This window comes from Herbidospora daliensis (genome assembly GCF_001570585.1).
Lineage (GTDB): Bacteria > Actinomycetota > Actinomycetes > Streptosporangiales > Streptosporangiaceae > Herbidospora > Herbidospora daliensis.
The window spans coordinates 57,672-172,125 of sequence record NZ_BBXF01000006.1; the positions used below are offsets into that span (position 1 = coordinate 57,672).

General features: G+C 70.7%; 102 protein-coding genes, 3 tRNA genes and 1 other RNA gene (2 of these 106 only partly in view). 56 read left to right on the top strand and 50 right to left on the bottom strand.

The genetic code is table 11. The annotated features are described in order from the left end of the window. The 5 genes in view from AW274_RS28505 to AW274_RS28525 are tightly spaced (each overlapping or abutting the next) and all read right to left on the bottom strand, a layout consistent with a single transcriptional unit that may run on beyond the window. Positions 1-608, bottom strand: partial view of a DUF58 domain-containing protein gene (locus tag AW274_RS28505; protein WP_062438191.1) — the 5' end (the start) only. The gene continues 715 nt to the left of window position 1, outside the view; the window shows 608 of its 1,323 coding nt (coding positions 1-608); its start codon is at positions 606-608; its stop codon lies off the left edge, out of view. Next, complete coding sequence (locus AW274_RS28510; RefSeq protein WP_062438194.1) at positions 608-1,561, bottom strand: AAA family ATPase; 954 nt, start codon at positions 1,559-1,561, stop codon at positions 608-610. The genes AW274_RS28505 and AW274_RS28510 overlap by 1 nt, the downstream gene beginning before the upstream one ends. Beyond that, complete coding sequence (locus AW274_RS28515; RefSeq protein WP_062438197.1) at positions 1,558-2,658, bottom strand: DUF4350 domain-containing protein; 1,101 nt, start codon at positions 2,656-2,658, stop codon at positions 1,558-1,560. The genes AW274_RS28510 and AW274_RS28515 overlap by 4 nt, the downstream gene beginning before the upstream one ends. Further along, positions 2,655-3,269, bottom strand: a complete 615-nt coding sequence (locus AW274_RS28520) for a DUF4129 domain-containing protein (protein WP_062438200.1) — start codon at positions 3,267-3,269, stop codon at positions 2,655-2,657. Before AW274_RS28520 ends, AW274_RS28515 begins: the two co-directional genes overlap by 4 nt. After that, the gene (locus AW274_RS28525; protein WP_063813685.1) at positions 3,260-4,480 is read right to left on the bottom strand and encodes a DUF7847 domain-containing protein; all 1,221 of its coding nucleotides are present in this window, start codon (positions 4,478-4,480) and stop codon (positions 3,260-3,262) included. The genes AW274_RS28520 and AW274_RS28525 overlap by 10 nt, the downstream gene beginning before the upstream one ends. A gap of 290 nt (positions 4,481-4,770) precedes the next feature. Here AW274_RS28525 and mtrA point away from each other — a divergent pair, with 290 nt between their 5' ends. The 6 genes from mtrA (at position 4,771) to AW274_RS28555 (ending at position 11,722) form a co-directional block, all read left to right on the top strand. Beyond that, entirely contained in the window at positions 4,771-5,448 is a 678-nt protein-coding gene (gene mtrA / locus AW274_RS28530; RefSeq protein WP_030451251.1) for an MtrAB system response regulator MtrA, read from the top strand. Positions 5,449-5,459: 11 nt separating this feature from the next. After that, on the top strand, positions 5,460-7,172 hold the full coding sequence (gene mtrB, locus AW274_RS28535; protein WP_062438208.1) for an MtrAB system histidine kinase MtrB: 1,713 nt from the start codon (positions 5,460-5,462) through the stop codon (positions 7,170-7,172). Further along, positions 7,162-8,925 carry an LpqB family beta-propeller domain-containing protein gene (locus tag AW274_RS28540; protein ID WP_157520782.1) on the top strand — a complete coding sequence of 588 codons (1,764 nt, stop codon included), beginning with the start codon at positions 7,162-7,164 and terminating at the stop codon, positions 8,923-8,925. The genes mtrB and AW274_RS28540 overlap by 11 nt, the downstream gene beginning before the upstream one ends. Positions 8,926-8,953: 28 nt before the next feature. Beyond that, positions 8,954-9,670, top strand: coding sequence for a ComF family protein (locus AW274_RS28545; RefSeq protein WP_198169471.1), 717 nt, complete (start codon positions 8,954-8,956; stop codon positions 9,668-9,670). A gap of 518 nt (positions 9,671-10,188) precedes the next feature. Continuing rightward, entirely contained in the window at positions 10,189-10,860 is a 672-nt protein-coding gene (gene hpf / locus AW274_RS28550) for a ribosome hibernation-promoting factor, HPF/YfiA family (RefSeq protein WP_062438213.1), read from the top strand. A gap of 148 nt (positions 10,861-11,008) precedes the next feature. Continuing rightward, on the top strand, positions 11,009-11,722 hold the full coding sequence (locus AW274_RS28555; RefSeq protein WP_062335384.1) for a response regulator: 714 nt from the start codon (positions 11,009-11,011) through the stop codon (positions 11,720-11,722). Positions 11,723-11,727: 5 nt separating this feature from the next. Here the strand turns inward: AW274_RS28555 and AW274_RS28560 are convergent, their stop codons facing one another. Then, positions 11,728-12,861 carry a winged helix-turn-helix domain-containing protein gene (locus AW274_RS28560; protein ID WP_062438216.1) on the bottom strand — a complete coding sequence of 378 codons (1,134 nt, stop codon included), beginning with the start codon at positions 12,859-12,861 and terminating at the stop codon, positions 11,728-11,730. Positions 12,862-12,901: 40 nt separating this feature from the next. Next, positions 12,902-13,171, bottom strand: a complete 270-nt coding sequence (locus AW274_RS28565) for a hypothetical protein (protein ID WP_062438218.1) — start codon at positions 13,169-13,171, stop codon at positions 12,902-12,904. Between the two features lie 213 nt (positions 13,172-13,384). Here AW274_RS28565 and secA point away from each other — a divergent pair, with 213 nt between their 5' ends. Continuing rightward, positions 13,385-16,180 (top strand): preprotein translocase subunit SecA, encoded by a 2,796-nt coding sequence (gene secA, locus AW274_RS28570; RefSeq protein WP_062438219.1) that lies wholly within the window; start codon positions 13,385-13,387, stop codon positions 16,178-16,180. A 312-nt stretch (positions 16,181-16,492) separates the two neighbouring features. On the opposite strand, the gene AW274_RS28575 is transcribed toward secA, so the two are convergent. From AW274_RS28575 to AW274_RS28585, 3 genes are all read right to left on the bottom strand, one after another. Continuing rightward, positions 16,493-16,990, bottom strand: coding sequence for an Rv3235 family protein (locus tag AW274_RS28575; protein ID WP_062438222.1), 498 nt, complete (start codon positions 16,988-16,990; stop codon positions 16,493-16,495). A 424-nt stretch (positions 16,991-17,414) separates the two neighbouring features. Further along, positions 17,415-18,659, bottom strand: coding sequence for a PTS transporter subunit EIIC (locus AW274_RS28580; RefSeq protein WP_062438223.1), 1,245 nt, complete (start codon positions 18,657-18,659; stop codon positions 17,415-17,417). Positions 18,660-18,675: 16 nt separating this feature from the next. Then, on the bottom strand, positions 18,676-19,437 hold the full coding sequence (locus AW274_RS28585; protein WP_231515337.1) for a GntR family transcriptional regulator: 762 nt from the start codon (positions 19,435-19,437) through the stop codon (positions 18,676-18,678). A 121-nt stretch (positions 19,438-19,558) separates the two neighbouring features. Here AW274_RS28585 and AW274_RS28590 point away from each other — a divergent pair, with 121 nt between their 5' ends. From AW274_RS28590 to AW274_RS28640, 11 genes are all read left to right on the top strand, one after another. Then, positions 19,559-20,584 (top strand): SIS domain-containing protein, encoded by a 1,026-nt coding sequence (locus tag AW274_RS28590; protein ID WP_062439436.1) that lies wholly within the window; start codon positions 19,559-19,561, stop codon positions 20,582-20,584. 30 nt (positions 20,585-20,614) lie between these two features. Next, positions 20,615-20,854, top strand: coding sequence for a PTS sugar transporter subunit IIB (locus tag AW274_RS28595; protein WP_062438226.1), 240 nt, complete (start codon positions 20,615-20,617; stop codon positions 20,852-20,854). Further along, positions 20,851-21,297, top strand: coding sequence for a PTS sugar transporter subunit IIA (locus AW274_RS28600; RefSeq protein ID WP_062438231.1), 447 nt, complete (start codon positions 20,851-20,853; stop codon positions 21,295-21,297). Before AW274_RS28595 ends, AW274_RS28600 begins: the two co-directional genes overlap by 4 nt. A gap of 56 nt (positions 21,298-21,353) precedes the next feature. Further along, entirely contained in the window at positions 21,354-21,611 is a 258-nt protein-coding gene (locus AW274_RS28605) for an HPr family phosphocarrier protein (RefSeq protein WP_062438235.1), read from the top strand. Then, positions 21,611-23,296, top strand: a complete 1,686-nt coding sequence (ptsP, locus tag AW274_RS28610) for a phosphoenolpyruvate--protein phosphotransferase (protein WP_062438237.1) — start codon at positions 21,611-21,613, stop codon at positions 23,294-23,296. The genes AW274_RS28605 and ptsP overlap by 1 nt, the downstream gene beginning before the upstream one ends. Before the next feature lie 17 nt (positions 23,297-23,313). After that, positions 23,314-24,603, top strand: coding sequence for a beta-N-acetylhexosaminidase (gene nagZ / locus AW274_RS28615; protein WP_232320460.1), 1,290 nt, complete (start codon positions 23,314-23,316; stop codon positions 24,601-24,603). Between the two features lie 15 nt (positions 24,604-24,618). Continuing rightward, complete coding sequence (locus AW274_RS28620) at positions 24,619-25,269, top strand: HAD family hydrolase (protein WP_062438241.1); 651 nt, start codon at positions 24,619-24,621, stop codon at positions 25,267-25,269. Between the two features lie 20 nt (positions 25,270-25,289). Beyond that, entirely contained in the window at positions 25,290-25,796 is a 507-nt protein-coding gene (locus tag AW274_RS28625) for a DUF6912 family protein (RefSeq protein WP_062438245.1), read from the top strand. A 13-nt stretch (positions 25,797-25,809) separates the two neighbouring features. Further along, the gene (locus AW274_RS28630; RefSeq protein WP_083974982.1) at positions 25,810-26,445 is read left to right on the top strand and encodes an HAD family hydrolase; all 636 of its coding nucleotides are present in this window, start codon (positions 25,810-25,812) and stop codon (positions 26,443-26,445) included. Positions 26,446-26,524: 79 nt separating this feature from the next. After that, a complete protein-coding gene (locus AW274_RS28635) occupies positions 26,525-27,238 on the top strand; it encodes an HAD family hydrolase (RefSeq protein ID WP_198169492.1) in 714 nt (237 codons plus the stop codon). A gap of 31 nt (positions 27,239-27,269) precedes the next feature. Beyond that, positions 27,270-29,153, top strand: coding sequence for an acetoacetate--CoA ligase (locus AW274_RS28640; protein ID WP_062438255.1), 1,884 nt, complete (start codon positions 27,270-27,272; stop codon positions 29,151-29,153). Here the strand turns inward: AW274_RS28640 and AW274_RS28645 are convergent. From AW274_RS28645 to AW274_RS28665, 5 genes are all read right to left on the bottom strand, one after another. After that, positions 29,131-30,495 (bottom strand): FAD-binding oxidoreductase, encoded by a 1,365-nt coding sequence (locus AW274_RS28645; RefSeq protein ID WP_062438258.1) that lies wholly within the window; start codon positions 30,493-30,495, stop codon positions 29,131-29,133. The genes AW274_RS28640 and AW274_RS28645 overlap by 23 nt on opposite strands. 62 nt (positions 30,496-30,557) lie before the next feature. Next, positions 30,558-32,018: an NADH-quinone oxidoreductase subunit NuoF family protein gene (locus AW274_RS28650; protein ID WP_062438261.1), complete on the bottom strand. Its 1,461-nt coding sequence runs from the start codon at positions 32,016-32,018 to the stop codon at positions 30,558-30,560. Between the two features lie 3 nt (positions 32,019-32,021). Beyond that, positions 32,022-32,711 carry a hypothetical protein gene (locus AW274_RS28655; protein ID WP_062438264.1) on the bottom strand — a complete coding sequence of 230 codons (690 nt, stop codon included), beginning with the start codon at positions 32,709-32,711 and terminating at the stop codon, positions 32,022-32,024. Positions 32,712-32,852: 141 nt separating this feature from the next. Continuing rightward, positions 32,853-34,352: a DUF1996 domain-containing protein gene (locus AW274_RS28660; RefSeq protein ID WP_157520783.1), complete on the bottom strand. Its 1,500-nt coding sequence runs from the start codon at positions 34,350-34,352 to the stop codon at positions 32,853-32,855. A 19-nt stretch (positions 34,353-34,371) separates the two neighbouring features. Next, positions 34,372-34,962 (bottom strand): DUF4142 domain-containing protein, encoded by a 591-nt coding sequence (locus AW274_RS28665; RefSeq protein ID WP_062438272.1) that lies wholly within the window; start codon positions 34,960-34,962, stop codon positions 34,372-34,374. 115 nt (positions 34,963-35,077) lie between these two features. On the opposite strand from AW274_RS28665, the gene AW274_RS28670 reads away from it, so the two are divergent. The 3 genes from AW274_RS28670 to AW274_RS28680 all read left to right on the top strand — a co-directional run bounded on the left by AW274_RS28670 (position 35,078) and on the right by AW274_RS28680 (position 41,003). After that, complete coding sequence (locus AW274_RS28670) at positions 35,078-35,647, top strand: sigma-70 family RNA polymerase sigma factor (protein ID WP_062335413.1); 570 nt, start codon at positions 35,078-35,080, stop codon at positions 35,645-35,647. Then, positions 35,647-35,829 (top strand): zf-HC2 domain-containing protein, encoded by a 183-nt coding sequence (locus tag AW274_RS42740; protein WP_062438275.1) that lies wholly within the window; start codon positions 35,647-35,649, stop codon positions 35,827-35,829. Before AW274_RS28670 ends, AW274_RS42740 begins: the two co-directional genes overlap by 1 nt. 323 nt (positions 35,830-36,152) lie before the next feature. Beyond that, positions 36,153-41,003 (top strand): NAD-glutamate dehydrogenase, encoded by a 4,851-nt coding sequence (locus tag AW274_RS28680; RefSeq protein ID WP_062438277.1) that lies wholly within the window; start codon positions 36,153-36,155, stop codon positions 41,001-41,003. Here the strand turns inward: AW274_RS28680 and AW274_RS28685 are convergent. Next, positions 40,993-42,000, bottom strand: coding sequence for a DUF8094 domain-containing protein (locus tag AW274_RS28685; protein ID WP_062438279.1), 1,008 nt, complete (start codon positions 41,998-42,000; stop codon positions 40,993-40,995). The two genes, AW274_RS28680 and AW274_RS28685, sit on opposite strands and share 11 nt — an antisense overlap. 71 nt (positions 42,001-42,071) lie before the next feature. On the opposite strand from AW274_RS28685, the gene prfB reads away from it, so the two are divergent. The 6 genes from prfB to ssrA all read left to right on the top strand — a co-directional run bounded on the left by prfB (position 42,072) and on the right by ssrA (position 48,008). Further along, complete coding sequence (gene prfB / locus AW274_RS28690) at positions 42,072-43,187, top strand: peptide chain release factor 2 (RefSeq protein ID WP_062438281.1); 1,116 nt, start codon at positions 42,072-42,074, stop codon at positions 43,185-43,187. Positions 43,188-43,544: 357 nt separating this feature from the next. After that, complete coding sequence (ftsE, locus tag AW274_RS28695; protein ID WP_062335424.1) at positions 43,545-44,234, top strand: cell division ATP-binding protein FtsE; 690 nt, start codon at positions 43,545-43,547, stop codon at positions 44,232-44,234. A gap of 9 nt (positions 44,235-44,243) precedes the next feature. Beyond that, complete coding sequence (gene ftsX, locus AW274_RS28700) at positions 44,244-45,143, top strand: permease-like cell division protein FtsX (protein ID WP_062438284.1); 900 nt, start codon at positions 44,244-44,246, stop codon at positions 45,141-45,143. 23 nt (positions 45,144-45,166) lie between these two features. Continuing rightward, positions 45,167-45,649, top strand: a complete 483-nt coding sequence (smpB, locus tag AW274_RS28705) for an SsrA-binding protein SmpB (protein WP_062438287.1) — start codon at positions 45,167-45,169, stop codon at positions 45,647-45,649. A 3-nt stretch (positions 45,650-45,652) separates the two neighbouring features. Further along, positions 45,653-47,533 (top strand): penicillin-binding transpeptidase domain-containing protein, encoded by a 1,881-nt coding sequence (locus AW274_RS28710; RefSeq protein WP_062438290.1) that lies wholly within the window; start codon positions 45,653-45,655, stop codon positions 47,531-47,533. A gap of 85 nt (positions 47,534-47,618) precedes the next feature. After that, positions 47,619-48,008, top strand: a transfer-messenger RNA (tmRNA) gene (gene ssrA / locus AW274_RS28715). A 598-nt stretch (positions 48,009-48,606) separates the two neighbouring features. Here the strand turns inward: ssrA and AW274_RS28720 are convergent. The 11 genes from AW274_RS28720 to AW274_RS28770 form a co-directional block, all read right to left on the bottom strand. Further along, positions 48,607-49,803 carry an ROK family transcriptional regulator gene (locus AW274_RS28720; RefSeq protein ID WP_198169472.1) on the bottom strand — a complete coding sequence of 399 codons (1,197 nt, stop codon included), beginning with the start codon at positions 49,801-49,803 and terminating at the stop codon, positions 48,607-48,609. Between the two features lie 19 nt (positions 49,804-49,822). Continuing rightward, positions 49,823-51,619, bottom strand: a complete 1,797-nt coding sequence (locus AW274_RS28725; RefSeq protein WP_062438296.1) for a glycoside hydrolase family 9 protein — start codon at positions 51,617-51,619, stop codon at positions 49,823-49,825. Further along, positions 51,616-52,575 (bottom strand): N-acetylglucosamine kinase, encoded by a 960-nt coding sequence (locus AW274_RS28730; RefSeq protein WP_062438299.1) that lies wholly within the window; start codon positions 52,573-52,575, stop codon positions 51,616-51,618. The genes AW274_RS28725 and AW274_RS28730 overlap by 4 nt, the downstream gene beginning before the upstream one ends. Beyond that, positions 52,572-53,399 carry a carbohydrate ABC transporter permease gene (locus tag AW274_RS28735; protein WP_062438302.1) on the bottom strand — a complete coding sequence of 276 codons (828 nt, stop codon included), beginning with the start codon at positions 53,397-53,399 and terminating at the stop codon, positions 52,572-52,574. Before AW274_RS28735 ends, AW274_RS28730 begins: the two co-directional genes overlap by 4 nt. Next, positions 53,396-54,310 (bottom strand): carbohydrate ABC transporter permease, encoded by a 915-nt coding sequence (locus AW274_RS28740; RefSeq protein ID WP_062438306.1) that lies wholly within the window; start codon positions 54,308-54,310, stop codon positions 53,396-53,398. Before AW274_RS28740 ends, AW274_RS28735 begins: the two co-directional genes overlap by 4 nt. Positions 54,311-54,313: 3 nt before the next feature. Beyond that, positions 54,314-55,657: an extracellular solute-binding protein gene (locus AW274_RS28745; RefSeq protein ID WP_062438309.1), complete on the bottom strand. Its 1,344-nt coding sequence runs from the start codon at positions 55,655-55,657 to the stop codon at positions 54,314-54,316. A 118-nt stretch (positions 55,658-55,775) separates the two neighbouring features. Then, the gene (locus AW274_RS28750; protein WP_062438312.1) at positions 55,776-56,177 is read right to left on the bottom strand and encodes an NUDIX hydrolase; all 402 of its coding nucleotides are present in this window, start codon (positions 56,175-56,177) and stop codon (positions 55,776-55,778) included. An 18-nt stretch (positions 56,178-56,195) separates the two neighbouring features. Next, positions 56,196-56,269 (bottom strand) — tRNA-Glu (locus AW274_RS28755). Positions 56,270-56,279: 10 nt separating this feature from the next. After that, positions 56,280-56,352, bottom strand: a tRNA-Glu gene (locus tag AW274_RS28760). A 14-nt stretch (positions 56,353-56,366) separates the two neighbouring features. Further along, positions 56,367-56,440 (bottom strand) — tRNA-Leu (locus AW274_RS28765). 256 nt (positions 56,441-56,696) lie between these two features. After that, positions 56,697-57,326, bottom strand: a complete 630-nt coding sequence (locus AW274_RS28770) for a DUF899 domain-containing protein (protein ID WP_083974983.1) — start codon at positions 57,324-57,326, stop codon at positions 56,697-56,699. A gap of 62 nt (positions 57,327-57,388) precedes the next feature. Here AW274_RS28770 and AW274_RS28775 point away from each other — a divergent pair, with 62 nt between their 5' ends. Together AW274_RS28775 and AW274_RS28780 are read left to right on the top strand one after the other, a co-directional pair. Then, positions 57,389-58,102 (top strand): SDR family oxidoreductase, encoded by a 714-nt coding sequence (locus AW274_RS28775; RefSeq protein ID WP_062438315.1) that lies wholly within the window; start codon positions 57,389-57,391, stop codon positions 58,100-58,102. Positions 58,103-58,115: 13 nt separating this feature from the next. After that, positions 58,116-58,985: an amidohydrolase family protein gene (locus AW274_RS28780; RefSeq protein ID WP_062438317.1), complete on the top strand. Its 870-nt coding sequence runs from the start codon at positions 58,116-58,118 to the stop codon at positions 58,983-58,985. Here AW274_RS28780 and AW274_RS28785 read toward each other — a convergent pair. The 3 genes from AW274_RS28785 to AW274_RS28795 form a co-directional block, all read right to left on the bottom strand. Beyond that, positions 58,958-59,707 carry an SAM-dependent methyltransferase gene (locus tag AW274_RS28785; protein ID WP_232320464.1) on the bottom strand — a complete coding sequence of 250 codons (750 nt, stop codon included), beginning with the start codon at positions 59,705-59,707 and terminating at the stop codon, positions 58,958-58,960. The two genes, AW274_RS28780 and AW274_RS28785, sit on opposite strands and share 28 nt — an antisense overlap. Before the next feature lie 152 nt (positions 59,708-59,859). Continuing rightward, positions 59,860-60,888 (bottom strand): adenosine deaminase, encoded by a 1,029-nt coding sequence (locus AW274_RS28790; RefSeq protein ID WP_062438322.1) that lies wholly within the window; start codon positions 60,886-60,888, stop codon positions 59,860-59,862. A 55-nt stretch (positions 60,889-60,943) separates the two neighbouring features. Beyond that, on the bottom strand, positions 60,944-62,029 hold the full coding sequence (locus AW274_RS28795) for a S1C family serine protease (RefSeq protein ID WP_062438324.1): 1,086 nt from the start codon (positions 62,027-62,029) through the stop codon (positions 60,944-60,946). A 96-nt stretch (positions 62,030-62,125) separates the two neighbouring features. On the opposite strand from AW274_RS28795, the gene AW274_RS28800 reads away from it, so the two are divergent. The 3 genes from AW274_RS28800 (at position 62,126) to AW274_RS28810 (ending at position 66,339) form a co-directional block, all read left to right on the top strand. Continuing rightward, the gene (locus tag AW274_RS28800) at positions 62,126-62,956 is read left to right on the top strand and encodes a hypothetical protein (protein ID WP_062438327.1); all 831 of its coding nucleotides are present in this window, start codon (positions 62,126-62,128) and stop codon (positions 62,954-62,956) included. Between the two features lie 58 nt (positions 62,957-63,014). Continuing rightward, complete coding sequence (locus AW274_RS28805; RefSeq protein ID WP_062438331.1) at positions 63,015-65,162, top strand: acyl-CoA dehydrogenase family protein; 2,148 nt, start codon at positions 63,015-63,017, stop codon at positions 65,160-65,162. A 76-nt stretch (positions 65,163-65,238) separates the two neighbouring features. Continuing rightward, positions 65,239-66,339 carry an NAD(P)H-dependent flavin oxidoreductase gene (locus AW274_RS28810; RefSeq protein ID WP_062438334.1) on the top strand — a complete coding sequence of 367 codons (1,101 nt, stop codon included), beginning with the start codon at positions 65,239-65,241 and terminating at the stop codon, positions 66,337-66,339. Here AW274_RS28810 and AW274_RS28815 read toward each other — a convergent pair. Continuing rightward, entirely contained in the window at positions 66,326-67,135 is an 810-nt protein-coding gene (locus AW274_RS28815; RefSeq protein ID WP_232320466.1) for a crotonase/enoyl-CoA hydratase family protein, read from the bottom strand. The genes AW274_RS28810 and AW274_RS28815 overlap by 14 nt on opposite strands. A gap of 58 nt (positions 67,136-67,193) precedes the next feature. Between AW274_RS28815 and AW274_RS28820 the strand changes: the two genes are divergently transcribed. Genes AW274_RS28820 through AW274_RS28840 form a run of 5 tightly spaced genes read left to right on the top strand, consistent with a single transcriptional unit; the run spans position 67,194 to position 73,281 of the window. Then, entirely contained in the window at positions 67,194-68,726 is a 1,533-nt protein-coding gene (locus AW274_RS28820; protein WP_062438341.1) for an acyl-CoA synthetase, read from the top strand. Continuing rightward, positions 68,716-69,597: a Zn-ribbon domain-containing OB-fold protein gene (locus tag AW274_RS28825; RefSeq protein WP_062438344.1), complete on the top strand. Its 882-nt coding sequence runs from the start codon at positions 68,716-68,718 to the stop codon at positions 69,595-69,597. The genes AW274_RS28820 and AW274_RS28825 overlap by 11 nt, the downstream gene beginning before the upstream one ends. Continuing rightward, positions 69,597-70,574 carry a thiolase family protein gene (locus AW274_RS28830; protein ID WP_062438348.1) on the top strand — a complete coding sequence of 326 codons (978 nt, stop codon included), beginning with the start codon at positions 69,597-69,599 and terminating at the stop codon, positions 70,572-70,574. The genes AW274_RS28825 and AW274_RS28830 overlap by 1 nt, the downstream gene beginning before the upstream one ends. Then, positions 70,574-71,722, top strand: coding sequence for a thiolase family protein (locus AW274_RS28835; protein WP_062438351.1), 1,149 nt, complete (start codon positions 70,574-70,576; stop codon positions 71,720-71,722). The genes AW274_RS28830 and AW274_RS28835 overlap by 1 nt, the downstream gene beginning before the upstream one ends. After that, positions 71,719-73,281, top strand: a complete 1,563-nt coding sequence (locus tag AW274_RS28840; protein ID WP_369408681.1) for an acyl-CoA synthetase — start codon at positions 71,719-71,721, stop codon at positions 73,279-73,281. The genes AW274_RS28835 and AW274_RS28840 overlap by 4 nt, the downstream gene beginning before the upstream one ends. 27 nt (positions 73,282-73,308) lie before the next feature. Here the strand turns inward: AW274_RS28840 and AW274_RS28845 are convergent, their stop codons facing one another. The 3 genes from AW274_RS28845 to AW274_RS28855 are packed head-to-tail and all read right to left on the bottom strand — an operon-like array spanning position 73,309 to position 75,444. Beyond that, positions 73,309-73,893: a dihydrofolate reductase family protein gene (locus tag AW274_RS28845; protein WP_062438358.1), complete on the bottom strand. Its 585-nt coding sequence runs from the start codon at positions 73,891-73,893 to the stop codon at positions 73,309-73,311. Positions 73,894-73,928: 35 nt separating this feature from the next. After that, complete coding sequence (locus tag AW274_RS28850; RefSeq protein ID WP_062438360.1) at positions 73,929-74,561, bottom strand: LysE family translocator; 633 nt, start codon at positions 74,559-74,561, stop codon at positions 73,929-73,931. Between the two features lie 28 nt (positions 74,562-74,589). Then, on the bottom strand, positions 74,590-75,444 hold the full coding sequence (locus AW274_RS28855) for a LysR family transcriptional regulator (RefSeq protein ID WP_062438364.1): 855 nt from the start codon (positions 75,442-75,444) through the stop codon (positions 74,590-74,592). A 113-nt stretch (positions 75,445-75,557) separates the two neighbouring features. Here AW274_RS28855 and AW274_RS28860 point away from each other — a divergent pair, with 113 nt between their 5' ends. After that, the gene (locus AW274_RS28860) at positions 75,558-76,511 is read left to right on the top strand and encodes a threonine ammonia-lyase (RefSeq protein ID WP_062438367.1); all 954 of its coding nucleotides are present in this window, start codon (positions 75,558-75,560) and stop codon (positions 76,509-76,511) included. Between the two features lie 144 nt (positions 76,512-76,655). Here the strand turns inward: AW274_RS28860 and AW274_RS28865 are convergent, their stop codons facing one another. From AW274_RS28865 to AW274_RS28875, 3 genes are all read right to left on the bottom strand, one after another. Further along, positions 76,656-77,267: a hypothetical protein gene (locus AW274_RS28865; RefSeq protein ID WP_062438370.1), complete on the bottom strand. Its 612-nt coding sequence runs from the start codon at positions 77,265-77,267 to the stop codon at positions 76,656-76,658. 97 nt (positions 77,268-77,364) lie between these two features. Then, positions 77,365-78,996, bottom strand: coding sequence for a substrate-binding and VWA domain-containing protein (locus tag AW274_RS28870; protein WP_232320468.1), 1,632 nt, complete (start codon positions 78,994-78,996; stop codon positions 77,365-77,367). A 150-nt stretch (positions 78,997-79,146) separates the two neighbouring features. Then, positions 79,147-80,487: a M20/M25/M40 family metallo-hydrolase gene (locus tag AW274_RS28875; RefSeq protein WP_062438373.1), complete on the bottom strand. Its 1,341-nt coding sequence runs from the start codon at positions 80,485-80,487 to the stop codon at positions 79,147-79,149. Positions 80,488-80,706: 219 nt separating this feature from the next. On the opposite strand from AW274_RS28875, the gene AW274_RS28880 reads away from it, so the two are divergent. Both AW274_RS28880 and ald read left to right on the top strand, forming a co-directional pair. Next, a complete protein-coding gene (locus tag AW274_RS28880) occupies positions 80,707-82,086 on the top strand; it encodes an aspartate aminotransferase family protein (RefSeq protein WP_062438377.1) in 1,380 nt (459 codons plus the stop codon). Between the two features lie 16 nt (positions 82,087-82,102). Beyond that, on the top strand, positions 82,103-83,218 hold the full coding sequence (gene ald / locus AW274_RS28885) for an alanine dehydrogenase (RefSeq protein WP_062438380.1): 1,116 nt from the start codon (positions 82,103-82,105) through the stop codon (positions 83,216-83,218). On the opposite strand, the gene AW274_RS28890 is transcribed toward ald, so the two are convergent. The 4 genes from AW274_RS28890 to AW274_RS28905 form a co-directional block, all read right to left on the bottom strand. Beyond that, positions 83,215-84,615, bottom strand: a complete 1,401-nt coding sequence (locus AW274_RS28890) for a tetratricopeptide repeat protein (RefSeq protein WP_157520784.1) — start codon at positions 84,613-84,615, stop codon at positions 83,215-83,217. The two genes, ald and AW274_RS28890, sit on opposite strands and share 4 nt — an antisense overlap. Positions 84,616-84,673: 58 nt before the next feature. Beyond that, positions 84,674-85,492 (bottom strand): sulfite exporter TauE/SafE family protein, encoded by an 819-nt coding sequence (locus AW274_RS28895; RefSeq protein ID WP_062438386.1) that lies wholly within the window; start codon positions 85,490-85,492, stop codon positions 84,674-84,676. A 103-nt stretch (positions 85,493-85,595) separates the two neighbouring features. Continuing rightward, on the bottom strand, positions 85,596-86,243 hold the full coding sequence (locus AW274_RS28900; protein WP_062438390.1) for a response regulator transcription factor: 648 nt from the start codon (positions 86,241-86,243) through the stop codon (positions 85,596-85,598). Further along, positions 86,240-87,361: a sensor histidine kinase gene (locus AW274_RS28905; RefSeq protein ID WP_062438393.1), complete on the bottom strand. Its 1,122-nt coding sequence runs from the start codon at positions 87,359-87,361 to the stop codon at positions 86,240-86,242. The genes AW274_RS28900 and AW274_RS28905 overlap by 4 nt, the downstream gene beginning before the upstream one ends. A gap of 127 nt (positions 87,362-87,488) precedes the next feature. On the opposite strand from AW274_RS28905, the gene ggt reads away from it, so the two are divergent. Beyond that, positions 87,489-89,225, top strand: a complete 1,737-nt coding sequence (gene ggt / locus AW274_RS28910; RefSeq protein ID WP_062439446.1) for a gamma-glutamyltransferase — start codon at positions 87,489-87,491, stop codon at positions 89,223-89,225. 57 nt (positions 89,226-89,282) lie between these two features. On the opposite strand, the gene AW274_RS28915 is transcribed toward ggt, so the two are convergent. Continuing rightward, the gene (locus AW274_RS28915; RefSeq protein ID WP_062438396.1) at positions 89,283-89,468 is read right to left on the bottom strand and encodes a hypothetical protein; all 186 of its coding nucleotides are present in this window, start codon (positions 89,466-89,468) and stop codon (positions 89,283-89,285) included. A 117-nt stretch (positions 89,469-89,585) separates the two neighbouring features. Here AW274_RS28915 and AW274_RS28920 point away from each other — a divergent pair, with 117 nt between their 5' ends. Next, a complete protein-coding gene (locus tag AW274_RS28920) occupies positions 89,586-90,362 on the top strand; it encodes an SURF1 family protein (RefSeq protein ID WP_062438401.1) in 777 nt (258 codons plus the stop codon). Then, complete coding sequence (locus AW274_RS28925; protein ID WP_034383168.1) at positions 90,359-90,670, top strand: DUF3817 domain-containing protein; 312 nt, start codon at positions 90,359-90,361, stop codon at positions 90,668-90,670. The genes AW274_RS28920 and AW274_RS28925 overlap by 4 nt, the downstream gene beginning before the upstream one ends. Here the strand turns inward: AW274_RS28925 and AW274_RS28930 are convergent, their stop codons facing one another. From AW274_RS28930 to AW274_RS28940, 3 genes are read right to left on the bottom strand one after another with little or no spacing between them, the layout of a single operon-like run. Beyond that, positions 90,671-90,862: a tail-anchor membrane protein gene (locus AW274_RS28930; protein WP_030451175.1), complete on the bottom strand. Its 192-nt coding sequence runs from the start codon at positions 90,860-90,862 to the stop codon at positions 90,671-90,673. A 52-nt stretch (positions 90,863-90,914) separates the two neighbouring features. Continuing rightward, a complete protein-coding gene (locus tag AW274_RS28935) occupies positions 90,915-91,847 on the bottom strand; it encodes an LLM class F420-dependent oxidoreductase (protein WP_062438404.1) in 933 nt (310 codons plus the stop codon). Between the two features lie 28 nt (positions 91,848-91,875). Further along, a complete protein-coding gene (locus AW274_RS28940; protein WP_062438407.1) occupies positions 91,876-93,303 on the bottom strand; it encodes a carotenoid oxygenase family protein in 1,428 nt (475 codons plus the stop codon). Positions 93,304-93,417: 114 nt separating this feature from the next. Here AW274_RS28940 and AW274_RS28945 point away from each other — a divergent pair, with 114 nt between their 5' ends. Then, entirely contained in the window at positions 93,418-94,344 is a 927-nt protein-coding gene (locus AW274_RS28945) for a winged helix-turn-helix transcriptional regulator (RefSeq protein ID WP_062438411.1), read from the top strand. Here the strand turns inward: AW274_RS28945 and AW274_RS28950 are convergent. Continuing rightward, a complete protein-coding gene (locus tag AW274_RS28950) occupies positions 94,334-94,786 on the bottom strand; it encodes a hemerythrin domain-containing protein (protein ID WP_062438414.1) in 453 nt (150 codons plus the stop codon). The genes AW274_RS28945 and AW274_RS28950 overlap by 11 nt on opposite strands. 193 nt (positions 94,787-94,979) lie before the next feature. Here AW274_RS28950 and AW274_RS28955 point away from each other — a divergent pair, with 193 nt between their 5' ends. After that, entirely contained in the window at positions 94,980-96,524 is a 1,545-nt protein-coding gene (locus tag AW274_RS28955; protein WP_232320470.1) for a class I adenylate-forming enzyme family protein, read from the top strand. Here AW274_RS28955 and AW274_RS28960 read toward each other — a convergent pair. Next, a complete protein-coding gene (locus AW274_RS28960) occupies positions 96,521-97,027 on the bottom strand; it encodes a helix-turn-helix domain-containing protein (protein ID WP_062438420.1) in 507 nt (168 codons plus the stop codon). The genes AW274_RS28955 and AW274_RS28960 overlap by 4 nt on opposite strands. 60 nt (positions 97,028-97,087) lie before the next feature. Between AW274_RS28960 and AW274_RS28965 the strand changes: the two genes are divergently transcribed. Beyond that, positions 97,088-98,224 (top strand): benzoate/H(+) symporter BenE family transporter, encoded by a 1,137-nt coding sequence (locus AW274_RS28965; protein WP_062438422.1) that lies wholly within the window; start codon positions 97,088-97,090, stop codon positions 98,222-98,224. Here AW274_RS28965 and AW274_RS28970 read toward each other — a convergent pair. Next, entirely contained in the window at positions 98,173-100,065 is a 1,893-nt protein-coding gene (locus AW274_RS28970) for a prolyl oligopeptidase family serine peptidase (RefSeq protein WP_083974985.1), read from the bottom strand. The two genes, AW274_RS28965 and AW274_RS28970, sit on opposite strands and share 52 nt — an antisense overlap. A gap of 47 nt (positions 100,066-100,112) precedes the next feature. Between AW274_RS28970 and AW274_RS28975 the strand changes: the two genes are divergently transcribed. The 7 genes from AW274_RS28975 to AW274_RS29005 are packed head-to-tail and all read left to right on the top strand — an operon-like array spanning position 100,113 to position 107,923. After that, positions 100,113-101,918 carry an ABC transporter substrate-binding protein gene (locus AW274_RS28975; RefSeq protein WP_062438426.1) on the top strand — a complete coding sequence of 602 codons (1,806 nt, stop codon included), beginning with the start codon at positions 100,113-100,115 and terminating at the stop codon, positions 101,916-101,918. A gap of 4 nt (positions 101,919-101,922) precedes the next feature. Continuing rightward, positions 101,923-102,864, top strand: a complete 942-nt coding sequence (locus tag AW274_RS28980; RefSeq protein ID WP_062438429.1) for an ABC transporter permease — start codon at positions 101,923-101,925, stop codon at positions 102,862-102,864. After that, entirely contained in the window at positions 102,861-103,745 is an 885-nt protein-coding gene (locus AW274_RS28985; protein ID WP_062438432.1) for an ABC transporter permease, read from the top strand. Before AW274_RS28980 ends, AW274_RS28985 begins: the two co-directional genes overlap by 4 nt. After that, positions 103,742-104,701, top strand: a complete 960-nt coding sequence (locus AW274_RS28990; RefSeq protein ID WP_062438435.1) for an ABC transporter ATP-binding protein — start codon at positions 103,742-103,744, stop codon at positions 104,699-104,701. Before AW274_RS28985 ends, AW274_RS28990 begins: the two co-directional genes overlap by 4 nt. Then, complete coding sequence (locus AW274_RS28995; RefSeq protein WP_062438438.1) at positions 104,698-105,630, top strand: ABC transporter ATP-binding protein; 933 nt, start codon at positions 104,698-104,700, stop codon at positions 105,628-105,630. Before AW274_RS28990 ends, AW274_RS28995 begins: the two co-directional genes overlap by 4 nt. Next, the gene (locus AW274_RS29000; RefSeq protein ID WP_062438442.1) at positions 105,627-106,907 is read left to right on the top strand and encodes a M20/M25/M40 family metallo-hydrolase; all 1,281 of its coding nucleotides are present in this window, start codon (positions 105,627-105,629) and stop codon (positions 106,905-106,907) included. The genes AW274_RS28995 and AW274_RS29000 overlap by 4 nt, the downstream gene beginning before the upstream one ends. Next, positions 106,904-107,923: an arginase family protein gene (locus tag AW274_RS29005; protein ID WP_062438447.1), complete on the top strand. Its 1,020-nt coding sequence runs from the start codon at positions 106,904-106,906 to the stop codon at positions 107,921-107,923. Before AW274_RS29000 ends, AW274_RS29005 begins: the two co-directional genes overlap by 4 nt. On the opposite strand, the gene AW274_RS29010 is transcribed toward AW274_RS29005, so the two are convergent. Together AW274_RS29010 and AW274_RS29015 are read right to left on the bottom strand one after the other, a co-directional pair. Then, on the bottom strand, positions 107,908-108,672 hold the full coding sequence (locus AW274_RS29010) for an ATP-binding protein (protein WP_062438449.1): 765 nt from the start codon (positions 108,670-108,672) through the stop codon (positions 107,908-107,910). The two genes, AW274_RS29005 and AW274_RS29010, sit on opposite strands and share 16 nt — an antisense overlap. Before the next feature lie 42 nt (positions 108,673-108,714). Beyond that, the gene (locus tag AW274_RS29015; protein WP_198169474.1) at positions 108,715-109,578 is read right to left on the bottom strand and encodes an arylamine N-acetyltransferase family protein; all 864 of its coding nucleotides are present in this window, start codon (positions 109,576-109,578) and stop codon (positions 108,715-108,717) included. 77 nt (positions 109,579-109,655) lie between these two features. Between AW274_RS29015 and AW274_RS29020 the strand changes: the two genes are divergently transcribed. The 3 genes in view from AW274_RS29020 to AW274_RS29035 are tightly spaced (at most 4 nt apart) and all read left to right on the top strand, a layout consistent with a single transcriptional unit that may run on beyond the window. Then, positions 109,656-110,345: a response regulator transcription factor gene (locus tag AW274_RS29020; RefSeq protein ID WP_062438457.1), complete on the top strand. Its 690-nt coding sequence runs from the start codon at positions 109,656-109,658 to the stop codon at positions 110,343-110,345. Beyond that, on the top strand, positions 110,342-114,445 hold the full coding sequence (locus AW274_RS39595; protein WP_083974987.1) for a DUF4153 domain-containing protein: 4,104 nt from the start codon (positions 110,342-110,344) through the stop codon (positions 114,443-114,445). Before AW274_RS29020 ends, AW274_RS39595 begins: the two co-directional genes overlap by 4 nt. A gap of 4 nt (positions 114,446-114,449) precedes the next feature. Beyond that, positions 114,450-114,454, top strand: the beginning of a protein-coding gene (locus AW274_RS29035; RefSeq protein WP_062438468.1) for an N-acyl-D-amino-acid deacylase family protein. The gene runs 1,489 nt beyond the window's last position; only the first 5 of its 1,494 coding nucleotides appear in the window; its start codon is at positions 114,450-114,452; its stop codon lies beyond the right edge, outside the window.

Sequence of the window (114,454 nt, forward strand, 5' to 3'; positions counted from 1 at the left end):
CGGACGTCGTCGCCGACGACGTACTCGCGCAGCGAGTCGAACTCGGTGCCCTGGCCGCGGATCTGGACCGGGTTCAGCCCCTCGATCGCCCGCAGCCGGGCCAGTTTGCCCGGCAGGTGGCGGCGCGACAGGAACGGCGGGAGGACTCTGACCCGCCCCTCGACCTGATGGGAGCCCTGCCGGGCGGCCAGGCCGAGTGGGCCCACCGCCCGCACCGTCACCGCGGCGGCGGTGAAGTCGCCTCTGCGAAGCGGGCGCAGCGTCGTGACGACCCGGCGGCGTTCCCCGGCCGGCACGTCGATCACGTGCTCCCTGGGGGCCGGACGGGTGCTCGGCGGCCACGCGTCGCGCAGCAGGCCGCGCACCGGGCGGCGGCCCGGATTGGCCACCAGCAGGGTGACCTCGGCGGTCTCGCCGAGACGTACCCGCTGATCGTCGGAGCGCTCGAACCGCAACGCCCGCACACTGCCCGCCAGCGCCAGGTCGACCCCGACGGCCACTGCGATCACCGCGACGACCAGCCAGAACGCGAGGGCGGGCGCGGGCGCGGCGAGCACGACGAGCGCCCCCGCGACCGCCAGCAGCGCGGCCCGCCCGGTCAGCGCCATCAGCGCGGCACGGGCACGGACGCCAGGATGCCGTCGAGCACCCCGTCGGCGGTCGCGCCCTCCAGCTCGGCCTCCGGACGCAGCTGCACCCGGTGCCGCAACGCGGGCCGGGCCAGCGCCTTCACGTCGTCGGGCGTCACGTAGTCGCGCCCCGACAACCAGCCCCAGGCGCGGGCCGCCGCCAGCAGGGCGGTCGCGCCACGCGGCGAGACGCCCAGCCCCAGCGACGGCGACTGCCGGGTCGCCCTGGCCAGGTCGACGATGTAGGCGAGCACCTCGGGCGACACGTGGGTCTCGGCGACCGCCGCCCGGCCCGCCGCGAGGTCGCTCGCGCTCGCGACCGCCTTCACGTGGGACAGGTCGCGCGGGTCGAACCCGTCGGCGTGCCGCCGCAGCACCGCGATCTCGTCGTCGCGGCCCGGCAGCGGCACGGTCAGCTTCAGCATGAACCGGTCGAGCTGGGCCTCGGGGAGCTGGTAGGTGCCCTCGTACTCGACCGGGTTCTGGGTCGCCGCCACGATGAACGGGTCGGGCAGCGGCCGGGGCGTGCCGTCGACGCTGACCTGCCGCTCCTCCATCGCCTCCAGCAGCGCGGCCTGGGTCTTCGGCGGGGTGCGGTTGATCTCGTCGGCCAGCAGCAGGTTGGTGAACACCGGGCCCGAGCGGAACTCGAACTCGGCGGTGCGCGCGTCGTAGACCAGCGAGCCGGTCACGTCGCCCGGCATCAGGTCGGGGGTGAACTGCACCCGCTTGAAGTCGACCGAGAGCGCCGCCGCGAGCGTGCGCACGAGCAGCGTCTTGGCCACACCCGGCACGCCTTCGAGCAGCACGTGGCCCCGGCACAACAACGCGATCACCAGGCCGGAGACCACGGCGTCCTGCCCCACCACGGCCTTCGCGACCTCGGTCCGGAGGGCCGCCAGCGCCTCGCGGGAGGCGTCAGGTGTCGTCACGAGTCCCGTACCTGCCTTTCGATGGTGTCGAGGTCGCGTGCCAGGGCGACCAGTGCGGCGTCTCCGGTGGGGACGCCGCCGTAGAGGATCTCGCGGACCCGTCCGCCATCCTGCCCGGTCCGGGCGGCCACCGCCGCGACGATCTCGTTCTCCCCGGCCGTCGCGGTCAGCCCCAGCCGGGGCGTCGTGCGGGCCAGGACGGCCTCGCGCAGGGCCAGCGCGGCCCGGTCGCGGGCCGAGCGGGCCCGGTAGAGGCGGCCCCGCCCTTCGACGGTCTCGGCGGCCCGGACGACCACCGGCAGCCGCTCCTCGACCACCGGCCCCAGGCGGCGGCCCCGCCACAGGGCGGTCAGCAGCACCGCCACGACCAGCGCCCAGACGAACCAGCCGACGTTCGCCGGGATCAGCTGCTCGATGGTCTTCTCGCCGCCCTCGGGCACGCCGAGCGGCGCGCGGGGCGCGAACCAGGTGACCCGCTGGTGGGCACCGGCCAGGTTCATCGCCAGCGCGGCGTTGCCGTCCTCGGGCAGCCGGCCGTTGGTCAGGAACGACCCCGACCCGACCAGGGTGGCGTCGCCGACGACGCCGACCGTGCCGTCGTAGCAGGCCGCGCCGGAGTAGGAGGAGCCGCCGACGAGGGCGTCCCCGGCCAGCACGGCCGCCTTCAGCTCGCAGCCGGGCGCCCTGACCTTCTCGGCCGCGCCGGGACGGGCGGTCACCCCGGGCGCCAGCGCCCGCAGCACCGCCGGGGTGGGCGCGATCAGCAGCCGGGCCCCCGGCCGTCCGGCGAGCCCGGCCAGCCCGGCGGGGTCGACCAGGAACTCGGGCCGGGCCACCACCAGCAGCGAGCCCTCGGCCCGCTCGATCGCCTCGTCGAAGGTCGTCACCTGGATCACCTCGACGCCCTGCGCGCGCAGCAGTTCGGCCAGCGCGCGGGCGCCCTGCGGCGTGGTCGCCTCGATGTCGAGCCGTCCGCCGTTGCGGGCGCCGCCGAACAGCGCGATCACGGTGGCCGCGAGCACGATCGCGGCCAGCGCGCCCAGCACGCCCCGCCAGGAGCGCCACCGTTCGGTGATCGTCGGGGTGACGGACGTCATCGCAGGGTCGCCTTCTCCCGGCGGACGGCCGTGTCGAGGCCGGTCAGGTCGGCGTACGCCTCGGGGGTGCCCGGACGCTCGCCGTAGGTGACGTCGGCGAACGTCCGGGCGCCCTGTTCGAGGCCGGCGGCCAGCGCGGGCAGCGCCCGGCCCGCCTCGGCGGCCAGCTCGGTCGCCGTACGCCCCGGCATGGGTTCCACGATCGTGCGTTCCTCCAGCTCGCGGGCGATGGCGCGCAGGCGTTCCCGGATGGCCTGGGCCCACTCCCCGGCGGCGGCGTGCCGCTCGGCCAGGGCGCGGTGCTCGGCGGCTCCCAGGAGGGTCTCGCCGAACAGGCCGCCGTCGCCCGGCCGCCGGCTGCGGGGGGCCTTGCGGGCCGCCCTGACCAGCGCGACCACGACGACCGCCAGGATCAGCACGAGCACCGTCAGCGTCAGCCACCCGCCCGGCACGCCCGAGGCCCGCGCGATCAGGTCGTCGACGAACGCCCAGATCCGTTCGAGCAGCCAGTCGAGCCACGACGGCTTCGGGTAGGCGGGATCGGAGAGCTCGCGGACGGCGGCCTCTCTGGCGGCCTCCCGGCCGATCTCGACGGGGACGTCTAGGACCATGGGTCGCGCGGGCGCCACAGGTTCTCGGGGGCGGTGCCCGGCGCGCCCTGCTGGCGCTCCAGGGCCTCGGTCTGGAGGACCAGGTCGAACGCTTCGGCGCGCATGCGGCGGTCGGCGTACAGGAGGGTGGTGACCCCGGCGGAGAAGGGGTTGGTGATGGTGCCGGCGATGATCGCGCCGACGCCGCTGAGGATCAGCCCGGCGTAGAACTTCCCGTCGATGACGACCGCGTTGGGGTCGCCCACCGCGCTGAAGAGCGAGAACGGCGCGGCCACCGCCGTGGCGACCAGCCCGACCACGATCGCGGTCAGCAGCAGGATGCCGAACACCCGCCAGAAGTCGCCCTTGACCAGCCGGAACGACCGGCTCATCGCGGTCCCGACGCCGATGCCCTCGAGCACGATCGCCGGGCCGGCGAGGCTGAGCTTGGTGTAGAGGAACACCGCGAAACAGATGCCTGCGGTGAGCAGGACCAGCGAGAGCAGGATCACCGCGCCCTCGGGCGCCCCGGCCGCCGCCAGCATGATCAGCAGGATGCCCGGCCCCAGGAAGACGCCGAACACGATCAGCGACTGCAGCAGCGCCAGCCCGATCAGCGCCGGCACCCGGCCCTTGACGATGGCCCACGCCTGGCCGATCGAGATCTGCTCGCCGAACACGGCCCGGCCGATGATCCCGGTGAGCATGCCGGTCAGCACGACCATGGCCACGGCCGTCACGATGCCGCCCAGCAGCGCGCTGCCGAGCAGCGCGGCCAGGGGCGCGAGCAGGGCGTCGATGTCCTCGCCGGTCGTCGCGGGGTCGAGCGCCGCGGCGGCGAAGGGGCCGAACGCCGATAGCTGGAGCGCCAGCGTGATGATCTCGGCGACCGTCACCACCAGCGCGGACAGCCCCAGCGTCGCCTTCGGGTTGGCCCGGATGAACGCCACCGCGCCGTTGTACATGTCGCCCATCTGCAGCGGCCGCAGCGGGATGATGCCGGGCTTGAGCACCGGCGCGCCGTAGTGGCCGCCGGGGTGGCCGCCGTAGTACCCGCCCTGCGGGGGCGGCGGCGGGGGCGGGTAGCCGCCGGGCGGCGGGTAACCGCCGGGCGGCGGATAGGAGCCGGGGGCGTTGGGGTCTGCCCAGGGGCCGGGCACACCGTAAGCGGGCGGTTGCTGGGGCGACCAGCCGGGGGGTGGCTGCTCACGGTCGCCGGGGCCGTCTGTCATGTCCCAATCCTGGCATGATGAGTGCCCTGACGGTCATGCGCGACTCCTCCTACGTTGAGCGCGCGCTTCTTCTCGGCACGAACGGGCGCCCGCCGCAGGTCGGCGTGGAGCACACTTGGAACGTGACCTGTTCTTGGGATTCTCGTGGCGGTACCGGCACGCTCGGCTATTTGGGCCTAAACTTCGTCCTTTGTCACGGTCGTGTTTCATCCACCGCAGGGTCACGGGTAACCTTCCGATAAATCGCCCAAATACCTCCTTAGCTGCGCCGAAGTAACGAATGAGGGGCCATGAAAGGACGCGTGCTGGTCGTCGACGACGACGCCGCTCTCGCCGAGATGCTCGGCATCGTCTTGCGCGGGGAGGGTTTCGAACCGTCCTTCGTCTCAGACGGCGACAAGGCGCTCGACGCGTTCCGCGACACCCGCCCTGATCTCGTGCTGCTCGACCTGATGCTGCCCGGGGCCGACGGCATCGACGTCTGCCGGCGCATCCGCGCCGAGTCCGGCGTCCCGATCGTGATGCTCACCGCCAAGAGCGACACGATCGACGTCGTGCTGGGCCTCGAGTCGGGCGCCGACGACTACATCGTCAAGCCCTTCAAGCCCAAGGAGCTCGTGGCCCGGGTCCGCGCGCGGCTGCGCCGCACCGACGAGCCCACGCCCGAGATCCTGCAGATAGGGGACATCACGATCGACGTCGCCGGCCACTCGGTCAAGCGGTTCGACGAGACGATCAACCTCACCCCGCTGGAGTTCGACCTGCTCGTCGCGCTGGCCCGCAAGCCGCGCCAGGTGTTCACCCGCGAGGTCCTGCTGGAGCAGGTCTGGGGTTACCGCCACGCCGCCGACACGCGACTGGTCAACGTCCACGTGCAGCGGCTCCGCGCCAAGATCGAGAAGGACCCCGAGCACCCCGAGATCGTCGTGACGGTCCGCGGCGTCGGCTACAAGGCCGGGCCGGCCTGATCGTGGTCTGAATGCCTAAGAAGCGGCCCCGACGGACTCCCCGGCAGATCGCCCGGGGGGTCCGTCGTCGTGCTCGGCGGATCGCGATCCGGGCCCGCTCCGCCTGGCGGCGCTCCCTCCAGATGCGGGTGGTCACCTCCACCCTGCTGATCTCGATGGTCGTCGTGGCCGTTCTGGGCGTCTTCCTGTTCCAGTCGATCAACAAGACCATGCTGGCCGGTCGCACCGACGCCGCCACCGCCGAGGCCCGCGCCAACGTGCTGACGGTCTCCGACTACCTGTCGAGCGTGGGCGAGCCCGATCCGGGCGAGCAGTCCGACCCCGCCGCGCAGACCATGCTCGACCCCGCCGACCAGGCCATCAACGTGCTGGCCCAGCGCGCCGGGGCACGGTACGCGGTGGTCATCTTCAACGACGGCATCGTCGGGCAAGACCGGGCCACCCTCAACATCGACGCCTACAAGAGCGTGCCGCGCGGCTTCCGCGAGCAGGTGCGCACCGGCACCGCCGACACGACCGACTCGCGCTACAGCCCGCTGCGCTACCTGAGCGGCGAGACCGTGTCGGGGCTGGTCATCGGGTCGCGGGTCTTCGGCGGCGCCAACGGAACCTACGAGGTCTACCACCTGTTCCCGCTCAACGAGGAGGAGGAGACCCTCAGCTCGGTCCTCCAGCTCCTCGTGCTCGTCGGCGCGGGCCTGGTGCTGCTGCTGGCCGCCATCGCCTCGCTGGTCACCCGGCAGGTCGTCACCCCCGTGCGGCTGGCCCGCCAGGCCGCCGAGCGGCTGGCGTCCGGCCGACTCGAAGAGCGCCTGAAGGTCCGCGGCGAAGACGACCTGGCCCGTCTCGCCACCTCGTTCAACGAGATGGCCTCCAACCTCGCGCTCAAGATCCACCAGCTCGAGGAGCTCTCCCAGGTGCAGCGCCAGTTCGTCTCCGACGTCTCCCACGAGCTGCGCACCCCGCTGACCACCGTCCGCATGGCCGCCGACCTCCTGTACGACGCCCGCGAGGACTTCGACCCGATGGCCTCCCGCTCGGCCGAGCTCATGCAGGCCCAGCTCGAACGGTTCGAGTCGATGCTGGCCGACCTGCTGGAGATCAGCCGCTACGACGCCGGCGCCGCCACCCTCGACCTCGAGTCGGTCGACATGCGCGACGTCGTGCTGCGCGCGGTCGGCGACTCCGAGGCGCTGGCCGAACGCCACGCCACCCGGTTCGAGCTGCGGCTGCCGACCGAGCCGTGCATGGCCGAGTGCGACACCCGGCGGATCGAGCGCATCCTGCGCAACCTGCTGTTCAACGCGATCGAGCACGGCGAGGGCAAGGACATCGTGGTCACCCTCGGGGCCGACCGCGACGCGGTGGCGGTGGCCGTCCGCGACCACGGCGTGGGCCTGCGCGCGGGCGAGGAGAACATGGTCTTCGACCGCTTCTGGCGGGCCGACCCGTCGCGCGCCCGCACCATCGGCGGCACCGGCCTGGGCCTGGCCATCTCCCGCGAGGACGCGATCCTGCACGGCGGCTGGCTGCAGGCCTGGGGCGTGCCCGGCGAGGGCACCCAGTTCCGGCTCTCGCTGCCGCGTACGGCCGGGACCGTGCTGAAGGGGTCGCCGCTGCCGCTGGTGCCGCCGGAGGTCGAGATGCGGCGGACCTGGCGCGGCCACGCCACGCCCGTGTTGTCGGCCGCCGCGGGGGAGTCGGGGGTGTTCGATGTCGACTAGACGACGTGTTCTGACGATGGTGGCGACGCTCGCCACCCTCACGGGCTGCACGATCGTGCCGGCCAGCGGCAACCCGCCGACGGCCAGCGAGGAGGAGCGCGGGGGCGACATCCTCAGCCAGACCTACGTCCGGATCCTGGCCTCGCCGCCGCGCCCCGACGCGACCGCGGTCGAGATCGTGCGCGGCTTCCAGACCGCGATGGCCAGCTTCGACGACCCCAAGCGCACGATCGCCCGGCAGTACCTGACCGGCGCGGCGGCGGCGTCCTGGCAGCCCTGGGCCGCCGCGACGCGGGTCTGCGACTGCCGCTTCGCCGACGACCTGCCGGAAGAGGACGCCGAGAAGTTCATCGTGTCGTTCAAGGGCCGCCAGGTCGGCACGCTGGAAACCGGCGGCCGCTACCGTGCGGCCTCCGAGGGCACCCTCGACGAGGCGTTCACGCTGGTCCGGGTCAACGGCGAGTGGCGCATCTCCGAGGCCCCCCAGGGCCTCATCCTGCTCCGCACCGACCTCACGAGGGCGTACGCCCCCGTGGAGATCTACTTCCCCAACACGTCGTTCAACGGCCTGGTGGCCGACCGGGTGCGGGTGCCGATCGACCCCAGCCGGGGCCTGCCCGAGTCGCTGATCCGGACCCTGCTGCGGGGCCCGTCGGGACCGCTGGCGGGCGCGGTCGAGAACGTCTACCCCAAGGGCACCGAGCTCAACGGCATCGAGGCCGAGGGCGACACGCTCTACGTCGACTTCTCGGCCCCGATCGCGCGGCTGCGCGACAGCCCCGATCGCATCAAGGCGATGAAGGCGCAGCTGGCCTGGTCGCTCGGCACCGACCGGGTCGGCGGGCGCTACATCGAGATCCTCGTCAACGGCGAGGCGTTCCCGGGCGGCGGCATGCGCTTCAAGCCGACCGAATACTCGACGTACAACCCGTCGGTGATCACCGGCGACGTCGCCGGATACTTCGTCCGCGACGGCCGGATGCTCCGGGCCGCGGGCAAGGACGAGGAGCAGCCGGCGGCGGTGCTCGGCGCGGCCGGGCAGCCGACCCGGCCGTTCAACCACGTCGCGGTCTCCGGCGAGGGCCGCGACCAGGTGGCCGCCCTGATGGGCGACGAGACGGGGGTCTGGGTCACCCAGATGGTGGCCGGCAGCCCGTGGCAGCGCTGGATCAACGCCCAGGGCAAGCTCACCTCGCCGTCGTGGGACCGCGAGGGCGACGTCTGGGCCGTGGAGTCGGCGGGCGGCAAGTCGCAGGTCTGGCACGCCTCCAGGGCCGAGCACCAGTCGCCGGTGCCGGCTCCCGAACTGGCGAACGCCACCGTGAGCGCGTTCCGGGTGGCGCGTGACGGGGTGCGGGTCGCGGTCGTCGCCGACAACGGGGCCGGACCGGCCGTGCAGATAGGCTCGATCGTGCGCAGTCCGACCTACCGGGTCGGGGCGCTGGAGACCCTGGTGCCGGCGGAAGAGGGCCAGAAGATCATCGATGTGGCCTGGCGAGACGCCACCACCCTGCTGGTGCTGACGGAGAAGAACTCCCCGAACGGCTCGCAGCAGACTCTGGCAGCCTACCCGATCATGGACGGCGACGAGAAGACCCCCATCGAGGTGCCCAAGCGCCTCAAATACATCACGAGCACCGATTCGCGCATCCTGGCCAGCGACGAGAACGGCGCCATCACGGTGTGGGACGGCAAGAAGTGGACCACCCTCGTGGACGATGGCTCCAACTTCCCCGCCTACCCTCTGGGGTGAACTTTCGTCAGTGTCGGCAGGGAGTGTCATGGTGGTCCGCGTGCTCGACGCGGTGCTCGATCTGCTCGTTCCCCCTCGGTGCGCCGGTTGCGGCGGCCGGGGGGCCCTGGTCTGCGCCGGGTGCGCCGCCGAACTGACCGCACCGCCCCGCCTCCACCAGCCGGAGGCGGCGCCTGAGGGCATGCCCCCGTGCTGGGCCGCCGCCGGCTACGACGGGGTGGCGCGGCGGGTGCTGATCGCGTACAAGGAACGCGGCCGCACCGCCCTCGGCGCCGCGCTGGGCGCCTGCGTGGCCCGCGTGGTCGCGGGCCTGCCGCCGGAGCCGGGCCCGCTGGTGCTGGTCCCGGTGCCCAGCACCCGCCGGTCGAGAAGAGCCAAAGGCCATGATCCGGTACGCCGGATCGCGGAGGTCGCCGCCAGGAGACTGCGCGCCGGCGGCGCTCAGGTGACCGTGGCACCCGTGTTGCGGCCCGCCCGGAAGGTCGCCGACCAGTCGGGCCTCACGTCCGCCCAGCGTGCCGTGAACCTGGCCGGGGCGTTCACCTCCGCCGCCGTGCCGAGGGGCCGGGTCGTGCTGGTCGACGACGTGGTCACCACCGGCGCGACGCTCGCCGAGGCGGCCCGCGCGGTGCGGGAGGCGGGCGCCGAGACCGCCTTCGCGGTCACCGTTGCGGCCACCCGAAAACGCGTGCCGGTCATGCGACACGCCCGGCGGTCACAAATTCGCCGACATCACTCTGGGTAAAGAAACAGTCAAATAACGACCTGGCCTCGGAGTGACAACCCGGTGTCGACGACCCGGTGAACTCCCATGTCAGGAGAGGCTTGACCAGGTCGTCGGGGGTTCGGTCCGAACGGCACCGGCGCCCCTCCATCGCCGCGCGGCCCGGGAAAAATCACCGAAAGTGATCCTTTGGCGTGGCTCGCGGCTGACATACGGCCGGTCAGCGACTAGCGTTCAGGACATGGCACCCGTTCGGGTCCGTGGTTGCGCCGGACCGAGTCCCCTTGGGGGTTCGGCCTGGCTAGCCGATGCCAGCCGCAGGCGAAACGGTCCACGTAAGGCGACTCTTGGTCGACCGATCACGGTGCGGCTTAGAGGTAAGACCTGCCTTCCCAAGAGTCCAGATGATTCTTGCCAGAAGAGAAGGGCAGTAGTGGCGTGGAGCTGCGAACCCCTCAGCAGGCGGATGTGGGGACGAAGACCAGGTCGGCCGAACGGGTGCTCCTTCATGTCAGTCGATAGGCGAAGGGGGCTTTTGCGTGGACATCATCGTCAAGGGACGGCACACCGGAGTGAGCGACCGTTTCCGTGATCACGTGACTTCCAAGCTGGCCAAGATCGAGCGACTGGACAACCGACTCATCCGGGTTGACGTAGAGGTCTCGCGAGAGAAGAACCCGAGGATGAGCGACCAGAGGGAGAGGGTGGAACTCACCATCCACTCCAAGGGCCCGGCCGTACGGGCCGAGGCGGCGGCGGACGACCGCTTCGCCGCGCTCGAGATCGCTCTGGCAAAGCTGGAATCACGGCTACGGCGGCTGAGCGACCGCCGAAAGATCCATCACGGGAAGAACTGCCCTCCGTCGGTGGCCGAGTTCACCGCGACCCTGGCCGAGAACGGCGGCCTGGGAGAACCGGTGGCGAGGCTGCCCGAGCCCGAACTGCTCCACGACGAGTACATCCCGCCGCAGAAGCCGAACAACGGCTACACCGAACCCATCATCCCGATAGAGCAGGACGGCGACGGCCCCCTCGTCGTCCGCGAGAAGTTCCACCAGTCCGACGCGATCACCATCGACCAGGCTCTGCTGGAGATGGAGTTGGTCGGCCACGATTTCTTCCTGTTCCGTGACAAAGAAAGCGGCCACCCGAGCGTCGTATATCGGCGCCGCGGATACGACTACGGCGTGTTGCGGCTCGTCGAAGGCTGAACCGGCGCCACCCCTTCCCACGTTTACAAAGCGAGACGACCATGCGCCCCGCCTGGTGCGGGGCGCATGGCGTACGAGATCCTCGCCAGCACTGGGAGCCATGTCATGATGGCGACCCAGCTACCTGGCCCCCCGACGAGGAGGAGCTGTGAGTGACCGCAGCGTACGAGACGACGCAAGCCGCCCCAGCGGGCGCGGTGAGCCGATCCGTGTGCTGATCGTCGATGATCACTCGCTGATCCGCCGGAGCCTGGTGCTGGCCCTCCAGGCCGAAGCGGACATCGAGGTCGCCGGTGAGGCGAGCGACGGTCAGGAAGCCGTGGCGCTCGCCGAGAAGCTGCTGCCCGACGTCGTGCTGATGGACGTGCGCATGCCCAGGCGCGACGGCATCGAGGCGACCAGGGCGATCAAAGAGAGCATGCCGACGACCCGGATCATCATGCTCACCGCCTCCGACGAGGAGGAGGACCTCTTCGAGGCATTCAAGGCCGGCGCGACGGGCTATCTGCTGAAAGACGTGCAGATCGACGAAGTGCCCGACGCCGTCAGGGGCGTGCACAGCGGGCAGTCGTTCATCAACCCCGCCATGGCGACCAAGCTGATCACCGAGTTCGCCAGCATCAGCCGCAAAGAGGCCGAGCGGCCGCCGCAGCTACCGGTGCCCCGGCTGACCGACCGCGAGATGGAAGTGCTCCGGCTGGTGGCGAAGGGGATGAACAACCGCGAAATCGCGAAGGAACTCTTCATCTCCGAGAACACGGTCAAGAACCACGTCCGCAACATCCTGGAGAAGCTGCAACTGCACAGCCGGATGGAAGCGGTCGTCTACGCCGTCAGGGAACGACTCCTCGAGATCACCTGAAGTTTTCATCTGATCTCTTCGATCCGCAGGCCCGTGCAGCCCACCCACGTCGCCGCCTCGCGCAGGGCCTCTTCGACCGCGTCGAGCTTGGTCACGCCCGGTTCGAGGGTCACCCGCTTGGCGACCAGGGTGGTCCCCTCGCGGGCCGGGTCGACGCGGGCGATCAGCTTCCCGCCGTGCAGGACCGGCATCGCGAAGTAGCCGTGGACGCGCTTCTCCTTCGGGACGTAGGCCTCCAGGCGGTGGGTCATGCCGAAGACGCGTTCGGCCCGCGCGCGTTCCCAGATCAGGGAGTCGAAGGGGCTCAGCAGGGTGGTGCGGTGGCGGCCCCGCGCCTCGCCCAGGGCCAGCGCCTCGGGGTCGGCCCAGGCGTTCGGGCCGCCCTTGCGGGCAGCCGGCCAGCCCGCGACCGTCACCGGGACCAGCCCGCTCGCCCCGCTGAGCAGGGCGTCGTCGAGCATCGCGGCGTGCTTGTCCTTGACCCGGGTGTAGTCGACCAGGTCGGCCCTGGTCGCCACGGCGAGGGAGCGGCCCGCGATCGCCGTCAGCCGGGTCACGCACTCTTCGTCGGTCAGGTCGATCTCGCGGTGCTCGGCGGGGATCGCGCGTTCGGCCAGGTCGTAGACCCGCCGCCAGCCCACCCGCCGTACGCAGACGACGTCGCCCACGTCGAGCAGGAACTCGATGGAGATCTTGGCGTCGGACCAGTCCCACCACGGGCCGCCCTTCTTGGCGCCGCCCAGGTCACCGGTGGTCAGGGGGCCGTCTCGGCGTACGCGGTCGAGGACGTCGCCCACCGTGGCGGGCACCTCGTGCCAGCGGAACCTCCGCTCGCGGTAGGCGCGGCGGCGGAAGGCGTAGACCGGCCAGTGCTCGATCGGCAGGATGCAGGCCGCGTGGCACCAGTATTCGAAGGCCGACCCGCTCCAGTAGGCCTGCTCGACCGCCGGGCGGCCGATCGCGCCCAGCCGGGCGTAGGCGACCAGTTCATGGGAGCGGGCCAGCACCGAGATCGTGTCGAGCTGCACGGCGCCCAGGCGGCGCAGCATGCCCGCCGGGCCGCCCCTGCGGCCGCCGGCGCCCAGGAAACCCTGGGCGCGCAGGATGAGCCGCCGTGCTTCGTCGGCCGTGAGGTCCATCCGGCCGACTGTAGCCGGGGGTACCGACAGTTCTGACGGGTCAGTGTTCGAAGGGGCTGTGGTGCTCTCGGGCGTCCATGACGCGGGGGGCGTCGATCACGACGTCGGAGAAGACGTCGAAGACCAGGGCGAGGACGGCGCCCACGGCCGACACGCCGACGCCGACCCAGACCATGGTCCAGTTGGCCGTGTCGGCGCCCAGCCCGGTCAGGCCCGCGCCGCTGATGATCGTGCCGATCAGGATCGTCGTCACCGCGACCCACGACTTCGCGCTGCCCGCGTGGCTTCCCTGGTGTGAGGTCTCTGCCATTCCGCCCTACCCGATTCGCGCCTTCCGCGTCCCTGACTGGAACACCAGGCGGTCTCCTTACGTTTGACAGGGTTGAGCCTATCGACCCCGTCCCCCGGTCCGCCGCGCCGCTCCCCGCTGAATCTCGTGGTGGCTGTGTCTGGTGGTCGAACGGCCTACCATGGCACAGGGGAAGTGTGTCTCGTCCTCAGACCTGCGAGGAGCTTTACAAAAGTGGCAGCCATTCTCGACCGAATTCTCCGCGCCGGCGAAGGTAAGACGCTGCGCAAGCTGAAGCGCATCGCCGAGCAGGTCAACTCCATTGAAGAAGACTTCAAGAGTCTTTCCGACGAGGAGTTGCGGGCGCAGACCCAGGAGTTCCGCGATCGCCACGCCGAGGGTGAATCCCTCGACGATCTGTTGCCCGAAGCTTTCGCGGTGGTCCGCGAGGCCGCGCGCCGCGTGCTGGGCCAGCGTCACTTCGACGTACAGATCATGGGCGGCGCCAACCTCCACATGGGGAACATCTCCGAGATGCGCACCGGTGAGGGCAAGACCCTCACCTGTACTCTCCCCGCCTATCTCAACGCGATCTCCGGCAAGGGCGTCCACGTCGTCACGGTCAACGACTACCTGGCCAAGCGCGACTCCGAGACCATGGGCCGCGTCCACCGCTTCCTGGGCCTCGAGGTCGGCTGCATCCTCGCCAACATGCCGTCCGACGAGCGCCGCCGGCAGTACGCCGCCGACATCACCTACGGCACCAACAACGAGTTCGGCTTCGACTACCTGCGCGACAACATGGCGTGGTCGATCGAGGAGCTCGTCCAGCGCGGCCACAACTTCGCCGTCGTCGACGAGGTCGACTCGATCCTCATCGACGAGGCCCGCACCCCGCTGATCATCTCCGGTCCCGGCGAGCAGTCCGGCAAGTGGTACTCCGAGTTCGCCAAGATCGTCCCCCGCCTCCGCAAGGGCGTCGAGGGCAAGGACGGCACCGAGAGCACCGGCGACTACGTCGTCGACGAGAAGAAGCGCACGGTCGGCATCCTCGAGGCGGGCGTCGAGAAGGTCGAAGACCTGCTGGGCATCGACAACCTCTACAAGCCCGAGCACACCCACCTCGTCCAATACCTGAACAACGCCCTCAAGGCGAAGGAACTGTTCAAGAAGGACAAGGACTACATCGTCGTCGACGGCGAGGTCCTGATCGTCGACGAGTTCACGGGCCGCGTGCTCCACGGCCGCCGCTACAACGAGGGCATGCACCAGGCCATCGAGGCCAAGGAAGCCGTGAAGATCAAGGACGAGAACCAGACTCTCGCCACGATCACCCTCCAGAACTACTTCCGCCTCTACACCACGCTGTCCGGCATGACCGGCACCGCGGCCACCGAGGCCAACGAGTTCCACCAGACCTACAAGCTGGGCGTCGTGCCGATCCCGACGAACCGGCCGATGGTCCGTAAAGACCAGTCCGACATGGTCTACAAGTCCGAAGACGCGAAGTTCGTGGCGTGCGTCAACGACATCAAGGAGCGCTACGAGGCCGGCCAGCCGGTCCTCGTCGGCACCACCTCCGTCGAGAAGTCCGAGCGCCTGTCGCGCATGCTCAAGCACAAGGGCGTCCGCCACGAGGTGCTGAACGCGAAGAACCACGCGCGTGAGGCCGCGATCATCGCCGAGGCGGGCCGCAAGGGCGCCGTCACCGTCGCCACCAACATGGCCGGTCGAGGCACCGACATCATGCTCGGCGGCAACCCCGAGTTCCGCGCCGACCTCGAACTCCGCAGCCGCGGCCTCGACCCGGTCGAGACCGCCGAGGAATACGAGAAGGCCTGGGCCGAGGCGCTCGAGAAGGCCAAGGAGGCCGTCAAGGCCGAGCACGAAGAGGTCACCGTCCTCGGCGGCCTCTACGTCCTGGGCACCGAGCGCCACGAGTCCCGCCGCATCGACAACCAGCTGCGCGGTCGTTCCGGCCGTCAGGGCGACCCCGGCGAGTCCCGCTTCTACCTGTCGCTCGAAGACGACCTGATGCGCCTGTTCAACTCGGCCCGGGTCGAGATGATCATGACGCGGCTGAACATCCCCGAAGACCAGCCGATCGAGTCGGGCATCGTCTCCAAGGCGATCGCCTCGGCCCAGCACCAGGTCGAGCAGCAGAACTTCGAGATCCGCAAGAACGTCCTCAAGTACGACGAGGTCATGAACCGCCAGCGCAAGGTGATCTACGCCGAGCGCCAGAAGGTCCTCGAGGGCGCCGACCTCCACGACCAGGTCAACACCTTCATCGAAGACGTCGTCAGCGGCTACGTGAAGGGCGCCACCTCCGAGGGCTTCGCCGAAGAGTGGGACCTCGACAAGCTCTGGAACGCCTTCCGCCAGCTCTACCCGATCTCCGTCAAGATCGACGACCTGGCCGAGGAGGCCGGCGGCCGCGAGGGCATCGACGCCGCCCTGCTGGAGGAGAAGGTCAAGGCCGACATCCTGGCCGCCTACCGCAAGCGCGAGGAGGAGTTCGGCGCCGAGGTCCTGCGCGACGCCGAGCGCCGCGTCATCCTCGACGTGCTCGACCGCAAGTGGCGCGAGCACCTCTACGAGATGGACTACCTCCAGGAGGGCATCGCCCTCCGCGCCTACGCCCAGCGCGACCCGCTGATCGAATACCAGCGCGAGGGCTACGACATGTTCGCCGCGATGCTCGAGGGCATCAAGGAGAACTCGGTCAACTTCCTGTTCCGCTACCAGCCCCCGCAGCCGGTGGCCGAGAGCCCGATCTCCTACGAGGCGGGCGCAGGCCCCAACGCGGCCGTCGCCGAAGCGGGCTCGATCATCGCCAACGCCCTCCGCCGCCCGCAGCCGCAGATGAGCTACTCGGGCCCGGGCGAAGACGGCGAGGTCGAGGTCCGCCGCTCGACCCCGGAACAGCGCGCCAACTACGGCAACGTCGAGCGCAACGCGCCCTGCCCGTGCGGCTCGGGCAAGAAGTTCAAGCGCTGCCACGGCGACCCGAAGAACGCGACCGCCTAGCCTGGTAGTCAACGCCGAAGCCCTCTCCTTCACGACGAAGGAGAGGGCTTTCGCATGTACGACCTGAGCCCGCCCGAGCGGCGATCGCTCACCGGTGGCGTGTCCGCAGACAGGGTTCCAGCTCCGCCGTGCGCCGTAGGGTTGCCAGGCGGCCCACGGCACAGGCGACGGTTCGCCGACGCGCGGTCGGAGCCGAGCCATGCACGATGTGAAGCGCTTGTGCGATGCAGGGGCCATCCGGTGTGCCGGACTGAGGGCTCCGCTGTGCGCCGCAGGGGTTCCGGAGCGGCGCACAGCAGGCCCCGAGTTGGGTCAGGCCGTCTCGAACTCCGTCAGGACCCACTGGACGCCACGGCGTTCCAGACGGGCCGCCAGGACGCGGCTGCGGGGGGTGCAGCGGACCAGGGCGCACATCTCCACCGTGTCGTCGTTCGGCTGCTGGACACGGGGCACCCCCACCCACGGCGGACGAGTGCTGTCGATCATCTTTCCGGCGCGTAGAAGGCTCGCGTAGGCCGGAGCGCTGAGCCGGCTCTGGATCGTCTGCGGAGGACGGCGACCGGCCAGGATCTCGGCCAGCGCCTGAACGAGGCTGCGCAGCCGCCGCTCGTCGGGCATCGGGAAGGGGGCGGGCTCCGGCTCGCGGGCCAGGGCCAGCGAGCCGTCGGTGCGCGGCGCGGGTTGGCGCAGGCGGTGGACCTCGACGGGCAGGGAGGGCGCAGCGTCGGCGAGGGAGACGCGGTCTATGTCCGCCGAGTGGACGTAAACAGGGTCAGGTGTGGGGGTCGGGGCGAGCCGGGGGAGAGGCATCGTGGCTCCGTGGAGGTCAGGGGATAGGGACACCTGATAGAGGTTTCGGGCAGGGCGCTCGAATACGCCGCCGTAGGTTTCTCCACTCATCGAGGATGTCGGATCGGCATACATCCCGATAGAAGCGACCAGGTTGGTATGGACCGCCAGGCACCCGGGCGGGAGACGCTTCACCTGACAGTGCGAGCCCGGAAGCTCCGCTTGCCAGAGCAAGCGGTGCCATGGTGCGCCGGGTGCTGGCCATGGCGGTCTCAGCACGCCGGCCCTTCGGGCCTCCGCTTGGGCTGCCGTGTCGGACTGCGGGGCGGAGTGCTCTGGTGCGCCACGTCGAAGAGTCTCCGGGATGAGCCAACGAGATGACCTGTTCCGCGAGTTGCTGTGATGAGCCACGGGGCCGAGCGCCGTGAGGAGGTGGCGGGAGAGGTCAGGGCGTGGTGTCTAGGTCGGAGTCCGGGTCTCGGCCTGGGGTCATGATGTTGAGGCGTTTGATCAAGAAGGTGAAGACCGCGTAGTACACCACGAAATAGACCACCCCGATCGCCATGATCAAGGCGAAGTTGTGGGTGTTGTCCTTGGTCGCGTTCAGCGTCGCGTCGATCGCGCCTCCCGAGAAGCCGAACCCCAGCCGCCCTCCCAGCCCCGCCACCAGTGCCATCGACAACCCCGTCAGCAGCGCGTGCACCACGAACAGCACGGGCGCGACGAAGATGAAGGCGAACTCGATCGGTTCGGTGATGCCCGTCACGAACGACACCAGGGCCGCGGAGATCATGATGGAGCCGACCGCGTTGCGGCGGTGCGGGGGAGCGGCGCGCCAGATGGCGATGGCGGCCGCCGGGAGGCCGAACATCATCACCGGGAAGAAGCCTGCCATGAACGCCCCGGCGCCGTCCTGGCCGGCGAAGTAGCAGTTCAGGTCGCCCGCCGTGTGCAGGCCGTTGACGGTGCACTCGGGCACGGTGAACCACACGATCGAGTTCACGAAGTGGTGCATGCCCAGGGGGATCAGGGCGCGGTTGACCACGCCGTAGATGCCTGCCCCGAGCGTCGAGTGGGTCGCCAGCCAGTCGCCGAACGACGACAACCCCTGGCCGATGGGGGGCCAGATCAGGCCGAAGAGCACGCCCAGGAGGAGGCCCGCCAGGGCGGTCAGGATGGGGACGAAGCGGCGGCCGCCGAAGAAGGCCAGCCATGGCGGCAGTTTGATGCGGTGGTAGCGCTGCCACAGCAGGCCCGCCACCAGGCCCATCAGGATTCCGCCCAGCACGCCCGTCGGGTTGGCGGCGGCCAGGTTCAACGCCTCGGCGGGGGTGCCGGCGGTGACCACCGTCTGGGCGACGCGGGGGCGCAGGGAGGAGTCGAAGAACATCAGGTGGGTGACCCGGTCCCAGACCAGGTAGCCCACCACGGCGGCCAGCGCCGTCGAGCCGTCGGACTTGCGGGCGAAGCCGACCGCCACGCCGATCGCGAACAGCAGGGGGAGCGCGTCGAACAGGGCGCCGCCGGCGCCGCCGACGATGCGGGCGACCTTGTCGAGGGTCTCGTTCGAGGTGCGGCCGAGCAGGTCGTCCTGGCCGACCCGGAGCAGGATCGCGGCGGCGGGCAGGGCCGCGATCGGGAGCATGAGGGAGCGTCCGATCCGCGACAACACGGTCATCGTGGCGGCCATCGTTCCTCCCGGGTCTCTAGGCCCGCCGTGGCTCCAGGAGTGTACGGAGCTGGTAGCGGTCGGCCCGGTAGGTCGACACGCCCAGCTCGGCGCAGACACCGCCGGCGTAGGACCGGCGGGAGAGCAGCAGCACGGCACCGCCGCGCGGGAGTTTCAGCAGGTCTGCGTCGCTCGGGTCGGCGATTCCGCCGTCGATCGTGAGTTCCCCGGCGTCGAGGATCAGACCGTATCGGGACTCCAGGAGCGCGTACAGGGATCGGCCGGAAAGGTCGTAGCTCTCCAGGTCGGGGGCGAGCGCGAGGGGGATGTGGGCGCGCTCGATCGCGAGGGGTTCGCCGTCGGCGGTGCGCAGGCGTTCGATGAAGTGAACTTCGTCACCCGGGGCGATGCCGAGTTCGCGGGCGAGGTGGGCGCTGGCCCGGACCACCCGGCGGTCGAGGTCGCGGCTGCCGGGCTCCAGGCCGCGGGCGCGCATGTCGTCGCTGAACGACGTGAGCTGGAGCGCCAGCTCGATCTTCGGGCGGGCGACGAAGGTGCCCTTTCCCGGTACGCGGTGCAGCCGCCCCTCGCTGACCAGGTGATCGACCGCCTGGCGTACCGTCATGCGGGAGAGGCCGAAACGCTGGCAGAGCTCGCGTTCCGAGGGGATCGCCGCGCCGATGGGCAGCTCGTTGCTCTCGATGAGGTCGAGGATGATCTCGCGGAGCTGGAAGTACTTCGGGACTGGGCTGTCGGGGTCGATCGTGGCGCCGGTCCCCCGGGCGTCGATGCCGGCCACTGTCGCCTCCCCTCTCCGCTTTGTTATGGTTCGTACTGGTCTAGTCCGGACTAGACCACACCGCCGAAATGTCTGTCAACGTACGGACCGATTACAGGATGGGCACGTGACGACGACGAAGATGCGCAGTGAGATCGCCGAACAGCCGGCCGCCCTGCGCGCCACGCTGGACGCCCTGCTCCCCCGAATCCCCGAAGTCACCTCTCTCGCCGGACAGACCCGCCACCTGCTGTTCATCGCCCGCGGCACCTCGGACAACGCCGCCGTCTACGGGCGCTACCTCATCGAGTCGCACGCCGGTCGCCTCGCGGCGCTGGCCGCGCCGTCGATCGCCACAACCTACCGCCGAAAGCTCGACCTCGACGGGGTGCTCGCCGTGGCCGTCTCGCAGTCGGGCCGGACCGAGGAGATCGTCGAGACCCTCGACTGGGCCCGCGACTGCGGCGCGAAGACCGTCGCCATCACCAACGGCGGCGAGCAGAGCCCGCTGGCGCAGGCCGCCGACCTCGCCCTGTGCACGGTCGCCGGCGAGGAGAAGGCGGTGCCGGCGACCAAGACGTACACGACCCAGCTGGCGGCCATGGCGGTGCTGGCGCTGGGCCTCGGGGCCGACGTCCACAAGGACGATCTGCGCAAGGCGCCCGACGCCATCCAGAAGCTCATCGAGGACCCGGGCGACCTCGACGCCCTGGTCGAGGGGCTGGCCGACAAGCCGGGCGTGGTCGTGTCGGGGCGCGGGCTGGCCTTCTCGACCGCGCTCGAACTGGCGCTGAAGCTCAAGGAGGCGTGCTACCTGCACGCCATGGGCCTGTCGTACGCCGACCTCCTGCACGGCCCGATCGCGGTCGTCGACGCCGACACCCCGGCGATCCTGGTCGCCGCGGGCGAGGGGCCGACCCTGCCGGGCACCGTCGCGCTGGCCGAGCGGGTGACCGGCGCGGGCGCGGCGGCCTACGGCGTCGGCGGCGGCCACGCCCTGGCGAGCGCCTCGACGGCCGCGCTCAACGGTCCCGACCTGCCCGAATGGGTGGCGCCGCTGGGGCTGATCGTGCCCGGTCAGCTGCTCACCGAGGCGCTGGCCCGCCGGCTCGGCTACGACCCCGACGCGCCCCGCGGCCTCAACAAGGTCACCCAGACCGACGAGTAGGGTTCGCCTGAAGATCCAGAGGGAGGCGTCATGGCGGATGCGGAGAAGATCGTCGCGGCACTGGGCGGGCCGGCCAACATCATCGAGGTGGAGCCGTGCATCACGCGGCTCCGGACCGAGGTGCGGGACGCCTCCAAGGTCGACCACGACGTGCTGAAGAAGGCGGGCGCCCACGGCGTGATGGTCACCGGGAACGTCGTGCAGGTCGTCGTCGGGCCGGAGGCCGACACGATCGCCAGCGACATCGACGACCTGCTGGACTCCGCTTGACGACCGTCCACTCTCCGGTGAACGGCCGCGCGGTCGGGCTGCCGGCCGTGCCCGACCCCGTGTTCTCGCAGGCCATGGTCGGTCCGGGCGCGGCCGTCGACCCGGCGCGCGGGCCGCAGGTCGCGGTCGCGCCGATCGCCGGGCGGCTGGTCAAGCTGCACCCGCACGCCTACATCGTCGTCGGCGACGACGGCCGGGGCGTGCTGACCCATCTCGGGGTCGACACCGTGAAACTGCGCGGCGCCGGCTTCGAACTGCTGGCAGTCGAAGGCGACCTCGTCACGGCCGGGCAACCGGTCGTCGCCTGGCATCCGCGTGCCGTCGACGAGGAGGGGTATTCGCCGGTCTGTCCGGTGATCGCCCTGGACGCCGGGCCGGAGAGCGTCTCCGGCGTGGTGAGCGGACCGGTCGAAGCGGGCGATCCCCTCTTCGACTGGCATTGACCCCGAACCGGGTGTTTGGATGAGTGGTCCGGACCGCCGGACCCAGAGGAGGCAGCGTGCCGCAACGAAGGCTCATCGTCGAGGCGGAGGTGGGCCTGCACGCCCGTCCGGCCGCCACGTTCGTGCAGACCGCGACCAGGTCGCCCGCCAGCGTGACCCTCGCCAAGGGCGACGGCACGCCGGTCGACGCCAAGAGCATCCTGTCGGTGCTCGCCCTCGACGTGAAGAAGGGCGACGCCATCACCATCAGCACCGACGGCGACGGCGCCGACGAACTGCTCGACGAACTCGCCTCGATCGCCGGAGCGCCCTGATGGCCACCACGCTCACCGGCTCCGGCGTCAGCCCCGGCACCGGCTACGCCGCCGCCCACCTGCTGACCGGCTCGATCCCCGAGCCCCCGAAGGGCGCCGTCCACGACGGCGACGCCGCGGCCGAGAAGGCCCGCGTGCAGGCCGCGCTCGAAGAGGTGGCCGCCGACCTGGAGGCCCGCGGCGAACGCGCCGGGGGAGAGGTCGCCGAGGTGCTGTCGGCCCAGGCGATGATGGCCCGCGACCCGGGCCTGGCCGACGGCGTCGGCGAACTCGTCGACGCGGGGGTCTCCGGTGACAGGGCCGTGTACGAGGCCTTCGGCGCCTACCGCGACCTGCTCGCGGCGGCCGGGGGATACCTCGGGGAGCGCGTGGCCGACCTCGACGACATCCGCGACCGGGCCGTCGCCCGGCTGACCGGGTCGGCGATGCCCGGCGTGCCGGTCGACGCGGCCGAGCCGTACATCCTGGTGGCCCGCGACCTGGCGCCCGCCGACACGGCGCTGCTCGACCGGAACCTGGTCGCCGCGTTCGTCACCGAAGACGGCGGGCCGACCAGTCACACCGCGATCCTGGCCCGCGCGATGGGCGTGCCGGCCGTGGTCGGGTGCGCGGGCGCGACCGCGCTGGTGCAGGGCACGCTGCTGCTGGTCGACGGCGCGACCGGCGAGGTCGTCATCGAGCCGGAGCCCGCCGCCGCGCGGGCCGCCGTCGCGACCGCGCGGGCCCGCGCCGAGGCGCTTTCCGGTACGACCGGACCCGGCGCCACCGCCGACGGCCACCCCGTGCCGCTGCTGGCGAACGTCGGCGGCCCGAAGGACCTGGAGAGCGCGCTGGCGAACGGCGCCGAGGGCGTCGGCCTCTACCGCACCGAGTTCCTCTTCCTCGACCGCGCCGACGCGCCGACCGAGGAGGAGCAGCAGGCCGCCTACCGGGCCGTGTTCGAGGCGTTCCCCGGCGGCCGGGTGGTGGTGCGCACCCTCGACGCGGGCGCCGACAAGCCGCTCGCGTTCCTGCCGCCGCCCGGCGAGGAGCCCAACCCGGCGCTCGGCGAACGCGGCCTGCGCATGTTCCGCCGTTACCCCGACATGATGGCCGCCCAGCTCGGCGCGCTGGCCCGCGCCGCCGAGGGCACCGAGGCGATCCCCTACGTCATGGCCCCGATGGTGGCGACCGTCGCCGAGGCGGCCTGGTTCGCCGACGCCTGCCACGCGGCCGGGCTGGAGACCGCCGGCATCATGATCGAGGTGCCGTCGGCCGCGCTGCGCGCCCACGACCTGGCGAAGGTGGTCGACTTCTTCTCGATCGGCACCAACGACCTCACCCAGTACGCCATGGCCGCCGACCGCCAGATCGCCGGCGTCTCCGACCTGCAGGACCCCTGGCATCCGGCGGTGCTCGACCTGATCGCGCTGGCCGCCGGGGCGGCGGGCGCGGCCGGGAAGAGCTGCGGCGTCTGCGGCGAGGCCGGGGCCGATCCGGTGCTGGCCTGCGTGCTGGTCGGACTGGGCGTGACGTCGTTGTCGATGGGCTCCCCGGCGTTGCCGTGGGTGCGCGCGTCGCTGGCCCGGCACACCCTCGACCAGTGCCGCGCGGCGGCCGAGGCCGCCCGGTCGGCACCGGGCGCGTCCGAGGCGAAGGAGGCGGCCCGCGCCATCCTGACCGGCCTGGGTGATCTGGGGCTCTAACCACTACGGTGTCTGAGGTGTCCCTCCACAGGGCGCTGCTCGGCGCCGGTCTGCTCGTCGTCGTGGCGGGGTGTTCGAGCACCCCGCCACGCACCGCTCTCCCCAGTTCCCCGACGACCTCGGTCGTCGCCCCGCCCCCCTCGCCCGCACCGTCGCCGTCTCCCTCCGACGACCCGATGGAGAAGATGACGGTCGAGGAGAAGGTCGGCCAGCTCTTCATGCCGGTGCTCTACGGCTCCTCGGCCCGCGCGTCCCACCCGGAGAACCTGGCGCGCTACGGCGTGGGCAGCCCGGCCGAGGTGATCCAGCGCTACCACCTGGGCGGCGTCATCCTGTTCCCCGGCACGGGCAACATCGAGAGCGCCCGCCAGGTGGCCACGTTCACCGCGGGGCTGCGCGCGGCGGCGAAGAAGGTGCCGGTGCTGATCGGCGTCGACCAGGAGAACGGCATCGTCTCCCGGCTCAAGGGCATCGTCACCGAGGTGCCCGGCGCCTCGGTGATCGGGCAGACCGGCGACCTGCGCAACGCGCGCGACGCGGCTCGCGTCACCGCCGAGGAGCTCAACGCGCTCGGCATCTCGCTCGACTTCGCCCCCGTCGCCGACGTGAACGTCAACCCGAACAACCCGGTCATCGGGCCGCGCGCCTACGGGAACGATCCCGAGAAGGTGGCCGACATGGTCGGCGCGGCCGTGCAGGGTTTCCACGACGGCGGGGTCGCGGCGACGGTGAAGCACTTCCCCGGCCATGGCGACACCAACGTCGACAGCCACACCTCGCTGCCGGTCATCGACCACACGCGCAAGGAGTGGGAGAAGCTCGACGCGCCGCCGTTCAAGGAGGCCATCGCCAACGACGTCGACGCCGTGATGAGCGCGCACATCGTGATGCCCGCGCTCGACCCGTCGGGCGACCCGGCCACGTTGTCGAAGAAGATCCTCACCGGGGTGCTACGGGGCGAGCTCGGTTTCGAGGGCGTCGTCTTCACCGACGCGCTCAACATGGACGGCGTCCGCAAGAAGTACGGCGACGGCGAGGTGGCCGTCCGGGCGATCCTGGCCGGGGCCGACATGCTGCTCATGCCGCCCGACTTCGGGGTGGCCCGCGACGCCGTGCTGGCCGCGGTGGAGTCGGGCCGCATCACCGCGACGCGGCTGAACCAGTCGGTCGGGCGCATCCTCCACCTGAAGGGCGAGTTCCGTCTCGGCGACCCGCGCACGTTCCCGGCCCCGGCCCAGGCCGTGAAGCTCATGAAGACCAGTGAGCACCGCGCGGTGGCCCGGCGGATCACCCTCGCCGCGAAATGACTACCCTTTGACCACATGACGGTCAAAGGGGTGCTTATCGACTGGGCCGGAGTGCTCACCACGAGCATGGCCGAGTCCATCAACACGTGGCTGGTCGGCGACAACATCGACGCCGACCACTACCGCGACGTCATGCGCCGCCTCATCACGGCGGCGTACGGCGGCGGCGCCGAGAACCCGATCCACACGCTGGAGCGCGGCGAGATCACCGCGCTCGCGTTCGAGACGGGCCTGGCCGCCGAGCTGCGCACGCTCGACGGGGCCGCGCCGGTCGCCGAGGGGCTGCTGGAGCGCATGTTCGCCGGGTTCCTGCCGGTCGAGGCGATGTTCGAGATGCTCCGCCGGGCGCGCAAGGCCGGTTACAAGACCTGCCTGGTGTCGAACTCGTGGGGCAACGACTACGACCGCACCGGCTGGGAGGAGGCGTTCGACGCCGTCGTCATCTCGGGCGAGGTCGGCATGCGCAAACCCGAGCCGCGCATCTTCGCGCACGCCGTCGGGCTGGTCGGGCTCGAACCGTCGGAGTGCGTCTTCATCGACGACATCGAGGGCAACATCGTCGCCGCGCGCGAGCTCGGCTTCACCGGCATCCTGCACACGCACGCCGACTCGACCATCGCCGAACTGGAGACGCTGCTGAAGGTGCCGTTGCGCGCCCTTCCGTGACTTGCTGGCACACTCGTCGCATGCGTGTCTACCTTCCGTGCACGCTCTCCGCGCTGGCCCGCACGGCCGCCGCGGGTGAGCTGGGCCCCGCTCCGCTGACCGGGTTCGCCGTGACGCCCGCCCTCGTGGAGTGGTACGTCTCCGGCGACACCGAGGAGCTCGAATACGTGGCCCTCACGGAGGCGGCCCGCGCGTCGCTCCGGATGATCGCGGCCGACCTGGCCGACGGCGTGACCGCCCCGGCCCGCCGGGTGGTGATCGCGGCCGACGTGCCCGACGCCGACGTCCAGGTCAGCCCCGACGTGTCGGAGCGCGGCCGGGTCAGGCTCGGCGCGCCGGTCGCGATGCGGCTGATCCAGGCCGCCCACGTCGACGAGGAGTCGGCGGCGCCCGACGTCGAGGCCGCCGCGCTGGCCCTCAAGGCCGCCGACGCCGGCGACGACGACGCGCGGTTCACCGTCGACGGCGCCGAGGCCCACGAGCTGCTCTGGTACGCCACCCAGGAGATCCCCGACGTCCTCGGATAACCTGGGCAGCGTTATGACACACATCGTCTGGGACTGGAACGGCACCCTCTTTCACGACTCCGACGCCGTCGTGAACGCCACCAACGAGATCTTCCGCCCCTACGGGCTGGCCCCCATCGACCTCGACGGGTTCCGCAGCGTCTACTGCCGCCCGATCTGGGTCGCGTACGAACGAATGATCGGCCGCGCCCTCGAAGAGGGCGAGTGGGAGCTGCTCGACCGGGGCTTCCACGACCACTACCACCGGCTCATGGAGGCCTGCCTCCTGGCCGAGGGGGCGGTGGCGAGCCTCGCCGCCTGGAGCGACTCCGGCCGCAGCCAGTCGCTGTTGTCGATGTGGCAGCACGAACGGCTGGTCCCCAAGATCGCCGAGTTCGGCATCGACCACCACTTCACCCGGGTCGACGGCCTGCGCCCCGCCGGCCGCGCCGACCACAAGGCCGACCACATGGAGGCCCACGTGCGGGCCCTCGACGTCGACCCCGCCAAGGTCGTGGTGATCGGCGACAGCGTCGACGACGGCGTCGCCGCCCGGCACGTCGGCGCCCGCGCGATCCTCTACACGGGCGGCATGACCAGCCGCGCGGAGCTCGCCGCGCTGGGCTTCCCGGTGGTCGACTCGCTTTCAGACGCAATGGATCTGATCTGACCCGAAGCGGGACAGAGGGGCTTACCCTGGGCCAAGTCACCTGCTTTCTGAAGCAGATTCGCTTTCCCCGGAGGCAACCATCGACCGCCGACTCGTCCTCTGGAACGTCGACCTCACCCTGGTCGACGTCACGATCGTCACCCGGGACGCCTACGCCGAGGCGTTCCGCGCGGTCACCGGGCGTCCGCTCGTGAAGCTGGCGCCCGCGATGGGGCGGCCCGACTCGGAGATCATCTTCGAGACGCTGGCGATCAACGGCATCGTGGTCGACGACAGTCACCTGCCGAGGTTCATCGAGGCCCTGGCCCGGTCGTTCGGCGACCGGCGCAAGCGGCTCGCCAAGGAGGGCCGCGCGATGCCCGGCGCCAAAGAGGCGCTGCACGCCGTCTCCCGCCTCGACGGCACCGTCCAGTCGGTGCTGACCGGGACCATCAAGTCGAACGCCGTCCACAAGCTGATGGCCTTCGGCCTGAACACGTACGTCGACTTCGAGGTCGGCGGCTACGGCGAGGAGGTCTACCCGAAGGCGAGCCTCCTCCAGGTCGCCCAGGGGCGGGCCAAGGAGAAGTACCGCGCGCCGTTCGAGGCCGTGCTGATCGGCGACTCGACCCGTGACGTGCAGGCGGCCCGGATCGCCGGGGCGGCGATGATCGCGGTCGCGTCGGGCCGGTCGACCGCCGCGGAGCTCGCCGAGGCGGGTGCCGACATCGTGCTGCCCGACCTGTCGAACGCCTCCGAGGTGGTCGCCGCGGTGGCCCGGCTGACCGACCGTTATGTGGGGGGCCGACAGTGACATCCCCCTGACCTCGCAGCAGGATGGGGCCATGGTGAGTGAAGGCGACGTGCTCTGGGTCCCATCGGCCGAGGTCATCCGGGATGCCCGGATCACCCGTTTCCAGGAGGCGGTCGGCCGGCCCGGCGCCTACGACGGGTTGTGGTCGTGGTCGGTGGAGGAGCCCGCCGCTTTCTGGACCGCCGTCTGGGATTACTTCGGCGTCGTCGGCGACCGTTCCGACGGTCCGGTCATAACCGGAGAAATGCCGCAAGCATCGTGGTTTCCCGGCAGCCGTCTTAATTACGCGGAAAACGCGCTAAAAGGGCCTGCTGACCGTATTGCAGTGATATTTCGGGATGAATCGGGCGGGCGGCGGACGTACACGCTCGGAGAGTTGCGCGACGAAGTCGCGAAAGCGCGGGCCGGACTGGTGGCGCACGGCGTCGGAACGGGCGACCGGGTGGCCGGATATCTGCCGAACATCCCCGAAGCGCTGATCGCCTTCCTCGCCACCGCGTCGCTGGGGGCGGTCTGGTCGTCGTGCTCGCCCGACTTCGGGGCCCCGGCCATCATCGACCGGTTCACCCAGATCGAGCCGAAGGTCCTGTTCGCCGTCGACGGCTACACCTACAACGGAAAGTACTTCGACCGGACCGGCGTGGTCGCCGACATCGCCGCGCGGCTGCCCTCGCTCAACGCGACCGTGCGGGTCTCCGAGTGGGACTCCTTCACCCGCCCCGGCGACCTCGCCTTCGACCGGGTGCCCTTCGACCACCCGCTCTGGGTGCTCTACTCCTCCGGCACGACCGGGCTGCCCAAGCCCATCGTGCACGGCCACGGCGGCATCGTGGTCGAGCACCTGAAGTCGCTCACCTTCCACCAGGACCTCGGCGAGGGCGACCGGTTCTTCTGGTACACCACCACCGGCTGGATGATGTGGAACTACCTCATCGGCGGCCTGCTGGTCGGCGCGACGGTCGTCCTGTACGACGGCTCGGCCGCCCACCCCTCGACCGGCGCCCTGTGGGACCTCGTCGCCGACGAGGGCGTGACCTACTTCGGCACCGGCGCCCCCTACATCGTCGCCTCGATGAAGGCCGGCCTGAAGCCGGCGGGCCTGGCGGCGCTGAAGGGCGTCGGCTCGACCGGCTCGCCGCTGCCGCCCGAGGGCTTCGCCTGGGTCTCCGCCGACGTGTCGGCCGACGTCCAGCTCGGCTCGTTCTCCGGCGGCACCGACGTCTGCACCGGCTTCGTCGGCGCGGTGCGGACCCTGCCGGTGCGCGCGGGCGTGATCCCGTGCCGCTCGCTCGGCGCGCGCGTCGAGGCGTTCGACCCGGCGGGCGAGCCCGTCACCGGCGAGGTCGGCGAGCTCGTCATCACCGCGCCGATGCCCTCGATGCCGGTCATGTTCTGGAACGACCCCGACGGCCGCCGCTACCGGGAGTCGTACTTCGAGGAGTATCCCGGCGTCTGGCGGCACGGCGACTGGATCAAGATCCTGCCCGACGGCGGCAGCGTCATCTACGGGCGCTCCGACTCGACCCTCAACCGGGGCGGGGTGCGGATGGGCACCAGCGAGTTCTACCGCGTGGTCGAGCGCTTCGAGGCCGTGGCCGACAGCCTCGTCATCGACACCGGCCGCCTCGGCCAGGAGGGCAGACTGCTCCTGTACGTCGCCCTCGCCGACGGCCACGACCTCGACGAGACCCTCGTCAAGGGGCTGAAGACCGCCCTGCGCACCGAGTTGTCGCCGCGCCACGTGCCCGACGAGATCACGGCCGTGCCGGGGATCCCGCGCACCCTGTCGGGCAAGAAGCTCGAAGTGCCGGTGCGCAAAATTTTGCAGGGCACGCCGGTCGAGCGGGCCGCCAACCCCGACGCCATGGCCAACCCCGAGGTGCTGGCGTTCTTCACACCCCTTGCGGATGCCTGAAGAACCCGGTCGGGTCGTAGGTCTTCTTCACGGCGGCCAGCCGGGCGGCGTTCGCCCCGTAATACTGATCCTTATAGTCCTTTAGGGCTATATCGGGATAGTTAACGTAGGCATGCCGTCCGAGCCTCGGCGTCATCGAATCGCGGGCCGAGCGGACCCAGGCACTTGCGCCGTCGAAGTGGGCGTAGTACTGGAGGCTGAACAGCGCCTTCCGGTGCGGGAACGCCGTCGCGCCGGGGGCCACGCGCCCGACCGCCCCGCCCAGGGCGTCGATCAGGACCGTGTGCCGCCCCGGCCGGCCCACCTGGGCGATGAGCGCCCTGATGGTCGCGTCGCTCATCTCGCTGTACGCGAAGTGGGAGCTGGCGCTGAACCGGTCGCGGGGCCCCGTGTGGCAGGCCTCCAGGGTCGAGCAGCCGGCCATGAAGTACATCGCCTGGAGGTAACTCAGCGATTTGACCGTCCGTGTCGACGGCGGGAAACCCGCCAGGAGGGCCTCACAACGCGATCTGGAGCCCAAATAGAGCCCGGTGACGGAGACGGACCGCCCCGGGTCCTGGGAGAGGTGCAGATTCGACCACAGCGCGTCGGGCGCCCCGGGCGCCCATCGTTGCCACTTCTTCACCACGGCGAACGCCTGCGACCACGGCCAGCGCATCGTGAACACGGTGACGTCGCGCACGGGGTGGGTCTGGTAGGTGAACGAGGTGGCGATGCCGAAGTTGCCGCCGCCGCCTCCCCGCAGCGCCCAGAACAGTTCGGGATGGCTGTCGGCCGTGGCCGTGATCAGCTTCCCGCCGGCCGTCACGAGGGAGACGGCCTTGAGCACGTCGATCGTCAGGCCGTAGCGGCGGGCGACGACCCCGATCCCGCCGCCCAGCGTGAGACCGGCCACCCCGACCGTCGGGCACGAGCCCGCGGGGATGGAGACGCCGCTCTTGCCGAGCGTCGTGTAGACGTCGATGAGCTTGGCCCCCGACCCGACCGTGGCCAGGCCGCCGGCCAGCCGCACGGTCTTGAGCTGGGAGACGTCCACGACCAGGCCCGATCCGGTCGACCAGCCGGCGTACGAGTGGCCGCCCGACCTCGGATGCACGACCAGGCCGTTGCGGCGGGCGAACCCCACGCAGGCCGCCACGTCGGCGGCGGTGGCGCAGTAGGCGACGGCCCGGGGGGTCGCGGTGTCGAAGGCGACGTTGAAGACGCGTTTGGCGGTGGCGTAGGAGGCGTCGCCGGGCCGTACGAGACGGCCCTTCAACGCCCTGTCCAGCGCCGCCCAGTCGGGCGCCGCGCCCGCGAACGGCGCGAGCGCCGCCGCGGACAGAAATTCACGACGATCCACTGCAAATCACTCCCCGAGGGTTGGTACTACCTCGTGAGACGACCGCTTGGATAACGGAACGATTACTTCCGGGAGTCGACTCGGAGAGCCAGCGCCGGGCACATCTCGACCGCCCGCTGCGCCTCGCTCTTGGCCCACGCCGGAACCGGCGAGTCCATGAAGACCGGGAAGCCGTGGTGGTCGAGTTTCACCAGGTCGGGCATGAGGTGGGCGCACAGGCCGTGGCCCTGGCAGCGGGTCCAGTCGACCACCAGCCGCACGTCGCTGGCCTCGGTGATCGGCATCGGCAGGGTGTTCTTCACACCCCGGCCGCACGAGCCGTTGATGATGTGCTCGTCGACGTCCTCGGCGAACGCCTCCAGGGCCGAGAGCACGAAGCGGGTGGTCCCGTCGGGGTGGAAGCAGGCGCCCCGGCCCTTGACCGCCGTGGCGGCCGATTTCACCAGGTCGTGGGCCTGCGGGTCGCCCATGGTGAGCTCCGACAGGGCCCGCGCGAGCGCCGGCAGGCCGATGCGGCACGGGCCGCACTGCCCCGACGACTGCTGGGCCAGGTAGGCGGCGACCCGGACCGTCTCCCCGAGGGGACACGTGTCCGGGCCCAGCGGCACGATGATGCCCGCGCCGAGCTCACCGCCCGCCTGCTGCATGCCCCGGCGCGACACGATCGCGCCGTAGGCGTCGGCGGCGCTGAGCCATTTGCCGTGGTAGCCGCCGATCAGCACGCCGTCGCCGACGTCCGCCTCGCACATGTCGAGCACCTGCGCCAGCGGCACCCCCGGCGTGACCTCCACGACCGAGGGCGACTTCACCGACCCGCTCACGCTGAGCAGGGTCGTGCCGGGCTCCTGCACGGTGCCGACGGAGCCGTACTCCTCCGGGCCCAGCTCGGCGAGCAGCGCGAGCTGGGCGAACGTCTCGGTGTTCGACAACAGGGTGGGCAGTCCGCGCACCCCGGCGTCGCTGGTGCGGACCTTCCGTCCGGACGGCTGGCCCAGTTCGCCGTTCACCGCCCGGACGAGGGACCCGCCCTCGCCCGAGATGAACCGCTCCTGGATGCCGGCCACCCGGACGTACCCGATGAGCCCGCGCTCGGCCACGGCCGCACGCATCGAGCCCTCCGCCAGCTCACCCGCGGGGGTGGCGATGACCACCTCTTTGGCGTCCAGCGCACTGGCCGCCAGCAGCGCGCCCTCGAGCACGAGGTGCGGTTTGCGGGTGAGCAGCATCTTGTCCTTCATGCTGGCCGGCTCGCCTTCGGCGGCGTTGACCAGCACGACGGTGTCGGAGGTGCGCGCGTTGGCCTGGACGGCCCTGAGCTTGCGCGCGAACGGGAAGGCCGCCCCACCGCGTCCCCGCAGGTCGACCTCTTCAGCCAGCGAGATCAGTGAGTCGACGGATTGGCCGTCGAGTTTGCCGTGGATCTCGTAGTGAGTGTCGAGGTCCATCCGGCGGTGCTCGTCGAGTCCGGCGGTGAGCCGGGCCGGACCGAGCCTGCGGATCTTGGAGACGCGGTAGGGAATCATGTCTTAGACAACCCTCCTTAGCTTCTGGGGCTGGGCGGCCTGCTCGCGCTCGGCCAGCCTGTTCGTCTTGCGCTTGGCGTCCTCCTGCGGCATCGGCAGCTCCTCCATCTCGTCCTGCATGGTCGTCTTCGGTCGTATCGAGACGATCGCGCGGATCATGAGGGCGGTGCCGACGGCGACGATGCACAGGATGTAGCTCCACGCCACCCAGGGCGCGGGCGTCCGTCCGGCCGCCAGGCCGTGCAGGATCGAGACGGGCCAGGCCAGATAGGCCAGGTCGTGCAGGCCACGCCAGATCCAGGGGTGTACGGCCATGGCGAACCGGCCACGCATCACCCCGGTGGCGACGATCACGATGAACAGGTCCGACGCGACGGCGCCGGCCCCCACCGCCAGACTGGTGGTGGGGATGACCGACCCGTACGACGGGACCAGCCCGGCCGCGATCTTCATGCCGATGTGGACGACCAGGAAGCCGACCCCGATCAGGGCGGCGCCCCGGTGCACGAGTTGTGCCCGGACGCGCCACCTGATCGGCAGGATCATGCGCTCGGACGTGAGCAGTCCGAGACCCACGGTCGCCGTGAGCGCCACGAGCGAGAAGACGCCCGCGTAGAACGTGAGGAACTCCTGCGCCATCAGCAGGACCTGAGTGCTCAACCCCAGACGGGCGCCGAGCAGTGATCCGGCCATGATGGTGAACGCGAGAGAGCCCAGGACGATCCGAACGCCTCGCTTCTGGAGGTCGAAGCGTTCGGATCGTCGATGAGCCCGCCTTTTTGACACTGATTCCTCCGGTTAGGGGGGATCTGCCGAGGGCTCTGAGGCCGCCGATCAGCAGCGGCGATTACGGTTGATGCACTGCACCATGAAGTTCATGAGGTTGTTGGGCATGACGTTGTGGAAGTCGGCGTGGTCGGTGATCGGGCTGTGCTTCTGCTCGGGGAACGCGTCCACGGCGAAGCTGGCGCCCTGCGGAACCGCGTAGGCCAGGGTCATGCGCAGCTGGGGGACGGCCTGGGTGCCCTGGGGGCAGCGGCCGCTCTGGTCGGGGAACACGATGTGCGTCCGGTGGTTGGCGCTGTCGGTGTTCTGACCGTCCCAGCAGCTCGGGAAGTCCAGGATGCGCATCACGAGGCTGCCTCTCGGACAGACCGGATACTTGTCGGAAGCCCGGTTCTGGAAACCGGAGCAGGTCCACTGCGCCCGTGCGTTGGCCGGACCGTTGGTGGCCGCCTTGGCGTCACCGGTGATCACACGCAGGAAACGGGGCATCGCGACGACCCGGCTGAACCGGTTGCCGCGGAACTGGAGCTGGACCGCACGGGGGGTCAGGATCTGGCCGACGTTGCCGTCGGCGAAGCCGCCGATCTCCGAGCCGTCCTGGCCGGGCCGCGGGGGCTGGCCGGTCTGGCTGGGCTGGGGCTGCTGGCCGCCGTTGTTGCCGCCGTTGTTGTTCCCGCCGTTGTTCCCGTTGTTGTTGCCGTTGTTGCCCCGGCCGCCGTTGTTGTTGCCGCGATTGCCGAAGCGGCTCTGGTTCTCGGGCTGGGGCTGCTGCCTGCTGAAGCTCTGCGCCTGCGCGGTGCCGTTGCCGGCGTTCGCGCCGGACTGCTGGCTCTGGTCGGCCTGGCCGGTGTTCCCCGCCTGGTCATTGACGGACTGGTCGCTCTGCTGCGCAGCCTGGTCATTGACGGCTTGATCGTTGGGTGCGGCCTGGTCGCCCTGCTGCTGCTGCTGTTGCTGTTGCTGCTGCTGAGGCTGGGCGGAGGGGTCCTGCTGCTGCTGGTTCGGGTCCTGCTGCTGGTTGGGATCCTGCTGTTGCTGGTTCGGGTCCTGCTGTTGCTGGTTGGGGTCCTGCTGCTGTTGCTGCTGACGGTTGTTCTGGTTGTTGTTCTGGCCCTGCAGCCTCAGGTCCGGCCGGAGGCGGAGGATGGGCCAGAAGTACGCGGACCTGTCGCCGTTCCGGCAGGTCGTGCCACCGGCGGCGAGCGACTGGTCGGTTGAGAACCCGCTGGTGGTGACGTTGCCCACGTAGTCGTGGACGTGGTGCGCGCCGTTCGTCACACCCGGCGCGACGATGTGGTTGTCGGAGTTGCGGTGCCCTCTTTCGTTGCGGCCACACTGCGAGGTGAACGATCCGCCACCTGCGACGACACCGTTCGCACGGCCGACGCGGCGGATGTCGACGAAGTCGCTCAGGGCCGGGCCGAGTGCGTCGCACTCGGCGCCGCCGATGCGTGGGTCGCAGGCCGCGAAGGCCGGCGTCGGGAAGCTCGGCAGGATCAGTGATCCGGCCAGCAGAGCTCCCGCCATGGCGAGGGCGCGTTTACGCATGTTCTTCTTTTCCTCCTGGTTAGACCGGCGGGACCGGGAGTGCGGAGTAGTCCACCAGGCCGGTCTCCTCGAGCACACGCATGTGCTTCATGACGACCACGTTGGCCTCCGCGGCGAAGGCGCGGATCCTCTCGTTCCGCGTCCCTGCGCGGATCGCGGCGACCGTGGAGAAGACCTTGCCGTGGGCGGCTCGCAGCCGGTCGGCGAAGATCTGGTCGAACTGGGCGCCGGTCGCGTTCGACATCTCACCCAGCCAGCGCTGCTGGTCGGGGTTGGGATCGTTGGGGAGCGGCACACCGAGCGCGGAGGCTTCGGCGCGCACCTGCTCGTCGAGCTTCGCGTGGTCGACCATGAGGTGGTTGCCCGCGATCTTGACCTTCTCGTTGGTCGAGCGCTCCTGAGCCCAGCGGCCGGCGGGGATCTCCCAGAGCCCCGCCCACCGCACCTTCACGAGGAAGTCCCTGTCGGCGGGGCTCAACGGGCCCCACCGGGTCGAAGTGAAACCCTGCTGCGCCGTCGCCTGTTCCTGGGGCACGACGACGATGACGGCGACGGCCGCCGCGAACAGGAAAACCGCGAAGACCACGAGTTCCCCGAACCGGAACCGCATGGCGCCTCCTCTCTTTCGGGGGGAGGTACGCGGGCTTGTGGCGGATGGTTCAGGAATAGTTAGAAATGACGAGAGTTGTCAGAGTTGTGTACAGGCCACAAACCCTGGTGCAAATATGTGGCCTGTGCGCCGACAACTCGACAGCCGGTTCGAGCGTCTGGACCCCGACGTAGACCCTGATTGGGATGATCGCCTCATCAGGGAGCTCTATAACGAGTTCGGTGGTCCGTTGCTCCGTCAGGTCAGGCAGACGACCGGCAACGACCTTCAGTGGGCGGAGGACGTCGTTCAGGAGACGTTGCTTCGTGCCTGGCGTAACGCGGCGAAACTGACGTGGGAGAGGGGACTGCTCTGGGCATGGCTCCTCACCGTCTCTCGCCGCATCGTGATCGACGGCCGCCGCCGCCGCGGTGTCCGTCCTCGGGAGGTGGAACCACCCGAAGCGGACAGCATCGCGGTGCCCGACGGTGCCGACAAGACCCTGGCGGCGATCGTCGTCGCTGATGCCTTGCGCGGTCTAAGCGCCGATCACCGAGAAGTTATCGAACAGACATACTTACGGGACCGTACGGTTAACGAGGCCGCGGTGATTCTGGGGATTCCTCCGGGTACTGTGAAATCGAGGCTGTACTACGCTCTGCGTTCCCTTCGCGGGGTCCTGAAGGAGAGGGGAGTGGCCAGCTGATGTCTGAGTCGTCACACTTCGAAGTGGCGGCCTACGCCCTCGGGGTGCTTGACGACGCCGATGTCGAGGCCTTCGAACGCCACCTCGACGCGTGTGAGCGGTGTCGGCAGGAGCTCAAGGTGATGGCCGAGCTCCCCGGCCTGCTCGATGACGTGAAGTCCTCATCGGAGCGAACCAACTAATCCGCGTGACGCGTTAGACGCCGTAGCCGTCGACCTCGAGTTGACGGCTGCGGCGTTTTCGGCTGTTATCGGAGCGAGGTGCGGACGGCCGAAGGCCGGCCGTGACTCGCGTGGTGAATCTGCCCCATCAACAAGGGGTCCGTGCCGCCGGTCAACGGAGACCGGCAGGCGTCCCGCCCCAGAGGTCGCGTCCCCGTGTCGTGCATCTATCACCGTTTCACGGGAAGCGCTGTGCGATGCTGACACGACCGCCCTCCTCTTCGCGGCTGACGTGAGGGCCCCTCACACGACTCGCACCAGCTCACAAAGGAGTGAGGACCGCGATGCCGCTCGATCCGGCCGGGGAACTCGACGACCTGCTCCGCGCGGCCGCCGCCGCGTGCGGCGACGCCGACGCCGACACCCTCGACTATCTGCGGGAGTTCTACCGCAACGTCCCGCCCGACGACCTCGCCGACCGCGACCCCGCGAACGTCTACGGTCCGGCGCTGGCCCACCGCAGGCTCGCCGCGGTCCGGCCGCAGGGCCGGGCGCTGGTGCGGGTGCTGCCTCAGGCCCCCGACGACCACGGCTGCGACCTCGGCGACTCGGTGGTCCAGATCGTCACCGACGACATGCCCTACCTGGTCGACTCGGTCACCAACGAGATCGAACGGCACGAGCTCGGCACCCGCCTGATCGTCCACCCCCAGATGCGGGTGCGCCGCGACATGACCGGCCGGCTCCTCGGGCCCGACGAGATGGACGTCACGGGCCTCACCCTGGCCGAGTCGTGGATGTACATCGAGATCGACCGCCAGGCCGACCCGGTCGCCCGCCGGCTGCTCGAATCCGACCTGCTGCGCGTCCTCGACGACGTGCGCGGCGCGGTCGAAGACCAGGCGAAGATGCGCGCCCTGGCCGTCTCCACCGCCGACGACCTCGCGGTCAACCCGCCGCCGCTCGACCCCGGCGAGGTCGAAGACAGCCTGGAGCTGCTCCACTGGCTGGCCGACGGCCACTTCACCTTCCTCGGCTACCGCGAATACCGGCTCGAAGAGGACGACACCCTCACCTCCCAGCCGGGCACCGGCCTGGGCGTGCTGCGTCCCGACCGGGCGGGCTCGGGCAGCTTCGCCGCGATGCCGCCGGAGCTGCGCGCCAAGGCCCGCGAGAAGCAGGTGCTGATCGTCACCAAGGCCAACAGCCGGGCCACCGTCTCGCGCCCCGCCTACCTCGACTACGTCGGCGTCAAGCTCTTCTCGCCCGACGGCGAGGTGGTCGGCGAGCGCCGCTTCCTGGGCCTGTTCACCCACGTGGCCTACAACGAGTCGATCTCCCGGGTGCCGCTGCTGCGCCGCAAGCTGGCCGCCGTGCTGGAGAAGGCCGGGCTCTCGCCCGACAGCCACGACGGCAAGGACCTCATCGAGATCCTCGAGACCTACCCGCGCGCCGAGCTTTTCCAGATCTCCGCCGACGAGCTGCTGCCGATCGCCCTCGGGGTGCTGCGGCTGCGCGAGCGCAAGCAGGTCAAGCTGTTCCTGCGCCGCGACGACTACGGCCGCTACATCTCCTGCCTGATCTACCTGCCGCGCGACCGCTACACCACCAAGGTCCGCCTGCTGATCCAGGACCTGCTGATGAAGGCCCTGGGCGGGCACACCCTCGACTACAGCGCGATGATCGGCGAGTCGGCGCTGGCCCGGCTCCACGTGGTCATCCGCGGCGAGCGCGGCGTGCCGCTGACCACCCAGGGCGTCGACGTCGACGCCCTGGAGGCCAGGGTCACCGCCGCCACCCGCACCTGGGAGGACGACCTCGCCGCCGCCATCGCCGACCTGTGCGACGAGGCCGACGTGCCGGGGCTCACCCGCCGCTACAGCATCGCCTTCCCCGAGGGCTACAAGGCCGACTTCCCGGCCCGCGCCGCCGTCGCCGACCTCAAGCGCCTCGAACAGCTCAGCGACGACGACGCCGACGACATCGCCATGAACCTCTACGAGCCGCTCGACGCGGCCGAGGGGGAGTGGCGGTTCAAGCTCTACCGCCTCGGCGCCGCGATCTCCCTGTCCCACGTGCTGCCGCTGCTCGCGCGCATGGGCGTCGAGGTCGTCGACGAACGGCCCTACCAGGTCGACCGCGACAACGACCCGCGCACCAAGGACGCCTGGATCTACGACTTCGGGCTGCGCTACTCCCGGTCGGCCGAGCTGGCCGCCGACGACTTCAAGCGCCTGTTCCAGGACGCCTTCGCCGCCCTGTGGAAGGGCCAGGTCGAGAACGACGGCTTCAACGCGCTCGTGCTCGCCGCCGGCATGACCTGGGAGCAGGCCGAGGTGCTGCGCGCCTACGCCAAGTACCTGCGCCAGGCCGGGGCCACCTTCTCGCAGGACTACATCGAGAAGACGCTGCTCGGGAACCTGCGGCTGGCCCGCCTGCTGGTGCGCCTGTTCGAGGCCCGGCTCGACCCGCGCCTGCCCGAGACCTCCCGCGAGGACATGTCGGCCGCGCTGCGCGAGGAGGTGCTGGCCTCCCTCGACGAGGTCGCCTCGCTCGACGAAGACCGCATCCTGCGGGCCTACCTCGAATGCGTCGGCGCGACGCTGCGCACCAACTTCTTCCAGCACGACGCCGAGGGGCGGCGCAAGCCGTACATCTCACTGAAGTTCGACCCCCAGGCGATCAGCGTGCTGCCCCTCCCGAGGCCCAAGTTCGAGATCTTCGTGTACGGACGGCGCGTCGAGGGCGTGCACCTGCGCTTCGGCAAGGTGGCCCGAGGAGGGCTGCGCTGGTCCGATCGCATGGAGGACTTCCGGACCGAGATCCTCGGCCTGGTCAAGGCGCAGATGGTGAAGAACACCGTGATCGTGCCGACCGGGTCGAAGGGCGGCTTCGTCGTCAAGCACCCGCCGCAGGGCGGCCGCGAGGAGTTCCTCGCCGAGGGCGTCGCCTGCTACCGGCAGTTCATCTCGGGCCTGCTCGACGTGACCGACAACCTGGTCCACGGCGAGGTCGTGCCGCCCCCCGACGTGGTGCGCCACGACGGCGACGACACCTACCTGGTGGTCGCCGCCGACAAGGGCACCGCGACCTTCTCCGACATCGCCAACGGCGTGGCCCGCGACTACGGCTTCTGGCTGGGCGACGCGTTCGCCTCCGGCGGCTCGGTCGGCTACGACCACAAGGCCATGGGCATCACCGCCCGGGGCGCCTGGGAGTCGGTGAAGTACCACTTCCGCACCCTCGGGCTCGACACCCAGACCACCGACTTCACCGTCGCCGGCGTCGGCGACATGTCGGGCGACGTGTTCGGCAACGGCATGCTGCTCTCGCGGCACATCCGCCTGGTGGCCGCCTTCGACCACCGCCACGTCTTCGTCGACCCCGACCCCGACGCCGCCCGCGGCTTCGCCGAACGCGAGCGCCTGTTCGCCCTGCCGCGCAGCTCGTGGGACGACTACGACCGTGAACTGATCTCCACCGGGGGCGGGGTGTGGCCGCGTACCGCCAAGTCGATCCCGGTCTCCCCGCAGATGCGGATCGCGCTCGGCGTCGACGCCGCCGTCACCTCGCTGGCCCCGAACGACCTGATCAGCGCGATCCTGCGGGCCCCGGTCGACCTGCTGTGGAACGGCGGCATCGGCACCTACGCCAAGGCCACCGCCGAGTCGAACGCCGACGTCGGCGACAAGGCCAACGACGGGCTGCGGGTCAACGCCGCCGACCTGCGCTGCAAGGTCATCGGCGAGGGCGGCAACCTCGGCTTCACCCAGCTCGCCCGCATCGAGTTCGCGCTGCGCGGCGGCCTGGTCAACACCGACTTCATCGACAACTCGGCCGGGGTCGACACCTCCGACCACGAGGTCAACATCAAGATCCTGCTCGACGAGGCGGTCCGCGAGGGCGACCTGACCGAGAAGCAGCGCAACGGCCTGCTGGCCCAGATGACCGGCGAGGTCGGCGAACTGGTGCTGCGCGACAACCACGCCCAGAACGTGGTGCTCGCCGCGGCCCGCAAGCAGGCCGCCGACATGCTGCACATCCACACCCGCTACCTGCGGCGGCTGGAGCGGCAGGGACAGCTCAACCGGGCGCTGGAGTTCCTGCCCTCCGACAAGGCGCTGGCCGAGCGCCGCCAGGCCGGGCTCGGGCTGACCGCGCCGGAGTTCTCGGTGCTGCTGGCCTACACCAAGCTGGTCGTCGACCAGGAGGTGCTGGTCAGCGACCTGCCCGACGACCCGGCGCTGCGCGAGTGGCTGGTCTCCTACTTCCCCTCGGCGTTGCGGGAGACGTACCAGACCTTCATGGACGGTCACCCGCTGCGGCGGGAGATCATCACCACCGGCATCGCCAACGACCTGGTCAACAGCGGCGGCACCAGCTTCGTCTTCCGGTTCCACGAGGAGCTCGGCGTCTCCACGCCCGACATCGCGCGGGCCTACCTGGTCACCCGGCGGGTCTTCGACCTGCCCGCCTTCCGCCGCCAGGTCGAGGGGCTCGACAACCGGGTTGACGTCGACACCCAGCTGGCCATGCTGCTCGAAGGACGCAAGCTGTCGGAGCGCGGCACCCGCTGGCTGCTCAACAACCGCCGCCCGCCGCTCGACCTGGCCGCCTCGGCCCGGTTCTTCGCCGAGGGCGCGGCCCTGCTGCCCAACCTGCCCAAGCTGCTGACCGGCCCCGACCTGACCGCCTTCGAGGAGCGCCGCGACCACTTCGCCGGCCGCGGCGTGCCCGACGAGCTGGCCGAGCGGGTGGCCGCGATGGTGCCCGCCTACTCGACCTTCGACCTGGTCGAGATCGCGGTCGCCACCGACCGGCCGGTGAGCGAGGTGGCCGAGGTCTACTTCGACCTGGCCGACCGGGTGCAGCTGGCCCGCCTGCGCGAACGGGTGATCGCGCTGCCGCGCGACAGCCGGTGGAACACGATGGCCCGCTCGGCGCTGCGCGACGACCTCTACGCCGCCCACGCCAGCCTCACCCACGACGTGCTGGTGCACAGCAAGCCGGGCGAGGCGCCCGAGGAGCGGCTGGCCCGCTGGTCGGAGGCCAACGAGGCGGCGGTGACCCGGTCGCGGCAGACCCTGTCGGAGATCTGGGAGAGCGACGTCTTCGACCTGGCGACCCTGTCGGTGGCCCTGCGCGCGATCAGGACCCTGGTCGCCACCAGCGGCCTGCCGCGCGCTACTCCGTAGCGCTGGCCTGGGTGATCCGGCCGTCGTAGGCGATGATCTCGGCCCGCGCCCGTGAGGTGCGGGGCGGGACCAGCGCCAGGAACTGCTGGGTCTCCTGGATGCGCCGGTCCTTGAGGATCTCGGTCGCCGTCAGGTCCCACTTGGCGTCGGCCGGGATCGGCAGGTGGCCGCCCACCGCGTTGGGCAGCGCCGGGATCCACTGGCTGGTGCGGGTGAGCGTGTAGAAGAGCAGGCCGCCGCCGTCGGCGGTGCGGACCGCCAGCACCGGGTAGGACGCCGCCGCCGCGAAGATCGAGATGTACTCGTACCCCTCGGTCTTGTAGATCTCCTTCTGCGCCGCGATGTCGTCGAAGAAGCCCTTGGTCAGCGGGCCCTCCTCGATCAGGTCGGAGGTGAACCCGTCGGGGCCCTCCTCGGCGACGGTGGCGTGCAGGGGGCCGAGCAGGTTGGGGCTGATCGCGATCGACTGGTCGCGGGCGTCGAGGGAGACGGCGTAGCCCTCGGCGTCCTCGGCGATCCGGGGCAGCACCGCGCCGCTGTTCAGCAGGGTGGTGAGCCCGCGCTGCCACGACTCGCCCTCTTTCATGAACGTCATGACGGCGGTCTGCTTCACCTTGCCGTGGCGCCGCTCGGCCACCGCCGCGAACCACGGCGTGACCCCCTTCTGCAGGCGCGGGACGATCAGCGTGCGGGGCCCCCAGGAGTATCGGATGGGCCTGTTTTCGGATGACCGATATTCGGCCAGCACGAGCGGGTCCTGACCATCCCTGGCGCGGTCGAGGGCCATCCGGCCGTCGCCCATGCTCCGGATCACGTCGTCGGCGCCGAGGAAGACGTCGGCCGCGCGGGTCGCCTCGTCGATGGTGAGGGCGGGCGGGGCCGGGCTGGGGGAGGGCTTGGTGGAGGCGGCGACCGGGCTCGGCCGGGGCGCGGGGGCCTGGCTCGTGCACCCCGCCAGCAGCAGAAAGGCCAGAGGAAGGGTGAGCGCGCGGCGCATGTGAATCCCCCTCCCTTGTGCAAAAGGGACCGTACCTGAGTCGGTCCGGTGTTCGCGTACCCTTTAGAAACGTGGCAGCCATCGATCCAGCAGAAGAGATCAACGAGCTTACCGGCACCCTGAACAGCATTCAGGACGTGCTCGACCTCGACAGCCTGCGCAAGCAGATCGCCGAGCTGGGCGAACAGGCCGCGGCACCCGACCTGTGGAACGACCCCGAGGCCGCCCAGAAGGTCACGAGCAAGCTCTCCCACCTCCAGGGCGAGGTCAACAGGGTCGAGGGCCTGACCTCCCGGCTCGACGACCTGAAGGTCCTCTACGAACTGGCCGCCGAAGAGGGCGACGACGAGACCCTCGCCGAGGCCGACAAGGAACTGGTCTCCCTGCGCGCCGACATCGGCGCGATGGAGGTCCGCACCCTCCTGGCCGGCGAATACGACGCCCGCGAGGCCCTGGTGACGATCAACTCCCAGGCCGGCGGCGTCGACGCGGCCGACTGGGCCGAGATGCTGCTGCGCATGTACCTGCGCTGGGCCGAGCGCAAGGGCTACGGCACCGAGGTCTACGACACCTCCTACGCCGAAGAGGCCGGCATCAAGAGCGCCACCTTCACGGTCAAGGCCCCCTACGCCTACGGCACCCTGCGCGGCGAGCACGGCACCCACCGGCTGGTCCGCATCAGCCCCTTCGACAACCAGGGCCGCCGCCAGACCTCCTTCGCCGGGGTCGACATCGTGCCCGTGGTCGAGCAGACCGACCACATCGACATCAACGAAGACGACCTCCGCGTCGACGTCTACCGGTCGTCGGGCCCCGGCGGCCAGGGCGTCAACACCACCGACTCGGCGGTGCGCATCACCCACCTGCCGACCGGCATCGTGGTGTCGTGCCAGAACGAGCGGTCGCAGCTTCAGAACCGCGCCTCGGCGATGGCCGTCCTCCAGGCCAAGCTGCTGGAGCGCAAGCGGCAGGAGGAGGCCGCCGCGATGAGCGAGCTGCGCGGCGAGACCACCAGCTCGTGGGGCACCCAGATCCGCAACTACGTGCTGCACCCCTACCAGATCGTCAAAGACCTGCGCACGGGGGTCGAGGCCGGCAACCCGACGGCGGTGCTCGACGGCGACCTCGACGAGTTCATCGAGGGCGAGATCCGCTGGATGCGCCGCCAGGAGTCGGGCCAGGAATAGGTCAGCTGTAGGCGACCTTCAACGCCGTCAGGGCGAGGGCGAGCACTATCACAAGAGCCACCAGCAGGGGCGGCAGTCCCAGGAATCCGTGCTGGTGCATCTTCTCCCTGGCGGCACGGCAGGAGGGGCAGCGACCCTCCACCACAGGTGCGGCGCACGCGGCGCATACCAAGTGTTCGCAGCTCATCGGCCCTTTACCTATGCCCTAATCGTTTTGTTTCCGTTATGGACGTTCCATGCCAGTGTTACCCCTAGACTGAGCTCTGGTCCAACCGGAAGTCGATCTGGAGCAAAGAGACCGGCACCCTCCGGTAAGGATGTCCCCCGCCCCCTAGACTGGCATGCCGTGATGCGCCCGTGATCCATTTCGATAATGTCACCAAGGTCTATGTGAACCAGAACCGCCCTGCGCTCGACCACATCTCGGTCGATGTCGACAAGGGCGAGTTCGTGTTCCTCGTGGGGCCGTCGGGTTCGGGAAAGTCGACGTTCCTCCGCCTGGTCCTCAAAGAGGAGCGGCCCAACTCCGGCGCCATCCACGTCGCCGGCAAGGACCTCTCCAAGCTGTCCAACTTCAAGGTGCCCCACCTCCGGCGCCGCATCGGATGCGTCTTCCAGGACTTCCGGCTGCTGCCCAACAAGAACGTCTATGAGAACGTGGCGTTCGCCCTTGAGGTCATCGGCAAGCCGCGCCGTTTCATCCGCAAGGTCGTCCCCGAGGTCATCGAGCTGGTCGGCCTCGAAGGAAAGGCCCACCGCATGCCCGACGAACTGTCGGGCGGCGAGCAGCAGCGGGTGGCCATGGCGCGGGCCTTCGTCAACCGACCGATGATCCTGCTGGCCGACGAGCCGACGGGAAACATCGACCCCGCGACGAGCATCGGCATCATGAAGGTGCTCGACCGCATCAACAGGACCGGCACCACCGTCCTCATGGCGACGCACGACGCCGCCATCGTGGACTCCATGCGCAAGCGCGTGGTGGAGCTGGAGGATGGCAAGATCGTCCGCGACCAGTCGCGGGGTGTCTACGGCCAGGCTTACTAAGAAGGAAGCATGCGGGCGAATTTCATCTTCTCCGAGGTCTGGATCGGCCTCCGTCGCAACCTCACGATGACCATCGCGGTCATCGTGACCGTTGCCGTCGGCATGGCGCTGCTCGGCATCGGGCTGATGATCAACTCACAGGTCTCGAGCATGACCAGCTACTGGTCTGACAAGGTCGAGCTCTCGGTCTACCTGTGCAAGGAGAACTCACCCTTCGAGCCGTGTACGGACAAGAAGGGCATCTCCGAAGAGCAGAAGACGGCGCTCGAGGCCGTCATCAAGGGCATGCCCCAGGTCGAGGACGTCATCTTCGAAGACTCCGCCACGGCCTACAAGAACTTCCTCGACAACCAGTCGAACAACGTCTTCGCCTCCTTCCTCAAGGTCGAGGACATGCCGGAGTCCTTCCGGGTCAAGCTGGGCGACCCCGACCAGTCGCAGGCGGTGACCGAGGAGCTGACCGGCCAGGCCGGCGTCTCCAACATCGTCAACCAGCGCCAGCTGCTCGACAGCTACTTCGGTTTCATGGACAAGCTGCAGTGGATGGCCCTGTCGGTCGCCTTCGCGATGGTCTTCGCCGCCACCCTGCTGATCGGCAACACGGTGCGGCTGTCGGCCTTCAACCGCCGCCGCGAGACCGGCATCATGCGGCTGGTTGGCGCCTCCAACGTCTACATCCAGCTGCCGTTCGTTCTTGAGGGCGTCATCGCGGGCCTGATCGGCGGTGTCCTGGCGGCCGTCATGCTGATCACCAGCAAGGTTCTGATCTTCGACAGCATCCAGAACTTCGTGCCCGAGGCCCTCGGCTGGAACACCGTCGCCGGGATCATCTCCGGCACGATGGCGATCGGTGTGATCATCTGTATCCTCGCCTCGTTCATCACGCTCCGCCGCTATCTGCGGGTGTGACGAGCCGCCGGTAGGCTCTTGCCATGCCTCGTGAGACCGGGCGCAAGGTCATCGCCCAGAACAAACGTGCCCGTCACGAATACTTCATCGAAGACACCTACGAGGCCGGTCTGGTCCTGACCGGCACCGAGGTGAAGTCGCTGCGTGAGGGCCGCGCCAACCTGACCGACGGCTTCGCCGCCGTCGAAAACGACGAGGCGTGGCTCTACAACGTCCACATCCCCGAATACACCCAGGGAACCTGGACCAACCACTCCGCCAAGCGGAAGCGGAAGATGCTCCTGCACCGCAAGGAGATCGGCAAGATCTACGCGACGCTGCGGGAGAAGGGCCTCACCCTGATCCCCCTGGCCCTCTACTTCAAAGACGGCCGGGCCAAGATCGAGGTCGGCATCGCCCGCGGTAAGAAGGACTACGACAAGCGCCAGACCCTCCGTGAGAAGCAGGACAACCGGGATATGTCACGCGCCATGTCGAGCGCCATCCGGCGCAAGGGGGGCCGCTAGGCCGTGACCGCCCGTCGACCCCTTCGGCTGGCGCTCGCGCTGGCGCTTCTCGCGCCCGGCCTGACCGCCTGCTTCGAGGAGCCGTCCCCCCACGAGGCGGTCCGCGACTTTCTCGTGGGCTGGCAGAGCGGCGACTACGAGATGGCCGCCCGCCGGGCCGACGCCGACGAGGCCACCGTGGTGAAGGCGCTCGGCGACGCCAGCCTCCACCTCGACGCCGCCTCGATCCGCTTCGCCCTCGGCACCATCAGCCTCCAGGGCGACACGGCGGCGGCCAACTTCTCCGCCGAGGTCAACCTGGGCGAGAACAACCCGCTGTGGGAGTACGACAGCGTGCTGCCGCTGCGCCTGATCGACGGCCGGTGGAAGGTGCACTGGTCGCCCGAGGTCGTCCACCCCGACCTCCACGAAGGCCAGCGGCTCGCCGTGAAGATCGACCCCGAGCCCCGCCAGCCGATCATCGACCGCAACGGCGACACCCTGCAGGAAGACGACACCCAGTACGTCGCCCAGGTGGTGCCCGCCGAGCTGACCGACCCGGCCAAGGTCTGCGAGGAGCTCTCGAAGATCACCGGGTTCGCGCAAGACCGGCTGCTCAGCCGCATCCTGTCGGCCCCGCCGACCGACGAGGTCCCGCTCGCCACCTTCGGCCCCAACAAGTACCGCGAGTTGTCGGCCAAGCTCCAGGCGATCCAGGGCCTCACCATCGAGCAGGTCCACCCGCCGGTCGCCCCCAAGTCGCCCGCGCAGATCGTCGGCCGCGTCAACGCCGTCACCCCCGAGAGCGAGCAGCAGCTCGGTGGGCCCCAGCGGGCCGGCGACACCGTCGGCCGCGACGGCCTACAGAAGGCCTACCAAGACCAGCTCACCGGCTCGACCGAGACCCGCGTCGTCGTCCTCGACTCCAAGACGTCGCAGCAGGTGAAGGAACTCAAGTCGTGGCCCGGCCGCAAGAACGCGCCCGTCCGCACCACCCTCGACACCGCGATGCAGCACGCCGCCGACCTCGCCGTCGCCGGTTCCCAGCCGGCCGTGCTCGTCGCCGTCCAGGCGTCCACCGGTGAGATCCGCGCCATCGCGACCAAGGGCCTCCACCAGCAGAAAGACGCCCTCGAAGGCAAATACCCGCCCGGCACCGCGTTCTCCGTCGTCACCACCGACGCCCTGCTGAAGGCCGACCTCGACACGCAGGAGAAGATCCCCTGCACCGCCGACCGCACCGTCGGCGGCGCCCGCTTCCAGCAGGTCGGCGTCACCGCCGCCGCCCCCACCTTCGAGGCCGACTTCGCCCACGGCTGCGTCACCGCGCTGGCCTCCCTGGCCCGCATGGTCAAGAGCGACGACCTGCTCCTCAGCGCCAAGCAGTTCGGCATCGGCGCCGAATGGACCCTCCCGCTCCCCGGCCACAGCGGCCACGTGCCGGCCCCCGAGACCGACGCCACCCGCGCCAAGGTCATCGCCGGCACCACCGTCCGGGTCAGCCCCCTCGCGATGGCCCTGGTCGCCGCGGCCGTCCAGTCGGGCACCTGGCGCCCGCCCGTCCTGGTCAGCAGCCCCGCCCTGCCCGACGTCAGCGCCGAAGCCGCCGTCGCCTCCGCCGCCCCGCCCAAGCCGATCAACCTCGACCCCGGCCGCGTCTCCACCCTGCGCACCCTCATGCGCGCCGGCGTGACCAACGGCTCCGCCAAAGCCGCCTCCGTCGCCGGATCAGAGGTCTACGGCGTCGCCTCCCACGTCGGCTACACCGAGAAGAAGCAGCGCCGCGAACTCTCGTGGTTCGTCGGCTGGCAGGGCGACATCGCCATCGCCGCCATGGTCGAGACCAGCGTCCCCGGCGCCGCCCCCGCCGTCGCCGGGTCGTTCTTCGGCGCGCTGGCGCCCTGAGGGAATACGTGTTCGCGGCGGGGAGGTTGTACCGGTAAAGTTGCGGTGTCCGGACGCTTGCGCGGACGGGTTTGACAACTGCACAGGGGGTGACCGGTTTCGACTTTGGCATTACAAGCCAGGGGAAGCGGGCCGAGGACGGCGGACATAACCTCGTTAACACTGTGACCGCAAACAAATAAGTGCCAATACCAAGGCCACTTCGGTTAGCCAGGGTTCCCTGGCTCTCGCTGCCTAAGCAGACGAGTTAAACCGTGTCAGCCCGAGACCGCCTCCGGCTCGGGATCTGGCATCGCTAGGAGGCTCCACCATCTTCGCCGGCCGCGGGGGGAGATGGGAAAACAAACAGCGGATGAGCCCGTCGGCGACTCGCCTGTGAGAGCGCCGGGGCTGAGAAAACGCTAAACAGGCTGCGCCCGGAGAAGCCCTGACTCGGTGCTGAAGGACGCGGGTTCGATTCCCGCCACCTCCACGCGAAATGGATGGCTCGTGGTCGTCGCCCCTTCGGGGCGGCTTTCACGGGCCATTTCGCGTTCGTGCACACGGGGGGACGACCCCCCGAACCCCCCGATACGAGGGGGCTGTCGCCCCCTCGCGCTCCCCCTGGTCCGCTGTCGCGTCCCTGGCGTCGCTGTCGCTCCGGGGTCGCTTTGCTCCCTGGCGAAGGGCTTCGCCCCTCGCGCTCCCTGACAGGGCCTCGCTTCGCTCGGGTTGAGCTCGCTTCGCTCGGTTAGGCCACTTCATGGCGCTTTGCGCGTTGTGGGTCGCGTGGAGAGAATTCGTGCGGCCAACTCTTGGATCGGACGGCCCGCCCTGTGCGAGGCCGCCAGGATCATGGTTGGTTCGGGCGGGCTGCTCGACGGCACCACCCGGCTCAGCGCCGACGGCGAGAAGGTGCACCACCTGCTCGGCGTCTCCTGCACCGGCCGTCAGGAGGAGGTCGGGAGCGCTGTGGTCACCACTTGGGACATGGGCACCCTCCTGATCAGGCTCGCTGCGTGGTTGCCTCATCGGGTTTGGTGGAATAGACGTCCGCCGCCAGAGACGGATGACACGGCGGTGGGTGACAGACGTCAGGAGCGGCTGATCAGGACGCCCTCGAACAGTTCCTCGCGTACCGACGTCAGGCCCAGTTCCAAAGCGCCCGCCAGTACCGGGTTTCCCTCCAGCGCCGACAGCCGCACCTGCGGGCGCGAGTGCGTCAGCGCGTGGAGCTCGCGTTCGACCAGGTCGCGTAGCACCTCGCCGCCCGCCGTCGGGAGGCCGCCGGTCAGCACGACCAACCCCGGATCCACCACCGAGGCGATGGCCGCCAGGCCGACGGCCAGGCGCGAGGCGACCAGGCGGAGGCCCGCGCGGGCCTCTTCTGCCGCGCGGTCGGTGCCCTGGGACAAGGCGACGGCTGCGGTCATGGCGCGGGAGAAGTCGGGGGCCTCCACGCCGTAGGTGCGGAGCAGGTCGTGGACGGCGGGGCCGCCGACCAGGGCCTGGTAGCCGTGGTGGCCGAAGCGGCCGCCGTCGCGGGCGGTCGCGACGCCCGGCGTGGGCATGTAGCCCACTTCGCCGGCGCCGCCGAAGAAGCCGCGGTGCAGGCGGCCTCCTATGACCAGGGCGGAGCCCAGGCCCTCGTCGGCCCACAGGAGGACGAAGTCGGAGTGGTCGCCCGCCGCGCCGTGGGCCTGTTCGGCCAGGGCCACCAGGTTGACGTCGTTCTCGACGTCGACTTCCGTCCCGAGGCCTTCGCGCAGCGTCGGGAGGAGGTCGGGGATGCGCCAGCCGGGGAGGTCTTCGTCGGTGGCGTAGGACAGCAGGCCCGTGGTGGGGTCGACCGCGCCCTGCACGCCGATGACGATCCGGCGCAGCGGGCCCGGCGGGCCGGCCGCCGCGATGGCGGCGGCCAGGCGGTCGACCAGGGGATCGGGGGTGCCCTGCGGGAGGGTGTGTGCTCCTCTGATCGTGCCGGTCAGGTCGGCGATCTGGACGCTGATGCGGTCGTGGGTGACGTCCAGGGCCGCGACGTAGGCGGCGTCGGGGTTGATGCGGTAGATCTCCGCCGTGGGGCCGGGCTGGCCGGCGCGGATGCCGTCGGCCACCACCAGGCCCGCCTCTTGGAGGCGGGCCAGGAGCTGGAAGGCCGTCGGCTTGGAGAGGCCGGTGAGCTCGCCGATCTCGGGACGGGTCAGCGGGCCGCGGTCGAGCAGGACCCGGAGGGCCCGGCCTTCGTTGATCGCGCGCATCAGGCTGGGGGTCCCGTGAAGGGGAGGCTTCACTGCATCTCCGCGGCGATGATCATGAGGACGTGAGGGTCAAAGCGTACAGCGCGATTGCGGCGAAATCGTCGGCCGGTTCGGACGCCTGCCAGCTGCGGACGTCGTCGACGAAACGGCTGCCGTGGCCGGTGAACTCCTGGTAGACGTCGACGCCGTTGGGCGGGCACGGGGGCATCTCGTCGAAGTGGCCGCCGAGGCCGTCGTCGAACAGGCTCGCGCTGTTGGGGCCGTTCACGACCGCGCCGGTCGCGGGCTTGCCGGTGATGTTGGCGATCTGGTGGTGCGGGCAGGCGATGGAGTTGGCGCCCGCGCCGGCCACGAAGGAGACGCCCCACGGGTTGGCGCCGAGGGTCCAGTTGCGCTGCTGGGTGCCGAAGGCGTCGTAGGAGCGGTCGCCGGTCACCTTGCGGTAGAGGTGGGTGGTGGCGGCCAGGCCGAAGGCGTGCGGGACGGAGTCGAACTCGTCGTGCTGGGCGCCGGCGCGGAACGGGTCCTTGGCCGCACGGGCGGTGCCGATGTCGAGCTGGGCCTTCAGGCCGGCGATCAGGTCGGCCTCCGAGACGGCCAGGCCCTTGGCGCGGGCGGCCCGCATGGCGGTCACCAGGTCGGCGTGGGCGAGGGCGCTGACGTCGTACAGGTTGAGGGTGTCGCCCTGGTCGTCGTCGAGGTAGCCGCGGGCCCAGCGGGCGGCGTCGGCCAGCCACGCGGTCGCTCTCGGGTCGCGCAGGCGCTGGGCGGCGAGGGTCATCTGGGTGGCGCCGAGTTCCATGTCGTCGCGCCAGACGTCCTCGGGGTAGAAGGCGTGCGGGAGCGAGGTCACCAGCTGGCCGACGTCGGTGGTCTTGGCCATCGCGTACACCGAGGCGGCCTGGTCGAGCAGGTGGGCGGCCTTCCTGCGGTCGGGTTCCAGCTGGGCGGCCAGGGCGAAGGCGGCGGCGGTGCGGCCCGCGAGGTTGGGGCTGATCGGCTGGCCGGGGTCCGCCGCGCGGAAGACCGGGCGGTTGCGGATGAACTGGTGGCCCTCGGCGGTGTCGGTGTCGTCGGCCTGGGGGAGCCGCCAGATGTCGTGGTCGCCGATGAACGTGCCCTCCTCGTTGCCGGCGCCGACGCCGACCTGGATGTAGAGGGTCTTCGTCTTCTCGTCCCACATCTTGTCGAGGTACTTCAGGCCGTGGGTCGCCTCGTCGCGCAGGGCGGCGGTGTGCACCTTCCCGTCGCGCTGGGCGGCGAAGAGCAGGGTGTCGACGTACGACAGGATGTGGGTGAACTTCAGGTAGTCGCCCGCGTCGAACCAGCCGCCCTCGACGTCGACCGGGCCGCCGACCTTCTTCAGCTCGCCCTTGGTCTGGTCGGTGTCGGGGCCGGTGAACGTCGGCCAGTCGTAGACCGAGGCCGCGCGGTCGTTGTGGTGGGTGGTGTCGCGCTGGAGGCCGAAGAAGCCCAGGATGTCGGCGGCCGGGTTGTGCTTGGGCGCGATCTGGAACTCGGCCGAGGTGGTGCCGCCGGCCTTGATCCGGTAACGGCCGGGGGTGCGCAGCTTCGAGACGTCGAGGTCGTAGACGTGCGGGTACCCGCTGTTCCAGGCGCCCCGGTCGCGGCCGGCGTGGCCCTTGAGCACGGTCCGGCCGTGGTGGTCGACCACGGTGAAGCGGCCGCCGGCGCCGCTCGTCATCAGATAGGCGTGCTTGCTCTCGCCCGGCAGGAAGCCCACCTGGTCGACCCGGACGTGGGACGGGGTGGTGTCGGCCCACGCCGGGGCGGCGGCGATCGACGTCGCCAGCGCCAGTGCGAGGGCGGCGGGGAACAGCCTGGTCATTCGCTCCTCCTGAAACGTTCACGAACACGGGTGTACGCGGACTCGTCCGCGTGGAGCAGGTCCAGTCCGGCCAGGGCGGCGCCCGCGACCGGGGGGAGGGTGCCGACCACGACCCGCGCGCGCGGTGCGCTCGCGCCGATCGCGGCCTCGATCAGTCCGTGCATGTACGGGTCCTTCGCGGTCAGCACGCTGCCGCCGAGCACCACCTCGGCGTCCACGCCGAGCAGGCCCAGCCGGTGGAGGCAGACGCGCGCCATCACCGCGACCTCCTCGGCCTGGCGGGCGACCACCTCCCGGGCCACCGGGTCGCCGCCGGCCGCGACGGTGAACAGGCCCGGTACGAGCTCATGCAGCCTAGCGGGGGACAAATCGCCGAAATGAAGCGACAGCACCACCTCTTCGACGGTGGCCGTGCCGAAGTGCCCGGCGACCAGCTCGGCCAGCGCGGTCGACGGCCCCCGGCCGTCCTCCATGCGGGCGGCGTGCCACAGGACCCAGTCGGCCAGTTCCTCGCCGCCGCCCCAGTCGCCGCTGCGCCGGCCGAGCGCCGGGAAACGCGCCGTCTCGCCCGAGGGGCCGACGCCGACGGCGTTGATCCCGGCCCCGCACACCACCGCGACCCCCCACGAGCGGGACGTCCCGGCGCGCAGCACGGCGAACACGTCGTTGGCGACGGTCACCTCCTTGGCGCAGCCGCGCAGCAGGAACTCCGCGCGCAGCGCCTCCTCCTCCGACGGGAAGTCGGCCCCGGCCAGGTAGGCGGCCAGCACGTCGGCCGGGCCGTCGTTCAGCAGGTCGCGGGCGGCCCGGTCGACCACGTCGACGGCCGCCTCGACGCCCGCGCTCTGCGGCAGGAACGGGCCGGTGCGCGTGGTCGCGAGCACCGTGCCGTCCTCGGCGACCAGGGCGAGGTCGGTCTTGCTGTTGCCCCCGTCGACCGCGAGGAGCGTCCTCACCCTTTGACCCCCGTCAGCGTGACGCCCTCGATGAAGACTTTCTGGGCGAAGAGGAAGACGACGATCACCGGCGCGGTCACCAGCAGGGTCGCCGCCATGGTCAGGTTCCACTGCACGCTGTGGAAGGCCTTGAAGGTGGCCAGCCCGAGCGACAGGGTCCAGCCCTCCTGGTCGACTCCGGCGTACAGCAGCGGCCCGTAGTAGTCGTTCCAGCAGTAGAAGAACGAGAAGAGCGCCACGGCGGCGATGGCCGGGCGGGCCATCGGCAGGATGATCGTGAACAGGATGCGCAGGTCGGAGCAGCCGTCGACACGCGCCGCGTCGGTGTAGTCGCGCGGGATCGTGATGAGGAACTGGCGCAGCAGGAAGATCGAGAAGGCGTCGCCGAACAACATCGGCAGGATCAGCGGCCAGAGCGAGTCGGTCAGCCCGAGCCGCGCCCACACCAGGTAGATCGGCACCGCGACGACCTGCGGCGGCAGCATCATCGCGCTGATCACCACGAGGAACGCGACCTTGCTGCCCCGGAACCGGAACCGCGACAACGCGTACGCCGCCGGGATCGACGACGCCAGCATGAAGATCGTCGCGAGCGAGGCGTACATGAAGGTGTTGGCGGTCCAGGTGAGCAGTTCGGAGCGGGCGATCACCTCGGCGAAGTTGCCCCAGTTCCACTGGTCGGGCCACAGGCGGCTGGTGAGGGCCTGTTCGTCGGTCATGAGCGCGGTGAGCACGATGAAGACGACCGGGCCGAGGAACATCAGGGACAGGGCGATGGCGATGGCGTGCTGGGCGATCCAGACCAGGCCGCGGCGGCGTCTCACGAGGTCGCCTCCGCCCGGCTGAACTGGCGCAGCAGCACCAGGGTGAACACCATCGAGACGGCGAACAGGATGAGGGCGTACACGCAGGCCAGGCCCATCGACCAGTCACGGAACCCGGTCTGGAACAGGTGCTGGGGAAGGGTGAGCAGCGAGCCGTCGGGGTAGCCGGGGGTGAAGCTGGTGCCGGCCGAGTCGGTCGCGCCCGAGGCGACCCGGGAGGCGATCATCGCCTGGGTGAAGTACTGCACCGCGTAGATCACGCCGGTGACGGCCGAGAACATCAGCACCGGGGAGATGACCGGCAGGGTGATGTTGCGGAACTGCCGCCACGCCCCCGCGCCGTCGATGGCGGCGGCTTCGTACAGATGCTTCGGTACGTCGAGCAGCGCGGCCAGGAAGATCATCACGGTGTTGCCCGCGCCCCACAACGCCAGCAGGGTGAGGCTGGGCTTGGCCCACGCCGCGCTGCCGAACCAGTCGGGGCCGGTGATGCCGATCCACGAGAGGGCCTGGTTGACCGGGCCGGTGGCCGGGTTGAGCAGGTAGACGAAGGCGACCGTGCCGGCCACCGTCGGCACCAGCGACGGCAGGTAGAACAGCGTGCGCAGGATGCCCGACCCGCTCTTGATCTTGGTCAGCAGCTGCGCCACGCCCAGGGCGAAGAGCACCTGCGCCGGGACCATGAAGACCACGAGCCACAGGGTGTTGAGCCCCGACTGCAGCAGGCGCGGGTCGGAGAAGGCGTACCGCCAGTTGTCCAGGCCGATGAACTCCAGCGTGAACAGGTCGTAGCGGTAGAAGGAGAAGTAGACGGTCGAGGCCAGCGGATAGACGAAGAAGATCGCGATGCCGACGAGCCAGGGGGAGAGCCACAGGAGGGCGCGCACGCCCTCCCGGCGGGTGAAGGCCATCGATCAGCCTCCGGACAACTTCATCTTGTCGTCGATGCGCTTGTCGACCCCGGCGAGGCCGGCGTCCAGATCCTTGACCGCGCCCTTCTCCCATTGGATCAGGAAGGTGGAGAAGGCGTCCTGGTTGAAGACGCTGTTGACGTTCGCGGGCAGGGTCGAGGTCTTCGGGTGGGCGAAGATGTCGAGGAAGGTGGCGAACCGCTCGTCCTCGGCCAGGTCGGGGCTGTCCATGGCGGCCTTGGTGGTGGGCACGTTGCGCAGCGCGTTCGACAGCGTGACCAGCGACTGGGTGTCGGTGGTCAGGTACTTGACCAGCTCCCAGGCCTGCTGCGGGTGCTTGGCGCCCTTCGGCACGCCGATGACGGTGCCGGCGGTGAAGCCGCTGCCGTAGAGGTCGGGCTTGTCGTCGGCGACCGGCATCGGCGCGGTGCCGTAGTCCATGTCCTTGGCCTCGGGGTCGGCGGCGATCATGGCGTTGCGCCACTCGCCGTCGAGGACCATCGCGACCTTGCCCTCGAAGAAGGGGTGCTCGGCGCCCCACTCGTCGCCCAGGCCCTTGCGGAACTTCTCCAGCTTGTCGTAGCCGTACCAGTCGACGAGCTCCTTCTGCCACTGGAGCAGCTGCTTCCAGGCCGGGTCGGAGCCGATGGCCGAGGTGCCGTCGTCCTTGTACCACTTCGCGCCGACCATCGGCCCGAGGTGGCTGGGGGAGTTCTCGTAGTACTGGAAGCTCGGGATGAACCCGGCAACCTCGATGTTGCCCTGGGCGTCGCGCACGGTGAGCTTCTTGGCCAGCGCGGTCAGCTCCGACAACGTCTTGGGCGGCTGCTCGCCCTTCATCAGGGCCTTGTTGTAGTAGAGGCCGTAGGCGTCGGCGAGCAGCGGCATCGTGCACCGCTTCCCCTCGAACTCCGTGTACGTCCGCGACGCCGCCGGGAGCACGTTCAGGTCGATGCCGTCCTGCGCGATGACCGGCGTGAGGTCCTGGAACGCCCCGCTCTTGCACCACTGGGCGACGTTGTCGGTGGTGAACGACGCCGCCACGTCGGGCGCCTGGCCGCCGCGGATCGCCTGGGTGATCTGGTCGTCCTGGATGCCCTTCTTCGCGACCACCTTGATCTGCGGGAACTTCTTGGTGAAGCCCGCGATCGCGTCCTCGAACGCCTTGGTCTCCACGTCGGTGGAGAAGCCGTGCCACAACTCCAGCGTGGCGGCGGGCAGGGCGGCGGGGTCGGTCGAGGTGGTCGTGGGCTTGGCGCCGAGGGCGGGCGGCGCGGTGGTGCCCGCGGTGCACGCGGTCAGCGTCAGGGCCAGCAGCCCGGCTGCCGCGAGGGGGAGAGAGCGCACGTGGTGCCTCCTATGACCTGAGCATTAGGCAAGTTAGTAAGTCTTCCTAACTTTCAATGGACCCTAGGACGGCCCAATAGGCGGGTCAAGAGGCGACATCAAGTCGTGACAGGCCCTCTCAGGCCAGGCGGCCGGTCTCCCTGAGGTGGTCGAAGACGGCCTGGTTGGCCGCGGAGACGCGGGGGTGGTCGGCGTAGGAGAGCCAGGCGAGTTCGGCGATCTCGCCGCCCGGCGTCGGCTCGCCCTCGTGGTCGGCGGTGTAACAGGTGATCCGCACGGTGACGCCGTCGGCCCGGCCGTGGGCCCGCGCCTCGAAGACGCCGACCAGGGTGGCCGTGCCCGGGACGATGGTCACGGTGAGTTCCTCGCGGATCTCCCTGGTCAGAGTGTCGAGGTCGGTCTCGCCGGGTTCGCGCTTGCCGCCGGGGACGTAGTAGGCGTCCTTGCCGTGGGACCGCACGCCGAGGATCTTTTTGTCGCGGAGGCAGATCCAGGCGATCTTGTCGATGGTGCTGTTCACGGATGCCAGTCTGCTCCGTACCCCGTACCGGATTCGAACCGGCGTTCTCTCGGGTGAAAGCCGAGCGTCCTCGACCGCTGGACCAACGGGGCGTGCCTGTCGTGACCCGTACCGGATTCGAACCGGTGATCTCCTGAGTGAGAGTCAGGTGTCCTTACCACTAGACCAACGGGCCCTGCGTCTCCTGCGTGCCGCCCCGGGGATTCGAACCCCGACTGCCCGTGTCCTGAGCACGGTGCCTCCTGCCGTTGGGCTAGAGCGGCCTGGTGATGGTTTCCGGCAATGAAAAAGCCGCCGGGGACGTCCCTGGCGGCTCTGCGGTGTCTCCCCTATTCATTCAGCCGGGGATCGCCGCTGCCGCAGGCGCAGGAGGAGCAGACGTTCGGAGTTCATCGGATCGTCCTTTCCTGATTTGTGCGGAGCGGCGGGCTGTTGTGGAAAACCGTAGCCATTTGCAACGGTCCGGGCGAATCATTTAAATGCGGCGATGAGGTCGGCGGAGCCTCATCGCCGAGACGGTCAGCCGTAGGTCGGATATTGCGGCCAGCCCACGGGAGAGTCCTCCCAGTCCTCCTGGCGGCCCCATGGCATCAGGTCGAGCACGCTGTGGGTGAAGACCAGGCGGTCGACCCCCCGTGCCGTCGTGTTGTAGGTGCGGTAGACCCGGTCGCCGTCGCGCAGGAAGACGCTCACCATGAAGCCGCGCCCCGCGCCGCAGTCGTCGGAGAAGGTCGTGCCGTGAGACGACAGGAACGGGACGGTCCAGCCGCGTTCGGCCTTGTAAGCCTCGATCTGCGCCAGCGGCATGTTGGAGACGTTCGCCCAGCTCACGCCCTTCTCGGCCAGCCGGGGCAGGGCGCCCGCCGGGATGTTGTCGGTGAAGTTGGTGCAGCCGGGACAGAAGTGGCGCGGGCCGTTGTCCATGAACTGGTAGACGATCAGCTGGTCGCGGCCCTCGAAGAGGTCGAGGAGGGTGCGGGTGCCTTCAGGACCCTCGAAGGCGTAGTCGCTGCGGAACTCCGTCATCGGGAGGCGGCGGCGCTGGGCGGCGAGGGCGTCCTGGGCCCTGGTGGCGTCCTTTTCCGCTTTCAGGAGGTTATCGCGGGCAAGTTGCCACTCTTCAGGTGATACGACTGGTGGTTTGCTCATAGGCGGATTCTGCCCAATGGGTATGACAGAAACCGAGGGTGCGCAGGTCAAGGGGGATCTACATGGAACTGGACGGGCAGCGGGTCGTGCTCCTCGGGGGTACCTCCGGCATCGGGCTCGGGGTGGCCCGGATGTCGGCAGCCCAGGGGGCCGAAGTCGTGGTGGTCTCCTCCCGCGAGGAGAACGTGCGCCACACCCTCGACGAGTTGCCCGATTCCGCGTGGGGGGAGGTCGCCGACTTCAGCGACCCCGACGCCATCGAGGACGTCGTCGGCCGGATCGGCCGCCTCGACCACCTCGTCTACACGGCCGGGGAGCCCCTTTACATCTCCCCGATCGAGCACCTCGACATCGCGGTGGCCCAGGAGTACTTCCAGATCCGCTTCTTCGGCGCGCTGGCCGCCGCCAAGGCCGCCCGCAGCCGGATGCCCGACACCGGCAGCATCATCGTGACCGCCGGGGTGGCCAAAGACCGGCCGGGGTTCGGGTGGGCCGGGCCGGCGTCCATCTCGGGGGCGCTGGAGGCGCTGACCAAGGCGCTGGCCGTGGAGTTCGCGCCCGTACGGGTGAACTGCGTCGCCCCCGGCGTGATCAGGTCGCCCCTGTGGCAGGGCACGCTGCACGTCGAGGAGATGTACCAGGAGATCGCCGACACGAGCCTGGCCGGGCGGGTCGGCGAGATCGAGGACGTCGCCAAGGCCTACCTCTACCTGATGACGCAGCACTACTCGACCGGGATCGTGCTCACCGTCGACGGGGGCATCACCCTCGTCTGACAGACTGTCCGGCATGTCGGTGCGGGAGATCTGGCAGGGGCTGCGGCTGCCGGGAATCGTCGACGTCCACACCCACTTCATGCCCCAGCGGGTGCTCGACAAGGTGCAGGCCTACTTCGCCGGCGCCGAGGCCTACCTCGGATATTCCTGGCCGATCGCCCACGGCAACGACCCCGCCGACCACGTGCGCAGGCTGCGCGAGTTCGGGGTGGTCGCGTTCACCTCGATGATCTACCCCCACAAGCCCGGCATGGCCGCCTGGCTGAACGCGTGGGCCCGCGAGTTCGCCGCCGCCACCCCCGGCTGCGCCCTCACGGCGACCTTCTTCCCCGAGGAGCCGGCGGGAGACTACGTACGGGAGGCTCTGGAGAGCGGGACCCGGGTGTTCAAGGCCCACCTGCAGGTGGGCGAGTACGACCCCCGCGACGCGCTGCTCGACGAGGTCTGGGGGATGATCGCCGACGCGGGCACGCCGGTGGTCACCCACTGCGGGTCGGGGCCGGTGCCGGGCCGGTTCACCGGGCCCGGACCCATCACCGGGGTGCTCGAACGGCATCCCCGGCTCAGGGTCGTCGTGGCGCACATGGGGCTGCCCGAATACGGCGCGTTCCTCGACCTCGCGGCCCGGTTCCCGGGGGTCGGCCTCGACACCACGATGGCGTTCACCGAGTTCACCGAGAAGGGCTGGCCGTTCCCGCCGGCCGAGCGGTCACGCCTGCTCGACGTCACAGACCGGATCTACTTCGGCAGCGACTTCCCGAACATCCCTTACGACTACGCCGAGGCCGTCGCCGCGCTGGTGCGGCTCGACCTCGGCGACGACTGGCTCCGGGCGGTGCTCTACGGCAACGGGATTCAGATCTTGCGGCCGATGGCGCCGTAGGCGCCGTGCTCGCGCCCGGAGGCCAGTTCGAGGTCCTCGTCGGGGCGCCACAGGGCGACCGGCACCATGCCCGGCTCGACCAGCTCGAAGCCCTCGAAGTACTCGCTGATCTGTTCCCTGGATCGCGGGGTGAAGCCCAGCTTGGACGACCGGTAGGCGTCTGCGGCGTTGCCGACGGCCTTGGGGAAGAAGTCGGCCGTCACGTGGCTGACCGCGAAGTGGCTGCCCGGGACCAGCGCCTCGGTGAACTGGTGGACCAGCCCGGCCGGGTCCTCCTCGTCGGCGATGAACATCAGGGTGCCGACGATGACCAGTGCCACGGGCCGCCCGAAGTCGATGACGTCGTTGATCTCGGGGTGTTCGAGGATCGACTTCGGTTCGCGCAGGTCGGCCTCGACGTAGCAGGTGCGGCCCTCGCGGGTGCCGCGCAGCAGGGCGCGGGCGTGCGTCATGACGATGGGGTCGTTGTCGACGTACGCGATCCGCGCCGCCGGGTTGATCTGCTGGGCGACCTCGTGGACGTTCCCCTGGGTGGGGATGCCGGTGCCGATGTCGAGGAACTGGGTGACGCCCTGCTCGGCGAGGTACCGCACGGCCCGGCCGAGGAAGGCGCGGTTGTCCCTGGCCCCCTGGACGATGCCCGGCGAGACGGCGGCGGTGCCCTCGGCGACCTTGCGATCGGCTTCGAAGTTGTCCTTGCCGCCCAGCCAATAGTCGTACACGCGCGCCGAATGGGGGATCGACGTGTCGATTCTGGGGGCGTTCTCGTCACGCGGGGACGCCCAGGGCAATAAGTTCTTCGGCTCCGACATCAGGTCTCCAAGGGAGGGTCGCGGCTCCGGTCAGCATAGACCCCTTGATCGCCGATGACGTGTTAGTGCTGTTGTTTACCGGTGTATTCCGCTATTTCGGACAGCAGAGCGCGTTTTCCGGTTTCGTCCAGGAATGACGCGCGGACCGCGTTCCCGGCCAGTTCGGCGATTCCCGCGCGGTCGAGGCCAAGAAGGCGGGCGGCGACGGCGTACTCCTGGTTGAGGGAGGTGCCGAACATCGGCGGGTCGTCGGAGTTGATCGTGACGAGCACGCCGGCCTTCACCAGTTCGGGCAGCGGGTGCTCCTCCAGCGAGCCGACCGCGCGGGTGCAGACGTTGGACGTCGGGCAGACCTCCAGCGCGATCTGGTGCTCGGCCAGGTGCGCCAGCAGCGCGGGGTCGCCGGCGCTGCCGATGCCGTGGCCGATGCGCTCGGCCTTCAGCTCGCGCAGCGCCTCCCACACGGTCTCGGCGCCGGTGGTCTCCCCGGCGTGCGGCAGCGAGTGGAGGCCCTCGGCGCGGGCGGCGTCGAAGTAGGGGGCGAACTGCTTCCTCGGCACGCCGACCTCCGGGCCGCCGAGCCCGAAGCCGATCAGGCCGTCGGGGCGCTGGTCGAGGGCGATCCGCAGGGTGCTCTCGGCCGCCGGGAGACCCAGCTCGCCGGGGATGTCGAAGATCCACTTGAAGGCCAGGCCGTGGTCGCTCAGCACCCGGGCGCGGGCGTCCTCGATGATCTCGCAGAACTGCTCCGGGGCGAACCCGTTGATCAGGTGGGTGTACGGCGTCACGGTCAGCTCGACGTACCGCGCGTTCTGCGCCGCCAGGTCGCGGCCGACCCCGTAGAAGAGCTGCCACAGGTCTTCTGGGTCGCGGATCAGGTTGAGGACCGAGACGTACACCTCGATGAAGTGGGTGAAGTCGCGGAAGGTGAAGAACTCGGCCAGCCGGTCGGGGTCGGCGGGCACGGGGGTGCTGCCCTCGTGGCGGGCGGCGAGCTCGGCCACCACCCGGGGGGAGGCGGAGCCGACGTGGTGGACGTGCAGCTCCGCCTTGGGCAGACCGGCGATGAAGGAGTCGAGATCTGATGTCACGTGACCGACCGTAACAACCGGCCCGATCGAACTTCCAACTTCTTACATGGAATTGTCAGCTTCCGCCCGGAAGTTCGCCCAGCGTCACCTGGACGGTCGTCTGGGTGCCGTCCGAGCGACGCACCACGACGGGCACCTTCTGGCCCGGCTTCAGCGTCGCGAGCACCTCGCTCAGGGTCGCGGTGTCCTCGGTCGACTTGCCGTTCACGCTGGTGATGACGTCGCCGGTGCGGATGCCGGCCCGCTGGCTCGGGCCGTTCCTGGTGACCGCGCCGACCTGGACGCCCATGGGCTCTCCGTCCCGGCCGATGGCCGTCCCCACCTCGACGCCCAGAGCCGCGCGCCGGGTGTTGACCACCCGGCCGTTCTGGACGATCTGCCGCGTGATGTCGGTCGCCGTGGCGCTCGGGATGGCGAACCCGATGCCGTCGGCGGGGCCCTCCTGCGGGTTGTTGGCCCCCAGGGTCGGGATGCCGATGACCTGGCCGTGCAGGTCGACCAGCGCGCCGCCGCTGTTGCCCGGGTTGATCGGGGCCGAGGTCTGGACGGCGTTGGTGATGGTCGCGCCCGGCACGCCGCGTTCGCGGGGTCCGGAGACCGTCCGGCCGAGCGCCGAGACGATGCCCGAGGTGACCGTGCCGGAGAAGCCGAGCGGGTTGCCCATGGCCAGTACGATCTGGCCCACGCGGAGCTTGGTCGAGTCGCCGAACACCGCCGGGGTCAGCCCGCGCGGGTCGGTGACCTTGATGACGGCCAGGTCGCCGGCCGGGAAGGAGCTCACCAGGGTGGCCTTGCGGGCCGCGCCCCCCGTCGGGACGGTGACCTCGAAGTCGCGGGCGTCGCCCACCACGTGGGCGTTGGTCACGACGTGGCCCTGGGTGTCGAAGACGATGCCGGAGCCCAGGGCGTTCCCGGTGGTGATCTGCACGATCGACGGGAGCACCCGGTGGATGACGTCCTCGTAGAGCGATTCCAGGCCGAGCGCCTGCTGGGCGGGCGTCACCGGCGCGCCCGGCGCGGTGGGCGAAGGAGGCGCTGACGGGGTCGCCGTGGCCGTACCGGGCGACGAGTTGGCACAGCCCGCCGCCGCCGCGAGGCAGGCGAGGACGGCGATCCGGGTGATGACCGGCGAGAATTCCATGCGCACCTGTCTACCCAGGTGGATCACCGGATTCCAGCACCGTTGGAGCGTGCCATCGTCCGGCTTCGATCATGAATTCTGACGTAATCTGCCGTCATGGCGGACGAACTCGGCACCCCTGCCCGGCCGTCGGCACGCTCCTACGACGCGCCAACCACTCCGATACCGGTCTATCGCCCTCCCATCGAGGTCGATCAGGCCCCCGCTCCCGTCCCGCCGCCGCCCTCCGGCGGCAACAGAGGGCGGGTCCTCTGGTCGGTCTTCGCCGCGCTGGTGACGGTCGCCGCCGTGGTCTTCGCCTTCTCCGCGTTCTCGGCCGACGAGCCGGTCCGCGAGGTGACCGTGCTGCCCGCCGCCGACTCGGCCTCGACGCCGACGGCCCCCGCGCCCGGCCGCAGCCCGCTCTCGTTACCCGCGCCCCCGGCCGGCAAGGTGCTCGCCACCTACGCGGGAACGGGCACGCCCACCGCGGGCCTCGTCGACGACCGCCGCTCGGGCATCGTGTACGCCGCCTTCGCCGCCCCCTGGGAGCAGGTCAAGCCCGACCCCTTCCAGTTCCGCCAGCGGGCCGGCCAGGCCATCATCGCCTCGGCCCCGATCCCCGGCGCGAACCCCGGCACCCCGAAGACCGCCGCCCAGTGGCGCGCCCTGACCGCCAAGGCGGCCCGCTGGACGGTCACCCGCTACCAGCCCGGCGAGGCGACGTTCCAGTGGACCGCCTCGCAGCGCACCCGCCACGGCGTCGGCTGGGTGCTCGGCTACCGGGTGGCCTGGGAGAGCGGCGGCAAACGGCGCACCGCCGAGGCGGTCGTGGCGCTCGTGAAGACCGGCGGCAAGCCCGCGATGCTCTTCGCCTCGGTGCCCGATTCGCGGAAAGAGCTGCGCAGAGACCTGAACGTGCTGCTCGCGACGGTTCGCCCCCGGTAGCCTCGAAGCTTCTTCTAGAATATGATTCTGTCCACATTGCCGAGTGTGGAGGGGTCAGATGGCGATCGGGCTGAGCGAAGAGCACGAAGCGCTGCGCGAGTCGGTGGCGGGGTGGGCGCGGCGTCACGTCACGCCGCAGGTCGTCAGGGCCGAGTCGGCCGGCCGGCCCCCGTTCTGGTCCGGCCTGGCCGACCAGGGGCTGCTCGGCCTGCACCTGCCCGAAGACGTGGGAGGCTCCGGATACGGCCTGCTGGAGGCCGCCGTGGCGGTCGAGGCCCTGGCCGAGAAGATCGCGCCCGGCCCCTACGTGCCGACCGTGCTGGCCAGTGCGGCGATCCACGCGTCCGACAGCAAGGCGTTCGGTGAGCTGCTGGCGGGCCTGGCCGACGGGTCGCTGACCGGCGCGCTCGCCCTCGACGCCGACCTGACCGGCACGGGCAGGGTCTCCGGGGTGGCCGAACAGGTGCTCGGCGCCGAGGGGGCCGACGTCCTGGTGCTCCCGGTGGGCGACACGTGGGTGGTCGTCGAGGCGTCGGCCGCGACGGTGACCCCGATCCCGGCGCTCGACCTCACCCGGGGCGTCGCGCGGGTCGAACTGGCCGACGCCGAGGCGCGGGTGCTCGACGGGCTGACCGCCGAGACCGTGCGCCACCTGGCCGCCGTGCTGCTGGGCGCCGACGCCATCGGGGTGGCCTCCTGGTGCGTGACCGCCGCCGCCGACTACGCGAAGGTGCGGGTGCAGTTCGGCCGTCCGATCGGCCAGTTCCAGGGCATCAAGCACAAGATCTCGCGCATGCTGGTCGTGCTGGAGCAGGCCCGCGCCACCGTCTGGGACGCCACCCGCGCCACCGGCGACGAGCGCGACTACGCGGCGGCCGTCGCCGGAGTGGTGGCCCCCGACGCGGCCGTGCAGTGCGCCAAGGACGCCGTCCAGACCTTCGGCGGCATCGGCTACACCTTCGAGCACGACGCCCACCTCTACCTTCGCCGCGCCCTCACGATCCGGGCGCTGACCGGCTCGTCGGCCGACTGGAAGGAGCGGGTCGCCGCGCTGAGCCTGGCGGGGGTGAGCCGGGAGATGCGGCTCGACCTGCCGGAAGACGCCGAGCCGCTGCGTGAGCGCATCCGCGCCGAACTGGCCGAGGTCGCCCCGCTGGAGGGGGTCGAGCAGAAGCGGGCGCTGGCCTCGGCCGGGTTCGTGATGCCCCACCTGCCGGCGCCGTGGGGGCGCAGCGCCCCGCCGCTGGAGCAGGTGCTGATCCAGCAGGAGATCAAGGCGGCCGGGATCAAGATGCCGCAGATGATCATTGGCGCCTGGGTGGTGCCCTCGATCGCCGTGTACGGCACCGAGGAGCAGCAGCAGCGGTTCCTGCCCCGCACCCTCAGCGGGGAGCTCATCTGGTGCCAGCTGTTCTCCGAGCCGGGGGCGGGTTCCGACCTGGCCAACGTCCAGATGAAGGCGGAGCAGGTCGAGGGCGGCTGGCGGCTCAACGGGCAGAAGATCTGGACCAGCGTGGCGCACGTCGCCGAGTGGGGCATCTGCATCGCCCGCACCTCCGGCGAGGGCTCCAAGCACGACGGCATCACCTACTTCATCGTCGACATGAAGGCCCAGGGGGTCACGGTCCGGCCGCTGACCGAGATGACCGGCGAGAACCTGTTCAACGAGGTCTTCTTCGACGACGTGTTCGTGCCCGACGAGCTCGTGGTCGGCGCGGTGAACGAGGGCTGGAAGGTGGCCCGCAACACGCTGTCGAACGAGCGGGTGTCGTTGTCGTCGGGGTCGGGCGGGACCGGCTCGTCGGTGCCCGACCTGCTCGGGCTGGCCGGGCGGCTCGGCCGCGAGCTGACGCCGGTCGAGCGGCAGGAGCTCGCCGAGGTCGTCTGCGAGGGCCACTCGATCAACGCCCTGTCGTTGCGGGTCACCCTGAAGCAGCTCGCCGGCACCGAGCCGGGCGCCGACGCGTCGGTGCGCAAGCTGCTGTCGACCTCGCACGCGCAGCACGTCTCGGAGTGCGCGGTGAATCTGATCGGCCCGGCCGCCGTGACGGCGGCAGACTGGAAGCTGGGCGACGCCGGCTACTGGAACCGGGCGATCCTCGCCACCCGCGCCATGACGATCTACGGCGGCACCACCGAGGTGCAGCTCAACATCATCGGCGAGCGCATGCTGGGCCTGCCCCGCGACCCGGAGCCGGGCAAGTAAGAACCTGTTACCTAAACCTGTTCCGGGCCTGATTCAAGGCCTGGAACAGGTTGCAGTTCGGTTGTAGCGTCGGGACATGCGGACCCGCGCGGCCGACATGTTCGGCCTTGAGTTCCCGATCTTCGCGTTCAGTCACTGCCGCGACGTGGTCGCCGCGGTCAGCCGGGCCGGGGGCATGGGCGTCCTCGGCGCCCTCTATTTCACCCCCGAAGAGCTGGAGACCGAGCTCGCCTGGATCGACGAGCACGTCGACGGCAAGCCCTACGGCGTCGACGTCGTCATGCCCGCCTCCTACGAGGGCGCGGAGTTCGCGCCCGAGGAGCTCGTCGGGCGGCTCCAGGGGATGATCCCCGACGGTCACCGGAAGTTCGTCGACGACCTGCTGACCCGCCACGGCGTGGCCGAGTCGGACGGCGCGGCCGGCCGGGTGCTGCTCGGCTGGACCGACGCCACCGCCCGCCCCCAGGTCGAGGTCGCCCTGCGACATCCGATAGCGCTGCTCGCCAACGCCCTCGGGCCGCCGCCCGCCGACGTGGTCGAGATGGCCCACGCCAAGGGCGTGAAGGTGGCCGCGCTGGCGTCCACCCCCCGGCACGCGATCAAACAGGTCGAGGTCGGGGTCGACCTCGTCGTCGCCCAGGGCACCGAGGCCGGCGGGCACACCGGCGAGATCTCCACGATGGTGCTGATCCCGCAGGTCGTCGACGCGGTCGACGTGCCGGTGCTGGCCGCCGGGGGCATCGGCGACGGACGGCAGGTCGCCGCCGGGCTCGCCCTCGGCGCCGAAGGGGTCTGGACGGGCTCGATCTGGCTGACCGTCGAGGAGGCCGACACCCCGGTGGCGGCCCGCGACAAGATCCTCGCGGCGACCTCGCGCGACACCGTCAGGTCGCGGTCGTGGACCGGCAAGCCCGCCCGGCTGCTCAAGAACGAGTGGACCGACGCGTGGGAGGCCGCCGACTCGCCCGGCACGCTGCCGATGCCGCTCCAGTTCATGCTGGTCAGCGACGCGCTGCGGCGCATCGGCCGGTCGGACGCCAAGGAGCTGGCCACCTTCCCGGCCGGTCAGATCATCGGCACGATGAACGACGTCAAACCGGCCAGGCAGGTGGTCTTCGACCTCGTCGAGGGCTACATCGAGGCCATGGAGCGGCTGAAGGCCATCAGTGACCGGTGAACCGGGCGGGCCGCTTGTCCCGGAACGCACGGGCCCCCTCCTTGGCGTCCTCGCTGCCGATGACGGGCCAGCCGAGGGCGTCGGAGACCTTGAGTGCCTCCTCCTCCGGCAGCCCGATCGTGTCGCGGTAGGCCCGCAGGATCGCCCGCACCGCGAGCGGCCCGCTGGCGGCCACGGCGTCGGCCAGCTCGCGGGCCTTTTCGAGCGCCTGGCCGTCGGGCACGACCTGGTTGACCAGGCCCATGCGCTGCGCCTCGTGCGCGCCGACCGCGCGGCCGGTGAGCAGCAGGTCCATCGCGAAGGCGTAGGGGATCTGGCGGGCCAGCCTGATCGCGCTGCCGCCCATCGGGAACAGCGCACGCCTGGCCTCGAACAGGCCCAGCGTCGCGCTCTCGGCGACCACCCGCAGGTCGGTGCCGACCAGCAGCTCGGTGCCGCCCGCGACGGCGTAGCCCTCGACGGCGCAGATGATCGGTTTGGTCGGCATGGCCTCGCGGAGCAGGCCGCGCCAGTGGTAGTTGGGGATCTCGGCGGCCCTGGCGCGAACCCGTTCGTCGTCGCTCGGATTCGCCATGGCCTTGAGGTCGGCGCCGGCGCAGAACGTGCCGCCCGCGCCGGTCAGGATGCCGACCCTGACGTCGTCTTGTTCGGATATGTACGTCCAGGCCTCCGCCAGCCCGACGAGCATGTCGGTGGAGAGGGCGTTGCGCGCCTCCTGGCGGTCCATGGTCACGATCACGACGTGGCCGTCGCGGTCGACACGGCAGTGCGGGGTGCTGATCGGCAGGCGTTCCACGTACGTACTGTCCGACGCCGACCCTCGAAGATCAAGCGCTTGGTTGGAAGGAGCGCTCATGGGCGCACTCGGATTCTGGCGGCTGGCGCAGGCCGATCCCACGTGGATCGCCGCGGTCGACCCCGACGGCACGGAGCACTCGGCCGGTGACCTGCTGGCCCGCGCGAACCGGCTCGTCCACGGGCTGCGCGAGCTCGGGCTGCGGCCCGGCGACGGCGTCTGCGGGCTGGTGCCCAACGGCGCCGACGGGCTGGTGCTCTACCTCGCGGCGCTGCAGGCCGGGTGGTACTACACGCCGGTGAACTGGCACCTGACGGGGCCGGAGATCGCGTACATCGTCGAGGACAGCGAGGCCAAGGCCTTCTTCGTGGACGAGCGCTTCGCCGTCGAAGGGGCCCGCGGCCGGGCCGGGCTCGGCCCCGAGCGGTGTTTCGCCTTCGGGGAGGTCGAGGGCTTCGCGCCGATCCCGACGGGCTCCGCCGAGATGCCGGCCGACCGGACCGCCGGGGCGACGATGCACTACACCTCCGGCACGACCGGCCGTCCGAAGGGGGTCCGGCGCGCGCTGACCGGCCTCGACCCCGACGACATGGCCGAGCTGATGACCTCGCTGCTGCGGCTGTTCGGCATCACCCCCGGGCAGCCCAACGCCCACCTGGTCACCGCGCCCGCCTACCACACCGCCGTCACCCAGTTCGGCGGCAGCGCCCTGCACATGGGCCACACGCTCGTGCTGATGGACAAGTGGGAGGCCGAGGAGACGCTGCGCCTGTGCGAGCGCTACCACGTCACCAACTCCCACCTGGTGCCGACCCACTTCAAGCGGCTGTTGTCGCTGCCGGAGGAGGTCAAGGGCCGGTACGACCTGTCGTCGCTGCGCTGGATGATCCACGCCGCCGCGCCCTGCCCGGTGCCGGTCAAGGCGGCGATGCTCGACTGGTGGGGCGACGTCGTCTACGAGTACTACGCCGCCACCGAGGGCGGCGGCACCCTCGCCACCCCGGAGGACTGGAAGAAGCACCCCGGCACGGTCGGCAAGGCGTGGCCGATCAGCGAACTCCTGATCGTGGACGACGAGATGAACCCCGTCGAGCAGGGCACCCCCGGGACCATCTACATGAAGATGGGGGCCGCCGCGTTCGAGTACAAGGGCGACCCAGAGAAGACCGCGGCCAACCGGCTGCGCGAGTTCTTCACCGTCGGCGACATCGGCTACCTCGACGGCGACGGCTTCCTGTTCCTGTGCGACCGCAAGGCCGACCTGATCATCTCGGGCGGGGCGAACATCTACCCCGCCGAGATCGAGAACGAGCTGCTCGTCCACCCCAAGGTCGCCGACGTCGCGGTGTTCGGCATCCCCGACGACGACTGGGGCGAGCAGATCAAGGCCGTCGTGGAACCGGCCGAAGGGGTGATCCCCGGCCCCGAGCTGGCCGCCGAGCTGCTCGACTCGCTGCGCGGGCGGTTGTCGACGATGAAGTGGCCCAAGACCATCGACTTCATCGCCGAGATGCCCCGCGAACCCAACGGCAAGCTGCTGAAACGCAAACTCCGCGCGCCTTACTGGGAGGGCCGGGCCAGTGCCATCTGAACCCAACCACGTTCTGGAGTTCCCGGGCGGCTACACCCGCTCGACCGGGCCGGTCATCGGCCGCTTCCTCACCGAACTGCGCGCCGGCCGGATCGTCGGGGTCCGCACGGCCGCGCGGAAGGTGCTGGTGCCGCCACTGGAGTACGACCCGGCGACCGGCGAACCGACGCTCACGACTCCCGACCAGACGAGCCCGGAACCGTCCTACGACTTCGTCGAGGTCGGCCCGGCCGGGACCGTCCGCGAGTGGACCTGGGTCGAGGAGCCGCGCAAGAACCACCCGCTCGACCGGCCGTTCGCGTGGGCGCTGATCCGGCTCGACGGCGCGGACACCTCGCTGGTGCACGCGGTCGACGCTCCGGTGAAGGCGATGCGGACCGGGATGCGGGTCTGGCCGCGCTGGCGATCCGACCGGGTCGGCTCGATCACCGACCTCGAGTGCTTCGTGCCCGAGGTGAGCACGATCGTGGCGACCGTGCGCACCGAGTACACGGTGACGCCGGGGGCCGCCCTCGCGCGGTACCTCGACGCGCTGACCAGGGAGGTCTTCCTGGCGGGCCGGTGCCCGACGTGCGAGAGCGTCTACGTGCCCTACCGGCTCTCGTGCCCGCAGTGCGGGTCGGTCATCGAGGAGGAGCTGGAGGTCGGGCCCGCGGGCACGGTCACCACGTTCGCGATCAACAACCTGCCCGACCCGCGCGCGCCGCAGGTGCCGTTCGTGTCGGCGTACATCCTGCTCGACGGGGCCGACACCCCGATCATCGCGCTGCTGTCGGAGATCCCGTCCGACCAGGTCACCGAGGGGATGCGGGTGCGGGCCGTGTTCGAGGGCGGGACCGTCAAGTGGTTCGCGCCGGAACGGGAGGCGTGATGAGACCGGTCGCCGTCGCGGCGTTCGCGCAGACCACGCACACCGATCACGACACCGGGCTGGCGGAGGCGGAGCTGATCCTCCCGGTCATCCGGGCGGTACGCGAACAGTCGGGCCTCACCGAATTCGGCTTCACCTGCTCGGGCAGCTGCGACTACCTGGCCGGGGCGCCGTTCTCGTTCGTGTCGGCCCTCGACGCGCTCGGCGCGTGGCCGCCGATCCAGGAGAGCCACGTCGAGATGGACGCCGCCTTCGCGCTCTACGAGGCGTGGGTGCGATTACAACACGGCGACGTCGACTCGGCCCTGGTCTACGGCTTCGGCAAGTCGTCGATGGGCGACCTGCGCGAGATCATGACCCTCCAGCTCGACCCCTATTACCTGGCCCCGCTGGGCCTCGACCAGCTCTCCTACGCGGGCCTCCAGCGCAGCGCGGTCAAGGGGGACTTCCCGGCCGTCGCCCGGCGCAGCTGGGAGTCCGCTCAGACCAACCCCTACGCGCTCAAGCTTCCCGAACCCGTGGAGACCGCCCCGATCACGGACGGAGCCGCCGCGATCGTATTGGTGGCGGGCGATCTCCTCCAGGACCGCACGAACCTCGCGTACATCACCGGCATCGCCCATCGCATAGATCCGCACTATCCGGGCATGAGGGATCTCACCCGGTCGGCCTCCGCCGCCGCTGCCGCAACGGCGGCGGGGGTCGGCAAGGGCCCTGTCGACGTCGCCGAACTGCACGTCCAGTTCGCCCACGAGGAGATCGTCCTCGCCGAGGCGCTCGGCCTGCCCGCCGGCACGGTCGTCAACCCCTCCGGCGGCCCGCTGGCCGCCAACCCGGTCATGGCGACCGGGCTCATCCGCATCGGCGAGGCCGCCAGCCGGGTCATGGACGGCACCGCCGCCCGCGCCGTCGCCCACGCCACCAGCGGGCCCTGCCTCCAGCACAACCTCGTCGCCGTCCTGTCCCGGGAGTCGTGATGGGCAATCGTTGCGCGGTCATCGGGGTCGGCCAGACCCACTACACGACCCGGCGCCGGGACGTCTCCATGGCCGGGCTGGTCAGGGAGGCGGCGCTGCGCGCCCTGGAGGACGCCGGGCTCACCTTCGCCGACATCGACGCCGTCGTCGTCGGCAAGGCGCCCGACCTGTTCGAGGGCGTCATGATGCCGGAGGCGTACCTCGCCGACGCGCTCGGCGCGGCCGGCAAGCCCATGATGCGGGTGCACACCGCCGGGAGCGTCGGCGGCTCCACGGCGCTCGTCGGGGCCTCGCTCATCCAGGGCGGCGTGCACGACCGGGTGCTGGTGGTGGCGTACGAGAAACAGAGCGAGTCGAACGCCACGTGGGCCCTGACCACCCATCTGCCGTTCACGTCGTCGCTGGTCGTGGGGGCGGGCGGCTACTTCGCCCCGCACATCCGCGAGTACATGCGCCGGTCGGGCGCGCCCGACCACATCGGCACCCTGGTCGCGGTCAAAGACCGGCTGAACGCGCTGAAGAACCCCTACGCGCACCTGCGCATCCCCGGCATCGACCGCGCCATGGTCGAGTCGACGCCCATGTTGTGGGAGCCGATCCGCTACCTGGAGACGTGCCCGTCGTCCGACGGCGCGTGCGCGATCGTGTTGTCGTCGGAGCACGCGGTGACCGGGACCCCGGCGTGGGTGCACGGCGGCGCGATGCGCTCCGAGCCCATCTTCCGGGCCGGCCGCGACACCGTCAGCCCGCAGGCGGGCATCGACTGCGCCGCCGACGTCTACCGCCAGGCCGGCGTGACCGACCCGCGCCGCGACCTCGACGTGGCCGAGGTCTACGTGCCGTTCAGCTGGTACGAGCCCATGTGGCTGGAGAACCTCGGCTTCTGCGGCGTCAACGAGGGCTGGAAGCTCACCGAGGCCGGGGCCACCGCACTCGACGGCGACATCCCGTGGAACGCCTCCGGCGGGGTGTTGTCGAGCAACCCGATCGGCGCCTCCGGGCTCATCCGGTTCGCCGAGGCCGCGCTCCAGGTCCGGGGCATGGCGGGCGAGCACCAGGTCGAGGGGGCCAGGAAGGCCCTCGGGCACGCGTACGGCGGAGGCGCGCAGTTCTTCGCCATGTGGATCGTCGGAGCGGAGAAGCCATGAGCCCGATGCACTTCCACCACGCCGACCTCTTCGAGGGGCTGGCCGACGCCATCGGCGACCGCACGGCCGTGGTCTGCGGCGACGACCGGGCCACCTACGCCGAACTCGACGCCGCCGCCAACCGGCTGGCCCACCACCTCGCCGGGCACGTCGCCCCCGGTCAGCACGTCGGCGTCCACCTCTACAACGGGCTCGAATACGTGATCGCGCTGCTGGCGATCCTGAAGATCCGCGCGGTGCCGGTGAACGTCAACTACCGCTACGTCGCGGCCGAACTGAGCTACCTGTACGACGACTCCGACATCGTCGCCCTGGTCTACTCGGCCGAGTTCGACGACCGGGTCGCCGCCGCCCGCACCGACCGGATGCGCCACCTCATCGCGGTGGGCGACTCGGCCATCGCCGACGCGGTGCCGTGGAGCCGCGCGGTCGAGGGCTCCGCCGACCGCGACTTCGGCCCGCGCGACGGCCAGGACGTCTACATCATCTACACCGGCGGGACGACCGGCCTGCCCAAGGGCGTGTTGTGGACGCACGAGGACCTGTTCATGGCCTTCGGCGGCGGCAACCCCTACGGCGCGCCGCACACCACGCCCGAGGCGGTCGTCGAGCAGGCCCGCGCCGCCGGGCCGCTCACCATGATGGCCGCGGCCCCGCTGATGCACGGCGCCGCCCAGATGGGCACGTTCATCGCGTTCTGGATGGGCGCGACGATGGTCTACGTGCCGCGCTTCGAGGCCGACGCGGTGCTGCGCGCGATCGGCCGGGAGAAGGTGGTGTCGATCACCATCACCGGCGACGCCATGGCGGTTCCGCTGGCCGACGCGTTGGAGACGGGTTCCTACGATCTGTCGTCGTTGTTCGTGCTCAGCTCGACCGGCGCGATCCTGACCGGGGCCGTCCGCGACCGCCTGCAGGCGCTGCTCCCGAACGTCATGATCATGGACAGCTTCGGCTCGACCGAGTCGGGCTACACCGCCTCGGCGGTCGCCGGGTCGTCGCCGGAGTCGGGCCTGAAATACCAGCCCAACCCGAACGCGACGATGGCCGTGCTCGACGGCGCGCTGCGCCCGGTCGCCCCCGGTGAGATGGGCGTGGTGGCCAAGACCGGCCGCATCGCCCACGGCTACTACAAGGACCCGGCGAAGACCGAAGAGACCTTCGTGACCGACGCCGACGGCGTGAAGTGGCTGCTCACCGGCGACGTCGCCCGCGTGGAGGAGGACGGCACCATCCGCGTCTACGGCCGCGGCTCCCAGTGCATCAACACCGGCGGCGAGAAGGTCTTCCCCGAAGAGGTCGAAGCCGTGCTGAAAGGCCACCCGGGCGTCTTCGACGCGGTCGTCACCGGCCTGCCCGACGACCGCTGGGGCCACCGCGTGGCCGCCGTCGTCGAACCCCGCACCAAGAACCTCACGGAGTCGGACCTCGACGCCCACTGCCGCGAACGCCTATCGGGCTACAAGGTCCCTCGGCAGTACGCGTTCGTGGGGGAACTGGTGCGCTCCCCGTCGGGCAAGGCCGACTACAGGTGGGCCCGCGAACAGTTCGACCCGTGACCGGGGCCGGGGGGTCGCTTGGGTGGGTCAGCGTTTGATGTCGTAGGTCAGGTGGGTGGCCAGGGGGGAGGTGCGGCAGTTCACCAGGTCTAGGTCGGCCTCGAAGGTGCCGTCGAACAACGGTGTGCCGCTGCCCAGGACCACGGGGGCGATGGTGATCCAGAGCCGGTCGACCACGCCCATCCGGAGATACTGCCGGATGACGTCGGCGCCGCCGCCGATGGCGATCGGGAGGTCGCCTGCCGTCTCGCGGGCGCGCTTCAGCGCCTCCTCCGCGCCGGTGACGTAGGTGAAGTCGGTCGGCAGGTCGTCGGTGATCCGGTTGGTCAGCACGAAGATCGGGCTGGCGAACGGGTTCTCGCCGCCCCACGCGCCGGCCGCGTCGAACATGCTCCGGCCGACGATGGTCGCGCCCGCCCCGTTCATCTCGGCGATGACCTCGGCGTCGACCGGGTGGAGGTCGCTGCCGGACGACGGGTTCTCGTAGGTCCACGGCCCGCCGAACACCCAGTAGTGGAGGCGTTCGCCGCCGTCGCCGAGACCTCGGCCGGGGCCCCAGTTCGGACCGGCGACGAAACCGTCGAGGGAGATGGTGATGCCCGCGTGAATCATGCCGTCATCGTGCCCGAGGGCACCGACAGAATCGGCTACTTCGACGGCTCCCCGGCGAACGCGGCCACCCCGCCGAGCGCGATGTAGACGACGCCGCTGCCGACGTCGAGCCGGCGACGGGCGGCGGCCGAGCGCTTGAGGCGTCCGGACAACGCGGAGGCGGCCAGGGCGTAGGTGCCGTCGCTGGCCATGCCGAGGACGACCCAGATCATGCCGAGCAGCACGATCTGCGGGGCCAGCGGGCCCGCGTGCGGGTCGGCGAACTGCGGCAGGAAGGCCAGGAAGAAGATGGCGGTCTTCGGGTTGAGCACGTTCACCACGAAGCCCTCGCCGAACAGGCGCGCCTTCGGGGTCGCGACGACCACGGCCTCCTCGGCCGAGCTCCGGTCCATGAGCTTGCGGACGCCCAGGTAGACGAGGTAGGCGGCGCCGGCGTACTTGACGATGGTGAACGCCGTCGCCGAGGCGGCCAGGATCGCGCTGATGCCCAGCGCGGCGGCGGCGATGTGGACGAGCGACCCGGCGTGCACGCCGAGCACCGAGACCATCCCGGCGGCACGCCCCTGGGCGACGCTGCGGGTGACGATGTAGACCACGGCGGGGCCGGGCACGAGCAGCAGAGCCAGGGTGGCGACGGAAAAGACGGCGAGCGTCGGCAGATCGGGCATGCCGCGAGGATAAGGACGAACGCGCTGATCACGCCAAGGGTTTTGCCAGCGCCTCCAGCAGCGCCTGGGTGGCCGGGGGATCGGGCGGGGCGCCGTAGGTGGCGGCGTACACGTGCCTGACCGAGCCGGGCAGTTCGACGGTCCGGACCTTCGGGTTGCGGTGGGCCCGCAGGGCCAGCGACGGCAGCATCGCCACGCCGAGCCCGGCCGCGACCATCGCCTGCACGGCGACGTAGTCGTCGGTGGTGAACGTGATGTTCGGGGTGAAGCCCTCTTTCGCGCACACGTCGAGCAGGTGGCGGCGGCAACGTTCGCAACCGGCGATCCACTGGCCGTCGCGGTGGTCCTTGAGGGCCGGGCCGTCGAGGTGGACCAGGTGGCCGGGGTCGTCGAACAGGTGGCGGGTGCGGACGTCGGGGTCCTCGCCCAGTCCGTACCCGAAGACCACCGCGACGTCGGCCTCGCCGGCCCTGATCATCGCCAGCGCCTCGGGCGGTTCGGCCTCGACGATGTGCAGCTCCACGCCCGGGTAGGACCGCGCGAGCCGGACGCCGGCCTCGGGCACGAAGGTGCCGAGCGCGGAGGGGAAGGCGGCCAGCCTGACCCGGCCGGCCCTGAGCTGGATGAGCGCCTCGAGTTCGGTGGCGGCGGAGTCGAGCCGGCCGAGGATCTCGGCGGCGCGTTCGGCGAGCAGCTGCCCGGCGTCGGTCAGCCGGACCCCTCGGCCCACGCGTTGCAGCAGCTTGGCGCCGGTCTCGGCTTCGAGCCGGGCCAGGTGGTGGCTGACGGAGGGCTGGGCGTAGTGGAGCTCCTTGGCGGCCGCGGTCAGCGAGCCGGTGCGGGCGACGGCGACGAGTACCCTCAGGCGGACGGGGTCGAGCACCTCATCGATGCTACTCAGGCCGGTATATGGCGGGAATACATCGACACCGTCTATGGATTTCGCGCTATTTCCCTATTGGACCTATCGATGGGGGTGGGGTCAGGCTGGTCGGCATGACCGACATGCGTGACATCCTCCAGGCCGCTTCCCTGCTCGCCCGGCACATCCCGCCGACCCCGATGTGGAGCTACCCCGTCCTGAACGCGGCCGCCGGGGCGGAGCTCTGGGTGAAACACGAGAACACCCAGCCGATCGGGGCCTTCAAGGTGCGCGGCGGCCTGACCCTGCTCGCGACCATGGTCGACCGCGACCGCGGGGTGGTGGCCTACTCGACGGGGAACCACGCGCAGTCGATCGCCTACGCCGCGCGGCTGTTCGGCACGCCGTGCGCGATCGTGATGCCGGAGAACCCGAACCCGTCGAAGGTCGCCGCCGTCGAGGCCCTCGGCGCGACGGTCGTCGTCGGCGGGGCGACCATGGTCGAGGCCGCCGACGTGGCCCGCGAGGAGGCTTCCCGGCTGGGTCGGCGGCTGATCAGCCCGGCGGACGAGCCCGAGATCATCGCCGGGGTGGGCACCCTCTACCTGGAGATCCTGTCGCAGCGTCCCGACCTCGACGCGATCCTGGTCCCGGTCGGCAGCGGAACCGGCGCGGCGGCCGCCTGCCTGGTGGCGCGGGCGCTGGCTCCCGGCTGTCAGGTGATCGGCGTCCAGTCGGCCGCCGCCCCTGCGGCGCACGACTCGTGGCGGCTCGGCGAGATGGTGCTGCGCCCGATGAAAACGCGTGTGGACGGCCTGGCCACCGGCGCGGCCTACGCGCTCCCGCAGCAGGTGATGCGGGAACTGCTCACCGACTTCCTCCTGGTCACCGACGAGGAGATCCGCACCGCCCAGCGCCTGCTGCTCACCCACGCCCACACTCTGGCCGAGGGCGCGGGCGCGGCGGCCCTGGCGGGCATGCTCTCCCAGCGCGAACAGTTCGCAGGGAAGAAGGTCGCGATCGTGGTGTCAGGCGGCAACGCGGGCCCGGCGGAACTGACGGCGCTTTTCGAGCGAGGGTCCGCATGAGCCGTGCAGTGCGGCAACCCGGGGCTGGCGGTACTTGCGGCGCTTCACAAGCCTGGGGCCGCATGAGCCGTGCAGTGCGGGCCCGGCGAAGCTGACGGCGCTCTAGGGAATCCCATAAGCCGAAATATCCGGCCGGAGGCCGGATCAGGGGAGGTCGTCGCGGGTTTCGTCGTCTAGGTCGTGGAGGGCCTGGCGGGTGAGCTCCAGGTCGGCCGTCAGTTGGTCGAGGGCCAGGGGGGTGGCGGTGCCGCTGGTCGCGTCCAAGGCCGACAGTTCGACCAGCCGGGCCACCAGGCCCTCCAGGACGATCACCGTCGACTCCAGCCGGACCAGCAGGCGTTCGCGGGTCTGTGACAACCGCGTGTAGACCCCCTCCTGCGCCGTCAGGGCCGAGATCGCGCGGTCGAGTTCGGCGGCGATCTCCGGGCGGGCCGACTCGCGGGAGTGGGTCAGCCGCAGGCGTTCCTGGCGCAGGAAGTCGGGGTCGAAGCGGCCGAGGGCCGCCGTGGTGACCGAGGTGTGGGCGGCCAGTCGCCGCAGGGTCGCGACCGTGTCGTCTACCTGGGAGCGCATCGACGCCACCGGGCCGACCAGCAGGCGGCCGCGCATCGACTCGCTCAGTTCGGCGAAGGCCGTCGCCGCGTTCTCCGCGCGGGCCAGGGCGCGGTCCTCCGCGCTGGCCGGGGTCACCGGGGTGATCGACCGGGGTTCGCCGGGTTCGGGGGAGGCCAGGAAGGCGGCGATCAGCCAGCCCACCAGGGCGACGGCGACGGCCGCCGCGATCGGCAGGCGCAGAGCCAGGGAGGCGAGGCCCGCGACGGCCCCCGGCAGCAGGGCCCACGGGTTGGCGAACCTAGAAATTGGCGATCACCTCCGTGAAGATCCGGTCGATCACGCCGGGGTCGCGGGAGTCGTAGGAGGCCGCCCGCGTCGTGGCGGAGATGGTCTGCAACGTCTCCAGGTCGGCGTCGGCCCCGTAGGCGATGGTGAAGACCCGCACCGGGTGCCGCCCGCGCAGGCCGCTCAGGAGCCGGTCGAGGGTGATGGTCTGCTGGACTTCGTTGCGTCCGTCGGTGAGGAGCACCACGGCGTCGATGGTGTCACTTCCGGCCTGCTCCTGTACGTGCCGGTACGCCGCCAGCGCCGTGTCATGCAGGCTCGTGGCCCCCTGGGGATGCAGCCGGTCGATCGCTTCCCGCAGGTCGTCGCGGGTGCCGGCGGCGATCGGCACCAGTTCCTTCCGGCCGGTCGAGAACGACCACAACCCGACCCGGTCGCGGGGGCCGAAGTCGCCGACGGCCCGTTCGGCCGCCGACTGGGCCAGGGCCAGCTTCGACTTCCCCGTACCGGAAGCGGACGCCTCCATCGACCCCGACACGTCCATGACCATCAGCACGTTGGCCGGCTTGCGCAGCTCGGCCCAGCTCGCCAGCACGGCGTCGAGCACCTTCGGGGCCGGGACCTGGAGGATCTTCACCGGCAGGGGCTCGTCGAGGGCCCGGAAGCCGTGGTCGGTGAAGCGCTGCTGCTGCGCGGGGGCCCGCAGGTAGGCCAGGAAGTCGGCCGCGACCTTGCGCTTGGCGGGGGTGGCCCACTTCAGCACGGCGTAGGGGTTGTCGGACAGCAGCGTGCCCTCTTTCGGATGCACGGCCACGAGCGGCACCTCGGGCCGGTCATGCCGCCCGAGCGTCGCCGGGTCGCCCGTCGGGTTGCCCTCGTTGTAGTCCCACACCGACTTCTCCTCGACGGTGACCGCGGAGATGTAGGACATCGCCGCCCCCGCGTCGTCGGCCCGCTGAAGGTTGGACAGGAACGTGAGCGTGGTGTCGCCGTAGTGGACGATCGACCGCTCGACCCCCTGGACGAACCGCCGTACCTTCGGCGCGGCGACGTCGCGGGTGGTCAGGTCTCCCGATACCCCGGTCGCGGCGACGTACGCCCCGATGGTCGCGTTCAGCCCCGAGGTGGAGAAGCCCGGATGGGTCTTGCCGAGCCGGAACGGCCCCCACTCGGGGTGCCCGTGCCGCGCCCACCCCTCCTCGGAGGAGGCCAGCTCCAGCACGTCACCCCAGCCGAGCGCCTTCTCGGGCCACCCGAGGGCCGCGGCCATCGGCTCGGGCATCGCGATGACCAGCGGCGTCTTCACGATCGAGGGGGCCTCGGCCGGGATCGGCGCCGAGCGGGCCCGCTGCCGCAGCAGCGTCAGCCAGCCGGACGCCGCCGGGCTCCACACGTCGGGCCGCGCCCCGTCGTCACGGGTCCAGCCGTCGGCCAGCGCGTCGAGGGCCGCCCCGGACGCCATCGTCGTCACGACGACCTCGCCGCAGCCCTTGCGCGAGTAGTCGGCCGCCATCTGCCGTAACAGCTCGGCCTTCTCGCTGGACGCCGCGATCCGCACCCCGGCCGTCGACGGGGTGCATTCGGGATCGGCATGGACCGTCCGGACCACCACGACGATCGCGCCCGCCACGATGGCGGCGACCACCAGGGCCGAAGCGAGACGCGGACGGCCGAAGGCCGGCCGTGGCTCGCGCTGCGAATCTGCCTCAGGTAACCGGCGGGATCGACGGCGCACAGGGGCCTCCCACAGATGTGTCGGTATATATGCCGACGAACGGGGGCCCGGCAAAGTTCTTTACGAGGCTCCGTACTCCAGCAGGAACAGCGCCTCGGTGGTGGCGACGCGGCGGAGCTCGTCGATCACGACCCGCTCGTTGGGGGCGTGGATGCGGGCGGCCTCGTCTTCAGCGCCGAACAGCAGCAGCTCGGCCTCCGGGAACTGGCGCTGGAGGGTGGCCACCAGCGGGATGCCGCCGCCCTGGCCGACGTCGCGCGGCTCCCGGCCGAACGCCCTGGTCATCGCCCGGTCGAGGGCGGCGCGGGCGGGCCCGCCCGCCGGGGCCTGGAAGCCCGAGCCGACCGACACGTCGGAGAAGGTCACGTGGACGCCCCACGGCGCCTGCGCCTCCAGGAAGGCGGTCACGTCGGACAGGGCCGTCTTCGGGTCGTTGGCGGCCGGGATGCGAATGGTCACCCGGGCCCGCGCGACCGCCTGGATGGCGTTGACCGCGCCCGAGACCGTCGGCACGTCGAGCCCGGTCACCGTGATCGCGTAGGAGCCCCAGATGCGGTCGGCGATCGAGCCGGTGCCGACCAGCGAGACCCCGTCGAGCACCCCGGCGCCCGCGCGGAACTCCTCGTCGGTGCCGGCGTCGCCGTCGAACACGCCCTTCTCCAGGCCCGGGACGCGCAGGTCGCCGTTGTCGTCGTGGAGGGCGACCAGCATCCGCATCAGCGCCGACAGGGCGTCGGGGGCCGGGCCGCCGAAGGCGCCGCTGTGCAGGGCGTCCTTGAGCGTGCGCACCTCGACCGTGACGGCGGCCATGCCGCGCAGCGAGGTGGTCACGGCCGGGTCGCCGACGGCGGGGTTGCCGCAGTCGGCCACGATGATCGCGTCGGCGCGGACCAGCTCGGGGTTCTCCTCGACGAACCGCTCCAGGCGCTCGCCGGCGTACTCCTCCTGGCCCTCGATGATTACCCGGACCCCCACAGGGAAGTCGCCGTCGAAGGCGCGGAGCGCGGTGAGGTGGGTGATGATGCCGGACTTGTCGTCGGCGGCGCCCCGCCCGTACACGGCACCGTCGATCTCGGTGGGCTCGAAGGCCGGGGTGTCCCACAGGGCGGGGTCGCCGGGGGGCTGGACGTCGTAATGGGCGTACAGGAGCACGGTCGGAGCGCCGGGAGGCGCGGGGGCCTCGGCGTAGACGGCGGGGAAGCTGCCCGCGACCGGGATCTGCCGCACGGTCGGCAGACCGGCGTCGCGCAGCAGCGACTCCACGGCCGCGGCGGCGCGCCGCACCTCCTCCTCCGGATGGCCGGGGAAGGCGACCGACGGGATAGAGACCAGCGCCTTGAGGTCCTCCACCGCGCGCGGCATGGCGGCGGCGACGGCGTCTTCGATGTCACCAGGAGTCATGCGCCCCATCGAACCACAAACCGGGCACCTGCCCGGAGCGGGACGCGTGCCGCGATCATGAATCTGCCCAGATCAAACAGGTCGACGAATTTCGTCGCTGTTACACGTAGATATCGAGGAATCCGAAGCCGTTTCAATTTGCAACCACGTTTTCCCTTGGCAGATCTCCGGGACGCCGTGCACACTGACAGCGGAGCTCAGACACCAAGGGAAGTACTGATGACGCACCCCGAAGACCTGCAGAGAGCGGCTCACGACAACCTCTGGATGCACTTCACCCGCCACGGCGCCTACGAGAACGCCGAGGTGCCCATGATCGTGCGAGGTGAGGGCGCCTACATCTACGACGTCAACGGAAAGCGCTACCTCGACGGCCTCGCCGGCCTCTTCGTGGTGCAGGCCGGCCACGGCCGCAGCGAGCTCGCCGAGGCGGCCGCCAAGCAGGCCCAGGAGCTGGCCTTCTTCCCGCTGTGGTCCTATGCCCACCCCAAGGCGGTGGAGCTCGCCGCCCGGCTGGTCGAGCACACCCCCGGCGACCTGAACCGTGTGTTCTTCACCACAGGCGGCGGCGAGGCGGTGGAGACCGCCTGGAAGCTCGCCAAGCAGTACTTCAAGCTGACCGGCAAGCCGCTCAAGCACAAGGTCATCAGCCGCCAGATCGCCTACCACGGCACCCCGCAGGGCGCCCTGTCGATCACCGGCATCCCCTTGTTCAAGCAGATGTTCGAGCCGCTGGTGCCGGGTTCGGTCCGGGTGCCGAACACCAACCACTACCGCGCCGACGAGATCACCGGCGTCCCCGGCATGACCCCCGAGCAGTACGGCATCTGGGCCGCCGAGCGGGTCGCCCGCGCGATCGAGATGGAGGGCCCCGACACGGTGGCCGCCGTCTTCGTCGAGCCGGTCCAGAACGCCGGCGGCTGCTTCCCGCCGCCTCCCGGCTACTTCAAGCGACTGCGCGAGATCTGCGACGAGTACGACGTTCTGCTCGTCTCCGACGAGGTCATCTGCGCCTACGGCCGGCTCGGCACCATGTTCGCCGGGGAAAAATTTGACTACGTACCGGACATCATCACGTCCGCGAAGGGTCTGACCAGCGGGTATTCTCCACTTGGAGCGATGATCTGCTCCGACCGGCTCTTCGAGCCGTTCAAGTCGGGGACCGAGATGTTCGCCCACGGCTACACGTTCGGCGGACACCCCGTGTCGGCGGCCGTGGCGCTGGCGAACCTCGATTTGTTCGAGCGCGAAGACCTGCTGGGTCACGTGACCCGCAACGAGGGCGCGTTCCGCGCCACCCTGGAGAGGCTCTACGACCTGCCCATCGTCGGCGATGTGCGGGGCAGCGGGTTCTTCTGGGGCGTCGAGCTCGTGAAAGACAAAAACACCAAAGAGACCTTCAGCGCCGACGAGTCGGAGCGCCTGATCAGGGGCTTCCTCTCCAAGGCGCTGTTCGAGGCAGGACTTTACTGCCGGGCGGACGATCGCGGCGATCCCGTGGTCCAGCTCGCCCCGCCGCTCATCTGCGGCCAGAAGGAGTTCGACGAAATCGAATCCATCCTTCGCGGAGTCCTCACCGAAGCCTGGGCTCTGCTCTGAGAAAGGAACCCCGAAGATGAAGATCGGCGTGCCCGCCGAGGTCAAGAACCACGAATATCGTGTCGCCGCGACCCCCGCGGGCGTCCACGAGCTGGTCGTCCACGGCCACGACGTCCATGTCCAGCGCGGCGCGGGCCTCGGTTCGCACATCCCCGACGAGGAGTACCTGGCGGCCGGCGCGAAGATCGTCGAATCGGCCGACGAGGTGTGGTCCGAGTCGGAGATGATCCTGAAGGTCAAGGAGCCGATCGCCGAGGAGTACCACCGGCTCCGCGAGGGTCAGGTGCTCTTCACCTACCTCCACCTGGCCGCCTCCCGGCCGTGCACCGACGCGCTCCTTTCGAGCCGCACCACGGCCATCGCCTACGAGACGGTCCAGATCGGCGGCGCGCTGCCGCTGCTGGCCCCGATGTCCGAGGTGGCCGGGCGGCTGGCGCCGCAGGTGGGGGCGTACAACCTGATGCGCTTCAACGGCGGCCGGGGCGTGCTCCCGGGCGGCGTGCCCGGCGTGGCGCCGGCGAAGGTCGTCGTCATCGGCGGCGGCGTCTCCGGCCTGCACGCCGCGCAGATCGCGGTCGGCATGGGCGCCGAGGTGACCATCCTCGACGTCAACATCGACCGCCTGCGCTTCATCGACGCGATCTACCAGGGCCGCCTCAAGACCCTGGTGTCCACGTCGTACGCCATCGAGAAGGCCTGCATGGAGGCCGACCTGGTGATCGGCGCCGTGCTGATCCCGGGCGCCAAGGCCCCCCAGCTGGTCTCGAACGCGCTGGTGGCCCGCATGAAGCCGGGTTCGGTGCTCGTCGACATCGCGATCGACCAGGGCGGCTGCTTCGAGGACTCCCGTCCGACCACGCACGCCGAGCCGACCTTCACGGTCCACAACTCGATCTTCTACTGCGTGGCGAACATGCCGGGCTCGGTGGCCAACACCTCCACCTACGCCCTCACCAACGCCACCCTGCCCTACGCGGTCAAGCTGGCCGACCTGGGCTGGAAGAAGGCGCTGGCGGCCGACCCCGCGCTCGCGCTCGGGCTCAACACCCACCAGGGTCTCGTCACCAACGAGCCGGTGGCGGTGGCGCACCAGCTGCCGTTCACCCCGGTCGGCGAGGTCATCGCGGCCTAGCTCAGGCCCAAACGTTTTCGCAGGTCACGGGCCGTCTCCAGGACCCGCTCCACTTCGGTGGGGGTGGGCCAGGGGGCGGTCCCCGGCCGTAGCAGGGTGGCCCGCACGGCCGCGAGGTGCTCGACCGCGCCGACGTGCAGGCCGCTCTTCTCGGCCAGCCAGGTGATCGGGTCGATCGGGTCGCGCAGCCGCCGGGTGACCATGTCCCAGGTGCCCAGGATCTCGCTCAGCTCGGCCACGTCGAGGCTGGTCTCGCCGCGCCGTCCGGCCGCCGCGACGGCCAGTTCGGCCCGCGCGGCCAGTTCGGGCTCGGCCGGCCGGTCCCAGCCCGGCGTCTTCGGCAGGTTGCTCCACCGCTCGGCCTCCATGGCCCGGTCGGTGGCCGTCAGCAGCGTGGCCAGCTCCAGCGCGGCCCGGTAGTGGCCCTGCGCCGCCGCCTGCCGCAACCAGTGCTCGCCGCCGCTCATGTCGGCGTGCTCGGCGATCAGCAGCAAACCGAAGTTGTACGCCGCCTCGGCGTCGCCGCTCGCCGCCGCGCGCCCGAACCAGTGGGAGGCGGCCCGCGCGTCGTCGAGCTCGACGCAGACGAACCCGGCCATGCGCTGGTCGTCGACCCGCCCCGTGCCGGCGGCCCGCTCGAACCAGGCCCGCGCCGTGCGCAGGTCTCGCCTGGCCAGCGCCAGGTTGCCCAGCTGGGAGGCGGCCCCCGGGTGGTCGTGCTGGGAAGCCAGCCGGTAGAGCACCTCGGCGCCCTCGGGGTCGCGCAGGGCGTGCAGCAGCAGCCCCAGGTGGTAGGCGGCCTCGGCGTGCCCGCCCCGGGCCGCGAACTCCCACCAGTGCCGCGCGTCGCCCTCCTCGCCGCCCGAGTAGCCGAGGAAGCCCAGGTCGTGGGCGCTGGTCAGGTCGCCGTCGAGGGCGGCCCTGCGGTGCCAGTCGCGGGCGCGCGTCAGTTCTCCCGCGTCCTCGCAGAGCAGCGCCAGTCTTCTGGACGCCCGCCGCGACCCGGCGGAGGCGGCCGTCTCGTACCAGTGGAAGGCGGCGGGGGCGTCGCCCTTCTGCTCCAGCAGCAACGTGGCCAGGTTGGCGGCGGCCTCGGCGTCGCCGGTGCCGGCGGCCAGTTCGTACCAGCGCAGCGCCTCGTCGAGCGAACCGTGCTTCTCGTGCCACTTGCCGAGGTTGAACGCGCTGTCGACGTTGCCGGCCCCGGCCGCCCGCTCCCACCAGTGGCGGGCCGCCGAGCGGTCGCCGCGCTGGGCGTAGAGCCGCCCCAGCAGGTGGGCCGCGCGGGCGTCCCCCGCCTGAGCGGCGGCGTGCAGATCGTCGCCCTCGCCGTCGGCGGCGGGGCGGGGCGGCGGGACCTGTGCGGTCCGGGCCGACACCTCAGGCCACATTGTCATGCCCGACAGAGTTGCATGTAACGGTCTGGTCACGGATGGTGATTGCCAGTTTCTTACCTCAGCGGATGCTGATGAATCCCGAGAACATGCCCATGCCGCACGAGTATCGGACCGTCCCCGGGCCCCGCGCGGGAAGCCGTATCGTGACCTGCCCGGTCTCCGGCAGGGCGACGTCGCGGCCGTCGATCACGACCGTGGTGGTGCAACTGCGGTTGGCCTCGGTACGGAAGACCACCACGATCTCCCGATGCGCCGCGGCCGAGATGCCCACCGGCCGGAACCCGCCCGGGGTCGCCCAGACCACGTTCCCGGCCGAGGCGGCGACGGCGGGGCTGTCGGGCAACCAGCCGCCGAGGCGTACCCCGGAGAAGACGGTGAACAGACCGGCGGCGATCACCACCACCCCGGCCCACCGGGCCAGCCGCTTGAGCACGATGCCGACCAGCGCGAACGCCGGAGAGCTCCCCAGCACGAACCCGCCCATCAGCACCGCCCCGGCCAGCGCCGACCCGCCGGAGACCGCCACGAGCTCGGTGCTCAGCGTCACCCCGCACGGCACCAGGATCGTCGCCGCCCCGCGCGCGAACGGGCTCCCGGTGAGCGGCCGGCACGCCATCGGCCTGCGGAGCAGCGCGACGCCCGCGACCACCACGCCGATCCCGGCGGCGACCAGCACCATCGCCCGCACGGCCGGGGCGATCACCAGCGCCGACCCGACCAGCCCGAGCAGCGCTCCCAGCACCACGTGGACGAGGGCCCGCCCGGCCAGGAAGGCCCAGATGCGGTCGACCCCCGCGATCAGCCCACCCTGGACGGCCGTGCACGACACGGAGCCCGCGAGCAGCCCGGCGCCCACCCCGCCGGCGAACAAGGCCATCACCAGCGCAACCTAACGTGACCGGCCGGACGCGAGAAGTGGCCCGGATGCCACTCCCTCCGTACCTGGCCGCAGCACGGAAAGCGCTTACCGGGCTATTCCATCACGTCCACCCCGGCCTGACCAGGCCCGATTCGTAGGCGATCACCACGAGCTGGGCGCGGTCGCGCGCCCCGAGCTTCATCATCGCCCGGCTGACGTGGGTCTTCGCCGTGGCGGGCGACATGAACAACTTCCCGGCGATCTCGTCGTTGGTCAGCCCGTTGCCCACCAGGGCGAGCACCTCGCGCTCCCGCTCGGTGAGGGAGCCCAGCTCCTTCGGCACGACTGGCGCCTTCGCCCGCGAGGCGTATTCGGCGATCAGCCGCCGGGTCACGCCGGGCGACAACAACGCCGCACCGCCCGCCACCACCCTGACCGCCTGGATGAGCTCGGCCGGCTCGGTGTCCTTGACCAGGAAGCCGCTCGCGCCGCTCCGGAGCGCCTCGAAGACGTACTCGTCGAGCTCGAAGGTGGTCAGCATGACCACCTTCGGCCCCGGCGGCATCAGCCGGACCGCCGTCAGGCCGTCGGTGCCGGGCATGCGGATGTCCATCAGCACCACGTCGGGGGAGTGCTCCCCGGCCAGCCGCACCGCCTCGGCCCCGTCGCCGGCCTCGGCGACCACCTCCATGCCCTCCTGCGCGTCGAGCAGCGCCCGGAACCCTGCCCGGACGAGGGCCTGGTCGTCGGCCAGCAGGATCCTGATCACGGGCTCTCCTTCACGGGGATCGGGGCGGGGATCGGGAGGGTGGCGGCCACCCGGAAACCGGTGTCATGGGGGCCCGCCGTCAGCGAGCCGCCCAGGGCCGAGGCGCGTTCGCGCATGCCGGGGATGCCGTTGCCGCCGCCCAGATCGGTGACCGCGTCGCGTTTCCCGGCGCCGTCGTCGGTGACCGTGACGGCCAGCACGTCGTCGCCGTATTCGAGCGTGACGACCACCGACGAGCCGGGGGCGTGCCGGGTCACGTTGGTGAGGCTCTCCTGGACGATCCGGTAGGCCGCCCGGTCGGGGCCGTGGGGGATCGGCCTGACCTCGCCGGTCCGCACGAGCTTGACGTCGAGGCAGCTGCGGTCGGCCAGGTCGTCGAGGCGGTCGAGCCCGGCGGTCGGGGTGCGGGGCGCGCCCTCGCGCAGCACGTCGAGCACGCCACGCATCTCGCTCAGCACGTCCTTGGACGCCGTCTTGATCGTCGACAGGGCGCTGCGGGCCTGCTCGGGATGGGTCTCGATCAGGTGCAGCGCGGTCGAGGCCTGCACGTGGATGAGCGAGATGTTGTGCGCCAGCACGTCGTGGAGCTCCTGGGCCATGGTCAGCCGCTCCTCGCTGGCCTGCCGACGTTCCTCCTCGGCCGCCTTCTGGGCCTTCTCGGCCCGGCGTTCGCGAAAGGCCCGGATCCACTCGGCGAAGACCAGCACCAGCAGCAGGCACGCCGCCACGGTGAGGTTGTGGAACCAGCCGGCGTTTCCCTCTGCGAACCAGGTGGTGTAGACGACGACGAAGACGAGCGCCGCCAGGCCCCCCGCCCACGCCGGGCGCCGGTGACCGGAGACCAGGGTGTGCACGATCATGATGATCGGCGTCAGGAACACCGGCCCGTAGGCGAAGCCGCACGCCAGGTAGACCGCGGTCGCCGCGAGGGTGACGGCCATGGCCGCGACGGGCCGCCGCCGCATCCACAGGATCATCGCGGGGCCGACGAGCAGGAGCAGGTAGCCCCGCCAGTCGAGGGGGGCGCGGGTGGGCTGGCCGTATTGGGCCCCCACGGACGCGGCGGTCTGCACCACCGCCGCGACGATGGCGTGCACCACGTCTCTGCGCTCGACCACGGTGTCACGTTAGGCGACGCCAGTGGGCATGACATCCATCAGCGGGGGCAGCCCGCACTACACCGTCGGGCGTACCGGGTCTTGACATGTCCGGTCATCCTTGGATGATCGCAAAGTGGAGGTGACCATGAGACGCGTCACAGGCGCCGCGCTCGGGATCGTCGTACTGGGGGCGCTCGTCGCCCCGCCCGCCCAGGCCCGGCCGCAGGTGGAGAAGAAACCCGTCGCCGAGGGCTACGACGGGGCCGTGGCCACCGTCGACCTGGAGGCCAGCAAGGTCGCGCTCGGCGTGCTGAAGAACGGCGGCAACGCCATGGACGCCGCCGTCGCCGGGGCCGCCGCGCTCGGGGTCACCGAGCCCTACTCGGCCGGGCTGGCCGGCGGCGGCTTCATCGTCTACTACGACTCCCGCTCCCGCCGGGTGGTGACCGTCGACGGCCGCGAGACCGCCCCGGCGGCGATGACGTCCACGACCTTCGAGGGCATCCCCTTCGACCAGGCCGTCACCAGCGGCCTGTCGGTCGGCGTGCCCGGCTCGGTGGCCCAGTGGGACCTGGCGCTGCGCCGCTTCGGCACGATCACGCTGAAGAAGGCCCTGAAGCCCGCCGCCGACCTGGCCCGCCGGGGCTTCCCCGTCGACCAGACCTTCTACGACCAGACCGCCGCCAACGCGGCCCGCTTCGCCGACTTGACCTCCACGGCGGCCCTCTACCTGCCGGGAGGCGCGCCGCCCCCGGTCGGGTCGACGTTCCGCAACCCCGACCTGGCCCGCACCTACCAGGAGCTCGGCGACAAGGGCCCCTCCTGGCTCTACGGCGGGAAGCTCGGCCAGGAGATCGTCGCCACCGTCAAGAACCCGCCCGTCACCCCCGGCTCGGCCCGCAACGTCCGGCCGGGCCTGATGGAGCTGTCCGACCTGCGGGCCTACCGGGCGCTCACCCCCGAGCCGACCAAGGTCCGCTGGCACGGACTCGACGTCTACGGCATGGCCCCGCCGTCCTCCGGCGGCTCGACCGTCGGCGAGGCGCTCAACATCCTGGAGAACGTCGGCCCGGCCGACCTGGGCGACTACCTGAACGCCAGCAGGCTGGCCTTCGCCGACCGCAACGCCTACGTGGGCGACCCGGCGTTCGTCGACGTCCCGCTGCGGCAGCTCCTGTCGGAGGGCTTCGCCAAGGAGCGGGCCTGCCTGATCGGCGACGCCGCGCTGCCCCACCCGGCGGCTCCCGGCCAGCCCGATGGCGTCTACGGCCCCTGCGCCGCCCCCGCTCCGGCGCCCGAGAGCAAGGAGCAGCAGCCCGAAGGGCCCGAGACCACCCATTTGGTCGTCTCCGACCGGTGGGGGAACGTGGCGGCGTACAACATCACCATCGAGCAGACCGGCGGCGCCGGGATCGTGGTGCCCGGCCGGGGCGTGCTGCTCAACAACGAGCTGACCGACTTCACCTTCGGCCCGGCGCCGGGCGATCCCAACCTGCCCGCCCCGGGCAAGCGCCCGCGCTCCTCGATGGCCCCGACGATCGTGTTCAAGGACGGCAGGCCGCTGCTGGCGGTCGGCTCGCCCGGCGGCGCGACGATCATCACGACCGTGCTGCAGATCCTGCTCAACCGCTTCTCGTTCGGCATGTCGCTGCCCGACGCGGTGGCCGCCCCGCGCGCCTCGCAGCGCAACATCGCGGCGACCCAGGCCGAGCAGGCGTTCATCGACCGCCACGGCGCCGAGCTGACCGCCAAGGGCCACACGTTCGCGCTCACCCCGGAGATCGGCGCCGCGACCGCGCTGGAGTTCCTGAAGCACGGCAAGGTCCAGGCCGTCGCCGAACCGACCCGAAGGGGCGGCGGTAGCGCGCTCGTCGTTCGGTAGACACGTCAAAACCGCCGGCGGGCGCGGTCGCCGGCGGTTCTGCTCGTGGAGGTCTTCCTAGGCCAGGAAGGCGAAGTAGCCGACGACCGCCACCACGATCACCAGGGCGACGCCCAGGGCGATGTAAAGGGGGAGGCGCGACGACTCCTGCTGCTGGGCCTCCTGCGCGGCCTCTTCCTGGTTGCGGGCGAAGGCGCGGAAGGCCTGCGTGTTCCCGGCCGGGTCAACCTGTGGGTCAGACATGTCACGAACTCTAGCGACACACCATGCCCACGAGACACCAATATGTCGTTATTGCTAGTTTTGAGGAATCCGGCCCCATGGCCGGGACCGGTGTGCAAGGCGGATACCTTGTGAGTCATGCTGCGCACCCTGTTCGCTCCCCGGCTGGTGGGCCTCCACCTGCTGGTGATCGGGGTTCTGGTGGCCTTCGCCCTGCTCGGCCGCTGGCAGCTCGGCGTCTTCACCGACTCCGGGCAACCCCGGGCCGCCGCCGACCCGGCCCCCGTCGCGCTGACCGACCTCAGCGTCCCCGGCGAACGCGTGACCGCCGACGAGGTCGGCCGCCGGGTCACCGCCACCGGCACCTATGACGCCGGCGCGCAGCTGCTGGTCGCCGACCGCGAACCCGACGTCGCCGCCCCCGGCGGCCGGGCCTCGGCCGGCCAGGGATTCTGGCTGCTCACCCCGCTGACCCTCACCGACGGCTCGACCATGCCGGTGGTCCGGGGCTGGGTGGCCTCACCCGACGACCCGGCCGCGGCCGTGCCGGCGGGCGAGGTGAGCGTGACCGGCCGCCTGCGGGCGCCCGACCAGTCCGACGCCGTCCAGCGCGGCGGCACCCTGCCCAGCGGGCAGGTCGCGACGGTCTCGACGGCCGAGCTGATCAACCTGTGGACGGGCGACCTGCGCGACGGCTTCGTCGTGGCGACCCAGCAGACGCCCGCCCTGTCGGCCACCCCGGTGGCCGTGCCCGCCCCCACCCAGGGGGCCGCGCTGACCTGGCGCAACCTGGCCTACGCGGCCCAGTGGTGGATCTTCGCGGCATTCGCCGTCTACATGTGGTTCCACTTCGTCCGCGACGCCGTGCGAAGCAACGTACGATCCGAAGACCCCGAACCCGAGCCGGAGACGTGACCGTGGAATCCGCCCTCAAGCCGTTCCGAGTGATGGCCTACATCGTCGGCTGCATGCTGCTCGTGCTGGTGACCGGAATGGTCCTGCGCTACGGGTTCGACATCCCCGGGCCGTCGCAGATCATCTCGCCGATCCACGGCTTCCTCTACATGGTCTATCTGGTCGCCACCATCAACCTGGGCCTCAAGGCCCGCTGGTCGTGGGGCTACATCCTGGGCGTGATGCTGGCCGGCACCGTGCCGTTCCTGTCGTTCTACTTCGAACGGCGGGTCACCGACCGGGTTCACGCCCAGGTCGCGGCGGCCTAGCTAGCGGCCGATGCCCCGGCGGCGCAGGCGCAGGATCCGCCGCCGCTGCGATTCGTCGAGCATGAACCAGGCGACGACGGGCGCCCCGAGGAGCCCGACCACCACCAGGAACGAGATGAGTCCGGGCAGCAGCCAGATGGCGAGCAGCGAACCGATGCCCGCACCGACGTAGTACTTGGCGAGTGGCGACATTGGGGCCCCTTCGGATCATTCGCGATGCATCTCAATACTGGACGATGGATCCTCAACGTGCGTCAAGAGCCCGCAGTTCCCTGAGCGTGCCGACGCCCCCTGGGTCGCCCTCGGTGCTCACGGGAATCAGGGCCACCTCGTCGACCCCCGCGTCGCGATATTCGGCCAGCCGCTTCTCCGCCGACCGGCCGAGCAGCCCGACCGATTCGAGCAGTTCGTCGGGGATCTCGGCGAGCAGCTCGCGGGGATGCGGGCGGGTGCGGGCGAACCGCACCACGTCGCCGAACCCGGCCTCGGTGAACATCTCGCCGTAGCCGGGGGCGGCCAGGTAGCCGACGACACCCCGCCGGAGCTGGTCCATCGCGGCGGCGTCCCCGGTCGCCGAGGCGGTCACCCAGGCGGCCACCCGCGTGCCGCCCGCCGCCCGGTAGTCGTCGACCAGCCGGGCGGCCGAGGCCGGGGTGATCAGGTTGAGCACCATGCGGTCGGCTCTGGCGGCGATCTTCACGGCCTGCGGGCCGAACGCGGCGACGGTGACGGTCGAGCGCGGCGGGTCGAGCCGGAGCCGGTAGCCCGACGAGCGGGCGTGCGCCGACTTCTCCCCGTCGAGCAGGCCGCGCAGCACCTCGGCGTGCTCGGCCAGCGCCCGCGCCGAACCCGCGTGGGGGCGGCCGTGCCACTTCTCGACCACGAGCGGGCTGGAAGTGCCGATGGCGACGTTCACCGGCCGCTTCACGAGGTCGGCCACCGAGGCCACCCCCATGGCGATCATCATCGGGTCGCGGACCGCGACGGCGAAGGGGCCGAGGGTCAAGCTGATGTTCTCGGTGGCCAGGCCGACGGCGGTGGCGAGGGCGAAGGCGTCGTAGGTGGCCATCTCGCCGATCCACAGTTCGGGATAGCCGAGGTCGTCGGCCGCCCTGGCGGTGAGCAGGGCGTCGGAGGCCGGCCGGTCCTGCCACAGACCGAGGGAAACGCTGAGCATGTGGTGCCGTTCTGTTGTTCGTGGACGATCAGGGGAGCTGGTCGGACCGTACCCAGGTGGCGTGGAAGCCGAGCGGTACCCGCTGCGGCAGCAGCACCCGGGCCACCGGTCCCTTGGTGAGGTCGGCGGCGTCGAAGACCTGGACCTCCGAGCGCTGGTCGCGTTCGTCGGTGACGAAGGTGACCAGGTAGCCGTCGTCCTCGCCGGTCGAGCCGTCGCGGGGGGCGAAGGGGGCCTCGCTGCCGTAGCGGTGCTCGCCGAAGTAGTGGGTCTGCTTCGCGCCGGTCAGGTTGTCGTACTTGACCAGGCCGTCGAAGAGGTTGGTGGGGGCCTGCTTGACGGAGACGTTGTAGGCGTACCGGGACTTGCGGCCGGTCAGCCGCAGGTCGATCGAGGGGAACTCGGTGTTGTGGTCGCCGTCGACGTACTCCTCGGAGGTGGCGCCCGTGGTCAGGTCGAAGCGGTAGCGGTACATGCGGGCGTCGAGCTTGAGGTAGCTGATCATGCGGGCCAGCACGCTGCCGCCGCCGCTGGGGGCCGGGCGGCCGACGCGGCAGACGTCCATGACGATCCGGCCGTCCTCCTCCCACGCGTTGACCACGTGGTAGATGTAGCAGGGCTTGGCCTCGAACCATCTGATCTGGTCGGCCCGGCCGCGCTTGGGGATCACCCCGAACCGCGAGGGCAGCGAGCGGTCGAAGGTCAGCTTGTAGCGTCCCTGGCGGGCGGCGTCGAGATCCTGGAACAGCGGCAGGTCCATAAGCACCGCGTGGTTCTCGGTGATCGCCATGTCGTGGGGGAGCCGGGCGCCCGGCAGGTCGAGGTCGACCAGGTGCTCGACGGCGCCCTGGGGGCCGACCACCCCGTACCGGAGGAACGGGGGTCTGGGCCCGTAGTCGAACCAGAACAGCTCGCCGGTGCGTTCGTCGACCTTCGGGTGGGCCATCACGTCGCCGGTCAGCGTGTCGAGGAAGGTCTGCGCGCCCAGCGTCTCGAGCGACAGCGGGTCCATCGTGTACGGAGACCCGCACAGATACCAGGTGGTGAGCAGCCGCCCCTGGTGGAACACGATGTCGGTGTTGGCGGAGTCCTTCAGATTGAGCCCGCGCACGTTGCCGAACGGGTTGGCCTTGGGGTTCTCCATGACCCCCGTCCACAACGACCGCCCGGCCGCGCTCTCGGCCTCGAACGCGCGGGTGCGCACCCACCGGTTGCGGTAGCGGGCGGCGCCGTTCTCGAAGTGCACGGCGTGCACCATGCCGTCGCCGTCGAACCAGTGATAGCGGCCCCGCATGGGGAACCGCGCGTTGGGGCCGTTGCGCAGGTAGACGCCGTTGAGGTCCTTCGGGATCTCGCCGACGACTTTCAGCTGGTCACTGGTGAGCTCCTCCTGGACGGGCGCGTACACCCCGAGGAGGTATGGGTTGTCTTCGCCTGATTCGTCCAGAACTTTCATACAGTGACGCTACGGATAAAGAAGTCAGCTCGTCAATGTGCCCTTAGAGTGGGATATTCGGGTTCATCCAGTAAGCGCGGGGAAACATGCACAGCACCACCTGTCAGGAATCTCATGCCTGAGGCCACCCTGACGGTCGCACCACCTTCGGCCCCGGCCGAAGAGCGGCTCACCCCGATCGGGCAGGCACTCACGATCCTCGGCGACCGGTGGGTCCTGATGATCCTCCAGCGGGCCTTCCTCCTCCACGTCCGCACCTTCGCCGGCTGGCGCGACGAATTGGGCATCAGCGAGTCGGTGCTGGCCTCCCGCCTCAAGGAACTCGTCGCGTGCGGCATCTTCGAGATGGCCGCCTACCGCAACGGCCGGATGCGCTACGAATACCGCCTCACCCAGCGCGGCCTCGACCTCTGGTCGCTGCTGGTCGCCGTCTACTCGTGGGAACGCGACTGGACCGACCGCGAACTGCCCCCGCTCATCCACGACGTCTGCGGTCACGAGTCGCGGCCGGTGCTCGGCTGCGGCCACTGCCTCAACGTGATGACCGCCCGCGGCACCCACACCGTCCGCGGCCCCAACGCCACCTTCGCCAGCGCGCACGCCCCCCGCCAGCACCGCCGCACCGCGGGCCCCCGCCCCGACTACCTCGGCTACTGCCCCGACGCCATGGAGATCCTGGGCGACCGCTGGTCGACCCACGTGCTGGCCGCCGCCTTCCTCGGCGTGAAGCGGTTCGGCGACTTCCAGGCCGAGATGGGCATTGCGCCCTCGGTGCTGACCGACCGGCTGCGCCGCTTCGTCGACCTCGGCGTCTTCCGCTCCTGCGAGTCGGGCTACCGCCTGACCGAACGCGGCCTGGCCTTCTTCGAGGTCTTCGCCTTCCTCGTCGCCTGGGCCCAGCGGGAGCTCCCGACGCCGCCGGGCTCCACGCTCGACATCACTCACAAGTCCTGCGGCGCCGGGCTCGCTCCCGTGTTGTTGTGCACCGCCTGCGGCGGCGTGCTCGCCCGCCGCGAGGTGCACTTCGACATCAGTGCCTGAAGGTCTCCCTGACGCCTTCGGCCATGACGTGCCGTTCGGCCGCGCTGGTCACCGAGTCCAGTGCGGCGTACTCGTATCTCTCCTCCGCGGTGACGTGGGCGAACACGGTCGCCCTGAGGATCTCCAGATCGCGCGTGAAATCGGGTGAATCGGGATCGAGGGTCCTGATGAGCTCTCTGACGTACCCTGCCTCTTTCTTCCGGCTCGCCACGATCTCCGACCCGCCGTTCAGGCGGGCCAGCGCGACGGGATGCACGACGACCTCCTCGGCCTCCTCGTGTACGGCCAGCAGCCGCACCAGCCTCCCGAAGGTCTCCCTGCGGTCGGCCGGCTGACTGCGCTCCACTTCATCGAACAGATCCCTGATCAGGGCGTGCTGACGGGTCAGCACGGTGATCACGTCCAGGTCCTGATCCGGCTCGACGGTGGTGCGGCGGTCCATCCGTGGCCTCCTTTCTGATCTCCTCCGCCTAACCCACACGAATCAGCCGAAACTCGTTGACCCTGGAGACGGGGTTGCCTAATGTTCCGGGCACAATCAAAGAGTCCGGGAGTCCGGTATGAGGCTGCACGCGAAAGATGTCGTCGAGCGTTACACCTCCGCCGGGTGGTGGACTGACGACACCATTGACGGGATGTTGCGGGCTCGCGTTGCCGAACGGCCCGCCGCCCTCGCGGTGGCCGACCCCCCGAACAAGCCCGCCCTCATGGCCGGATCCGAGGTCAAGCGGCTGACCTGGGCCGAACTCGACGCCGAGGTCGACCGGGTGGCCGCCGTCCTTCTTGACCACGGGGTGTCCGCCTCCGACGTGGTGGCCGTCCAGTTGCCGAACTCGGTCGAACTGGCCGTGACCGTGCTGGCCGTGGTGCGCGTCGGGGCCATCGTGACCCCGTTCCCGGTGCAGTTCCGGCGCTACGAACTGGCCCAGCTGACCCCTCTTGCGTCCGCCTCCGTGTTCGTGACCTCGGCCGACCGGGCGGAGGTCGTCCACGAGATCGGGGTGGAGACGGTCCTCGAATGGGGCGGCGGCCTCGACACGGCGACCGGCGACGCCGGGAAGCTCGCCGCCCACCTCGCGGCGCTGGCCGTCGACCCCAACGACTGCGTGACCATCTGCTGGACGTCCGGCACCGAGGCGACCCCCAAGGGCGTGCCGCGGTGCCACTACGACTGGGGCGCGGTCGGCTGGACCTGCGCCGACGCGGTCGGCCTCGGACCCTCCGACGTGGTTCTGAACCCCTTCCCCATGGTCAACATGGCGGGCATCGGCGGCGTCTTCATGCCGTGGTTGCGGACGGGGTTCGCGCTCATCCAGCACCACCCCTTCGACCTGCCGGTCTACCTGACGCAGGTCGCGTCGGAGCGGGTGACGTACACTCTTGCGCCGCCCGCCCTCTTGACGATGTTGCTGCACAAGCCCGAGGTGCTGGGGCAGTTCGACATCTCGTCCCTCACGCGGATCGGGTCGGGGTCGGCGCCGCTGCCGCCGCCGATGGTGCGCGGGTGGCAGGAGAAGCACGGGATCGCGATCATCAACTTCTTCGGGTCGAACGAGGGGATCGCCCTTCTCTCCGACCCGGAGACGATGCCCGACCCGGACGACCGGGCTCGGTACTTCCCCCGGCCGGACGCTCCCGGGACCTCGTGGCCGGGGACGCTGGGCGGGACCTCGGTGAAGCTGTTCTCGCATGACGGGACCGAGGTCGTCTCCGAGGGGGTGCCCGGGGAGCTGCGGTTGTCCGGGCCCACCGTGTTCGCCGGGTACCTGGCCGGGACCGCCGAGGCCGACCCCTTCGACGACGACGGGTACCTCATCACGGGGGACGTGTTCGAGCTGGCCCAGGGGCGGTACCTGCGGTACGTCGACCGGGCCAAGGATCTGATCATCCGGGGCGGGATGAACATCGCGCCGGCCGAGGTCGAGGCGCTGCTCGCGGGGCATCCCGCCGTGGCCGAGGTGGCCGTGGTGGGGTATCCGGACGCGGTGCTGGGCGAGAAGGCGTGCGCGATGGTCGTGGTGAAGCCCGACATGTCGGTGACGCTGGAGTCGCTGGTCGAGTTTCTGCGGGACACGGGGGTGGCTTCCTACAAGCTGCCGGAGCGGCTTGAGGTGGTCGAGGCGCTGCCGCGGAACTCGCTGGGGAAGATCCTCAAGCGGGAGTTGCGCGAGACCCTTTAGGGATAGCGGATCAGCAGGCTCGCCTGCACGTCCTCCGGGCCCCTCGCCGCGTAGAGGTGAGGGGTGTCCGACGTCCACACCAGATGGTCGCCCGCTCCGCCCGTCAGCGGTGACGCCTTCGGACCCACCTCCGCCACGCCGCTGAAGATCGTCAGGTGTTCGGTCACCCCCGGCCCGTGCGCGGGGGAGATCTGCGACGTGCCCGCCTTGATGACCAGCCGGTAGAGCTCGTACGTCACCGTCGCGTCCGTGAACGACTCCAGCAGTCGCCCCTCGACCGCCACGTCAGGCAACACCGCAGGTGACGACAGCAGCGCCGTCAGCGGCACCTCCAGCGCAGCCGTCACCTTCCACAACGTCTCCATGGTCGGGTTCCGGGTCCCCGTCTCCAAGCCCGACATCGTCGCCTTGCCCACCCCGGCCAGCCGCGACAGACCAGACAGCGACATGCCCTTCGCCTCGCGCAGTTCGCGGAGGCGGCGGCCTATCTCTTGGGCGTCCACGTCGGTTATCCTCCCTCACGCCACAAGCGTTCCGTTTATGGAACGATCGGAGGAACCCCCATGGTCGTCCAGCCCATCGTCGCGGGTGTCGTCACCGCCGTCGTCGGGTTCGCGAGTTCGTTCGCGATCCTGCTCGGCGGCTTCCAGGCCGTGGGGGCGAGCCCGGCCCAGGCCGCCTCCGGGCTGCTCGCGGCCTGTCTCGCCGTGGGGGCCGGTTCCATGTGGCTCTCGTTGCGGTACCGGATGCCGATCGTGATCGCCTGGTCCACCCCGGGAGCGGCGCTGCTCGCGTCGACCGGGGCCGTCGAGGGCGGGTTCGCCACGGCCGTGGGGGCGTTCCTCGTGTCGGCGGCGCTGATCGTCGTCGCGGGGCTGTTCCGGCCGCTCGGGCGGTGGATCGCCGCGATTCCGCAGCCCATCGCGGCCGCCATGCTCGCGGGGGTGCTGCTCCAGCTGTGCCTGGCGCCGGTGCAGGCCGTCGTGCAGGTGCCGCGGCTGGCCGTGCCGGTCGTGCTCGTGTGGCTGGTGCTGATGCGGTTCGCGCGGACGTGGGCGGTGCCCGCGGCGCTGGTGGTCGCGATCGTGCTCATCGCCGCTCCGGTCGACGCCGGGTGGCCGCAGCTCGCCTTCACCGCGCCGCGGTTCACCGTCCAGGGGGTGGTGTCCATCGCGGTTCCCTTGTTCTTGGTGACCATGGCCTCTCAGAACGTGCCGGGGATGGCCGTCATGGCGGGGTTCGGGTACCGGGTTCCGCTGGCGAGCGCCCTGCGGGTCACCGGGGTCGCCTCGGCTGCCGCCGCGCCGTTCGGGGGGCACGCGGTCAACCTCGCCGCCATCTCGGCGGCGTTGTCGGCCGGGCCCGACGCCGAGCCCGATCCGGCGCGGCGATGGATCGCCTCGACCACCTCGGGGGTGGCGATGATCTGCCTCGGACTGTCGGCGGCGGTCGCCACCTCGTTCGTGGTGCAGTCGCCGCCGATCCTCATCCAGGGCGTCGCCGGGTTGGCGCTTCTGGGGGCGCTGACCTCGGCCATCAGGAACATCGAGGGGGAGGCGGCCATCATCACCTTCCTGGTGACCGCCTCAGGGATGAGTTTCCTCGGGGTGGGGGCGGCGTTCTGGGGGCTGGTCGCGGGCGGGGTCGTTCACGTCTTCTTCAGCGCCTCCAGGACGAAGGAGAAGATCTCCGCCTCGTAGTGCAGGTGGGCGTAGCGGCCGGGCGGGCCCGAATGGCCGCCGTCTTCGACCTCGACCCGGAACAGCGGGTCGGCGCCGTTGGCGCGGAGGGCGGCCACCCACTTGGCCGGTTCGTGCACCAGCACCCTCGGGTCGTTGACCGCGCCCGTCACCAGCAGCGGGGGCAGGTCGCCGCTCGGGATGTTGTCGTAGGGGGAGTAGGCGAGCATCCAGGTGAAGTCGTCGAGGCGGCGCGGGTCGCCCCACTCGTCCCACTCGTTCACCGTCAGGGGGATGGTGTCGTCGAGCATCGTCGTGACGACGTCCACGAACGGCACTTCGGCCACCACGGCCGCCCACAGGTCGGGGCGCATGCCGTAGACGGCGGCCTGGAGGAGGCCGCCGGCCGACAGGCCGCGGGTGGCGATGCCCGACACGAGCGGGCGCAGGTGCTCGGCCACCGCGATGTGGTCGGTGAAGGTCGTCGGCTTGCGCGAGAGGCGGCCGGCCTGCCACCAGGCGCGGCCCATCTCGCCGCCGCCCCTGACGTGGGCGTGCGCGAAGACCGCGCCCTGGTCGAGGAAGGCCGACAGGGCCGCGTCCCAGGTCGGGTCGAAGACGGCCTCGTAGGCGCCGTAGCCGTAGAGCAGGCACGGCGCGGTTCCGTCGAGCGGCACGTCGGCGCGGCGGACGACGGTGACGGGGATCTCCACGCCGTCGTCGGCGGGGGCCCAGAGGCGTTCGCTCACGTAGCCGTCGTGGCGGGGGTTCTCCTTCACCAGCTTCCGTACGCCGGACGCGAGCGTCAGCCGCCACCACTGCGTCGGTTCGCTGTACGACCCCGTCTCGAAGACCACCGAATCGGTCAGGTACTCCGCGTTGTGCACCAGGGCGATGCGCCCGCAGGGCACCGGGGGATGCACCTCGTAGGACGTCCCGTCGTCGCCGAGCACCCGCAGCAACGGGTCGCCGCCCCGGCGCAGGGTCAGCACCTTGTGGCCGTCGAAGCAGTCGACCGCATGGATGCGCTCGCCGGGCAGCGGCGGCACGCCGACCACCCGGAACTCCGAATGCCCCTCGTCGGTCCAGGTCACCAGGCCGTCGAGGGTGGCGTCGCAGTGGTATTCGACGCCCGGACGCCGCCCGCCGACCGACTCGGGCACCCCGTCGTTCACCGACCACACCTCGGTCGTGTCGCGGCTGGCGGCGGTGATGAGCAGGTGGGTGCCCGACCGGGTGGCCCGCACGGTCAGCTCGAACCGGCGGTCGCCCTCGCGCAGCACGACCTCGTCGGCGCCCGTGGAGAGGTCGTAGCGGCGCACCTCGCACGGGCGGTACACCTCGTCCACCACCGTGTAGTAGAACCACCCGTCGGCCCAGCCGCCCGTGTAATAGGTGCCGCCGATGCTCACCGGCAGGTCCTCCAGCGTCTCCAGGTTGCGGAAGCGCAGGTCGTAGACCTCGTCGCCGGTCACGTCGATCGAGTAGGCCAGCCAGCGGCCGTCGGGCGACACCTCGCGCACGCCCAGTTCGACGTAGTCGCCGAACGCGTCGAGGTCAAGGAGCACCTGGTCGGAAGCATCACGCTTTCGTCTGAATTCGCCGAACTCTCTTCCGGCGTCAATCCGCGTGTAGTAGACAAAGGCCCCATGACGCCAACTGACTGAAGACTCAGTCTCAGGCGTCCGTCCAGCCATTATGGCTGCGAGATGCTGCCGAAAGGGGGCGGTGTGGGCGATCCGGGACTCGTAGCGCCGCCGCTCGGAAATGAGCACGTCTCGTACCGCCACGGAGTCTCTCATCCAGGCGTGGTCGTCGATGCGCTCGATGCCGTGCAGTTTGTGCACTACCGGGTGTGTCATGGCAGGACAGTACCGATTTGGAGCGACTCCCGCCCCCGGAGGACGATATGCACCATTTCGTCATCAGAGCACTGACCTTCGCACTCGCCGGAGGGCTCCTGTCCACCCCCCTCAGCCCGACGCCCGCCGCCCCGAAAGTCACCTTCACGATCGGGATCCAGTCGGACGTCGACTCGACGAACCCCTTCACGGGCATCGTCGTGGAGGCCTACGAGACCTACGCGCTCATGTACGACTACCTCACCACCTCCAGCGCCAAGGACGTCTCGCCGCAGCCGTCCCTCGCCGAGTCCTACAGCGAGGCGCCGGACAAGAAGTCGTGGACGTACAAGATCAGAGCCGGGGTGACGTGGTCGGACGGGCAGCCGCTGACGGCGCGCGACGCGGCGTACACCTTCAACCGGATCATCGACGGCGACTTCGAGCAGACCAACTACGGCAACTACGTCGCCAACATCGACAAGGCCGAGGCGACCGACGACAACACGCTGGTCCTGCACGTCAAGCAGCCGACGCCGATCATGGAACGGCTGGCCGTGCCGATCCTGCCCGAGCACGTCTGGAAGGACGTCGACGGCAAGGCGGTCAAGTCGTACGAGAACGAACCCCAGAACGGTCAGCCGGTCGTCGGCTCCGGACCCTTCCAGCTGGTCGAGCGGCGCAAGGGGCAGTACCTCCGGTTCGCCGCGAACAAGAACTACTGGCAGGGCGCGCCGAAGTTCGACGAACTGGTCTTCCGGGTGTTCACCAACGCCGACGCCGAGGCGCAGGCGCTGATCCGGGGTGAGATCGACTTCGCCTACGACCTGCAGAGCAACGTCTTCAACTCGCTCAAGGACAAGCCCGGGGTGACGACGCGCAGCTCGGAGTACTCCGGCTTCAACGAGATCGCCTTCAACACCGGCGCGGCCCTGGCCGACGGCACCGCGATCGGCGACGGCCATGAGGCGCTGAAGAACAAGCAGGTCAGGCTGGCCATCTCGCACGCCATCGACCGCAAGACCCTCGTCGACCGGGTGCTCAACGGGCACGGGTCGCCGGGCGACACCTTCATCCCGCCGGTCTATCCGCTGCTGCACTACACGCCCACCGCGCCGCAGAACTTCGACCTGGCCAAGGCGAACCAGCTGCTCGACGCGGCCGGATATCCGAAGAAGGCCGACGGCACCCGCTTCGCGCTGCGGCTGTTCGCCCGGCAGGAGTCGCAGGACTCGCAGAGCACCGCCGAGTTCGTGAAGAGCTGGCTGAAGGAGATCGGCATCGACGTCACCGTCAAGGTGATGTCGGAGGACACCCTCACCGAGGTGATCGGCCAGGGCGACTACGACATGTTCGAGTGGGGCTGGGTGGTCGAACCCGACCCCGACTACCAGATGTCGGTCTTCACCTGCGGCAAGCGCAGCTACAAGGACGGCGACGCGATCTACGCCGACCTGTCGGACTCCTTCTACTGCAACCCCGCCTACGACGAGCTCTACGAGCAGCAGGCCGGGGAGACCGACCAGGCCAAGCGGGCCGAACTGGCCAAGCGCATGCAGCAGCTCGTCCACGACGACGCCGCCTATGCCATCACCTACTACTACAACGACCTGGTCGCCTACCGGAGCGACCGCTGGACGGGCTTCACCCCCCAGCCCGACCCCCACGGGTCGTTGTTGTTCCAGTACGGCGTGCACTCCTACCTGACGATGGCGCCCGTCACGGCCACCGGTGCGCCGGCGGCGGCCGAGTCGCCCTCCGGAGGCAGCCTGGGCCTGGTCGTCACCGTGGCCGTGGGTGTGCTGATCCTGGGAGGCGCCGGGTTCCTGGCGCTGCGGCGGCGGTCGTCGGCCTCCGCCGACGACCGGGAGTGAACCGGTGCGCGGCTACGTCCTGAAGAAGGTCGGCTGGTCGATCGGCACCCTGCTGTTCGTCGTGGTCTTCAACTTCTTCCTGTTCCGGCTGCTGCCGGGCGACCCGATCGGCCTCTACACGCGGGGCCGGAACATGTCGCCCGAGCAGCTGATCCGGCTGCGGCAGCAGCTCAACCGGCCCGTCGGCGAGCAGTTCGTCGAATACCTGGCCAACCCGTTCGCCTCGGCGATCAACTCGACCCGGTTCAACCGGCCGGTCTGGGAGATCATCGGCGAGCGGGTCTGGCCGACCGTGCTGCTCGTCGGCGCCGCCGTGCTGGCGGCGGCGCTGGCCGGGGTCTGGCTGGGCATCCGCAGCGGGTGGCGGCGCGGGTCGCGGTTCGACCGGATCACCACCGGGACGACCAACACGCTCTACGCGATGCCGGAGTTCTGGGTCGGCATGATGCTGATCATGTGGTTGCCGTTCTTCCCGAGCGGCGGCATCAACTCGGTCGGGGTGTCGGGCTTCCTCGCCACCGCCGTCGACACGCTCTGGCACATGGTGCTGCCGGTCACCGCGCTCGCCGTCGTCTACCTGGCCGAGTACACCTCGATCATGCGCGCGTCGCTGGTCGACGAACTGCGGCAGGACTACCTGACGCTGGCCCGCGCCAAGGGCCTGCGCGAAGACCTGGTCAGGCGGCGGCACGCGGTGCCGAACGCGCTGCTGCCGACCATGACGCTCATCTTCCTCAACCTCGGCTTCGTGATCGGCGGGGCCATCACCGTCGAGTACGTCTTCTCCTGGCCCGGTCTGGGACTGCTCACCGCCGAGGCGCTGCGCGGGCCCGACATCCCCCTGCTGCAGGCGGTGTTCCTGCTCTTCTCCCTCGGGGTGATCGTGTTCACACTGGTAGCGGACCTGCTGTACGCCGTACTGGACCCACGGGTGAGCACGCGGTGACGGCCATCGCCTGGCAGCGGCGGCGCGCCACCGCGGCCCGGTTCTGGGCCGACTTCCGCTCCCACCGGTCGGCGCTGGTCGGCCTGGGCATCCTGCTGTTCTTCGGGCTGGTCGCCGTGTTCGCCTCGGTGCTGGCCGACCCCGCCGGGCTCGACGTCACCAAGGCGACCGCCCCGGCGCACGCCGCCCCCTCGGCCGGCTACTGGCTCGGCACCGACCAGAACGGCCGGTCGGTGCTCACCCTGCTCATCCACGGCACCCGGGTGTCGCTGATCGTCGGGCTCGCGGCCACCGCCATCGCCATCGTCATCGGCACCGTCGTCGGCGTCATGGCCGGGTTCTACGGCGGCTGGGCGCGCTCGACGCTGATGGGGTTCACCGACTGGTTCCTCGTCATCCCGTTCCTGCCGCTGGCCATCGTGATGGCGACCGTGCTGGGGGCCTCGCTGCTCAACATCGTCATCGTCATCGGGGTGACGTCGTGGCCCGGCACCGCCCGGCTGGTCTGCGCGCAGACGCTGAGCGTGCGGGAGCGGCCCTACCTGGAACGGGCGCGGGCGCTCGGCGGCGGCGACTGGCACCAGATGACCCGGCACATCCTGCCCAACGTGATGCCGCTCGTGCTGGCCCACGTGGTGCTGACCGTGTCGGTGGCGATCCTGTCGGAGACGACGCTCTCGTTCCTCGGGCTGGGCGACCCGACGCGGCCGTCGTGGGGGTACATCCTCGACAACGCCTACGGAACCGGGGCGATGTCGAACGGCGAATGGTGGTTCGTGCTGCCGCCGGGCCTGTGTGTGGTGCTGGTCGTGCTGGCGTTCACGCTGGTCGGGCGGGCGCTGGAGGTCGTGCTGAACCCACGTCTGCGGGAGGGGCCATGAGCCTGCTGGAGTTGCGGGACCTGTCGGTCACCTACGCCGGAGACGTGCCCGCCGTGCGCGGGGTCTCGCTCGGCGTCGCGCCGGGCGAGGTGCTCGGCGTCGCGGGCGAGTCGGGCTGCGGCAAGTCGACGATCACCAACGCCGTGCTGCGGCTGCTGCCGAAGTCGGCGCGGGTGGGCGGGTCGGTGCTGCTCGACGGCGAGGACGTCTACGGCATGTCGTTCGGCCGCCTGCGGGCGGTCAGGTGGGCCACCGCGTCGATCGTGTTCCAGGGGGCGCTGCACTCGCTCAACGCGGTGCAGACCATCGGCCGCCAGATCGCCGAGCCGATCCTGCTGCACGAGCCGAAGACCTCGCGCAGGGCCGCCGACCTGCGGGCCGGCGAACTGCTGGAGCAGGTCGGGCTGCCGGCCCGGCGCGCCCGCGACTACCCCCACCAGCTGTCGGGCGGTCAACGGCAGCGGGTGATGATCGCGCTGGCCCTGGCCTGCCGGCCCCGGCTCGTCATCGCCGACGAGCCGACCACCGCGCTCGACGTGATGGTCCAGGCGCAGGTGCTGCAACTGCTGTCGGGGCTGGTCAAGGACCTGGGGCTGGCGCTGGTGCTGATCTCCCACGACCTGTCGGTGCTCGGCACGACCTGCGACCGCGTCGCGGTCATGTACGCCGGGAAGGTCGTCGAGGAGGGCCCGGCCTCGGTCGTCTTCGACGACTCGCGGCACCCCTACAGCGGCGCCCTCGCCGGGGCCTTCCCCCGCGTCGGCGACCCCCGGTTCCGGTACGCCCCCGCCGGGCTCGCCGGCGATCCGCCCTATCCGGGCGACCTCCCGCCGGGCTGCCCGTTCCATCCGCGCTGCCCCGTCGCGATCGACCGGTGCTCGTCGGCCGACGTCGAACTCGTCGAGGTGGCGGCCGGGCGGCGGGCCGCCTGCCTGCTCGCCGGGGAGGCGTCATGAGCGCACTGGCCGCACGCGACCTCTCGGTCCGCTTCGGCGCGGCCCGCGCGGTCGACGGGGTCGACCTGGAGATCGGTTCCGGCGAGATCGTCGCGCTGGTCGGGGAGTCCGGCTGCGGCAAGTCGTCGCTGGCCCGCGCCCTTCTCGGTCTTGTACGCCCTTCTGAAGGCGCCGTCGAACACGCCGGCCGCCCCCTCGACCACCGCCGGCTGAAGGCGTTCCGGCGGCACGTGCAGCTCGTCCTTCAGGACCCGAGCGGGTCGCTCAACCCCCGCCACACCGTCTACGAGGCGGTGGCCGAAGGGCTGCGCATCCACAAGGTGCCCGGCGACGAACGGGAACTCGTCGCCGCCGCGCTGGCCAAGGCCGGGCTGCGCCCGCCGGAGCGCTTCTTCCTGCGCTACCCGCACGAGCTGTCGGGCGGGCAGCGGCAGCGGGTGGTGATCGCCGGGGCGCTGGTGCTGGAGCCCGACGTGCTGGTCGCCGACGAGCCCGTGTCGTCGCTCGACGCCTCCGTGCGCGGCGAGATCCTGGCGCTGCTGCTCCGGCTGCGCGCCGAGCTCGGGTTGTCGCTGCTGGTGGTGACGCACGACCTCGGGCTGGCGTGGAACATCGCCGACCGGGTGGCGGTCATGTATTTGGGCCGCATCGTCGAGACCGGCGACACGGCCGAGGTGCTGACGGCGCCGCGGCATCCGTACACCAAAGCGCTTCTGTCGGTGGTGCCGGAGATCGCCCGGCAGGAGCCGATCGTGCTGACCGGCGAGGCCCCCGACCCGTCGCGGATCCCGGGCGGCTGCCGCTTCCGGCCCCGCTGCCCCGCCTACGCCGCCGGGCTGCCCGCCGGCCTGGCCGACCGTTGCGAGAAGGAGAACCTGCCCGTGCTGCCCGCCGACCTCGGCCACCATGCCGCCTGCGTCCTGCCATGAGCGACGTCGGGACGATCTGCTCCGATCTCATCAGGATCGACACCACCAACGAGGGCGACAACCGGGGCCGAGGTGAACGCGGCGCGGCCGAGTACGTCGCCACGCTGCTCTCCGACGCCGGAGTCGAGGCGACGATCCTGGAGTCGTCGCGCGGCCGGTCGAACGTGGTAGCCCGGGTGCGCGGCTCCTCCGACGCCGACCCGTTCCTCATCCACGGCCACCTCGACGTGGTGCCCGCCGTCGCGGACGACTGGGCGGTCCACCCGTTCTCCGGCGAGATCGTCGACGGGGTCGTGTGGGGACGCGGCGCGGTCGACATGAAGGGCACCTGCGCGATGACCCTCGCGCTCGTGCGCGACTGGGCCGCGCGCGGGCTGCGGCCCTCGCGCGACGTCGTGCTCGCCTTCACCGCCGACGAGGAGGCCACCGGCGAGTACGGCTCGTACTACCTGGCGGGCCGGCACGCGGGCCTCTTCGACGGGGTGCGGGAGGCGATCAGCGAGGACGGCGGCTACTGCGTCGTCCACGAGGGGAAACGCGTCTACCCCGTGGCGGTCGGCGAGCAGGGCATGGCGTGGATGCGGCTGACCGCCGACGGCGTCGCCCAGCACGGCTCGCTCCGCGCGGTCGACAACCCGGTCGCCGAGATCTGCCACGCGATGTCGCGGCTGGCGGCGTACGAGTGGCCGATCCAGCTCACCTCCGGCGTCAGGAGCATGCTCGACGGCATCTCCCGGGCCCTCGACGTCGAACTCGACATGTCGGACCTCGACGGCGAGGCCCGGCGGCTCGGCCAGGTGGGGGAGCTGTTCGCCCACGTGCTGCGCAACTCCGCGAACGTGACCATGCTGGACGCCGGATACAAGGTCAACGTGATCCCCGGGTCGGCGTCCGCGCAGGTCGACGGCCGGTTCCTGCCCGGCTCCCGGGAAGAGTTCCTGGCCACCGTCGACTCCCTGCTCGGCCCGAAGGTGCGCCGCGAGTTCGTCTGCTTCGAGGACGCCCCGCAGGCCGACCCCGGCGGCCCCACCTTCGACGCGTTGTGCGCCGCGCTGGTCGCCGAGGACCCGGAGGCGCTGCCCATCCCGTACGTGATGAGCGGCGGCACCGACGCCAAGGCGTTCCACGAACTCGGCGTCGTGACCTACGGCTTCGCGCCGCTGGCGCTGCCCGAGGGGTTCGACTACAACGCGATGTTCCACGGCATCGATGAACGGGTGCCGGTCAGCGCGCTGGAGTTCGGCGTCCGGGTGCTCGACCGCTTCTTCCGCCCGTGATCGGCGTCTGGTCGCCCTCGACCCTGCTGCACGACCCGTCGGCGGAGATCTGGATCGGCCTGCGGACCCCCGGCACCGAGGTGGCCGAACGGGTGCGGCGCATCCGCGCGGCCGTGCCCGCGACGTGGGCCGAGGCCGCCGAGGCGCCGTGGGACGTGCTGACCTCGGTGCACTCCGAGGGACTGCTGCGCCATCTGCGGGACGTGTACGCGGAGTGGGTCGCGGCGGGTTACCCGCAGGACCGGGTGGTGCCCTACGTGTTCCCCACGGCGGCGATGCTCGGCGGCCTGCCCGGCCGGTCGCCCGCGGCGGTGCACGGGCGGGCGGGGCTGTACGCGTACGACACGATGACCCTGGTCGGGCCCGGGACGTGGGAGGCGGCGCTGACGGCGGCCGGCGCGGCCTGGACCGCCGCCCGCCTGGTGTCCCGCGACCTGACGTATGCGCTGTGCCGCCCGCCGGGCCACCACGCGACGCGGGACGGCTACGGCGGTTCGTGCTACCTGAACAACGCGGCGGTGGCCGCCACGACGTTGCGCGCGGAAGGCTACGCGAAGGTCGCCGTCGTCGACGTGGACGCCCACCACGGCAACGGAACGCAAGCCATCTTCTGGGACCGGGACGACGTGTTCTACGGCAGCGTGCACGTGGACCCCGGGGCGGGCTGGTTCCCCCACTACGTGGGCTTCGCCGACGAGACCGGCGGCGGAACCACCCTGAACGTGCCGATCGCCCCCGAGTCCGGGGACGGGGTGTGGCTTTCCGCGGTGGCGCGGTTGTGCGAGGCGGTGGCGGCCTTCGGCGCCGAGGCGCTGGTGGTGTCACTCGGCGTGGACGCCGCCGCCGACGACCCGGAGAGCCCGTTGCGGGTCACCCGGGACGGCTACCTCTCGACCGGGCGGCTGCTCGGCGGGCTGGGATTGCCGACGGTGGCGGTGCAGGAGGGCGGCTACCACCTGGAGACGCTCGGGCCGCTGGTGGCCGCGACGCTGCGGGGGATTCAGCCGCCTTCGTAGAGGCGATCGAGGCCGATCAGCTGGACGCGGCCGCCGCTCTCCCGGGCGGCCTCCTCCAGCTGCGGCATGAACCCGGCGCCGCTGAACAGCAGCAACCGCCGGGCCGGGCGGAGGGCGGCGATCTTCTCCAGGCGGGCCAGATGACCCAGGCCGATCACCTCGCCCCACTTCACCTCGCCCAGCGCGAGGAGCTCGCCGCCGGAGTCGAAGGCCGCCAGGTCGACCTCGTGGCTCTGGCGGGTCGAGGAGTCGTACACGACACCGGAAAGCACCTTCGACGGCATGCCGCCGACGCTCTCGTCGGCGGCCATGTCGGCGGTCCACACCCGGCACATGCGCTCGAAGACGGGTCCGGCGACCTGGCTGGGGAAGATGTTCTTCCGCGCGTTCCCCCAGATGGCCTCGGTGCGGCCCAAGCGCACGGTTTCGAGCGAGGCCCAGTGGGGGCGCATGATCGCGTAGTAGAAGCGGACCAGCGGCTCGGTGATCCGGTAGTAGGAGCGGCCGGGCCGGAAGGCGTCCTTGTCGGTGACCAGCAGCCCCGCGTCCTCCAGGACGGTGAGCTGGTGGGAGATGTCGGTGGCCTTGCGTTCGAGCCGGCTCGCGATCCCGCCCCTCGTGTCGTTGCCCTCGGCGACGGCGGTCAGGACCGCGCTGTAGAGGCCGCTCTCATAGATCGTCGGGTCTTCGGCGAGCAGCATGCGGACTTCACGGAAGAGCGGATTCGCCGGGTTGAGCACGTATCTCATCACCCAGCTGTCGAACTCGTCGGCTCTTTCCGGAGTGTCCCGTCAGATGGCTTCTCCACCTTCCTCATCGTCCCTGCTGGCAAGCCATGCCTTATGGCTTTCCGACAACTTCGGCCACAGGATCGCGCGTTCCTCGCCCGTCAGGTGAAGGCCGAAGACGTCGCTCATCGCCGCGACGTAGTCGCCCTCCCGCTCCAGCGTCGTCGACGTCGGGTCGTCGCCGACCCGCGTCAGCACCAGCCCGCGCAGCGAGTCCACCCCCGTCGCGTCGCGCCGCTGGATCGCCAGCACGCGCACGAACCCCGACTCCGGCGACGTCGACAACCGGACGTGCTCCGACTCGAACGCCGTCATCTCCGTCGGGACCTTGCGGAAGTCCATGCCGACGAAGCTGCCGCGCGGGTCGTGGTCGAGGCGCCAGCCCCCGGGTTCGGCCTCCGAGGGGCGCAGCCGGTAGGTGAAGGGGCCCTGGTCGTACACGCCCTCGACCAGGGGGAGCGGCTCGTGGATCGCGTCGCCGAGGCCGGCGTCGACCAGCCACTCGCCCGACGGGTTCGCTTCGGTGGGCAGGCCGGCGACGGTCAGCACCAGGTGGTTGCCCCGGGCGCCGGCCGGGTCGGTCGCCGAGCCCTGCACGCCGCCGAAGTGCCGCGTCACCTGATAGCCCAAGGCCGACAGCAGTTCCGAAAGGGCGCCGTTCAGGTGGAAGCAGTAGCCGCCCCGGCCCGCGACGATCCGGGCCGCCGACTCGGCCGGGTCGACGGTCGTCGGGCGGCCCAGCCAGATCTCCGTCGTCTCGTAGGGGACCCGCTCCACGTGGGCGCGCTGGAGGGCGGCGAGGGCGGTGACGCTCGGGGGCTCGCGGGTGAGGCCGAGACGGTGGACGTAGGCGTCGACATCGATCACGGCAATCACGGTAGCCTGCACGAAAGCTCCACAAAAAGCCATGAAAGCTCTGCACGTCCGGCCTCTACGCTGCCTGCATGGCTTATCCCCAGCAGCGCCGGGTGCTGGTCGTCGAGGACGACGACACCATCGCGAAAGCGGTCGCGACCCGATTGACGGCCGAAGGGTTCGATGTCCGGGTCGCCGGTGACGGCGAAGGGGCGCTGGTCGCGTACGCGCGCTTCGAACCCGATCTGGTGGTGCTCGACCGGCTTCTGCCCGGTTTGGACGGGCTGGAGGTGTGCCGCCGCATCCAGGCCGCCCGGCCGGTGCCCGTGCTCATGCTGACCGCGCTCGGCGAGGAGACCGACGTGCTGGTCGGGCTCGGCGTGGGGGCCGACGACTACATCACCAAGCCGTTCAGCATGCGCGAACTGGTCGCGCGTATCCACGCCCTGTTGCGGCGGGTCGACCGGGCGGTGCAGCTGGCGTCCGAGGAGACGGTGCTGCGGGTCGGCGAGATCGAGATCAACCTCGCCGAGCGGCGGGTGTTCGTGCGCGGGGCCGAGGCCCAGCTGACCCGGACCGAGTTCGACCTGCTCAGGCGGCTCGCCGAACGTCCCGGACAGGTCTACGAGCGCGAACGGCTGCTCGCCGACATCTGGGGGTTCTCCGAGGCGGCCGCGACGCGCACCGTGGACAGTCACGTGCGGGCGCTGCGTCGCAAGCTCGGGTCAGAGGTGGTGCGGACCGTCCACGGGGTCGGGTACGCCCTGGTGCGCCCATGAGGCCGCTCGACTTCCTCGGCCGCATGAAGGTCAAACTCGGGATCGTCATGGTCGGGGCCGTGGTGACCGCGTTCGTGGTGAACGAGGTGGGGATCAACGGGGGCGTTCCCCGCGACCTCCGGATCGCCTTCGCGGTGTTCCTGGCGCTGCTCATGATGCAGGTGCTGGCCCGGGGCATGACCAAGCCCCTGCGGGAGATGGCCGCCGCCGCGCAGACCATCGCCAAGGGTTCGTACGGCCTCCGCGTCACCGCCACCAGCCGCGACGAGGTCGGCGAGCTGGCCAGAGCCTTCAACGCGATGGCCGCCGACCTGGCCGAGGTCGACAGACAGCGCCGCGAACTGGTCGCCAACGTCAGCCACGAACTGCGCACCCCGATCACCGGGGTGCAGGCGGTCCTGGAGAACGTGGTCGACGGCGTCTCCCCACCCGAGCCGGAGATCCTCGGCACGGCTCTGGCGCAGACCCAGCGCCTGGGCCGCCTGGTCGCCCAGCTCCTCGACCTGTCGAGACTCGACTCGGGGGCCCGCCCGATCGAGGCCGAGGAGTTCGACCTGGCCGACCTCGGCGGACAGGCCGTCCGCGAGGCGTCACTGCGCCGCGACGACGTGACGGTCGTCGCCCAGATCGAACCCGGCCGCCACCTGACGACCGCCGACCCGTCGCTGCTCGCCCAGGTGCTGGCCAACCTGCTGGACAACGCCGTCAGGCACAGCCCGCCCGGCGGAACGGTCACCCTGACCTCCCGCGCGTCCACCGACGGAACCCTGGAAATCGAGGTCGCCGACGAAGGCCCCGGCATCCCGCCCGCCGACCGCCAGCGCGTCTTCGAACGCTTCTCCCGCCTGGACGCCGCCCGCGCCGCCGACGCCGGAGGAGCCGGCCTCGGTCTGGCCATCGCCAAGGAGATCGCCGAACTCCACGGGGGCACCCTCGCGGTCGCCGACGGGACGGGCTGCCACATGGTCGTCACCCTCCCTAAGGCGGTCAGGGAACCGGCCCCCGCCGGCCGAACCCTGGCCGCGGGCCGGACCCCCACGGGGGCGGTCCACGCCCGCCTGCCGGCGACCCGCCGCTCACGAACCGATACGGAGGCCGGTTCCGTGAAAAATCCCGACTCGCCAGTCGCCGCCCAACCGGCGCGAACGAACGGCTCACTCACCACAGACGTGTCACCTACGGCCGCACGACCCGCTTTCACCGAGGCGGCTGTCGAGGCGGCGCTCGACCTGTCGTCCGCACCGGCAGGCGAGCAGGCCTCGCCAGAGCGGGGGGGCGTGCCCCGGCTTGAGTCACCCACGGCTCCGGCCTCTCCCGGGGGACTGTTGTGGAGGGCATCGGCACCCGCACCGAACTCCACGGCAGCGGGGGAATCAGCGCTGGTGGAAGCACACGCTGGGCCCATGCCGACGTCGTCGGCCAACGGTTCCCAGGCCGCGCCAGAGCAAGCCGAGCCGCAGATCACTCAAGCACCCTCAACGGCAACCGATGCGAGCCAAGGCAACCCGTTCGAGCCAGCCACTACGGCCATCACCTCGCACCCCACACCGGCTCAGGCTGACGCCGAGTCGCCTGCTGCACAGCCAGCGGCATTCCCGGCCGAAGCCGCACTGCCCATCTCACCGACTGCTCCCGCGGACGCGGCGGCTTCGACCGACGCCAGGCCGCTCACCCCCGCCGTCGCCGCGCATTCTGCGCCTGTCTCAGCTGACCCGAGGTCGCTTCCCGGTTCGACTGCGGATGAAGCGGCTTCAGCTAATTCCGGGTCGCGCTTCGCTCCGGCCGATCCTGTGCATGCGGCATCGGCTTCGGCTGACTCCGGGTCGCCCACGCATTCCGCGGTAAATTCGGAGGCGCCGGCTGCCCCTGTGCATGCGGCACCGATTTCGGCCGACTTCGGGTCGCCCGTCTCGCCGGCCGTTGCCGCACATTCAGCGGCCGTCCCGCCGCCCGTCTCACCAATTGCGCATGCGGTGGCTTCAACCGATTCCGGGTCGCCCGTCTCGGCCGACCCGAGGTCGTTCCCCGCCTTGGCTGTCGCCGCGGATGCGGCGGTGCCGTCAGCCGATTCCGGGTCGGCCGTCATCCCGGCTGTGCCTGCGCGTGCGACGCCACTCTCGGCCGATTCCGGCTTGCTCGCCGCGTCGGCCGCTCCTGCGCAAGCTGCGGCTTCGGCTGACCCTGGGGCGCTCGTTTCCCCGGCTGTTCCCGTGGTCTCCTCGGCCACCACCGCGCAGGCCCCATCCGGCGAGCCCGGGTCGTCTTCGGCCGACGGTCGAACCACGCCGGCCAGTTCTCTCCGGACCGCCGTCACCGCGCCGCACCCCGTCGTCGTCCCGCCCGACGACCGACCGCCCGCCCCACGCGGCGACACCACCCCAGGCGGTCCCCCGCCCGGCCAGTCGCGTCAGCGCATGTTCGAGGAGCCGCCCCCCGCCAGGTCCTTCGGCGGTGCCGTCGTCGGCGGGATCATCGGGGCGCTCGCCGGGTTGCTCGGGGGCACGGTCGCGGCCGTGTTCTTCGGCACCGGGCCGAACACCGAGGTCCAGGCCGCGGGCGCGTTCCTGCTCTTCGTCTGTGTCGGCATCGCCGCCGGCGCGTCGCTCGGCGGCCGGGTCAGGTCGTCGGAGCAGGCTGGGGGGCAGTTCGACGCGTACACGCCGCCGCCGCTGTTCCCCCGACCCGCCCTCCCCGACACGCCGAGCTGGGTGCTGCCGGCGGCCATGGGGGTGGGGCTCGTCGCGGCCGTCTGTTTCCCCTACGCGCCGACCGGCATCGGCGTGGTCCTGACCGCCGTGGCGCTCACGCTGGCGGTGGTCCCCGCGATCCGGCATCGGGTCAACGCCTGGAGCATCGCCTACTCCGTCGCCGCCTACGGGCTCGTGTCGGTCGCGCTGTTCCGGGACGCCGACTGGCTGGTCGGGCTCTCGCTGCTGGCCGCCTTCGCGGTCGCCTCGCTGGCCGTGTCAGGTGGGCGGGGCTGGGCCGGGGTGGTCAGGGGGTTGTTGTCGGTCGGGCTGGCGGTGTTCCCGGTGCCGTGGTTCCTCGGCGGGCCGGTGCGGCGGGTGCTCAAGCGGCGCAGCCTGCTGCCCGTCCTGGTGTCGCTGGGGGTCACCGCGATCCTGCTGGCGGTCTTCGGGGTGCTGTTCGTCTCGGCCGACGCGGTGTTCTCCTCGTTCGCCCGGGAACTGTTCTCGGCGCCCGCGTGGGCGGGGTCGCTGCCGGTGCGGATCTTCCTGTTCGTCGTCTTCGGGGTGCTGGCGGCCGCCGCGATCCTGGTCGCGCTGCGGCCGGTCGTCGAGCCCCGGGTCGACTACGCGCCGCTCAGCCTGGCCCGGACCCTGTGGATCATTCCGCTGGTCGGCGTCAACCTGCTGTTCGCCGCCTTCGTCGGGGTGCAGATCTCGGTGTTGTTCGGCGGCAGCCGCCGGGTGCTGGAGACCGCCGGGCTGACGTTCGCCGAATACGCCCGGTCGGGCTTCTTCGAGCTGATCACCGTCAGCGTGTTCGTGCTGTTCATCGTCGCCTTCTGCAGCGTGATGATCAAGGGCGACCGGTGGATCAGGGCGACCCTGCTGGGGCTGCTCTGCGCGCTGACCCTCGTCATCCTGGCCTCGGCGCTGCACCGGCTCGGGCTCTACACCGCCGCCTACGGCTTCACCCGGTTGCGGGCCTCGGTGGGGGCGACGATCTGGTGGGTCGCCGCGGTGTTCGTGCTGGTGCTGCTGGGTGGGCTGATCAGGCCGCAGGTCTGGTTGCCGAAGGCGCTGGTGCTGCTCACGGCCGTGTCGCTGCTGGTCTTCGCGGTCTGGAACCCGGACGCGCAGGTGGCCGAGACCCAGGTGTCGGTACGCGGCGTCGACCGCCTCGACGCCCACTACCTGGGCCGGTTGAGCGCCGACGCCATCCCGGGGCTCGACCGGCTGCCCGAGCCGATCAGGAGTTGTGTGCTGCGCGACGTGATCGACGTCCAGGACCTGCGGTTCCCCGACCCCTGGAACGGCTGGAACCTGTCGCGCCGCCAGGCCGCCGAGATCCTCGCGGCGCACCCGGTGGACCCGTCGGTGACGTGCGAGGAGAAGTACCGGTCCGCATACTGATCACGTGAC

Coding starts and splice junctions, on each gene's coding strand:
- AW274_RS28515 (WP_062438197.1), bottom strand. CDS start 2,658: ATGACGTCCGTCACCCCGACGATCACCGAACGGTGGCGCTCCTGGCGG.
- AW274_RS28520 (WP_062438200.1), bottom strand. CDS start 3,269: ATGGTCCTAGACGTCCCCGTCGAGATCGGCCGGGAGGCCGCCAGAGAG.
- AW274_RS28525 (WP_063813685.1), bottom strand. CDS start 4,480: ATGACAGACGGCCCCGGCGACCGTGAGCAGCCACCCCCCGGCTGGTCG.
- mtrA (WP_030451251.1), top strand. CDS start 4,771: ATGAAAGGACGCGTGCTGGTCGTCGACGACGACGCCGCTCTCGCCGAG.
- mtrB (WP_062438208.1), top strand. CDS start 5,460: ATGCCTAAGAAGCGGCCCCGACGGACTCCCCGGCAGATCGCCCGGGGG.
- AW274_RS28540 (WP_157520782.1), top strand. CDS start 7,162: ATGTCGACTAGACGACGTGTTCTGACGATGGTGGCGACGCTCGCCACC.
- AW274_RS28545 (WP_198169471.1), top strand. CDS start 8,954: ATGGTGGTCCGCGTGCTCGACGCGGTGCTCGATCTGCTCGTTCCCCCT.
- AW274_RS28560 (WP_062438216.1), bottom strand. CDS start 12,861: ATGGACCTCACGGCCGACGAAGCACGGCGGCTCATCCTGCGCGCCCAG.
- AW274_RS28565 (WP_062438218.1), bottom strand. CDS start 13,171: ATGGCAGAGACCTCACACCAGGGAAGCCACGCGGGCAGCGCGAAGTCG.
- AW274_RS28575 (WP_062438222.1), bottom strand. CDS start 16,990: ATGCCTCTCCCCCGGCTCGCCCCGACCCCCACACCTGACCCTGTTTAC.
- AW274_RS28580 (WP_062438223.1), bottom strand. CDS start 18,659: ATGGCCGCCACGATGACCGTGTTGTCGCGGATCGGACGCTCCCTCATG.
- AW274_RS28590 (WP_062439436.1), top strand. CDS start 19,559: ATGCGCAGTGAGATCGCCGAACAGCCGGCCGCCCTGCGCGCCACGCTG.
- AW274_RS28595 (WP_062438226.1), top strand. CDS start 20,615: ATGGCGGATGCGGAGAAGATCGTCGCGGCACTGGGCGGGCCGGCCAAC.
- ptsP (WP_062438237.1), top strand. CDS start 21,611: ATGGCCACCACGCTCACCGGCTCCGGCGTCAGCCCCGGCACCGGCTAC.
- AW274_RS28620 (WP_062438241.1), top strand. CDS start 24,619: ATGACGGTCAAAGGGGTGCTTATCGACTGGGCCGGAGTGCTCACCACG.
- AW274_RS28625 (WP_062438245.1), top strand. CDS start 25,290: ATGCGTGTCTACCTTCCGTGCACGCTCTCCGCGCTGGCCCGCACGGCC.
- AW274_RS28630 (WP_083974982.1), top strand. CDS start 25,810: ATGACACACATCGTCTGGGACTGGAACGGCACCCTCTTTCACGACTCC.
- AW274_RS28640 (WP_062438255.1), top strand. CDS start 27,270: ATGGTGAGTGAAGGCGACGTGCTCTGGGTCCCATCGGCCGAGGTCATC.
- AW274_RS28650 (WP_062438261.1), bottom strand. CDS start 32,018: ATGATTCCCTACCGCGTCTCCAAGATCCGCAGGCTCGGTCCGGCCCGG.
- AW274_RS28655 (WP_062438264.1), bottom strand. CDS start 32,711: ATGGCCGGATCACTGCTCGGCGCCCGTCTGGGGTTGAGCACTCAGGTC.
- AW274_RS28660 (WP_157520783.1), bottom strand. CDS start 34,352: ATGCGTAAACGCGCCCTCGCCATGGCGGGAGCTCTGCTGGCCGGATCA.
- AW274_RS28665 (WP_062438272.1), bottom strand. CDS start 34,962: ATGCGGTTCCGGTTCGGGGAACTCGTGGTCTTCGCGGTTTTCCTGTTC.
- AW274_RS28670 (WP_062335413.1), top strand. CDS start 35,078: ATGTGGCCTGTGCGCCGACAACTCGACAGCCGGTTCGAGCGTCTGGAC.
- AW274_RS42740 (WP_062438275.1), top strand. CDS start 35,647: ATGTCTGAGTCGTCACACTTCGAAGTGGCGGCCTACGCCCTCGGGGTG.
- AW274_RS28680 (WP_062438277.1), top strand. CDS start 36,153: ATGCCGCTCGATCCGGCCGGGGAACTCGACGACCTGCTCCGCGCGGCC.
- AW274_RS28685 (WP_062438279.1), bottom strand. CDS start 42,000: ATGCGCCGCGCGCTCACCCTTCCTCTGGCCTTTCTGCTGCTGGCGGGG.
- ftsX (WP_062438284.1), top strand. CDS start 44,244: ATGCGGGCGAATTTCATCTTCTCCGAGGTCTGGATCGGCCTCCGTCGC.
- smpB (WP_062438287.1), top strand. CDS start 45,167: ATGCCTCGTGAGACCGGGCGCAAGGTCATCGCCCAGAACAAACGTGCC.
- AW274_RS28725 (WP_062438296.1), bottom strand. CDS start 51,619: ATGACCAGGCTGTTCCCCGCCGCCCTCGCACTGGCGCTGGCGACGTCG.
- AW274_RS28740 (WP_062438306.1), bottom strand. CDS start 54,310: ATGGCCTTCACCCGCCGGGAGGGCGTGCGCGCCCTCCTGTGGCTCTCC.
- AW274_RS28770 (WP_083974983.1), bottom strand. CDS start 57,326: ATGAGCAAACCACCAGTCGTATCACCTGAAGAGTGGCAACTTGCCCGC.
- AW274_RS28775 (WP_062438315.1), top strand. CDS start 57,389: ATGGAACTGGACGGGCAGCGGGTCGTGCTCCTCGGGGGTACCTCCGGC.
- AW274_RS28780 (WP_062438317.1), top strand. CDS start 58,116: ATGTCGGTGCGGGAGATCTGGCAGGGGCTGCGGCTGCCGGGAATCGTC.
- AW274_RS28795 (WP_062438324.1), bottom strand. CDS start 62,029: ATGGAATTCTCGCCGGTCATCACCCGGATCGCCGTCCTCGCCTGCCTC.
- AW274_RS28800 (WP_062438327.1), top strand. CDS start 62,126: ATGGCGGACGAACTCGGCACCCCTGCCCGGCCGTCGGCACGCTCCTAC.
- AW274_RS28805 (WP_062438331.1), top strand. CDS start 63,015: ATGGCGATCGGGCTGAGCGAAGAGCACGAAGCGCTGCGCGAGTCGGTG.
- AW274_RS28810 (WP_062438334.1), top strand. CDS start 65,239: ATGCGGACCCGCGCGGCCGACATGTTCGGCCTTGAGTTCCCGATCTTC.
- AW274_RS28820 (WP_062438341.1), top strand. CDS start 67,194: ATGGGCGCACTCGGATTCTGGCGGCTGGCGCAGGCCGATCCCACGTGG.
- AW274_RS28830 (WP_062438348.1), top strand. CDS start 69,597: ATGAGACCGGTCGCCGTCGCGGCGTTCGCGCAGACCACGCACACCGAT.
- AW274_RS28835 (WP_062438351.1), top strand. CDS start 70,574: ATGGGCAATCGTTGCGCGGTCATCGGGGTCGGCCAGACCCACTACACG.
- AW274_RS28840 (WP_369408681.1), top strand. CDS start 71,719: ATGAGCCCGATGCACTTCCACCACGCCGACCTCTTCGAGGGGCTGGCC.
- AW274_RS28845 (WP_062438358.1), bottom strand. CDS start 73,893: ATGATTCACGCGGGCATCACCATCTCCCTCGACGGTTTCGTCGCCGGT.
- AW274_RS28850 (WP_062438360.1), bottom strand. CDS start 74,561: ATGCCCGATCTGCCGACGCTCGCCGTCTTTTCCGTCGCCACCCTGGCT.
- AW274_RS28860 (WP_062438367.1), top strand. CDS start 75,558: ATGACCGACATGCGTGACATCCTCCAGGCCGCTTCCCTGCTCGCCCGG.
- AW274_RS28875 (WP_062438373.1), bottom strand. CDS start 80,487: ATGACTCCTGGTGACATCGAAGACGCCGTCGCCGCCGCCATGCCGCGC.
- AW274_RS28880 (WP_062438377.1), top strand. CDS start 80,707: ATGACGCACCCCGAAGACCTGCAGAGAGCGGCTCACGACAACCTCTGG.
- ald (WP_062438380.1), top strand. CDS start 82,103: ATGAAGATCGGCGTGCCCGCCGAGGTCAAGAACCACGAATATCGTGTC.
- AW274_RS28890 (WP_157520784.1), bottom strand. CDS start 84,615: ATGACAATGTGGCCTGAGGTGTCGGCCCGGACCGCACAGGTCCCGCCG.
- AW274_RS28895 (WP_062438386.1), bottom strand. CDS start 85,492: ATGGCCTTGTTCGCCGGCGGGGTGGGCGCCGGGCTGCTCGCGGGCTCC.
- ggt (WP_062439446.1), top strand. CDS start 87,489: ATGAGACGCGTCACAGGCGCCGCGCTCGGGATCGTCGTACTGGGGGCG.
- AW274_RS28915 (WP_062438396.1), bottom strand. CDS start 89,468: ATGTCTGACCCACAGGTTGACCCGGCCGGGAACACGCAGGCCTTCCGC.
- AW274_RS28920 (WP_062438401.1), top strand. CDS start 89,586: ATGCTGCGCACCCTGTTCGCTCCCCGGCTGGTGGGCCTCCACCTGCTG.
- AW274_RS28930 (WP_030451175.1), bottom strand. CDS start 90,862: ATGTCGCCACTCGCCAAGTACTACGTCGGTGCGGGCATCGGTTCGCTG.
- AW274_RS28935 (WP_062438404.1), bottom strand. CDS start 91,847: ATGCTCAGCGTTTCCCTCGGTCTGTGGCAGGACCGGCCGGCCTCCGAC.
- AW274_RS28940 (WP_062438407.1), bottom strand. CDS start 93,303: ATGAAAGTTCTGGACGAATCAGGCGAAGACAACCCATACCTCCTCGGG.
- AW274_RS28945 (WP_062438411.1), top strand. CDS start 93,418: ATGCCTGAGGCCACCCTGACGGTCGCACCACCTTCGGCCCCGGCCGAA.
- AW274_RS28950 (WP_062438414.1), bottom strand. CDS start 94,786: ATGGACCGCCGCACCACCGTCGAGCCGGATCAGGACCTGGACGTGATC.
- AW274_RS28955 (WP_232320470.1), top strand. CDS start 94,980: ATGTTGCGGGCTCGCGTTGCCGAACGGCCCGCCGCCCTCGCGGTGGCC.
- AW274_RS28965 (WP_062438422.1), top strand. CDS start 97,088: ATGGTCGTCCAGCCCATCGTCGCGGGTGTCGTCACCGCCGTCGTCGGG.
- AW274_RS28970 (WP_083974985.1), bottom strand. CDS start 100,065: ATGACACACCCGGTAGTGCACAAACTGCACGGCATCGAGCGCATCGAC.
- AW274_RS28975 (WP_062438426.1), top strand. CDS start 100,113: ATGCACCATTTCGTCATCAGAGCACTGACCTTCGCACTCGCCGGAGGG.
- AW274_RS28990 (WP_062438435.1), top strand. CDS start 103,742: ATGAGCCTGCTGGAGTTGCGGGACCTGTCGGTCACCTACGCCGGAGAC.
- AW274_RS28995 (WP_062438438.1), top strand. CDS start 104,698: ATGAGCGCACTGGCCGCACGCGACCTCTCGGTCCGCTTCGGCGCGGCC.
- AW274_RS29000 (WP_062438442.1), top strand. CDS start 105,627: ATGAGCGACGTCGGGACGATCTGCTCCGATCTCATCAGGATCGACACC.
- AW274_RS29010 (WP_062438449.1), bottom strand. CDS start 108,672: ATGAGATACGTGCTCAACCCGGCGAATCCGCTCTTCCGTGAAGTCCGC.
- AW274_RS29020 (WP_062438457.1), top strand. CDS start 109,656: ATGGCTTATCCCCAGCAGCGCCGGGTGCTGGTCGTCGAGGACGACGAC.
- AW274_RS39595 (WP_083974987.1), top strand. CDS start 110,342: ATGAGGCCGCTCGACTTCCTCGGCCGCATGAAGGTCAAACTCGGGATC.